The sequence below is a fragment of the Cupriavidus sp. JZ107 genome (assembly GCF_053903255.1).
The window spans coordinates 856,211-970,837 of sequence record NZ_CP096480.1 but is presented as its reverse complement, the minus strand read 5'-3'; the positions used below and the strand labels follow the sequence as shown (position 1 = coordinate 970,837).

Here is a 114,627-nt window from a genome sequence, read left to right as displayed (position 1 = left end):
GCGAAATCCGTCGTCCCCGCGCACGCGGGGACCCAGTGACTTCCCGCTTCGGCCCCACATTCGCTTGGCAATCAAGCCGCTGGCCCCCCGCCTTCGCGGGGGCGACGGAACGATGCGTTGACGGCGGAATCCGTCGTCCCCGCGCACGCGGGGACCCAGTGACTTTCCGCTTCGGCCCCAACATTCGCTTGGCAATCAAACCGCTGGGCCCCCGCCTTCGCGGGGCGACGGAACGATGCGTCGACGGCGGAATCCGTCGTCCCCGCGAACGCGGGGACCCAGTGACTTTCCGCTTCGGCCCCACATTCGATTGGCAATCAAACCGCTGGGCCCCCGCCTTCGCGGGGGCGACGGAACGATGCGTCGACGGCGAAATCCGTCGTCCCCGCGAACGCGGGGACCCAGTGACTTTCCGCTTCGCCCCGAACATTCGATTGGCAATCAAGCCGCTGGGCCCCCGCCTTCGCGGGGGCGACGGAACGATGCGTCGACGGCGAAATCCGTCGTCCCCGCGAACGCGGGGACCCAGTGACTTTCCGCTTCGCCCCGAACATTCGATTGGCAATCAAGCCGCTGGGCCCCCGCCTTCGCGGGGGCGACGGAACGATGCGTCGACGGCGAAATCCGTCGTCCCCGCGAACGCGGGGACCCAGTGACTTTCCGCTTCGCCCCGAACATTCGATTGGCAATCAAGCCGCTGGGCCCCCGCCTTCGCGGGGGCGACGGAACGATGCGTCGACGGCGAAATCCGTCGTCCCCGCGCACGCGGGGACCCAGTGACTTTCCGCGTCTCCTACCGCTCCCAACATCCGGTCCGCAATCCGATACGCCGTATTGACCGAATCGGTCACGCCCAGATGCCCGTGTCCGACGGCCAGCCACAGTCCCGGATGGCCATCGGCCGGTCCGACGATCGGCACCGAATCCGGCATGCAGGGCCGGTGCCCCATCCATCGGCTTGGCGACGGATCGTCCAGCCCGTCAAAGGTTTCGCGCGCGATCCGCTCCAGCATTGCCGCGCGGCGCATATCGGGCGGCCGCGACAGCCCGCCGATCTCCACCGTGCCGCCGACGCGCAGCCCCTCCTCCATCGGCGTGACGAAGACCTTGCGGTCCGCCAGCACCACCGTGCGCGTTACGGTCCGCCCGGCATCGCGGAATTGCACGTGATAGCCGCGCTGGCTTTCCAGCGGAATATCGAGCCCCAGCGGCGCCGTCAGCTTGCGCGACCAGGCGCCGGCAGCGACCACGATCTCGTCGAAGCACTGTTCCGTGCGGCCGTCGGCCTCCACCACGCGCCAGCGCGGCCGGCCCGCGAAGTCCGCGCGGCGCAACGCGCGGACCTCGGTGCGCACCCGGCTGCCGCCGCGCAGCTCGAACGCCCGCACGATGGCCTGCACATAGCGGCCGGGATTGACGATCGTCGCGTGGTCCTGCAAGAACATGCCGACCTGGTACCGCCTGCCGACGTTCGGCTCCAGCGCCTCGATGCCGGCACGGTCCAGCCTCTCGAACTCGTAGCCGAATTCCTTGCGCATGCGCCAGGAGGTAGCGTCCTTCTCCAGCGCCCCGGCATCGGGATACAGATGCAGATGGCCGCGCTGCATCAGCAGCTCGGGCGCGCCGATCTCCTGCGTCAGCTGCCGATGCCGCTGCACCGCGTTGACGTGGATGGCATGCAGCCGCTCGGCCGCCTGCTCGACGCGGTGCGGCGAGGCCGACGCAATGAAGCGCAGCAGCCAGGGCAAGGCGCGCGGCAGATAGGACAGCGGCAGATACAGCGGACTGCGGTCGTCCAGCAGCATCTTCGGCAACGAGGCAAGTACGCCGGGCATCGCCAGCGGCGCAACGGAGCCCGGGCTGATGGCGCCGGAATTGCCATAGCTGCAGGCCTGTCCGGGCTCGTCCCGATCGATCAGCGTGACGTCGGCCCCGCGCTTCTGCAACTCGTATGCGATCGCCGACCCAACGATGCCGGCTCCCACCACGGCAACGCGTGGCGGGCGGGACGGTGGGATCGGCGCGTTCTGATGTTCCATGGAAATCGGTGGATGGGTGGATGTCTTGACGGCTTCGAATGTAAGTGGCTCACTATCGCGGGCGCAATAGCAGATATCGGTATGCGATATCTACGGCGACTGACCGAGGAGAGTCTGGGATGCGGACGGCGAAGACAGTAAGGGCACCGACAGCCCGAATCGCGGGTGCGAACGGCGATGGCCGGCATCGCGACGACGGGGACGGTGATAGCCGTTCCGCCAATCCGCTGTTCATCGCCTCGATCGGCAAGGCCTTCGAAGTGCTCGAGCGCCTGGCGGACATCGGCCGCCCGGTCGGCCTGACCGAGCTCTGCCAGCATGCCTCGCTGAGCCGCAGCGCGCTGCAGCGCATCACCCATACGCTGACCGCCCTCGGCTATCTGCGCCAGGACCCGAAAACCCGCGCCTTTACGCTGTCCGGCAAGGTGCTGCACCTGAGCCACGCGATGCTGTCCAGCGACTCGCTGCGCGACCGCGCCCTGCCCCATCTCGAAGACCTGAATCGACGCACCGCCGAGACCGTCAACCTGATGGAGATGGAAGGCGACGAGATCGTCTATGTGGTGCGCTTTCCCGGCTTTCGTGCAGTCAGCGTCGACCTGCACGTCGGCTCGCGTCTGCCGATCCACTGCTCCGCGGCCGGCCGCGCGATCCTCGCGGAAATGGACATCGACGATGCGATGCGCCTGCTGGCGCGCGTGCCCCGCCGCGCGATGACGCCGCACACGCGCACCGAGCTGTCCGACCTGCGCACGGCGCTGCAGACCGCGCGCAAACGCGGCTACGCGCTGAACGACCAGGAATCCTTCATCGGCGATATCTCGATCGCCAAGGCGATCCTGAACCGGCAGCGCGAGCCGATCGGCGCCGTGAACATCGCGGTGTCGACCTCCCGCTGGACGGTCGAGGAAACGCTGCGGCAATTGCTGCCGCAGCTGCTGGTCACGGCACGCGCGATCGAACGCGACGTCAACGCGCGCTGAGCGATTTGCGCGGGGCGTGGCCGCTGCAAGGGCCGAATCGCATCCGCTGCCGTTGTCAAAAAACTGTCATCGACGCTGCCTACCATGCTGTCTGCACTCCCCCAGAGCGGTCCCCCTCGATGCCCGGCCACCCGCCGGGCATCGTCGTTTGCAGCGTCGAACTTTCAGATTGCTTTCAACAACATGAAGCCAACACCGAACCCCTCTCGCCGCACCCTCCTCAAATTCCTTGCCACCTCGCCGATGCTGCCGCTGGGCTCGGCTTCGGCCGCGCTGCTGGCCGGCTGCGGCGGCGGCGACGACGCGGACACCGCGCCGAACCCCGGCACGCCGGCCGCCACCTTCACCACTGCCGAGTTCATCGGCATGGCGGCGCCGACCCTCGCCGCACCCGCCGCGATGGCCACCACCACGGTGGGCTCGGAGCTGAAGGTCTCGTTCAGCGACGGCAGCAGCCAGACCTACAAGCTCGCCTATCAGCCGTTCTTCATCACCGGCGATACCGTGCCGGACGGCAAGGGCGGCACCGTGGTGGCCGGCGGCTACTTCGACATCCACAACCAGCCGATCGTCGACCGCTCGGTGCCCGGCAGCGAGCGCCAGTTCTTCTCGGACTGCGTCGACGGCAGCTCGCTGCTGACGCTGCCGAACGCCAACGTACCGGGCGTCAAGGGCAAGCCGGTGTTCGCCGTGGTGCAGTTCGAATACACCACGCGTGACCAGGCCGGCGCCTCGACCTACGGCATGCTGCCTTCGCCGATCGCGATCCTGACGCTCGACCAGGACCCGGCCACTGGCAAGCTGACGCTGGTCAAGTACCACAACGTCGATACCTCGGCGGCCCGAGGGCTGTGGATTACCTGCGGCGCCAGCCTGTCGCCGTGGAATACGCACTTGTCGAGCGAGGAATACGAGCCCGACGCCTTCACCATCGCGTCGAACACGCAATTCCAGCGCTTCAGCACCTTCACGTTCGGCGACGCGACCGCGGCCTCGCCTTACGACTACGGCCACCTGCCCGAAGTCACGGTCAACCCCGACGGCACCGGCTCGATCGTCAAGCACTACTGCCTCGGCCGCATCTCGCACGAGCTTGTCTGCGTCGCGCCCGATGAGCGCACCGTGCTGATGGGCGACGATGCCACGAACGGCGGCGCCTTCATGTTCATCGCCGACCGCGCGCGTGACCTGTCGTCGGGCACGCTGTACGTCGGCAAATGGAACCAGACGTCGGGCACGGGCCCGGGCTCGGCCACGCTCAGCTGGATTCCGCTGGGCCACGCCACCAGCGACGAAATCCGCGCGCTGGTCCGCGGCGGCATCCAGGCCACCGACATCTTCGACGTCAAGACCACCGATCCGGGCGATGCCAGCTATACCCGCATCCCGTTCAACGGCGGCTTCCAGTGGGTCAAGCTGATGCCCGGCATGGAAAAGGCCGCGGCCTTCCTCGAGACGCACCGCTACGCGGCGCTCAAGGGCGGCAGCCTCGGCTTCACCAAGTGGGAGGGCACGACCATCAACGCGCGCGACAAGGTGGCCTATATCGCGATGTCGCGCATCGAATCCTCGATGCTGAACGGCTCGGGCGGCGTGAAGGTCGAAGGCCCCTACTCGGGTGCGGTCTACGCGCAAAACCTGCGCGGCGGCCAGGCCGATACCACCGGCGCGCCGATCAACAGCGAATGGGTGCCAGTCGATATGGCCGCCATCCCCGAACTGATCGCCGAAGACTTCGGCGGCGGCAAGCTCAAGCAGCAGGACGCGCTGGGCAATTTCGCCAACCCCGACAAGATCGCGACGCCGGACAACCTGAAGTACTCGGAAAAGCTGCGCACGCTGTTTATCGGCGAGGACAGCAATACGCACGTCAACAACTTCCTGTGGGCTTACAACGTCGATACGAAGAAGCTGTCGCGCGTGTTGTCGACGCCGGCCGGCGCCGAATCGACCGGCTTGCATGCGGTCGACGAGATCAACGGATGGACTTACGTCATGAGTTCGTTCCAGCATCCGGGGGATTGGGAATCGCCATTGCACGACATCGTCAAGCCGACGCTGGATCCGCTGGTTCGGGCGAATTACAAGGATCGGTTTGGGGCGGCAGTGGGATACATCACGGGCGATGCCACTTCGGTGAAGTTGGCGAAGGGGTAAGCCTTTGACGTGCTGAAGGAAGCCCGAGCGTGAGGACGCTCGGGCTTTTTTTGTTTGGCGTACCGGTGCGGGCAAGATCGCGAAGGCGGACTTGAAAGGAAAGACGACTAGACTGTCGCCCTCGGCTGCATCCCGCATGCCTCGCCTCCCGAGGGGCCGGCCCATTCACTCCCCATTGCTCAATGACCGACAAGACCCGACAAATCGCCATTGCCCTGATCCTATTGGCGGTGCTCGCCATGCTTTGGCTGGTTGGCAACGACCAGAACCACACCGACGACACCGCTCCCGCTCCGGTTTTGGACGCGTCGCAAGTCCAATCAGCGAGCGCGGCGGGCGGCATTTACCGCGGCGGCACGCTTGAACCGTACAGCATCGACCCCACGCGATCCACGGACCGCCTGCCGGTGTACCAGGCGGCCGCGATCCTGCAGGACTATCGCGCGGATCGCGACAGCGCCGATCGACGTTATCGCGGGGCGTACTTCATCGTCGAGGGCGTGGCCAGCGGTATTCGGCGCGAGGGCGAAACGCAGGTCTATCTCGATATCCGCACCACCGATCCCGATCAGTCCGTGCGCGCGAATCTGCTGGAACAGCAGAACTGCGGCGCCGCGCGGCCCGTCTGCGAGGTGGAGGCCCGGGCGACGATGGTCCGGCGCGGACAGAAGGTCGCGGTCGAGTGCACCGGTGCCGGCATCGTCGATACCACGCCTTTGCTCGACGGCTGTCTGCTGCGGGGCGGCGCCAATTGATGTGAAGGGACGCGAGGGGCCGGCGCGTCCCTCAACGTCTTTCTGCCATTTCCTCCGACGTTTCATCCTGCTGTCATTTGCGCCGCGCACAATCGCCCCTGTTCGGCCACCGATGCCGATCGCATGACCGCGCCGGCTTTTTTGCGGCGCACCGCACCACCGGTTGTCCTTGACACCGGTTTTTTTTGCGGCTTGAATGAAAACGTTTTCATTTCTCCCGCCTCGCCCCGATTCCAGCCGAATGCCTCGTAAACCCGCACCCCTCGCCACGTCGTCCGCGTCGCCCACGCCGTCCAATGGCGCGACCCTGATGAACGTTGCGCAAGCGGCGAGCGTGTCGCTGGCCACGGCATCGCGCGTGTTCAGCAATCCGGAACTGGTCCGCCAGGACACCGCCGAGCGCGTGTTGCGTGCGGCGGGCGAACTCGGCTTCCGCCCCAACCTGTTGGGCGCCAAGCTGCGGGCGCAGCGCACGCGCATCGTCGGCGTCATGCTGCCGACGCTGGAAAACGCGGTCTTTGCCGAATGCTGGCGCGGCATCGAAGAGGCCGCCCTTGCGCAAGGCTATTCGCTGATGCTGGTGACCAGCCGCTATGAGCCGGAACGCGAACGCGAGCGGATCGAATATCTGCTGCGCCATCGGGTCGACGGCATGGTGCTGACAGTGGCCGATGCCGCCCGCAGCGCGGTGCTGGACCAGCTCGATGCCGAACGCGTGCCGTATGTCCTTGCGTATAACCAGGGCCCGCGCAGCGGTAAACGCCATTCGGTATCGGTGGACAACCGCGCCAGCGCGCGCGCCGGCGTGGAGACGCTGATCGCCGCCGGGCATCGCCGCATCTGCGTGGTATCGGGCGCGTTCGCCGCATCGGACCGCGCCAGGCAGCGCCACGCGGGATATCGGGACGCGATGCGCGCGCATGGTCTAGAACCCCTTCCGCCGCTGTCCCTGCCGGCCCATACTCCCACGCAGACGCCGGCGGAAGTCGAGCGCATCCGGCAGTTCGTCACCGCGCCGTCCGCGCCCACGGCGCTGTTCTGTACCAACGACATGCTGGCCATCGGCGTCATTTCGGTGCTGAAGCGCCTGGGACTGTCCGTACCGGGCGACATGTCCGTGCTCGGCTACGACGGCATCGAGCTCGGCCAACTGCTGGAGCGGCCGCTCTCCACGGTCGTGCAGCCCAACAACGAGATCGGAGCCCGCGCGCTCGCTTGCCTGCTGGCACAGCTTGACTCCGGCAACGCCGGCGCCGGACCGGATCAAGGCTTGACGCGCGCGACGCTGCTGCCGCACGCGTTGCGCGCCGGCGCCACCGTCGCGCCGCCGGCCTAGCGCCGCCAGCAAGAAAACGAACTCCGTCTCGCATCGTCATGCGTCGTCTTCCCCCACCGTCGTCTCTAGAAAAGGAGTGCATCATGCAATCGACTTCGTCCTGGCTGCGCCGCCTGCGCTGGCTGCTGCCCACGGTTGGCGCGGTCGTATTCAGCCACGCCGCGGCCGCGCAAACCGCGATCTGCTACAACTGCCCGCCGGAATGGGCGGACTGGGCCGCGCAGATTCGCGCGATCAAGGAAAAGACCGGCGTCACGGTGCCGCACGACAACAAGAACTCGGGCCAGTCGCTGGCCCAGATCGTCGCGGAAAAGGCCAATCCGGTGGCCGACGTGGTCTATTACGGCGTGACGTTCGGCATCCAGGCGCAAAAGGAAGGCGTGACCGCGCCCTACAAGCCCGCCAACTGGAACGACATCCCGGACGGCCTGAAGGACCCGCAGGGCAACTGGTTCGCGATCCATTCGGGCACGCTCGGCCTGATGGTCAATGTCGACGCGCTGCGCGGCAAGCCGGTGCCGCAATCGTGGGCCGACCTGCAGAAGCCCGAGTACAAGGGCATGGTCGGCTATCTCGACCCGGCCAGCGCCTTCGTCGGCTATGTGGGCGCGGTCGCGATCAACCAGGCCCTGGGCGGTTCGCTCGACAACTTCGGCCCGGCGCTGAAGTTCTTCAAGGACCTGCAGAAGAACCAGCCGATCGTGCCGAAGCAGACCGCGTATGCGCGCGTGCTGTCCGGTGAAATTCCGATCCTGCTGGACTACGACTTCAACGCCTATCGCGCCCGCTACAAGGACCGCGCCAACGTTGCCTTCGTGATTCCCAAGGAGGGCACGCTGGTGGTGCCCTACGTCATGAGCATGGTCAACAAGGCGCCGCACCCGGCCGAAGCCCGCAAGGTGCTGGACTTCGTGCTGTCCGACGCCGGCCAAGCGCTGTGGGCCAATGCCTATCTGCGGCCGGTACGGGCCAAGGCGGTGTCCAAGGAGGTCGAGGCGCGCTTCCTGCCGGCTTCGGACTACGCCCGCGCCAAGACCATCGACTACGGCAGGATGGCTGAAGTGCAGAAGGCCTTCAGCGACCAGTACCTGAAGGAAGTGCGCTGACGCTGATGCTAGTCCCGGGGCGCCCGTCGCCCCGGCTGGCTCCTTCCCGTTGGAGATCCCTATGCGCCGTCGCACTACTGCCTCATCCGCCCGCACGCTGATCGTCTTCGCGCTGCCGGCGCTGATCGTTTTCCTGGCGTTCTTCTGCCTGCCGATGGCCAAGCTGCTGGCGGTCAGCGTAGCGGGCGACGACGGCGCCGGCGTCTACTGGACCGTGCTGTCCAGCCCGCGCTATCTGCATAGCCTGCTGTCCACGGTGCTGCTGTCGGCGTCAGTGACGCTGGTTACGCTGGCGATTGCCGGCGTGGCAGGAACCTTCCTGCAGCGCCATCCGGTCCCCGGCAAGTCGGTGCTGGTTGCCATGCTGACCTTTCCGCTGGCGTTCCCCGGCGTCGTGATCGGGTTCATGGTGATCATGCTGGGCGGCCGCAACGGCCTACTCGCCTCGATCGGCGATCTGCTCGCCGGCGAGCGCTGGACCTTCGCCTATGGCATGGCGGGACTGTTTGTCGGCTACCTGTATTTCTCCATTCCGCGCGTGATCCTGACCGTGATGGCCGCGGTCGAAAAACTCGACACCTCCCTCGAGGAAGCGGCCCGCTCGCTGGGCGCCGGCCGCTGGCGCGTGGTGCGCGACGTCATGCTGCCCGCGCTGATGCCGGCCCTGATCTCCAGCGGCGCAATCTGCTTTGCCACCAGCATGGGCGCGTTCGGCACGGCCTTCACGCTGGCCACGCAGCTCGATGTGCTGCCGCTGACCATCTACAACGAGTTCACCAACTACGCCAACTTCGGCATGGCCGCCGCGCTATCGATCCTGCTCGGTGCCGTGACCTGGGCGCTGCTGGCGGTGGCTCGGCATCTGTCCGGCAACGCGGTTGCCGCTACCGCGTAGGAGCGCAAGCATGAAGACCAACCGTCGTGGCGCCGCATATTGGGTGCAGCTGGCACTGACGCTCGCCGTTTGCGCGTTCATGACCGTGCCGGTGGCGCTGTCCGTGCTGGCCGGCCTCACCAACAATATCTTTGTCGGGCTGGAGAGCGGCCTGACGACGCGGTGGGTCCAGGAGGTTTGGGGCCTGTACCGCAACACCATCTTCCTGTCGCTAGGGATTGCGCTGGCGTGCCTCGCCTGCACCCTGGTGCTCGGCGTTCCGGCCGCCTACTACATGGCGCTGCGCCGCAGCCGCGTGACACGGCTGATCGAAGAGCTGCTGATGTTGCCGGTGGCGATCCCCGGCCTGGCGACGGCACTCGGCCTGATCCTGCTCTATGGCGGCCTGCCATGGCTGCGCACCAGCTGGGTCTTCATCCTGATCGGGCATGTCTTGTTCACGCTGCCGTTCATGGTCCGTTCGGTACTGGCCATCATGTCGGCAATCGACATCCGCACGCTGGAAGATGCCGCCGCGAGCCTGGGCGCCACGCGCATGCAGCGATTCTTCACCGTGGTGCTGCCCAATTGCCGGCAAGGGATTCTCGCCGGTGCGCTGATGGTCGTCACGCTGTCGGTCGGCGAATTCAACCTGACCTGGATGCTCCATACGCCCACCACGCAGACGCTGCCGGTGGGCCTGGCCGACAGCTATGCGTCGATGCGGCTGGAGATCGGCTCCGCCTACACCATCGTGTTTTTCCTGATGATCATCCCGCTGCTGGTGGTGATGCAGATGGTGTCCGCACTCGGTGCGCGCGCCGAGCGACATCCAGTAGAGGACACCCCCATGCCGTTCGCCGGCACCGTCACCACTTCACCAAATACACCAGCCGGCCTGGACAGCGCGCCGCAGTCCCAGCCGCAGACGGAGGCTCCCCGCCATGCATGAACCCACCACCATCGCGCTGCACCACTGCGGCAAGACGTTCCCCGACGGCACGCGCGCGCTCGAACCGCTGGATCTCGACATCGGCGCCGGCGAAACCGTCGTACTGCTCGGGCCCTCGGGCTGCGGCAAGACCACCACGCTGCGCATGATCGCCGGCCTGGAGTTTCCCGATACGGGCGGAGAGGTGCTGTTCGGCGGCGCACCGGTCACGCATCTGCCGATCGAACAGCGCGGCGTCGGCATGGTGTTCCAGAACTACGCGCTGTTCCCCAATATGACGGTGGCCGAGAACATCGGCTATGGCCTGCGCGTGCGCAAGGTCGACGCACAGACCCGCCGCCGGCGCGTCGACGACATGCTGGCCATGATGCAGCTGGGCGCCTTCGCCAACCGGCGCGTCGACCAGCTGTCCGGAGGCCAGCGCCAACGCGTGGCCCTGGCCCGCGCCATCGCCGTTCAGCCGCGCGTCTTGCTGCTGGACGAACCGCTGACCGCGCTCGACGCCAAGCTGCGCGACGCACTGCGCGCCGACATCAACCGCTTGCTGCGCAGCCTGCGCATCACGACCGTCTATGTCACGCACGACCAGGCCGAGGCGATGGCGCTGGGCGATCGCATTATCGTGATGGACAAGGGACGCATCGCGCAAAGCGGTACGCCCCAGGAGGTCTACCGGCATCCGGCCAACGCCTTCGTCGCCGACTTCATCGGCACGATGAACCGCCTGCCGGCGGCCGCGGCTGACCACGTGTGGCGCGTGCCGGGAGGCGCGTTGCCGCGTGAGGCGCAACACATCGAGCTGGCGCAGGCCGAGCTGATGTTCCGGCCGGAAGACGTCTCGCTGACCGACGCGCCTACTGCGCCCGATGTCCATGTGACCGGCAGCGTCGTCACCGCCCTGTTCCTCGGCCATGCGACGCGGCTGCTGGTCGACGTCGGCGCCCCTGCCCCGATCGTGCTCGACACCGCGCGACGCGACCGCTGGGCGGCCGGCGACCGCGTTGGCCTGCGCATCGATACCAGCCATCTGGTCTCGGTGCCCGCCGAGGCGGCACGGAGCGCGGCATGATGCAGACCGCTTCCCAACCCGCTTCCCAGCCCGCCTCCCAGGCCGTGCCCTACCTCGTCGCCCACATCACCGACCTGCATATCAAGGCCGGCGGCAAGCTCTCCTACCGCCGCGTCGATACCGCCGACGCGCTGCGCCAATGCATCGATACGCTGATGACATTGCCCCAGCGCCCCGACGTTGCCGTCGTGACCGGCGACCTGGTCGACTTCGGCAGCGAGGACGAATATCACTTCCTGCGAGGGATTCTGGAAACCTTGCCAATCCCGGTCCGACTGATGCCCGGCAACCACGACAGCCGGGAAGCCCTGCGGCGCGTGTTCCCCGATCACGCCTACCTGTTCGCCGCGGGCGATGGCGACGCGCCCGTGCACTACCGCATCGACGCGGGGCCGTTGACGCTGATCGCCTTCGACTGCACCGTGCCACGCCATAGCGGCGGACGCGTGGAGCCGGACCAATTGCCATGGCTCGAAGCCGCGCTGGCTGTCGACCCGGAACGCCCTACCCTGCTGATGCTGCATCACCCGCCCTTCCACACGGGCATCGGCCATATGGACCAGCAGGGCCTGGAGAACGCCGCGCTGCTCGAGGCCGTGGTCCGGCGCCATCCGCAGATCGAGCGCGTGCTGTGCGGCCATCTCCATCGTCATATCACCCGGCGCTTTGGCGGCACCATTGCGATGACTGCGCCCGGGCCGGCGCACCAGGTGGCGCTAGACCTCGACCCGAAGGCCGCCTCTCGCTTTCGGATGGAGCCGCCGGGGTTTTTGCTGCATTGGTGGCATCCAGTGCATGGGGTGGTTACGCATGCGGCGCCGATTGGGGATCATGGGCCGGCGTATCCGTTTTTTGATGAGGGGGGAAGGTTGATTGATTGAGGGGGATTGGGTGAGGAGAGCCTACGGGGGCAAACGGTTAGCGGCTTCTCGGCACGACTGTGCAAGTCGCGATTCAGTGCTTGGCCCGCTATAAACACCGCACGCAATAGGCCCGAGGCTGTTAGTTTGGGCCTATGCATAGTCATCTGCATAGCCAGCTCCCGCGTGACGAAGGGTCAGGGTCGCACCGTAGCTTTCGATTACTGCCCTTGCTTCCTCGAAGAAGGACTCTGCCCTCCGACTAGGCCGAAACCGCATAATGATATCTATCACAAGGCTCCTTTCAGTCGCGTCAGGATAGCGTTGATAAATCTCGCCCGATTCTATGAACGCAAGGTAAGTATTTAGCTTCTCTTGAAGTAGCTCGAGGTGACGGTCGTCCCACGGGAGAGCGTCGATGATGCTAAGGCGTGTGGCGCCAGTCAGCCGATCAACGCCGACGGCATCAATAGTCGAGCTTGTTTCCACCGCCATTGCCCTGCTCCCGAAGATTTCGCGACCGATATTATAGCCCTGCCTTAGCCAAGGACTTTATCGGGTCTACTTCAACCGGCGGGCCCAGAGGGGGACGACTCTAGATTTATCAGGCGCGTGCCGGGCCAATAGCGCCGTTCGCGTCCTGAATTGAATTGAGAACGAAGCGAACAATCTAGGGATCGCTACAATTCGATCACGAGCATGTGCTCCAAACTACTAGTGCACGGAAAAGGGGACGTCCTTCGGTCCGGTACGCTTAATCACAGTACTAGACGGCCAAGATGGAGTTACCGATTAGCAGCGGCGGCAAGACCGATCCTGCCGTGTCAGACACGTGCTCGTCGCGCAGGCGTCCGCTTCGCCCTCCGCTCTCGTGCGCACGCTTGAACGCAAGATTGGTCGGCGGCTCCGGCTCCCCGCGGGGCCGGCGTCTCGTTCGGAACGCTTTACACGTTCACAATACGCTAAACTCATCGCTTCCAACGAGGCCAGCGTGTCGTCTTGCACCACCTCGACGTTTCTAACTCCAGCAGGGCGTCTCTGTCATGCACCTGGAACACCATCCCGCCCGCCGTTTTGAAATACTCATCACAGACTTGTTCCGGCGAATATGGAAATGTGACGTAAAATCTAATGTGAGACACCGTGGAGAGTCGGGGGATTTTGAAATCGATATCTTCATTGACGCACCATCAAACACCACGGTGGCTGAGGTCAAACTATATCGGTATTCTTCGCCGCCCCCCGTCGACATCTTCGTTCGCGCGCTTCGCCAGACGCGGCAGATTAAACGGGTGACTAGGGCAACAACGGGCATTCTGGTCATCGCGTGCCCGTTGACACCCGGACTCGCAGCAGCGGCGCACGCCTACGATGACATTGAAGTGTGGGATGCGAATGCCGTCTTTGCGCGCGCCTCAGGCTTTCCCGATCTCCTGCATGCATTCGAACAGTTGTTCGAAGTTAGCGCCCCGCCAGTCTCTGAATTCTTGAAGGCAAGTCCGGAAAATCCTGGACACTTCGCGCCCACAAAGGACGGACAGCGACTTGCCGATCAACTTAAAGCTATTTCGCCGGGCAGACCAGAAGCGTGCGCTTTTGAGGATGTTTGTATCCGCGCGCTTCAATATTTGTTCGAGTCCGATCTGCACGGCTGGTATGTACAGCGAGATACCGAGGATGGACTGCATCGACGCGACCTAGTCTGCCGGATTCTTCCAAAATCCGAGGTCTGGCGGCTAATGCTCGACGACCTGCATAGCCGATATGTTGTCTTCGAGTTCAAGAACTATACCGAGCCGATTACACAGTATGAGGTGGTGACAACAGAGAGATACTTGTACCCGTCCGCCCTTCGGAACGTCGCAATCATTATTTCGCCTAAGGGATGTTCCCAGTCAGCGAACAAGGTCATTCGCGGTGCCATGCGGGAACACGGGAAACTTCTCATCTCCCTGACTGTTAACGATATGGCGATGCTTCTTATTGGCAAGGACAATGGTGCTGATCCCAATACCTACCTCTTCCAACGCGTGGACGACTTCCTACTAAGTCTTGGCCGGTAGCAACACTATCTCGCCATATTGCGCGATTCCGCCAATGCTTCGATCCGAACCAACTTAACAAACAATGCGCCTATCTGAAGTCGTCATCAATAATTTCTGCTCGTGCGAACTGCTGACGGTGTCACTGAGCAATTTCAATCCTATTGTCGGATACAACAACTCGGGAAAATCCAACATCCTCAGAGCCATCAACTGGTTGCTGCGCAAGAGTGTCCTACCAAGCCATATGTTCCATGACCCTAGCAGCGCGGTCACGGTAGAAGGTACCATTGAAGACGTCAACTTACAGGCCCTTCCCGGAAATCAGCAGCGAGCTGTCGCCCCGTATCTGAACGAGGGGTCATTGAGATTTCGACGCAAGCAACCATCCCCAGGCTGCGCAGCAGGGCAGCTTAGAATTGATGTATTTGACCACCAAGCCAACACTTGGGTTGACAACCCAGCGGGTCTGGACAATGCGATAGCCGTCCTGTTTCCGGAACCTCTGTACATTGAGGCAATGGAGGACGCCGGTGAAGATGTTGGGAAGTTCGGCGCCAAGAACACCATTGGCCTGCTGCTAAAACATGTATTGAGCAGAATCAACGCCAACAACCCCCTCGCCGTCACTGCAATCAGGGCAGCGTTGGCACAAGTCTCCGGACACTTCAACGGGCAGAATCGGATGGCGGAGCTCTCCGGATTCGAAGCGAACGCGACGGCTACCATCGCATCGTTCTTTCCGGGCCTATCGCTACATTTGAACTTTGCGCCCCCTGAGATCGAAGACCTGTTTAAGTCCTCTACGATCACCCTCTCGGATGCTCAAGGCTGTCCACGACCGTTTACCTCGTTTGGCCATGGTGCACAGCGAAGCGTCCACATGGCGCTGATCAAACTTCTTGCCGACCTGACGGGAAGTGAGGTAGGCAATCCCGGCGGTACCGTCGTCCTACTCATTGATGAGCCCGAACTCTACCTCCACCCGCAAGCGATTGAATTGCTTCGGGAGTCGCTTCTGGCGCTGTCCAATCAGACGTTCCAGGTCATCTTCTCGACCCACTCTCCACTCTTGATAGGCCGGGCTCACGCGCTCCAAACGCTGATCATTTTCAAGGACGCCTCCAACAAAACCGCCGCCCGTCAACGCCTGACGACCGCCGCTGCCGCATTTGCAGCTCATGCGCATCATGCGGAAGCCGTTTTCTCAATACAGTCCGCCACGCATTTGCTGTTCTCCGAGAAAGTCCTGCTCGTCGAGGGGAAAACCGAGCAGATGTTGTTGCCGCACATCTACCAGACTGCGCACGGACACTCCTTTGCACACGACAAGGGGTGCATTGTCTCTGGCTCAAGTAGCTCAGCACTGGTGCCCATGATGCAAATTCTGCAAGCTGTGGGATTCTCCCCCAAAGCACTGGCAGACCTTGACTTCATTTTTAAGGTGGCGCCCCAGGCGGGACTTGTGGATTCGGCGGATCAGGCCTTCGTAGACTGCAAGAATTGGTTTGCTACTCAGTCTGGTGCGCTAGGGATTTGTCTCGACAGAGACGGACTGCCGACCCGAAAAGGGCCGAATGGCGCGACATCGGCCCATAGCCCGGCCGAGGCGTTCGAACTCATGGCCGCCGCAATGCCTAACGAGGTCAACACGCTCGTTCAAATGCTACGTACGCACAACATTTGGGTGTGGGCCGGCGGAGCGATCGAAGTCCACTTGGGCATCGGCAAGAACGACCAAGACCGAATCGGCTTTCTGAACAGCGCCATGCGAAATGGAAATTTGAATCATGCTGCGAGACCTCAGGACCTGCACGACCTCGCGCAGTGGATGTAGCTAAAGTCAAGTCATCTCTGGCAATCAACGGCTTCAAAGAATTATCACCTTTGACTTCGACAGCCTCGTCCGGGACCTCCGTGAACTGAATTGAGCTTCCTCTCGAAGACTTTGACGCCGGCAAGGACGGGGGCATCGACTTGCGCTACATCCAAGACCGGCCAGACCACAGTGGTACAGGCCAAGCACTACGCGGTCGCTACCGCACTCCTGAGTGACCGCAATGAGAAGGCGTGACGATCAGGAATAGGTCCGCCAGCGACCATTGCAAAAAAATCGCAAACTAGATCTCCTTCACCTGAGAGGAGATCGCCATGTCTATCCGTTTAGTCATGCTTTTCCAATAGGGACACTTAAACCGTCCGACTACACTGCCCCACCTAAGCCGCACTGCGATACAAGCGCTATTCCGGTCCCAGTCTGCAATTGCTCGAGGCTATGCGTCGTAGCGACCATCCCCATTGATGCCCGGCATGGAAAAGGACGCGGCCGTCCTCGAGAAGCACCGCTACGCGGCGCTCAAGGGCGGCAGCCTGGGCTTTACCAAGTGGGAAGGCACGACGATCAACGCGCGCGACAAGGTCGCCTATATCGCGATGTCGCGCATCGAATCGTCGATGCTGAGAACGGCTCGGGCGGCGTCAAGGTCGAAGGCCCCTATTCCGCCGCCGTGTACGCGCAAAACCTGCGCGGCGGCTAAGCCGATACCACGGGCGCGCCGATCAACAGGGAATGGGTGCCGGTCGATATGGCCGCCGTCCCCGAACTGACCGTGAGGCCGCCTGGCCGAGCGGCTGAGGTAAACGTAGCGCTAGCTTCATCCATAGAAGGACTGAGTCGCTGACAACATGATATGGGTTACTGTAGAATCCGCAACCCGGGGGGCGGGCTTTTCCTCGTATTTTCCCTACGGGCGGCTCTAATAAGTAACGGCGTTGGCTGCCGTTGCCACAGTGATGTGGCTGACCCTTTCGAGGGTGTTTTTCGTTTCTGTACCTCTCGCCCCCCACCGACAATAATTATCGATGCGAGTCCAGGGGTATGACGCTCGACAACATCTGGTTCACTTACAAGGCAAGGATTAGAGCCCAGGTTCGACTGGCAAAGAATGATTTCCACAGCCAGGCACTTTTGGTCTGGTATGCGTTCTGCGGCGCAGTGCTGGCGGTCGTCGCAATTCGCTTCCCCCAGATTCTGGGCTCGCAAACGGACATCCTGGCTGCCGTATTTTCCATCGCTCTCTTAGTCGTCTCCCTCATGGTGACGGGCCGCGACTTCAGAGGGCGGGCCATGGAAATGCAACGAAATTATCTTGCACTGCAGTCACTCTATCGACGGGCCCAGCAAAATCCCCCCGTCCTCAGTCTTCAAGAAATTGAAAACCAGTATGGTGTATTACTCGATCAAGTCGAGAATCACACCACTCTAGACGACGTGTGCGCCCGCGTGTTTGAAACGGGGAGGCTGACGTCGCGTCACCCCTCCCTCGCAGACTGTGCACGCGCATGGGGATACATGGCAGCGCGAACAGTAATCTTGCTCAGCTTGTACGCACTGCCCGTCGCAGTAACTCTCAGCACGTTTACTATTCCGACGATTCTAACAAAATGACGGCCGCCAAGCATTTCGTGGACGCATTTCGTGCGTCAAATTTGACTACTGTTTTTGACAATAAAATTCGGGATTCTGGCACCATAGGCATCGATAGAATTACACCATATTTGTTTCAAAAAAATCTGAAACAAGAGCTAAGCCTGATTAGAAAAAGAGTGATTTCTGGTACTTACAAATTTACGGCTTACAAGCAGAAGTTAATCTCAAAGGGAGCAGAGAGTCCGCCGCGAGTATTGTCGATCCCCACGGTACGTGATCGAGTTACGCTCCGCGCACTGGCCGAGATGTTGGCAAAGGTTTTTCCTGATGCCGTTCCAGAAATTCCTCAAACCAAAATCGATCGTCTCTCGGGGGCCTTACAATCCGGCGTCTACTCCGAATTCGTCAAGATTGATCTACATAGATTTTATCCCAGCATCCCTCATGACAAATTGCGCCTGGCTCTGCGTTCACGCATTCGCAAGCAGCAAATCCTATCGTTGATCGAAAAGGCGATTTCCACACCAACAGTTTCCGAGAAAAAAGGCGGCAAAGGAGCGAGATCGAATAGCAGCGGTGTACCGCAAGGCCTGGCCATTTCAAACATTCTTGCGGAAATCCTCCTTCTTGGATTCGATAAATGGATGGCGGCAATGCCTAACGTCCTCTATGAACGCTATATCGACGACATCTTGATCTTGTGCGCGCCCGGTCAAGCTTGCATTCTACTGAAGAAGGTCTGCAACGAGCTGGAAAAAATCGGGCTGCAACCTCATCCACCCGGAGTCGACGGCTCCAAGACGCGATGCGGGAACCTAATCGAAGAATTCGATTTTTTGGGATACTGCTGTAAAAATTTGCGCCTAGGTATCCGCAAACAGAGTGTTCATAAGTTCGAGTCCTCGTTGGCGGGGATCTGTACTGCTTATCGGCATAAGATTGTCACTGCAAAATCCGCTCCGGAAGCAAAGCGCGCACTAGATTTATGCGAATGGCGTTTGAATCTCCGGATGACAGGCTGCATCTTCGAGAACAAGCGACTAGGCTGGGTATTTTATTTTTCTCAAATTACCGACACGTCGCAACTTCGCGCCGTCGACAAGACGGTGCAGCAGCTCATGGAGCGCTTCTCATTGACCTCAAGGATCAAGGTCAAACGTGCGCTGAAGACATTCTATGAGAGCCAAAGATCTGTGAAGGAACAGCATCGCTATATACCGAACTTCGACTCTATGCCGACCGCCGAAAAACGGCGCGTTCTTGCCTTGCTCTCGAATCGAGACATTTCCAGACTCTCCGACACGCGTGTCGATGAACTTTTCAAAATGCACATTTCAAAAGCAGTGCGCGAACTGGAACAGGATCTGGCCGACCTTTCCTAAGCTATGATGGTCGTTGTGTTTTAGACATGGTTCGCCCCATGGCAGTAAGCGAATCACCGACATGTGGGAAAGTGGGCCGCCATAGTCCGCTTGACTCGCATTAAGGGGGCCGTCCGAAGCACTGGAAAGCAGACGCAGCAATCTATTTCGGCAACTCGCCATCCGCAGAAGAATCCGCGTATGCTTCGGCGAGGTATAGCTGGCACCCGCCACGCGTGGCATAGTCGCGCATTGAACGTGAGCACCTTAAGCGGGAGGTCATGGGCCGCAGAGCAGCCCCTCTTTGATACACAGGCAGCCGTCTAGGCTCGCCTCTGGCGAACTTCACCTCTCCCCCACCCTCCCCGTGGCCACCCCAACATACCGCCCCCGCGGCCGTATCACCTGCCCCACTCCCAATTGCTCCAAGCTGTGCGCCAGCAGTCCGATGCTGCGCGCCGTAGCGAACATCGCAAACGCGGCATCATCCGGCAGCCCGTAATGAATGACCATAGCCGCCAACGCGACGTCGATATTGGGCTGCAACCCCGTTAGCCTTGTCGCCTTCTCGATAAAGCGCGCTATCGCTTCCGGCGGCTCGAACATCGCCAACAACGCTGCCGCCCGCGGATCGCCATCGGGATACAGGTGGTGCCCGAAACCGGGCAAAGGCAATCCCGTAGACAGATGATGCGCAATCACCTGTTCCTCGCCCTGCCGCTCCACTTCATCGAATAGCGCCTTGACGCGGCCAGAGGCATCGCCATGCAACGGGCCGGAGAGTGTCGCCAGTCCTCCGAGCAGGCACGCCGGCAGGGATGCGCCGGTCGATGCCGTGATACGGGCGGCAAAGGCGGAGCTCGTCACTTCGTGGTCAACCAGAAGAACCATGGCCGTCCGCAGAAGGTCGGCCACGTGCGCCGGCTGTTTCCACCCTTGCGCAAAGCGAAGGTGCAACGGCTGTTGGCCCGGTTGCGCGCCGAACGCGTTGGCGAGTTGGCCGACCAGGCTTTGGCATTCCACATGCAGGACCCTCGTCATGCGTCCATGCGTGGAGTGGCCCGTGGCGGCCAGCGTAGCGAGGGTCTTGAATGCCGCAACGCGTCCGGGCTTGGCGACTCGGGTCGAGCGTGAAAAGTCCACCGGTTGTTGCGCGTCCCACAGTAATTGCGCCACGTCCTCGAGGGTGGCCGAGCCGGCCAGGGATATGGCGTCCTGCCCTCGGTAGTACAGCCGCTCGCGTACGAAGGTGGAAAGCGCGGTCGGGATGCTCGGTTCCGCGCCGAACAGCGTATTGGTGGCGAGGGTTTCGTGCTTTCGGCCCGCCTGTTTGCGTTTGGCGAGGCTCGCCACGTCCTCTGCGCGGTACAGGCTGCGGCGCGTGTCGGCCGGGTCGGTCATCACCTCCAGCTTGCCGCGGCTGACATACGCATAGATCGTCTGCGGCCGCACGCCGAGCTTTCGGCAGGCCTCGTCCATCGATATCCAGGAGCTCATGGGGGTGTCGTCAATGTTTATATATTGATTTTATAGATCAATATTGCCATGACGATCAAGTACTACCTACTATGCCGTCAACGTTCAACGCCACGCTCAAACACCAAACGCTGACGCACATGAAGCCGCAAATCCTGCAACTGAATCCGATCCTGATTCCCGCGATCAACGACAAGCTCGCCTCGCTGTACCGCGTTCACAAGTACTTCGAGATCGCCGATCAGGCGGCGTGGTTGCGCGAGCACGGGCCTTCTATCCAGGCCGTCATTACCGGAGGACATACGGGGATTTCGCGGGCGATGCTGGAACAGTTGCCTGCGCTGAAGGTGGTGGCCATCAATGGCGTGGGCACCGATGCGGTGGATCTTGAATATTGTCGTGGCCGCAATCTGCCGGTCACCGCCACGCTCGGCGCGCTGACCGAAGATGTGGCCGACCTCGCGATCGGTTTGCTGATCGCGGCCTGCCGCAATATCTGCGCAGGGGACCGTTTCGTGCGCGATGGCCAGTGGGAGCTGTATCCGCAGCCGAGCGCGATTCCGCTTGCCCGCCGCTTCAGCGGCATGAATGTCGGCATCGTCGGCATGGGGCGTGTCGGCCGGGCGGTGGCGACACGGGCGGCGGCGTTTGGCTGCCCGATCCGCTACACCGACCTGCGTCGCATGGATGACGTGCCCCACGAGTTCGTGGCCGACCTGCGCGAACTGGCGCGCCGCAGCGATGCGCTGGTGCTTTGCGCAGCGGCGGACAAGGCGGAGGGCATCGTCGATGCCGCGGTGCTCGACGCGCTTGGCCCGCGCGGCTATCTCGTCAACGTGGCGCGCGGCCGGTTGGTCAATGAGGCCCACCTGGCCGAAGTCGTGGCGGCCGGCCGTATCGCGGGCGCGGGCCTGGACGTGTTCGTCGACGAGCCGCGCGTGCCGCTGGCCTTGCGCGAGTCCGATCGCACGACGCTACAGGCTCATCGCGCCAGCGCGACCTGGGAAACCCGTACCACGATGGCGCAGATGGTGCTCGAAAGCGTGGCGCAGGCGCTGGCTGGCGGCCGTCCGACGATGAGTCTGACCACCTGAGCGCAGGACTATCCGTTTCACGCCCCACCGCACGAGCGCACGAGTGCACGAGCACGCGAATGCACGAACGCCCGGGCGCCTGTGCGCGCAGAAGCCTTCCAGCCTAACGCCCCATTAAGGAGACCCGCCCTTGAACCCTTCCCGAAAAATCGCCCTCGTCACCGGCGCCGGCAGCGGCGTTGGCCGCCTCAGCGCTATCGCCTTGCTGGAGGACGGCTGGACCGTCGTGCTGGCCGGCCGCCGGGCCGAACCGCTGCAAGCGTTGGCCGCCCAGGCGGCCGCGCGTGGCCAGCGCGCGGTGGCCGTGCCGACCGACGTCACCGATCCCGCCAGCGTGCAGGCGTTGTTCGACACCATCGAACAGGAATTCGGCCGGCTGGACCTGCTGTTCAACAACGCCGGAGTCAATGCCCCCGCCGTGCCGATGGACGAGCTGCCGCTGGACGCCTGGTTCAACGTCATCAATACCAACACCACCGGCGTCTTCCTTCGCGCCCGCGCTGCCTTCGGCCTGATGCGCCGCCAATCGCCGCAGGGCGGACGGATCATCAATAACGGCTCCATCTCGGCGCACACGCCGCGCCCCTACACGGCGCCCTATACCGCGAGCAAGCACGCCGTCACGGGCCTGACCAAGGCACTCGCATTGGATGGCCGCGCGTTCAACATCGTGGCCGGCCAGATCGACATCGGCAACGCGCTGACCGAGCTGTCGGAGCGGATGACGCGCGGCGTGCTGCAGGCAAACGGCACGACCGCGCCGGAACCGATGATGGACGCCGGCCACGTCGCCAATGCCGTCCGACATATGGCATCGCTGCCGCTCGATGCGAACGTGCTGACCATGACCGTGATGGCCAGTGCGATGCCCTTCGTCGGACGCGGCTGATATCGCTTGACGCGCCCCGGCGCCCCCCCCCTTGCCCGGCGTCCGAAGGGCGCAGCACCAGAGTTGACACCACAGTTGACCGGAAACAGAGGAGACACCCATGCCATTGACCAAACTGATCGCAACCGTTGCTGTCCCAGCCGCCTTGATCCTGGGAGCCAGCCTATCGTCGGCACAAACACAGAACTACCCCACCCGCCCAGTCACCATCATCGTGCCCGCACCGGCCGGAGGCGGCATCGATCTGATCGCCCGCGTCGTCGGAGAAAAGCTGGCGGTGAAGCTTGGGCAGCCCTTTATCGTCGAGAACCGTCCGGGCGCATCGAACAATCTGGGCACCGCCGTGCTGGCCAATGCCAGGCCGGACGGCTACACGATCGGCATCGTGGGCGGCAGCCACAACATCAATAAATACCTGTTCAAGAATCTGGGCTGGGATCCGGAGAAGAGCTTCGAGCCGATCGTCTATACCCACGTGATTCCGCTGGTGTTCGCGGTCAATCCGAAAATTCCCGCCAAATCAGTGCCCGAACTGGTCAATTGGATGAAGGCCAATCCGGGCGAGGCCAAGGTCGCGACTTCCGGACGCGGCAGCGCCCAGGAGATGGCCGCGGAAATGTTCCGCATGGTCAGCGGCGCCAACATGCTGCTGATTCCGTACAAGGGCTCGTCCGCCGCCCATCCGGACCTGGTGGCCGGACGCACGGTGCTGTTCATCGACACCATCAGCGCGATCCAGGAACAGGTGAAAGCCGGCAATGTCCGCGCGCTGGCCGTTTCGACCCGGAACCGTTCCAAGGCGCTGCCCAATGTCCCGACCGCGGAAGAGCAAGGACTGAAGGGCTATGACGCCAATACCAATGGCGGCTTCCTGGCGCCCGCGGGTACGCCCAAGGAGATCGTCGCCAAGCTCAATACCGAGATCAATGCGGCCTTGAAGCTGCCCGAGGTGCGCGCCAAGCTCGAAGCGGCGGGCATCGAGATCCAGGGCGGCACGCCGCAGGAATACGCGGCGCTGATCCATTCCGATCTGGCCAAATGGGGGAAGGTGGTCAAGCAGGCCGGCATTCAGCAGGAATAGCGCTCGTCAAGCAAATCAATCGATCAATCGAGGCTTTCCCGCAGCCCACGTTTGGTCATCGACGAATGCCTTTCCCACGTAGAATTGGCGGCCGCCGCCATGTATCGGCGCAATGTCTTTACATTTGGCATGCACGTCGATCTCCTTACCCTTTACCACCTTGCCATCGGAACGCTCCTTGTCAGTGCGGGCATGATCTTCTGGGAGCGTCGGGCCAGCCCCGAGCGCAGCAGGGAATTGCGAATGCTGGCGGCGGGGTTCGCGACGCTGGCAATCGGCTGCGCGGCGGTGTTGTTCCGCCGCGATCTGCCCGGGGCCATCGGTTCGGCTGTCAGCAACCTGCTTGTGCTGACCGGCTATCTTCTGGTGCTGCGCGGCGTCGCATCGTTGAACGGCCGGGAATACCGGGCCGGCTCGATCGGGCTGTTGATCGTGATGGCGCTGGTGTGGGTCGGATGGGGCCCGCAATATCGCGAGTTCGTATGGAGCCACGTCAGTTCTGTGCCAATCGCGATCATCAGCGCCTTGACGGCTTGGGAGATGTGGCGATGCGAGGCGATGAAGGCATTGCACTCGCGGCGCATCGTCGTGATCGTGGCCGGCATCCATGCCGCGGTTTACGCGGCCAGAAGTTTCTTGCTGCCCTGGTTGGTGGCTGCGTACGGCCCATCGGTGCAGTCGATTGCCAGCAAGATCACGATCTACGAGGGCGTGCTGTATTCAGTCATCTTGCCGATGGCGCTGCTGAAATTGATCCGCGACGAATCGCACGGGCAGCTGTTGCGGCAATCGCAGACCGACTATTTGACCGGGCTTGGCAATCGCCGATGGTTCTTTGAACACGGCGCGCGGATCGTCGATCGCTGCAAGGAGGGGCCGGTGTCCGTCCTGGCTTTCGACCTGGATCATTTCAAGGCCATCAACGACCGACACGGGCACGAGACGGGCGACCGGGTGCTGAAGTCCTTCGCCGAGATTGCGCAGGGCGTGCTAGGGCCGGATGCGGTTCTGGCGCGCATCGGTGGGGAGGAATTCGCCGCGCTGCTGTATGGCGCCGACGCAGGGCGCGCCAAGGCGCTGGCAGAGACCGTCGTCCGGCGTTTTGCCGAGGCTATCCCGGGCCGCAGCGGCAGCGCGGCGATTCGGACCACGGTCAGCGTTGGCGGCGCGCAGTTCCACGACGAGGCGCCCGCGCTGGTCGATCGCCTTGCGGCCGCGGACCGCGCCTTGTATCGGGCCAAGTCCATGGGCGGCAACCGGGTCGAAATGGCGGAAGCCGACGCGATCGAGGCCTGAAACGGCGCCCTCTTTTCCTCTAAGGTTTTTCCTTAGATCTTTCCCCCTAAAGTTTCCCTCTTCCCTGCCGTCAATCCGCGTTGGGGGTAAAAAACGGACCATTGCAGTCCGGCCGCCAACTCGCCCTGACGCGGGGCGCCAATCCACAACAACAGGGGAGCGGAGGGAGAAATGCATATCGGAAACTGGTCCATCCGGGCGAGGCTGACCGCGTGCTTCGGCGCGGTGTTGCTGGTACTGGCAATCGCGCTGGGCATGGGCGTCACGCAGTTGCGGGCCATCGGCGAGGCAGCGCATTCGGCCGAGGCCGGGGCCGTTACCGCGGCCAAGGGCCCAGCCGCCGTGACTCAGCTGGAACAACAAATCACCACCACCACCGAATGGATGGCCGGCCTGGGCATCGCCGCCCTGCTGCTGGCGGTGGCAAGCGTCCACGCGCTGTCCAGGGGCATCCAGCAGCCGCTGGCCGAGGCCGAGCTGATCGCCGAGACGGTCGCCGCCGGCGACCTCAGCCAGGAATTCGAGACCGAGCGCAGCGGTCCCTTCGGCCCCCTGCTCGGCGGGCTCGGCCGGATGGAGGACATGCTGACCGACCTCATTACGCGGATCAAGACGTCCACCGATTCGATTACCGAGGCCTCGCACCGGATCGCGGCCGGCAATACCGATCTGTCGCAGCGCACCGAACAGCAGGCGGCGACGCTCGAAGAAACGGCGTCCAGCATGAGCGAGCTGACTGCGATGGTGCAGCAAAACACCGAGCGCGCCCGCGAAGCCAACCGCTTCGCGCAGTCGGCATCGGGCATCGCCGAGCGCGGCGGTGAGGTGATGACAGCCGTGGTCGACACGATGCAGGCGATCGACACCAGCTCCAAGAAGGTGGCCGATATCGTCGACGTGATCCAGGGCATCGCCTTCCAGACCAATATCCTGGCGCTGAACGCCGCCGTGGAAGCGGCACGCGCCGGCGAACAAGGCCGCGGGTTCGCGGTGGTGGCCGGTGAAGTGCGCACGCTGGCCCAGCGCAGTGCGGCGGCGGCGCGCGAGATCAAGGACCTGATCGACGACTCGGTGCAGCAGGTCGGCAGCGGCTCGACGCTGGTCGGCAAGGCCGGTCAGACAATGCAGGAAATCGTCGGGGCCGTTCGGCACGTGACGACGCTGCTGGGCGAAATCGGTACCGCGTCCGAGCATCAAAGCAGCGGTATTGCTCAGGTGGCCGAGGCGGTCACGCAGATGGATACAGTGACGCAGCAGAATGCCGCGCTGGTCGAACAGGCCGCCGCGGCGTCGAACGCGCTGGCCGACGAGGCCCGCGAGCTGCAAAGCGTGGTGGCGCGATTCCGGCTGGAGGCCGGCCCTGCCCCGATGTCGGCGTCGCGGGAGCCGTCGCTTCAATTGGCCGCGGCGCGATAACCGACGACGTAGCCCTATCCGCTCAGCCCGTGCCGGATCGCCAATTCCACAGGCGAGTAGGCGCCATCTTCCCGCTCCAGCTGTAGCGGCTCCCGCGGCAGCAACGGCGGCTGCGCCATGAAGCGCGGCGTCGTGCCGCGATGGGGCTGGGCGGAATGCACCAGGAACGGGTGGCACAGGTACACCGTTCCTGCGGCGCCGGCGACCAGGACCTCTGGACGCCCTTCCGTCTCAGGCAACCGGCCGACGATTTCGCGCAATGTCAGTCCGGCGTCTCCGGCAGGCGCGAGCATCCTCGCGACATCCAGATGCGAGCCGATTCGAATGCGGGTTGGCGCGTCGTGCTCGCTGACGTCCGAGAACAGGAACAGCATCAGCAGCGCCCTCCCCTTCGAACCGACATTGGCGCGCCACTCCATGAAGTCGGGATTGTCCCAGCCGAAACTGACGTCGACGTGCCAGCCGGCATCGCCGGGATCCTCCGGCGAGGGAAAGCGAACGGGGAAGGTGCCCATCGCGTTGCAAGGCAGCCAGCGCCCGGCGCCGATCAGCTGATCGAACGCCTGGCGCAACACGGGCGTGTTTGCGGCCTCGATAAACGGCGGCTGGGAATACATGCCGAGGCGGATCACGGGCTTGGTCCAACTCGAAGGATCGGTAGGATCGCAGCCCGTGTCCCGCCACAGGATTGCCCTTGCCTCCTCCGCCACCGCACGGGGAAAGGCACCGTCGATCCGGATAAAGCCCTGATCGATAAAATTGCGGATCTGCACCTGGCTCAGTGCTGCGCCTGCTCGGCCGTCGCCCTGCATCGCCTTCCCTTTACCGTAGTTCGAGAAGCACGATTGTAAGACCCGGCATGGCCAGGTCCTACGAGAAGCGCCCTACTTCACCGGCGTCAGAATCGGCGCGCCCTGCTTCTTAAGCAGGAACACGACGAACTTCGCCGGTTGCGTCTTGCTGGCGTTGCGCCCCACCGTGTGGATATCGTTCGGCCCTTCGTGGAAGGTCTCGCCCGCCTTCAGCGTGACCTCCTTGCCGCCCTTGACGCCCATCACGATGCTGCCCTCGAGCACATAGACGAAGCCGTGGGCGTCGTGGCGATGCACGGGGTCGGCGCCGCCGGGCGCGTAATCGACGACGATCATCTCGACTTCCTTGCCGGGGTATTCGGGCAACGGCTGCGTCAGCAGCGGCTTGACCGAGACGCCTTCCCCGGCCGCGGCGGCGGGCTGTCCCACCATCAGCGACGAGAGCAGCAGCGTTGCCGCAAAGGCAGTGACTGGTTTCATGGTTTCACTCCGGATTCTTGGACAGTTCCTCAAACCGACACCGTAATGACGGTATGCATACCCTCGCGGGCGATCTTTGCGTAGGGACAAAGCCGTTCGGTATGGCGGACCAGTTCTTCGGCGACCGGCTTGTCGACACCGGGCATCCGGATATGGATGTCGGCAATCAGCGCATAGCCGCCGTCGGTGGGATCGCGGCCGAACGACACCTTGACCGCGACGGTCGCGGCCGCAATGTCGATCTGCTCGCGCTGGGCCAGCAGGCTCAAGGCGCCGTGGAAGCAGGCCGCGAAGCCTGCCGCGAAAAGCTGTTCGGGATTGGTGCCGCCGCCCGGGCCGCCGAGTGCCGCCGGCAAGCGCAGGTCGAGATGCAGGTTGCCATCGTCCGATCGCGCGACGCCCGATGCGCGGCCATGCCCCGCCTCGCCTCCCGACACCGTGACGGTCGTCGTGTACAGCGCGGCAAAGTCACTGCCGCGATAGCGATCGAGCAGCGTCAGCGGCGGCGGCTTCAGCCCCTTGGTTGTCATAGGGCCTCCGCGCCTACTTGACCTGCGATTGGCGCATCCATTCCTCGAAGCTGATGCGCCCCAGATGGGCCTGTCCCTCCGGCACCAGCGAACCCGTCTGCAATTCGGCGCCGAAATAGCGAGCAGCGGGATCGACCTTGACCGTGCGCGAATCTCCGATCGCCTGCAGATAGCGCTGCACGATGTCGCTCATCTTGAACGGTTCCGGGCCGGCGATCTCGACGATGCCGTTCGCGGGCGCGGCCAGCGCGCAATCGGCCACGGCCTGCGCGACGTCTTCCGACGAAATCGGCTGGATCAGCGCGGGCGACAACCGGATCGTGTCGCCCTGCGCCGCCGCTTGCGCGATGCCGCCGAGAAACTCCAGGAACTGCGTCGAGCGGACGATCGTATAGGGCACGCCGGACTCGCGGATCAGGGTCTCCTGCGCGAGCTTGGCGCGGAAGTAACCGTTCTGCGGAAGCCTGTCGGTGCCGACCACCGACAACGCAACGTGGTGTGCGACGCCCGCTTCCTTCTCGGCGGCAGCCAGGTTGCGCCCCGATGTCTCGAAGAAATGCAGTACCGCGGCGTCCTCGAACGATGGCGAATTGGCGACGTCCACCACCACCTGCGCGCCGGCCAGCGCCTGCGCGAGCCCTTCGCCGGTCAAGGCGTTGACGCCGGTTTGCGGCGCCGCGGCGAGTACCTGATGCCCCTCGCTCGATAGCCTCGCCACGACTTTCTTGCCGATCAGGCCCGTGCCGCCAATGACAACGATCTTCATGATGCTTCTCCCTGCTGTGAGTGGAAGTGGAACAACTTCACGCTCATGCTAGGGGTCGTGCATCGCGCGCACCAGACCGATGCCGAAACCACGGTGTTTCCCGATCGGCACCAATCGGAGCGGGCAGACCGGAGCAGGCAGACCGCTCGAAAGCAATGCGCGGATCAGCGATTGACCTTCAACCGGTATTCGCTGGGCGAGAGCCCGAAGTGCCGGTGGAAAGCGACCCGCATGCGTTCCTCGCTGCCAAAACCGCATTCGCGCGCAATCTGGTCGACCGGCTTGTCGATGTCCTGCAGCATGCCGCGCGCCGCTTCCATGCGGAAGTGCTCGACGCCCTTGGCCGGCGTGCGGCCGGTCTTTTCCTTGTAGACCCGCGCGAAGTTACGCGGGCTCATGCCGACGCGATCGGCCAGTTGTTCGACCGACAGGTCTTCTCGCGACAGATTCTGGGCGATCCACAAATGCAGCGTCTCGAAGACCGGCACCTGCCGGCTCTGCGCGATCAGCATTTCGCTGAGCTGCGGCTGCGCGCCTGGGCGCTTCATGTAGACCGCGAGTTCCTTGGCGACACTGAGAGCGACCTCGTGGCCGCAATCGGCCTCGACCATGGCCAGCGCCAGATCGATGCCGGTGGTAACGCCCGCGGACGTCCACAGGTTCTGCTGCTGGACGAAGATCGCATCGGCGTCCAGATCGACCATGGGGAACATCTCGTGGAACCGGGCCAGCATCGCCCAATGCGTGGTGGCGCGCTTGCCATCGAGCAGGCCGGCGTGTGCCAGCAGGAATGCCCCGCTGCAGACCGAGGCCGTCCGCCGAACCTTGCCGGACACCGTGCGCAGCCATGCGATCAGCGAGCCGGATTCTTTCGCCACCTGCAGGATCTTCGGCGAGCCCGGCACGATCACCGTATCGACGGTGCGCGGGTCCAGGCTGTCGAGCGCCACCGTCTGCATCGCCGTGCCCTCGACCGCCGGCACGGCACCGCCGAACTCGCTGGCGACATGGCAGCGATATTCCGTCATGCCGCGCTCGCGCGCGTACTGCGATGCGGCCCAGAACACGGTCTGAGGACCGGCGAAATCGAGCAGGCTGACATCGGGATACAGCACGAACACGACGTTGCGCGGCGTTGGTTCGATGGTCGCGGAGACGGGGAGAGAAGAATTCAATTCCATGGCAACCGGGAAGGAGACACCGGATGTTATGTCCCGCCGATGATCGCGTGCAAGATCGCATCAATGTGGCAATGCGGCAAAGCGACGCCGTTTCCATTCCTGCACCAATCGCGAGCGCGCATCGCTATTCGCCTGGAGACGGGATGGCAGCCTGGCAGAAATTCAGGGAACGCTGTCATTTACGGTACAGCGACGCCTGATTAGCATCCAGGCACGCCATATCTCTGCGCGGCCATGCATTGAGGGAGTGCTGAAATGAACCAATCGGAAACAGCGGAACGCGCCTTTCGCCTCAGCCTGCCCAATCGCGCGGACGCACTGTCCACCAGCTTCGCGGCCAGCTATGCCGGCATCATGGCCTTCATGGCGGTGGCCAGCGAGGGCAGCTTTGCCAAGGCCGGCGAGCGCCTGGGCATCGGCCGCTCGGCCGTCAGCCGCAACGTGCAGAAGCTGGAGACCCAGCTCAGCACGCGGCTGTTTCTTCGTACGACCCGTACCACGCAGCTGACCCGCGAAGGTCAGCGATTCTTCGAAAACTGCCATCAGGGCGTCACGCATATCGTCGAAGCGATGAACGACATGCTGGAGCTACGGGAGGGCCCGCCGCGCGGCCTGATCCGCATCAGTTCGACGGTGGGATTCGGCCGCAAGATCGTCGCCCCGTTGCTGGAGCGCTTCATGAAGGCCTATCCGGATATCGCGATCGATCTGCTGCTCGACGACAAACCCACGGATTTCGCCTCCGAGCAGATCGACGTGGCATTTCGCAATGGCCGCATCGAGGACTCGAGCATCATCGCCAAACGACTGATTCCGATGCAGATGGCATTGTGCGCATCGCCCGCCTATGCGGCCGCGCGCGGATTGCCGCACACGCTCGAACAATTATCGGAGCACGACTGCATCAATTTCCGCTTTGCCAGCGGGCGGATATTCGAATGGGAGTTCAAGGTCGACGGCAATGTGCGCAAGCTCATGCCGACGGCACGGCTGACCTTCAACGACGCCGACCTGGTGCTCGATGCGGTGCTGCAGGGCTGGGGCATCGCGCAGATGGCCGGATACCAGATCTGCGGCCACCTCGCGAACAAGGAATTGGTCGTCGCGCTGGGCCGGCATGCGCCGGACGATCGCGGCCACTACATCTGCTACCTCAGCCGGCAGCACCTGCCAACCCGCATCCGCGTCTTTATCGACTTCATGACCGAGCAGATCCGCGCGCTGGATCTCAATTGCCTGACCGAATTCAACGACGAAACGTTGGGACAGGAATTGGCGGCTTGAAACCCAGTCTTTCGGCCCAGCGCGCTTCACTAGTCCCTATCGTCCGACAAAGCGCGGCACGCGTTTCTCCTTCCACGCCAGCGCGCCCTCCTTGATGTCCTCCGATTGCACCGAGCGCTGCATGTCGGCGGTCAACGCCTCGACGTCCAGCACGCCGCGCGCGATCGCGTTCAAATGCTTCTTCATGCCGTACACCGAGATCGGCGCCAGCGAAGCGATGGTGGAAGACAGCTGCTCGACGCGCGCGCGCAGCGCGGCGGCCGGCACCAGCTCGGTCAGGAAGCCGCATCGGAACATCGCCTCGGCATCGATCTTCTCGGCGGTCAGGAACAGATGCTTGGCGGCGTTCAGTCCCAGCCGGGTGACATAGCGCTCCATGCCCCGCTGGTAGAAATGCAGGCCCAGCCGGGCGGCCGGCATGAACATCTCGGTGGCAAGCGTGCCGATCCGGAAGTCGCAGGCGAGCGCGAGATCGGTGCCGCCGCCATAGACGCCGCCGTGAATCTCGGCAATCGTCACGGGGCGGCAGTCCTCCAGCGCATTGACCAGCGGCTCGAACCCGGCGCCGCGCTGCCCTGCGGCCAGCTTGCCGATATCGAAACCGCTGCAGAAATACTTGCCGCTGCCGCGGATGCGCAGCACCAGCACGTCGGCCTCGTTCACCGTGTCGACATGCTGGCGCAGCGCGGCCAGGTCGTCCGGGCCCAGCCGGTTGGCGACGTCCGGCCGGCTAAGCGTGATGGTGGCGATGCGGTCTTCGATCTGGAGGATGGGGAGCGATCCGGTGTCTGACATGGGCTGACCTTGCAATGAGAGGGAATAGTCGAATCAAGGGGAAGGAATTGCGCCTATGCGCTTGCCAGCGCGGCGTCGAAGCGGTCGATCCGCGCCTGGGCAAAGGCGGGACGGGCCTGCACCCGCTGCCACCAGTCGGCCACGGCGGGAGCGGAATCCGCTGACAGCGCATTGACATCGAGTTCGGCGAGCCGCGCGACGAACGGCACGGCGGCGATATCGGCCAGCGTGTAGCGATCGCCAAGCAACCAAGGACCGCCATCCGCCAGCATCGCCTCCATCTTCGGCACGATGGCCTTCAGCTGGTCCAGCGCGGCGCGCTTCTCGTCGTCGGTATAGGGCTGTCGTGCGACGCGCCGCCACGCCTCGCGCCGCTGCGCGGTCGGCACGCGGGCCAGCCGTTCGGCCAGCTCGGCATCGGTCCATTGCGACGCCTGCGCCTGGAACACCAGGCTCCAGTTCAGAATCAGCAGGTTCGGCAGCGCGCGCTCGTCGGTCCAGCGAATGAAATTGCGCATCACGGCGCGCCGGTAGGGATCGTCCGGCCGCAGCGGCGGCTCCGGCTGCGTGTCGTCGAGGTATTCGCAGATGGTGCTGCTTTCGTGCAGCGCCCTGCCGTCGTCCAGCACCAGCCCCGGCACCACGCCGTTGGGGTTCACGGCCAGGTAAGCCGCGGAATGATGCTCCTGCCGGCGCATGTCGACCGGCACGCTGTCGTAGCCGATGCCTTTCTCCGCAAGGCACAGGCGCACCCGCCGCGACGCGCTGGACAGCCAGCTGTGATAGAGCTTCATGCCGATTCTCCTGGCACCACCGGCGATGCCGGTTCGATTGATCGTTGGGTCTAAGGAATCAGCACCACGGCGCCGCTGGTCTGCCGGGCCTCGAGCCGCCGGTGGGCCTCGCGCGCATCGGCAAAGGGAAAGCGCTGCCCCACTTCAAGCCGGACATGGCCGGCGGCAACCGCTTCGGTCAACGCCGCCATGCCGTTGCGTAACGAGGCGGCATCGGCGATGAAGGTGCGCAGCGTGGGACGACAGACCATCAGCGACTTCGCATGCAGCAATTGCAGGTCGAACGCCTCGACGTCGCCCGATGCGGTGCCGTAGTTGATCGCCATGCCGAGCGGCCGCAGGCACGACAGCGACGGCACAAACACGTCCTTGCCGACCGCGTCATAGACCACCGCGACGCCGCGGCCATCGGTCAGCTCCAGCGTGCGCGCGACGAAATCTTCCCGACGGTAGTCGATGACGTGATGACAGCCATGGGCCAGCGCAATTTCGCGCTTGGCCTCCGAGCCGACCGTGCCGATCACGGTTGCACCCAGCGCCCTCGCCCATTGGCACAGGATCACGCCCATGCCGCCGGCGGCCGCATGCACCAGTACCGCATCACCCGGTTGAACCGGTGAAATCCGGCGCAGCAGATATTCCGCGGTCAGGCCACGCAGCAGCGTGGCGCCCGCCACGTCTTCGGGGATCTGCGGCGGCAACGGCACCACGCGCGCCGCGGGGACGTTGCGCACCACCTGATACGCCCCCGGCTGAAAACACCCGACCGATTGGCCAACCTCCAGCCCCTCAACGCCCGGCCCCAACGCCTCGATCCGCCCCGCCCCCTGCGAACCGAGGATGACGGGGAACGACGTCGGCTGATGGGGACCATGGCTGCCGCGCCGTTGATAGATGTCCGCGAAATTCACGCCGATCGCGCTCTGCCGGATCTGGACTTCGCCCTCGCCCGGCGGTGGCACCGCGACCTCGATGAATTCCAGCGCGTCCGGGCCGCCCTTCTTCTGTATTTGTATTGCCAATGTCTGCATACGTTTCCTTGATAGTGGAAGCGCGGCCATAGCCTACAAGGCACATTTGGCTATCGGGTCGTTGTCGAAACGCGCGATCCCCGGCCTGCCCGGAGCCCTGTCCAGCGCAAAGTCTAGGACACCATTCTTGCATCCGCATCCATATAACCCCCTATTCGTATACAGATGATTTGTGTGCGTATACTCGCTTGCACCCAGTCTCCGCTCAATCACCGCCTCCCCCAACCATGCCCCCATCCGATTCCCAACTGCCTCTGCACGGCATCAACGTCCTCGACCTGACGGTCGCCCGCGCCGGCCCGGCCGCGGTCCGGCTGCTGTCCGACTGGGGCGCCAATGTCATTCGCCTCGAGCCCCCGCCGCCGAAGGACCACGGTTCGGTGACCGGCCAGCGCCGCGGCTCGGACGAGCAGAACCTTCACCGCAACAAGCGCAGCATGTGCGTGGACCTGAAGACGCCGGAAGGGGCGCAGATCCTGGCGCGACTGCTCGAGAGCACCGACGTGGTGGTCGAGAACTTCCGTTCGGTGGTCAAGGCCAGGCTCGGGCTGACGTACGAGGCGCTGAGCGCGCGCAATCCGCGCGTGATCCTGGCCAGCATCTCGGGCTTCGGCCAGGACGGCCCATACAGCGAACGGCCCGGGGTCGACCAGATCGTCCAGGGCATGTGCGGCCTGAGCTCGGTGACCGGCGAGCCCGGGCGCGGGCCGGTCCGTGTCGGCATCGCGATCTCCGATACGACGGCAGGCATGTTCCTGGGCCAGGGGATTCTGCTGGCGCTGTTCCACCGCGAACGGACCGGGCGAGGCCAATGGGTCCACACCTCGCTGATCGAATCGATGCTGAACAAGCTCGATTTCCAGGCGGCGCGCTACACCGTCGACGGCGAAGTGCCGACGCAGCAAGGCAACGCGCATCCGACGCTGGTGCCGATGGGCACCTATCGCGCCAGCGACGGGCTCGTCAATATCGCGGCCAGCACGCAGCGGATGTGGACCAACTTCTGCCAGGTGCTGCAGGCGCACGATCTGCTCGACCACGCCGACTATCGCGACGCGCGATCGCGTGCCCGCAACCGGACGCGGCTCGACGAAGCGATCGAGGCCTACACCTCGCGTTTTACCTGCGCGGAACTGATGGCGCGGCTCAATCCGGCCGGCGTGCCTTGCGGCCCCGTCCTCGATATCGGCCAGGCGTTCGAGGACCCGCAGGTACGCCATCTCGGCATGACGCGGTCCGTGCGTCATCCGGTGCTCGGCGAACTGGACCTGCTGCGCTCCCCGATCAATCTGTCCGCCGCGCCCCACCCGGAGCGCTTTGCGCGCGCTGCGCCGGACCCGGGCGAGCAGACCGACGAGCTGCTCGGCGAGTTGGGCTTTGCGCCGGAGCTGATCGCGCAGTGGCGCGACAAGGGCGCGATCGCCTGACGAATAGGCCTGACGAATAGGCCTGACGATCGCCCTGACGAACGATGTGGGGCCGCAGAGCCCGATCGACCCATACAACACGACAAGGAGACACCGATGCACAGCCATTCCACCCGGACTGTCACGTCCTTCGCGGCCCTGGCGGCCGTGGGGCTGATCGGCACTGCCGCATCCGGCCACGCGATGGCCGACGGCTATCCGAACAAGCCGATCCGGCTGGTGATTGGTTACACGCCGGCCGGCGCGGCCGACTTCGTTGCACGCGTCGTCGGCGAGGCGATGTCCAAGGAGCTGGGGCAACCGGTCGTCGTCGAGAACAAGCCCGGCGCCGGCAGCACGCTCGCATCGGCATGGCTGGCGCAGGCGCCGGCGGACGGCTATACCCTCGGGCTCGCTACCGCGACGATCTATGGCATGGACCAGCACCTGTACAAGGTCAAGTACAAGCCCGACAGCTTCACGCCGATTACCCGGCTGACCATCTCGCCGCTGATCCTGGCCGTCAACAAGGACCTCGGCATCGCCGATGTCAAGACGCTGGCCGCCAAGGCCAAGGCGAATCCGGGCAAGTTCAACTATGCGTCGTCAGGCATCGGCGGCTCACCGCATGTCGCGGGGCTGTCGTTCGCGAATGCGATCGGCGTCGACATGACGCACGTGCCGTACAAGGGCGGCGCGCCGGCCTTGCAGGCGGTGGCCGCGGGCGAAGTGGAGTTTTCCTTCGGCACGGCGTCGTCGGTGCTGCCGCTCGGCACGCAGGGTGTGGTCAAGATGATCGGCGTCACCACGCCGCAGCGTTCCGCGGTGGCGCCGGGCCTGCCGACCATTGCGGAGTTGGGATTGCCGGGCTTCGACTACACCTTCTGGTTCGGGCTGTTCGGACCGGCGGGACTGCCCAAGGACGTGACAGACAAGCTCTATGCGGCCGCTACCAAGGTGCTGGCCGACCCGGCGATTCGCACGCGTCTTGTCGACAACGGCAGCGAGCCCGCGCCGTCGCGCTCGCCGGCGGAGTTCAAGCAATGGGCACAGCAGGATGGCAAGGTCGCGCTGCAACGCACGGTGCAGGCCGGTGTGAAGATCGACTGAACGTCGACTGAATGGTCGATTGAATGGTCGACTGAATCGCGGCGCGCATCCAGGCGCGCCCTCCTTCAGCGCGGCGCCTTGGCGCCGACCGCCTCGTCCGGCATCGACGCGATCATGTCCGCGTAGACGTTGCCGCCGGTCGAGATATGCTCGACCATCGCGCGCGCCGCCGCCTCTTCATCGCCGCGCAGGATCGCTTCCATTACCGCGCCGTGCTCTTCGAGCGAGGCGCGAATGCGCGCGGGCTTCTCGAAGCGGTAGTCGCGCATGCCGCGCATGCGGGCGCGCATCGTGCGGATCTGCGCGCTGAGGATCTCGTTGCGGCAGGCATCGTAGATGACCGCGTGGAACCCGTCGTTGGCCTCGCGATAGCGGTCCGCGCTGGCCTGCGCCGCGGCCTGCTGGCAAGCCGCGTAGGCCTCGCGCAGTGCCTCCCGTTCGGATTCGGTGATGCGCCGCGCCGCCAGCTGGGCCGCCAATGCCTCGAGCTGGACCAGGATCTCGCTCATCGCGACGTATTCGCGCAGCGTGATCGCCGATACGATCGCGCCGCGGCGCGGCACCAGGTCCACCAGCCCCGCCGACGCCAGCCGGATCAATGCCTCCCGCACCGGCGTACGCGATACCGAGAAACGCGACAGCAATTGCTGCTCGTCGAGTTGGGCGCCGCTGGCCAGCTTGCCGGAGAGGATCTCCTGTTCGATGGTGGCGCGGATCGTTTCCGCCAGACTCGTTCGCTCTTCGGGCATGCGGCAGGGACATCGGTTTGAGTGGGGCCAATTCTACTACGGCGCCCCTCGAAAACGGCTTTTTTGCATGCACTGCGACGCGTTGTGTGTACGGAGCGGAAGACAGCCGCTCCGTACACAGCGGATTCCACGGTTCGAGCGTTTTTACCGCCGCATGCAATTTTTTCGCCGGCGGGCACGCTCGCGAAGGCCGTCGTCGCGGGCGCCCTGCGTTCGCGGGCCTCGTTGCACCGCCTGGCGGCGCGCGGGACCGAGCTGGGCGTGGATATTGCTGAACGAGGCATACCCATCCACGATCAAGGGAGAACATGCCATGCCCATTCGTATCATTCGCACCAAAGCACTCAGCGTCCTCGGTACCGCCGCCTGCTCCCTGCTGCTGTCCTCGGCGGTGATGGCGCAGGGCACCAGCACCGCGCCGAAGAACACGGCGCCCGGCAATATGCCCGCCACGACCGCAACGGATGAGAGCGGCACGCGGGGCACCGCCCGCGATACCAGCAAGCTTGTGCGCGCCGACCGCAGCTTCCTCGAGAACGCAGCACAAGGCGGCCTGGCCGAGGTCGAAGGCAGCAAGCTGGCCGAACAGAAGGCCTCCAGCGCCGACGTCAAAACCTTCGCGGCCCGCATGGTCAAGGACCACACCACGGTCAACGAGGAGCTGACCAAGCTGGCCTCGAGCAAGGGCTATACGCCGCCGACCGAACCGTCGGTCGTGCAGCGCACCGAGCTCAAGGGACTCAGCGCCCTGGACGGCGAGCGCTTCGACAAGATGTACGCCAGCCGGATCGGCGTCGCCGCGCATGAAAAGACGGTCAAGCTGTTCCAGGAAGCAGCCAAGAACGCGAAGGATCCCGACATCAAGGCCTTTGCCGCCAAACACGTGCCGGATCTGGAGCAGCATCTGCAAATGGCGCGCGACTTGAACAAGAAGGTCGGTAACGACAAGTAAGCCCTCGTCCGGCCGGTAACGCGGGCAGGCCGCCGTCGATGGCCAGCATCGGCAGCCACATCGTCGCCAGATAGGCCGCTACCTGCAAATTCGGCGGCATCGCGGCGGCGGCCTGCAAACCCAGCGCGCACAGCGCCGGCATCGCCACGACCATCGCGGCGATCCGCAGCGCCACGCCGATCGTCCCGTCGCGTGTCGACGCACGCGGCAGTCCGCAACCGAGCATCATTGCGGCGCTGCTGACCGGAAAGGCGCGCAGATGGTCGGCCGTCCATTGCCCGAAGACGGTCGGGTCGATCCACGGCCCCGAGGTGGCGCAGCGCTGCAGGTAGAGCGTGGCGCCGTGCCACTGGCCATCGAGCGCGAGATCGGCAGCCATCGCGCCGGCCGCGATGGCAATGGCGAGGGACAGGCGAGCCCTCAATCCGATGCCGCCCCGCCATGGCAGCAGTGGCCGGCCTGAGCCGGCGCAGCATCCTGTACCGCCAAGCCCTCCGTGCCGCAGCAGTTGCCCGGCAGCACCGGCGCCTGCACGCCGCTGTGGTTGCAGCATCCGCCCTTCCACCAGCGCGCGCCCTCGCCTTCGCAGTACTTCGCATCGGCATCGACCATCCGCATGAACATCGGGTGGTAGTTGCGGCAGACCTCCAGCTCCGTCTTGACCCAGTGCAGCGGGTCCTTCGCATAGTGCGACCAGTAGTCGCCCTGCATATTGATGCCGGGCACGGCAGGGTTCCAGCTCTCGTCGAGCCACAGGTCGGGGTCGCCGTACTTCGCGCACAGCTTGCGGATCGCGGGATCGTCGAGCGCCAGCAGCCGGCCGTTCTCGATGATGTTCTCGTTGTCGCCGGACCGTTCGGTCGTGTACGTCGGGAAGTAGAGGTGCAGGTGCCAATGGCCGACCAGGTGCCCCATCCTGGCGGCCTCGCGCTCGGCCATCGACGAGATGATGGTGCCGAAGCCCATATGGATGACGCCGGAGCGCACGCGTTCGTACAGGCAATTGACGAAGCCCGACGGAAAGTCCTTGCGCGGCCGATGGATATGCGGATTGGTGCCGATCGACGCCTCCCACCAGTACATCAGGCCCTTGTCCGGGAAGGTCGGATACTGGATATCCCTGGTCTGCTCCATCACGTTGCGCAGCTTGTCGCCGAAGTCGCCGCCGGCGTTGATGCGCGTGATCTTCGAATTCTCGACGACGAGCTGGGTCCAGTCGCACGGGGCGATATGGTTGGTGGTGCCGGCGATCACGCCGCAGCCGTCCTCCTTGAACGGATGGAACATCCACGGACGCCCGGTGATATGGCCCGGCAGATAGGTCTTGCCGAAATGCTCGTTGCCGCGCCAGGTCGCCGCGGTCAGGTCGGGGTGATAGAACTCGCGCCGCGCGTCCCAGTAGTCGTCGTGATTGGTGAAGCTGATGTCGGTGCCTTCGGGGTCCGTAATGCGGGCTCGCCGCGCGGTACGGATCCGATCCCAGGTCCAGCGGTCGATCGCGTTGATCACCTCGATCGGCATCGCGTGCGCCGGTGAGGCGAGGATTTCCGGCGTGATGAACGGCATGCGCTGGATCTTGATGAAGCGCTCGGCCAGCACCGGGCCGCCGTAGCCCATCAGGATCTTGTCGTACTGCTGCTTCTTCTCTTCCTCCTCCCACATGTCCATCCACTGCGCCAGCTCGCGCGTGCGGAACAGGTAGTAGTCGACCTCGTCGGCGCCGACCCAGGTCGGGATCGGACCGCGATCGACCTTCTGGATCTCGTACTTGACCTTGTACTTCTCGAGGATGCGCTGGCACGCCTGGATCGTCAGCTCGCTGTGCCAGTTGTCGACGCGCAGCAGCACGCGCTCGCCCTCCTTCAGGTCCCAGCAGGCATTGAGCCCGTGGTTGTACGGACGACGCGCGACATGCTCGAGATACGGCAGCAGCTGGTCGGCATCGGTGATCTCGACGAACGGCGGGCAGCGCGGACGGCGACTGTCCTTCAGCGGCGGACGGTCGTAGTGCGGCAGTCCGCTGCGATCGTCGGCGGCGGGCGAACGGGTATCCGGGCTGGGGCTGAGATTGCGGTTGGCGTTGGTGGTGAGGTTCGCGGTCATATCTGTCTCGGTTTTTGTGATGGATCGAGGGGCGTAGAGAATCCGGCGATGCGAAGATCCGGCGCTCAATCGACGCTCGCCCCGGAGCGCTTGACCAGCGCCCCCCAGCGCTCGTATTCGGCGCGGACGAATTGCGCGAAGGCCGCGCTCGACTGCGGCACCGGTTCGGCGCCGCGGTCCAGCAGTTGCTGCCGCAGCGCGGGGTCGGCCAGCGCCTTCTGGATCGCGGCCTGGACCTTGGCGACCACCTCCGGTGGCGTGCCCTTCGGCACGAAGATGCCGTCCCACGCGCTGACCTCGAAGCCGGCCACGCCCTGCTCCGCCACGGTTGGCACATTGGGGAAGCTCGACACGCGCTGTGCCGTCGTCACGGCAAGCCCCTGCAACTTGCCGCCGCGCACCGCCGGCATGACGTTGGGCATCACCTCGATCATCAGGTCGACCTGGCCACCCATCAGGTCGGTCAGCGCCAGTGCGCCGCCGCGGTACGGCACATGCACCATCGCAACGCCGGTCGACGCCTTCAGCAGTTCGGACGCCAGATGCGAGGTGGTGCCATTGCCGGCCGACGCGACCGTGTATTTGCCGGGATTGGCCTTGAGCGCCTGCAGCAGCTCCGGGAAGGTCTTCGCGGGAAAGCCGGGACGCGTAACCACCATCGTCGCAATACGCGTCAATTGCGCGACGGGCACGAAGTCCTGCATCGCGTCGAAGCCGGTGCGCTTGTACAGCGCGTGATTGATGGCGAAGGTGCCATTGGTGCCATACAGCAGCGTGTAGCCGTCCGGCGCCGCCTTGGCCGCGGCCTGCGAGCCGATATTGCCGCCGGCGCCGGCCACGTTCTCGATCACCAGCGTCTGGCCCAGCTCCTTGCCGACGCGGGTCATCACCAGGCGCGCCAGCGTGTCGCCGCCACCGCCGGCCGGAAATGGCACGATCAGGCGGATCGCCTTCGACGGATACGGCTCGGACGCGGCGAGCGTGGGCGCGGCACCCGCCAGCAGCCCGGACGCGATGGCGATGGCCACCGCTCGGCGGCGCAGGGAAATGGCGGGGAAGCGGGCGAGCAAGCGGGCGGGCGAACGCGAGGCTCGCCGCCCCGGAATCCGGGATGGCACGGTCTTGTCTCCTGTTCGGCATTTAGGCGATGTTTGCATGCAAACATGCTTACCTATGCCTTGTATTATCGATCCAGCCTTATTTTTGCATGCAGTATTGGCGATGCAGCGAGCTGCGTCAAGCCGTCCCCGTGTCATAATGAAGCCCGGCAAGTTCGCCCTAATGCACTTTTTACCGATGGCCTCTCAGATCGAACGCGTGACGATGGAATTGCGGCGCCGCATCCTGGCGGGCGAGCTGCAGGCCGGCGAACGGATCCGCGAGGTGCAGTTCTCCGGCGAACTGGGCGTGTCGCGCACCCCGCTACGACTGGCGCTGGGCGAGCTGGAAAAGGAAGGACTACTGGAGCGGCTGCCCACGCGCGGCTTCCGCGTGCGTCAGGTCACGCTGGACGAAGTGGCGATGGCGATCGACGTGCGCGGCACGCTCGAAGGGATGGCGGCCCGGCTGCTGGCCGAGCACGGCGTCACCAGGGAGGTATTGGAGGAGCTGCAGGCCTGCGTCGACGAAGGGCGCGTGCTGGTCGAACAGGCGCTGCTCGGCCGCGATACGCCGGTCGATACCGCACGCTGGGCCGCAATGAATGCGCGCTTTCATCGCGCGCTGGTGGAAGGCGCGGCCAATCCCGCGCTGGCCTCGGCGCTCGACCATATCGCCAAGACCCCGATGGCCGGCCCCGGCGCGCTTGGCGCGGCGGGCGTGCAGCCGTCGCTCGAACTGGCCTTCGTGCAGCGGGCCCAGTTCGATCACGAGGATGTGGTGCGGGCCATCGTCGCGCATGAAGGGGCACGGGCCGAAGCGCTGATGCGCGAGCACGCGCGCCGCAGCCGCGACAACAAGCGCGCGCTGGTGCAGGGGCTGCATCCGGCCACGTAGCGGGCCAGCGCCCGGCTCGCCTCGCCTGGCCTCGCCTTGCTTCGCTTCGCCGTGCCCTGCCGTGCCCTGCCGTGCCGTTCCGTGCCGTTCCGTGCCGTTCCGTTCCGTGCCGTGCCGTGCCGTGCCGTGCCGTGCCGTGCCGTGCCTTACAGCATATGGGCCAGAAACTCGCGCGTGCGGGGATGCTGCGGCGCGCGGAAGAACTCCTCGGACGGCGCGCTCTCGACGATGCGGCCCTGGTCCATGAACACGACCCGGTGCGCGACCTCGCGCGCGAAGCCCATTTCGTGCGTGACCACCAGCATCGTCATATGGTCGTCCGCCAACTGCCGCATCGTGCGCAGCACCTCGCCGGTCAGCTCCGGGTCCAGCGCCGAGGTCGGTTCGTCGAACAGCATGATGTCGGGCTCCATCGCCAGCGCACGCGCGATGGCCACGCGCTGCTTCTGCCCGCCCGACAGCCGCGACGGGTAGTTGTCGCGCTTGTCCAGCAGCCCTACCTTGCGCAGCAGCGCATCGGCGGTCGGCACGATGGCCTCGCGCGCGATGCCCTTGACCGTCATCGGCGCCTCGATGATGTTCTGCAGCACCGTCATGTGCGGGAACAGATTGAACGACTGGAACACCATGCCCATCTTGCGGCAGATGCGGCGTACCTCGGCGTCCGAGACATAACGGCTGCGCTGGTCCGCGCCGGGCTCGGCCAGCGTCTCGCCCTCGATCTCGATGCTGCCGCCGTCGATCGTCTCGAGATGGTTCAGGCAGCGCAGCAGCGTGCTTTTGCCCGAGCCGGACGGCCCGATCACCGCCACCACCTCGCCCTTGCGCAGCGTCAGCGAGACGCCGTGCAGCACGCGATTGGCGCCGAAAGACTTGACGATGTCGCTGGCGCGGATCATCACCGGGCGCTGCTGCGCGTCGCCGCCGTCCGTCAGCGGCTCATTGATCGTGTGCGGCATAGCGTTTTTCCAGGCTTTGGAACATCCAGGTCAGCAGCAGCGTCATCAGCAGATAGAAGGCCGCGGCGACCAGGAAAGGCGTGGTGGTGAAGTCGCGCTGCACGATGCCGCGCGCGGTGCGCAGGATGTCGTTCAGCGCCAGCACGTAGATCAGCGACGTGTCCTTGACCAGCGTGATGGTCTCGTTGCTGACCGGCGGCAGCACGCGCCGCACCATCTGCGGCAGCACCACGCGGCGCATCGTCTGCAGGTAGGTCATGCCCAGCGCCTTGCTGGCTTCGTACTGGCCGCGGTCCACGGACTGGATGCCGGCGCGGAAGATCTCGGCGAAATACGCCGCGTAGTTCAACGCAAAGGCCACCACCGCCGCGGGGAAGTCCGGCAGGCGCACGCCGACCACCGGCAGCAACGGCAGCGCGAAATAGACGAACAGCAGCTGCAGCATCAGCGGCGTGCCGCGCATCAGCCAGATATAGCCGTTGACGGCGACGCTCAGCGGCCGCCATGCCGACAGCCGCGCCAGTGCCAGCGCCAGCCCCAGCGGCACCGACAGCGCCAGCGTGATGAAGAACAGCGAGAGCGTGATCCGCGCGCCCTGCGCCATCGGTCCCAGCAGGGAGAGAACGTAGTCCATGGATCGAAACCCGGCGCGCGGGGGTACAGGAGGAAGAATCGAGACGGCAAGGTCTCGACGACCATCATGTCGTTCCCGCGAAAGCGGGAATCCAGCGTCTGTGAAGCCGCTGGGTCCCCGCCTTCGCGGGGACGACAGGATGTTACGCCAACAGGCTCTTGCGTTGGCCCGGCGGAACGCCGCGCTTACTTGATCAGATTCGCGCCGAACCACTGCTGCGCGATACGCGCGGCCGTGCCGTCCTGCTTCATCTCGGCCAGCGTCTTGTCCAGTTGGGCCAGCAGCTCGCCGTCGTCCTTGCGCAGGCCCACGCCGTAGTCCTCGGTGCCGAAGTTCTCGTCGAGCACGCGGTACTCGCCGGCGCGCTTGCTGACCAGGTAGCGGCCCACGACCTCATCGACGACGATCGCGTCGAGGCGGCCAGCCGACAGGTCCATCAGCGCGGTCACGTTGTCGCCGAAGGTCTTCAGTTCCTTGATGCCGGCGGCGACCTGCGCTTCCTTGCGGATCGCGTCGACCGCGCTGCTGCCGTCCTGCGCGCCGACGATGCGGCCGGCTAGATCGGCCTTGGCCTTGATCGGCGAGGCGCTGCCCACGACGATGATCTGGTGGTTGCTCATATAGGGCGCGGTGAAGCTGATGTTCTTCTTGCGCTCTTCGGTGATGGTCAGGCCGTTCCACAGCACGTCGACGCGCTTGCCGTTCAGTTCGGCCTCCTTGGCGCTCCAGTCGATCGGCTTGAACTCGACCGTCATGCCGAGCCGGCGCGCGGCCTCCTTGGCCATGTCGATATCGAAGCCGACGATCTCATTGTTGGCATCGCGAAAGCCCATCGGCGGGAAGTTGTCGTCCAGGCCGACCACGACGGTCCGGGCGGCCGCGGCCGGGGCGCTGGCGGCACCGGCCGCCGCGGGGGCTTGCTCGGACTTGCCGCAGGCGGCGAACAGGGCCACGGCGGAGACGATCAGGAGGGCTTTCAGTGATTTCATGATGTGAGAGGAGCGGAGCGAGAGAGATCAGAGCAAAGGCGGGCGATGCCCGGGGCCATCCGACATCCCGCTTCGACACGGTGAGATGGCAGCAAACCCGCCATTATACGAAAGACGGATCCGTTCGGAGAATGTGGCGCACTGGCCGGCGTCGCCGGTCCGTGTCGTCTATCCTTTAGCAATGTGCTAAATCCTTTAGCAATGCGAACACGAAAGGTGACGACATGGCCGCACGCTCCATTGCCTCCCTCTCGCTGAGCTTCGGCTTGGTTTCCATCCCGGTCCGGGTCTTTTCCGCGACCGAAAGCAAGTCCGGCGTCGGTTTCAACCTGCTGCACAAGGGCTGCGGCTCGCGGCTGCGGCAGCAGTACATCTGCCAGCGCGAGGGCGTCGTGGTCGAGCGTGCCGACATGGTCAAGGGCTACGAGTTCGAGAAGGACCGCTACGTGGTCTTCACGCCCGAGGAGCTCGATGCGCTGGAGACCGGCGCGCGCCACACCATCGACATCGTCGCCTTCATGCCGACCGGCGCCATCGACCCGATCTATTTCGACAAGGCCTACTATCTGGCCCCCGACAAGCGTGGCGCCAAGCCGTACAGCCTGCTGACCGAGGCGATGCGCAAGACCGGGACCTGCGCGCTGGCCACCTGGGTATGGAAAGGCAAGCAGTACATGGTGCAGGTGCGCGCCAACGACGACGGCCTGGTGCTGCAGCAATTGCTCTATGCGGACGAGGTCCGCTCGATGGCCGATCTGAACGTCGAGCGCACCGACATCCGTCCCGCCGAACTGACGCTGGCCGAGCAGCTGATCGAGCAGAGCACGGTGGAGGCCTACGACCCGGCGGCCTATCAGGACGAGGAGAAGCTGCGCGTGCTGGCCGAGATCGACAAGAAGATCGAGGGCAAGAAGATCACGGTATCGGCGACGGCGGAGCGGCCCAGCGAAGGCGGCGAGGTGATCGACCTGATGGCGGCGCTGAAGGCGAGCCTGAGCAAATCGCAGGCCGCGGCGAAGAAGCCCGCCCGCGAGACGGCGCCGCGCAAGAGCGCCAAGCGCGCCGCGGAGCCCGCGGCCCCGATTCGACGTACCGCCAGGAAATGAGCGCCGTCGGCAAGGACAGCTTTACGCTGAAGGACATCGAAGGCACGTTCGGCGTCTCGCGCGGGACGGTGGCGAGCCTGACGCGCGCGGGCTTGCTCGAACCGGTCAAGGGCAGCCGCGGCGAGCGCCAGTATTCGTTCCAGGACGTGGTGCTGATCCGCACCGCGGATTCGCTGAAAAAGGCCAATGTCGCGCCGCGCCGCGTCACCCGGGCCTTGCAGCGACTGAAGGCGTGGTCGCAGGACCGGCCGCTGTCGGGCGTGCGAATCGCGGCGGTCGGCAATGGTGTGGTCGTCTCGGAAGCGCATCGCCAGTGGGAGGTGGAAACCGGCCAGTTGGTGATGGAACTGCAGCCGAGCCGGTCGCAGCCGGGCGCGGTGCTGTCGATCCAGTCGGCGAGGAAGCCGGACAACTTCGCCGAGGACCGCGCCAACGATGGGACCGATGCCGGCACCGACGCGGGCACGTGGTTCCAGCTCGGCTGCCAGCTCGAAGCGCAGGACATGCGCAAGGCCGAGCAGGCCTACCGCCGCGCGATTGCGATCGCGCCCGACTACGCCGACCCCTATCTGAACCTCGGCTGCCTGCTGACCGAAGCCGGGCGCGTGCAGGAGGCCGAAGCGCTGTATCGGGACGCGGTGGCCGCCATCGGCGACGAGCCGCTGCTCCACTTCAATCTCGGCGTCACGCTCGAAGATCTGGAGCGATACGAGGACGCGCTGCGCAGCTATCACCGCTGCATCGATATCGCGCCCGACATGGCCGACGCGCATTTCAACGCGGCCCGCCTGCACGAGCAACTGGGCGACGCGCATCGCGCGATCCGGCACTTCAATCAGTACCGGAAATACTGCCGCTGAAGCTCTGTCGCGCACGCTTGGTGCGCCGCAAGGTTGAGACTTCTCAACGGCTATGGGATACTTGCCCTGCTTTCGCCCCTTTTTTCAGGGCCGATGGAGCAAACGCTCCACCGAAAGCCCGCCATTCGCGCCTGCGTCTGGCCAATCTTCCTTCCTTCAAATTCGCGACCGAATGCAAACCGTCCTGCGCCGCACCGCCCTTTACCAGCATGCCCTGCATGCTGTGGCGGCACGCGCGTACGGCGACGCTTGCGGCTTTGCCGCGCGTCAGGCCATGGTCGCCCGCACATCCCATATTCCCGCCGTGCTTCTCTCAGCCGTGCGGGGAGCCAGGGACTAAGCCACACCACAGTCCCACACCGGTCTCCCTGGCACGGCACATTGCCCGGGGATCGCCATCCGTCGATGGCGGTCCACTGTTCAACGTGCAAATGGGAGAGCGCATGTCCGCCAAGACCAAAAAATCCGCCGCCGTCTATTACCGCGCCGTGCTCGCCATGGCCGGGATTGCCGCGCTTTATCTGGCGGTTGAATTTCTCGTGCTGAATCCGCTGTAGGCGGTTTGGGCGTGTTGCCCTCTCCCCCAGCCCCTCTCCCGCAGGCGGGAGAGGGGAGCAGGCCATCGGCACGCACGAATGCAGTCGCGATCCCGGGCTCCCTCTGCCACTCGCGGGCGCGGGGAGTCATCAGCCGACACGCAAGCCTTGATACCGCGCCGGCCTGCTCCCTCTCCCGCTTGCGGGAGAGGGTTGGGGAGAGGGCAACCCCCATCGCCCACAGCACGCCAGCCTCCCTTTCACCGACTACCGAGATCCCGATGTCCATGGAACTCTCCCAGAATTTCGTCAAGGCGAAACGCCCCTGCGCCGACGGCTACAAATGGTTCCTGCGCAACCGGCATGACGGCAGCGACTACCAGCGGCTGCTCGATGCGCTGGTCGATGCCGGCCGCGTCGGCGACGCATGCTGGCTGCTGGACCAATTCGGTCCCACCGATGCCGTGCTGACGCTCGATGCGCTGAACGCCGGCGCGCTGGTCTTTGCCGGCACGCTGGTCGTGCGCGGCGCCATCGATATCGATTCCGTGGTCCGAGCCGGACGCACGATCCGCGTCGGCGGCGGCATCCGCGCCGGCACCGCGATCATCGCCGGTGAAGATATCGATTGCGCGGGCAATTTGTACAGCGGCGGCGCGATCGAAGCCGGCGGCGACATCAAGGCCGCGTGGGGCATCGACGTCGCGACCTTTCTCGATGCCAAGGGCAGCGTCCGGGCGGGCTGGGACATCACCGCAGGCGAGCATATCCACGCCGGCCGCAACCTGCGCGCGGGCGACAGCATCGCCGCGCAGCACGCGATCCGCTGCGGCGGCACGCTGAAGGCCGACGGCGATCTGCAAGGCCACGGCATCAGCGCCGGCCAGGGCATCGAGGCCGGCGGCACGATCCGCAGCAGCCACCATATCGAAGCCGGCTGGGGCATCAAGGCAAGCGGCTCGATCGTCGCCGATAGCGCGATCAAGGCCGGCGAAGGCGTGCAGACCGACGAAGAGATCGTCACCGGACCGGGATACGGCATTCATGCGGGACTGAACGTGCGGATCGATATCTGGGACGTCAGCGCGCGCATCGTTGCCCGCAGCAAGCCGCAGAACCTGGTCAGCGGCGCCTGGCAGACCGGTTGACCGCCGCCATGTCATCGATGCTGGCTCACGCGGCGTTCGGCGCCGTTGCATGGCGCGGTTCCCCGCGCCGGCTGCACGCAAGCCGTCCTGCCCTCGCCCGCCTGCTGCGCGCCATCGAGCTGCGCATCGACGTCGAGCACGCGCCCGACACGCTCGAGGCCGAATTGCAGGCGCTGTACGACCGGCTCTATCAGCCCGGCGACTGCCTGCACGACATCGCGGCAACACCGTCCGCGCTGCCCGGCCTGGTCGTGCGCTACCGCGAAGCGGATGGCGAGTACTACTTCTATGTCGAAGACACGGTGCGGCGCTGCCTGGCCGGCTATACCGTCTTCAACCGGCTGGTCGAACTGGACCGCCGCGCCGACCGCCATCTGCGCGCACCGCATTCGAAGTTCGCCCCGCCCTACCAGCGCCGCGGCCTGGCCTCGGCGATCTATCGCTCGTATCTGGACGCGGGACACTGCCTGATCACCGGCGCGCGGCAATCGCCCGGCGCGCATGCGCTATGGCATGCGCTGGCCGCCGACTACGAGCGAGGCTATGTGGAGCTGCGCGACAAGGCGCTGCGCTATCTGGGATCGGACGTCACCGAGCCGGTGCTCGACAAACTGCATACCCGCATGGTGTTGTTGGGACGGGGATGGACGATGGCCGCGCTGGCGGAGGCGACGGGGATGGTCGTATAGCGGACCATGCGAGCGAGAAAACCCTTATCATCTCGCTTTGAGACGGAGGTGGTCCGAGTTCGGACGGGCCTCCGTGATTAGAGTCGAAACCCCGCGCAAGCGGGGTTTCGGCTTTCTGGAGGCGGGACTACCAGGTCAGCCCTTCGCCCCCATCACGCCGGCGATCGCCTTCGCGACCACCGCCACGTTGCCGTGGTTCAGGCCGGCGACGCACATGCGGCCCGAGCGCACCAGATAGACGCCATGCTCGGTGCGCAGCGTATCGACCTGCTCGGCCGACAGGCCGGTGTAGGTGAACATGCCGCGCTGCGCAAGATAGCGCGACAGGTCCGCACCGCCGGCCAGGCGTTGCAGATTGTCGTGGATCGCCGTGCGCATCGCCGCGATGCGGTCGCGCATCGCGGCCAGCTCGGCTTCCCACGACTGGCGCAGCGCCGGGGTCGTCAGCACCTTGCCGACGATGCGCGCGCCGTGCGTCGGCGGGTTGCTGTAGTTGGCGCGCACCGCGCCGGTCAGCTGGCCCAGCACGCGGCCGGCTTCCTCGGCGTTCGCGCAGACCACCGACAGGCCGCCGCAGCGTTCACCGTACAGCGAGAAGTTCTTCGAGAACGAATTGGCCACCAGGCACGGCACGCCTTCGCGCACGAGCTCGTGGATCACGAAGGCATCGTCGTCCAGGCTGGTGCCGAAGCCCTGGTAGGCCATGTCGACGAACGGCAGCAGGCCGCGCGACTTGACCACGGCGATGACCTCGCGCCATTGCGATTCGTTCAGGTCCACGCCGGTCGGGTTGTGGCAGCAGGCGTGCAGCAGCACCACATGACCCTTCGGCACCTGGCGCAGCGCGTCGATCATCGCGTCGAAGCGCAGGCCGCCGGTGGCGTCGTCATAGTAGGGATAGCTGTTGACCTGGAAGCCGGCGCGCTCGAACACCACGCGATGGTTGTCCCAGCTCGGATCGCTGATCCACACCTGCGCCTCGGGGAAATAGCGCTTCAGGAAGTCGGCGCCGACGCGCAGCGCGCCCGAGCCGCCCAGCGTCTGGATCGTGGCCACACGGTTCTCGGCCAGCGCGGCGCTGTCCGCGCCGAATACCAGCTGCTGCACGGCCTGGCGATAGCCGGGGATGCCGGCCATCGGCAGATACGGGCGCGGCCCCTGGTCGGCGACCAGCGCGGCTTCGGCCTCGCGCACCGCGGCCATCAGCGGCAAGCGGCCTACGTCGTCGAAGCAGACGCCGATCGTCAGGTTGACCTTGTCCTGACGCGGGTCTTGCGCGAAGTTCTCGTTCAGGGACAGGATGGGGTCGCCGGGGTAGGCGTCGATATGAGCAAACATGAAAACCTCAGGCCAGATTTGAGACCGATCCAAATTCAGTGATGACGCGGGGCGTGGCGAGCGGCGCGGGGGCGCCGCATCGCATTGCCGTCACCGCCACTACTGGTTCAGCGTACCGGCGCGCCTTGCGGCAGCGCTTGCGCGGCGTCCTTGTTCCGCAGCCGGTAGCACACTGCCAGCACGCCCAGCCACACCGGGATCAGATAGACCGAGAGGCGCAGGTCCGGCGTCAGGTACATGATCACCAGGATGCCGGCCATGAAGACCAGGCACAGGTAATTGGTCAGCGGGTAGCCGAAGCTCTGGAAGCGCGTGGTCACGCCAGCGCTGCGCTTGTGGGCGCGGAACTTCAGATGGATCACGCTGATCATCGCCCAGTTGATGATCAGGGCCGACACCACCAGGCCCATCAGCAGCTGGAACGCCTTGCCCGGGATCAGGTAGTTGATCAGCACGCAGACCGCCGTGGCAGCCGCCGAGGCGCCCAGCGCCACGACCGGAATACCGCGCCGATTGACCTTCAGCAGTGCCTTGGGCGCATTGCCCTGGCGCGCCAGGCCGAACAACATGCGGCTGTTGCAGTAAACGCCGCTATTGTAGACCGACAGCGCCGCGGTCAGCACCACCACGTTCAGCACGTTGGCGACCCAGTTGCTGTTCAGCGCGTGGAAGATCAGCACGAAGGGGCTGCCGCCGCTGGCGACGTTTTCCCACGGGTACAGCGACAGCAGCACGCCGAGCGCGCCGACATAGAAGATCAGGATGCGGTAGATGACCTGGTTGGTCGCCTTCGGGATCGTCTTCTCCGGCGAATCGGCTTCGGCCGCGGTAATGCCCACGAGCTCGAGGCCGCCGAACGAGAACATGATCACCGCCATCGCCATCACCAGGCCGGACACGCCGTTCGGGAAGAAGCCGCCGTGCTGCCACAGGTTCGCCACCGTGGCCTGCGGGCCCGCCTCGCCGGACACCAGCAGATAGCCGCCGAAGCCGATCATGCCGATGATCGCCGCGACCTTGATGATCGAGAACCAGAACTCGGCCTCGCCGAAGGACTTGACGCTGGCCAGGTTGACCGCGTTGATGATCAGGAAGAAGGCCAGCGCCGACACCCAGGTCGGAATCTCGGGCCACCAGTACTGGACGTAGATGCCGACCGCCGACAGCTCGGCCATGCTGACCAGGATATAGAGCACCCAGTAGTTCCAGCCCGACATGAAGCCGGCGAAATTGCCGTAGTACTTGTTGGCGAAATAGCTGAAGGAGCCCGCCACCGGCTCGTCGACCACCATTTCGCCGAGCTGGCGCATGATGAAAAAGGCGACGATGCCGGCAATGGCATAGCCCAGCAATACCGAGGGGCCGGCCATCTTGATGGTCTGGGCGATGCCCAGGAACAGGCCCGTGCCGATGGCACCGCCCAGCGCGATCAGCTGGATGTGCCGGTTCTTCAGGCCGCGGTGGAGCGCGCGGTCCGTATTGTCTGCATGCATGAAGTGTTTCCTCTACCCATTCTTTTGGAATGATAGCCGGGCGCCTCTATCGGACGGGCGCTTGTGGCTGTGCGCTGCCGCGGCGCGGGTAGCGCCGGGCAGTCGGTGGATATGACCCTGTGAATAGTCCCGACGCGATCGTCGGGGTCGCTGCCGATCCGCGCAATCAGACCGGCCCGACCGATCGATCAGACGATCAGACGGTCAGCACGCCCCGCTCGATCTGGTCGCGCTCGAGCGATTCGAACAGCGCCTTGAAGTTGCCTTCGCCGAAGCCTTCGTCGCCTTCGCGCTGGATGAACTCGAAGAACACGGGGCCGAGCAGCGGTTTCGAGAAGATCTGCAGCAGCAGGCGGCGCTGACCGCCTTCGGTGGTGCCGTCGAGCAGGATGCCGCGCGCCTGCAGCTGGTCGACCGGCTGGCCATGGCCGGGCAGGCGCTTGGCCAGGTTGTCGTAGTAGTACTGGTTCGGCGCGGTCGCCAGCGGCACGCCCGACAGTTGCAGGTTGTCGATGACCTCGATCAGGTTATCGCACAGGAAGGCGATGTGCTGGATGCCTTCGCCGTTGAACTCCATCAGGAATTCCTCGATCTGGCCGCCGCCCTTCTGCGATTCCTCGTTCAGCGGAATGCGGATCTTGCCGTCCGGCGCGGTCATCGCCTTCGAGGTCAGGCCGGTGTACTCGCCCTTGATGTCGAAGTAGCGGATCTCGCGGAAGTTGAACAGCTTCTCGTAGAAGTCAGCCCAGTACGCCATGCGGCCACGGTAGACGTTGTGCGTCAGGTGGTCGATCAGCTTCAGGCCGTGGCCGACGGGGCGGCGGTCCACGCCTTCGACGAATTCGAAGTCGATGTCGTAGATGCTCTTGCCCTCTTCGAAGCGGTCGATCAGGTAGAGCGGCGCGCCGCCGATGCCCTTGATCGCCGGCAGGCGCAGTTCCATCGGACCGGTCGGGATCTCGATCGGCTGCGCGCCGAGCTCGAGCGCACGGGCGTAGGCCTTGTGCGAGTCCTTGACGCGGAACGCCATGCCGCAGGCGCTCGGGCCGTGCTCGGCGGCGAAGTACGCGGCCAGGCTGTTCGGCTCGCGATTGACGATGAAATTGACGTCGCCCTGGCGATACAGCACCACGTCCTTGGAGCGGTGGCGGGCCACCAGCGTGAAGCCCATCTGTTCGAACAGGGGCTCGAGCACGTTCGGCGTCGGGGAGGCGAATTCGACGAATTCAAAGCCCATCAGCTGCATCGGGTTGTCAAAGAGATCGCTCATATCGTCTTCTGGCAAGTGGGTTGTGGGTCCGGGATGCCGGGGCATCCCCCGGGGAAATATTATTTCGGCTTCGCATGCGTCCGGCGGCACTGGCGCGCGTCGGCCCCTCGGGGGCCTCGGCATGTAGCCGGAACAGTCGGCGGCATGCAGCGATGCGATGCAGTTTATATTTCGGGGCGCCAAATTGGATTTCGTTAAAACCACAGGGAAACCCTAGGATGTGAGATAACATTTCATCCATACGCGCCTTGGAGAAATAAAGATGCATTCGATCGAACTGGACCGTACCGACCGCCGCCTGCTGGACGTTTTGCAGGAGCACGGCCGCGCCTCCAACCTGGAACTGGCCGAGGCCATCAACCTGTCGCCGGCGCAGACCTTGCGGCGTCACCGGCGCCTGGAGGAAAGCGGCATCATCAAGCGCTACGAGGCGCGGCTCGACGGCGCCATGCTCGGCTTCGGCGTAGTGGCATTCATCCATGTGACGATGGAACGCGGCCATATCCGCGACCTGTCCAAGTTCAAGGGCCTGGTCACCGAGCTGGCCCAGATCCAGGAGTGCTTCTCCGTGACCGGCGATATCGACTACGTACTGAAGGTGGTCGCGCGGGATCTAAAGTCGCTGTCGGATTTCCTGCTCGATACGCTGATGCGGATTCCCGGCGTCAGCGGCGTTCGATCCAGTGTATGCCTCGACGAGATCAAGTGCACCAGTGCGATGCCGCTGGAGCTGTAGGCGGGCAGCCGGCCCCGATATCGGCGCCATGCCGCAATTTTCTGCCGCGACACAGGGTTAGCCCGAGCCGCAATCGCAACATCCTGTTGGGCGCGCCGCCATACACTGGGCGCCGACCGCATCGGCGCCGGGCCGTCGGCGCCACGCAACCTATATCCAGGAGATCCGACATGGCATTCGACTTCCACGACAAGACCGTCCTCATCACCGGCGCGGCCGGCAACCTCGGCCGCGCCGTCGCCGACGCCTTTGCGCGTGCCGGCGCACGGCTGGTGCTGGTCGACCGCCCCGGCGTCAGCCCCACCCTTCCCGCCGGCGAGCATCTCGCGGTGGAAGCGGACCTGCTGGACGCGGCCGCGGTCAAGCGCGCGGTCGAACAGGCGATCGGCAGCGCTAACCGTATCGACGTGGTGTGCAATCTGGCCGGTGGATTCGGCATGGGCCCGGTCGTCGGCGAAGGCGCGGATGCGCAGTGGGAGCGGATGTTCGACCTGAACCTGCGCACCGTGCTGAACGTGTCGCGCGCGGTGGTGCCGCACATGATCGCGGCCGGCGGCGGCAGGATCGTCAATGTCGGCGCGAACTCCGCCGCGCGGGGGCTCGCGCAGATGGGTGCTTACTGCGCGTCCAAGGACGCGCTGGCGCGGCTGACCGAGGCGCTGTCGGCCGAGGTGCGCGACCAGGGCATCCATGTCAACGCGGTGCTGCCCAGCGTGCTCGATACCCCGGAAAACCGTGCGGCGATGCCGGACGCCGACGCCTCGCGCTGGGTCGACCCCGCGGCGCTGGCCGACGCAATCCTGTTCCTCGCCTCGGACGCTGCCCGCGCGATTCACGGCGCGCTGCTGCCGGTTGTGAATCGGGCCTGAGGCCGGGCCCAGGCTTGCCTGGGCCGATGCAGTCGCCTGCGCCGCTTGCACCGCCGCGCCCTCTCCCCAGCCCTCTCCCCAGCCCTCTCCCCAGCCCTCTCCCCAGCCCTCTCCCGCAAGCGGGAGAGGGAGCACGTCATCGCGACCAGGATGGCCACGCGCCAAGCAGGCCGCTGTGCTTCCTCTCCCGCGCGCCGGAGAAGGCGGCAGTCATCGCGAGCAGATTCGCGGCGTGCCAAGCAGACCGCTGCGTGCTCCCCTCTCCCGCTTGCGGGAGAGGGTCTGGGGGAGAGGGCCGCCCCGCGCGCCAACCGCCGCTACTTCAGCGGCCCGAAACGCTCCTCGTACAGCGCCGCGACCCAATCGACGAATGCGCGTACCCGCGGCGCCAGCTGGCGCTGCGACGTGTACATGACCGAGATCGGCAGTTCCGGGCAAGGCCAGTCCGCCAGCACCTGCACCAGCCGCCCCGCGCGCAGATGCTCCTCGAGACGAAAGCGCGGCACCTGGATCAGCCCGCAACCGGCCAGGCCCGCCTGCGTATAGCACTCGGCGTCGCTGACGGTAATCCAGCCGCGCGGCAGGTATTCCACGACCTCGCCGTCGATCCGTACGGTGAACGGGTAGCGGTAGTCGTGATTGCGCGAGAAAAAGCCCACGCCCTGGTGCTGCGCGAGCTCGTCGGGATGGCGCGGCGTGCCGTGCCGCTCCAGATAGGCCGGGCTGGCACAGATGATCTCGGGCAGACTGGTCAAGCGACGCGCCACCAGCGACGACTCGCGCGGCACGCCGGCTCGCACCACGCAATCGATGCCCTCCCCGACCAGGTCGACCAGCCGGTCGCCGCTGCTGATCACCAGTTCGATATGCGGATAGCGCCGGTGGAATTCGTCGATGCGCGGCAGGATGATCATCGCCGCGTGGATGCCATGCAGATCGAGCCGCAGCGTGCCGCGCGGATCGGATACGTGGCTGCTCAGCGAGGTCTCGGCATTCTCGAGTTCGGCCAGCACGCGCTTGCTGCGCTCGTAGAAGGCCTGGCCATCGAGCGTCGGCCGCACCTGGCGCGTGGTCCGTTCCAGCAGGCGCACGCCGAGCCGCGCTTCCAGTTCCTTGATCCCATGCGTGGCGGTGGCCCGCGGAATATTGAGCGCGTTGGCGGCACCGGAGAAGGTGCCCAGTTCCACGATGCGGGTAAACAGTTGCAAGGCGTCGAAGCGGTCCATGCCGTTGGGATCGATCTGCATTGAAGGTCCGGCAGAATTAACAGATCGATCCGCGCCGCGTCAATCCCGCCATGCCAGCCTATGACCGGCGGCGCGCCGCCAGCAGCGCGTCCACCGACCAGCGCCCGCCGCCGCGCGCCGCGACCAGCAGGGCCACCGCGAGCAGCACCAGCGGGTACTCCATGCCCCGATCGATCCAGGCGAAATGCTGCCGGTGGATATAGCAGATCGCGATCATCTGCAGCGTCATCAGCGCGGCCAGCGGGCGGGTCAACGCCCCGGCGATCAGCATCGCGCCACCGAAGGTCTCGAGCACCGCCACCAGCCACGCCAGCACCGGCGCACCGGGCAGGTGCAGCACGTCCGCGATCAGCCGCGTCGCCCCGGCCATCGGGTCGGCCATCGAACCGTGGCTGGTGCCCAGCAGCTTCGGCACCCCGTGCGTCATCATCACGATGCCGAAGACGATGCGCAGCAGCAGGTAGGCCAGCGGTTCGAGCCGGGAGGCCGGCAGGCTGGCAATGACGCCGCTCGGCGCCTGGGCATGCGAAGGAAATTGGTTGGACATGGAAGGCTCCTGGTTCAGGCGTTCGGTCGCGTCCGAGCGCGCGGGGGCAAGGTCAACGGCAGTTCGCGCAGCCTGGCGCCGGTCAGCTGGAACACCGCATTGGCAACCGCCGGCGCGATCGGCGGCGTGCCGGGCTCTCCGGCACCACCGGGACTCTCCGCACTGTCGACGATATGGACTTCGATTACCGGCATCTCGGCCATCCGCAGCGCCGGGTAGTCGTGGAAGTTGGATTCGCGCACCGCGCCGTCGACGATCGTCACGCGGCCATGCAGCGCCGCGCTGAGCCCGTAGACGATGGCGCTCTCCATCTGCGCGCGCACGTTGTCGGGATTCACCGCCACGCCACAATCGATCGCGCAGACCACGCGATGGACGCGGATGGCACCGTCCCGCACCGAGACGTCGACGGCTTGCGCCGCCACGCTGCCGAAGCACGCGTGCACGGCAATACCGTGCCCTCGACCGGGTTGGGGCCGACGCCCCCATCCGAAGCGCTGCGCGGCAAGTTCCAGCACGCGCCGATGGCGCGGTGCGTCCTTCAGCAGTCGGAGGCGATAGGCGACCGGGTCTTGTCCGCTGGCGTGCGCCAGTTCGTCGACCATCGACTCCATCGCAAAGGCCGCATGACTATGACCGACCGAACGCCAGTACCACACCGGCACCGCGGTGCGCGGGGAATGCGCGACGACGCGGTGCGCGGCGGCACCGAGCACATAGGGGGAGTCGACCACGCCCTCGACCGAGGTCGGATGCACGCCGTCGCGTTCGGGATGGTTGGACTGCCCGGCGATGCCGTGCCGCCACGCCAGTGGCCGGCCGTCGCGATCGAGGCCGACGCGGATCCGATGCACGAAGCCGGACCGGTAATAGCCGCCGCGGACATCGTCCTCACGCGACCACACGGTCTTGACCGGCGCGCCTGCGGCGCGGGCAACGTGCGTCGCCTCCGCGATGAAGTCCTGCACCGCCCGCCGCCCGAAGCCGCCGCCCAAAAACGTGGTGTGGATCCGTACCTGCGCAGGCTCGACCCCGGCGATCTGCGCCACCGTGCGCTGCGCCAGCGTCTGCATCTGCGTGCCGACCCAGACATCGCAGCCATCGGGCCCGAACCGCACGGTGCAATTGAGCGGCTCCATCGGGGTGTGCGCGAGATACGGCAGCCGGTACTCGGCCTCGACCGTGCGCCGCGCCTGCGCCATGCCGGCGTCGACGTCGCCTGCCTCCAGCGCGATCGGCCCGCGCTCGCGCGCCAGCCGCGCGAAGTCTGCCATCAGCGCGGCGCTGCCCAGCGCCTTGTCGCCGCCCTGCCATTCGACCTTCAACGCATCGCGCCCGCGCTTGGCGGCCCAGTAATGGTCCGCCAGCACGGCCACGCCGCTGGGCACGGCCAGCACCCGCCGGACGCCAGGCACGGCGCGCGCAGCGCTGTCGTCGAAGGAGACCAGCTTCGCGCCGAACATCGGCGCACGCGCGACCACCGCGGTCAGCAGGCCGTCGAGCTTGACATCGATGCCGAAGCGGGCACGGCCGGTAATCTTGTCGGCGGCATCGAGGCGCCGTGCCCCCTTGCCGATCCACTTCCAATCGCCCGCGTTCTTCAAGCGCAGCGCCTCGGCGGCAGGCACCGGCAGCGCCGCGGCCTCGTGAACCAGTTCGCCATAGCGCAGGCGCCGGCCGTCATGCACGACCGCCCCGCTGTCGGTGCGCAGCACATCCACCGGGACCTGCCAGCGCGCTGCCGCCGCCTGCACCAGCATCGCGCGTGCCGCGGCGCCGGCCTGCCGGTAGCGCAGGAATTCGCTGCGCACGCTGCGTGAGCCGACCGTGCCCTGCATGCCGCCGAGCATCGCAATGCCATAGGCCGGTGCAGCGGGAGCATGTTCGACGCGAATGCGGGTCCAGTCCGCATCGAGCTCTTCGGCGATCAGCAGCGCAAGCGAGGTCCAGACGCCCTGCCCCATCTCGGAATGCGCGAGCAATACCGTCACGCTGTCGTCGGCACCGATGCGGAGGAAGACATTGGGTGTCCACGGTGCCGGCTCCGCAGCCATGGCATCGTCGACAGCGCCATCCGCCAGCCGGCGCATCGACGGCACCGAAAATCCGATCACCAGCCCGCCGCCGAGCACCGCGCCGGCGGCCAGGAAACGGCGCCGCGAAACGTCGAGCGGGGCCTTCACGATGTCCGCTCCCGCGACAGCTCGGCGGCGCGATGGACCGCCGCGCGAATGCGCTGGTATGTCCCGCAGCGGCACAGGTTGCCCGACATCGCCGCGTCGATGTCCGCGTCCGTCGGCGCCGGGTTCTGCCGCAGCAGCGCGGACGCCGACATGATCTGCCCCGACTGGCAATAGCCGCACTGCACCACGTCTAGCTCGGCCCAGGCCCGCTGCACCGGGTGATCGCCGCCCGCGGACAGTCCCTCGATGGTGGTGATCCGCGCTCCTTGCACCGCCGAGATCGGCAACACGCAGCTGCGCTGCGCCATGCCGTCGACGTGAACGGTGCAGGCACCGCACTGTGCCATCCCGCAACCGAACTTGGTTCCCGTCAGGCCGGCCGCGTCTCTGAGGACCCAAAGGAGGGGCATGTCCGGGTCGACCTGCAGGTCGTGATCGGTGTCGTTGATCGTCAGCTTCATGATTCGGTTCTCCGCCGCGGCACCCTGCCGTCGTTGGCGCATTCTGTCGGCTGCGCCGCGGGCCCACAATCCGGCTGCCGTTGGCAGGTCTATTCAATGGGGACGAACAATGGCGAGCGGCCCTCGGATGACGCCGATGTCAGGAAACGGATATCGGAGATGCCGCCGGCGATCGCCGGCGGCTTGCGCAGAAGGAAGACGGAGGGCCTTCGCGCTCAGGCCGGGTGGGACACCGCCGCGGCCGCCAGAGCCTCATCGCGCCGGTGTGCCAGGCGATACAACACCGGCAGCACCAGCAGCGTCAGCGCCGTCGATGACAGGATGCCGCCGATCACCACGGTGGCCAGCGGCCGTTGGACCTCGGCGCCGGTGCCGGTCGCGATCGCCATCGGCACAAAGCCGAGCGAGGCGACCAGTGCCGTCATCAGTACCGGCCGCAGCCGCGTCAGCGCGCCGAGCCGGATCGCCTCGTCGAGCGGCTTGCCCTCTTCGCGCAGCGTGCGGATGAACGACAGCATCACCAGCGCATTTAGCACCGCGACGCCCGACAGCGCGATAAAGCCGACCGCCGCCGTGATCGACAGCGGCAGGCCGCGCAGCCACAACGCAAGGATGCCGCCCGTCAGCGCGAACGGAATGCCCGTAAACACCAGCATGCCGTCCTTGATGTTGTTGAACATGACGAACAGCAGCACGAACACCAGCAGCAAGGCCACAGGCACGACGATCTGCAAGCGTTCGGTGGCCGAGCGCAACTGCTCGTAGGTACCGCCCCAGCCGAGCCAGTAGCCGGCCGGCATCCTGACCGCGCTGTCGATCGCCGCCTGCGCCTCGGGCACGAAGCTGCCGATATCGCGGCCACGGACATTGGCGCTGACGACGACGCGCCGCTTCCCGTTCTCGCGCGATATCTGGTTGGGCCCTGGCGCGATCGCCAGCGTGGCAACCTCGGCGAGCGGGATATAGCTGACCCGCGCGTCGGCCCCACCACCCTTCGGCAACGCGATCGGCAGCCGGCGCAGCGCTTCGATGTCCTGCCGGACTGCATCGGGCAGGCGCACGATGATGTCGAACCGCCGATCGCCCTGATAGAAGATGCCGGCCTCCTTGCCGCCGATCGCAATCGCCACGGCGTCCTGGATATCGCTCAGGTTGAGCCCGTAGCGCGCCGCCTTGTGGCGGTCGATGTCGACGGTCAGCATCGGCAGCCCGGTGGTTTGCTCGACCTTGACCTCGGACGCGCCCGGCACGTTGCGCAGCACTGCCGCGATGCGTTCGCCCGTCTGGTCGAGCACCGCCTGATCGTCGCCGAACACCTTGACCGCCACGTCGGACCGGACGCCCGAGATCAGCTCGTTGAAGCGCAGCTGGATCGGCTGCGAGAACTCGTAGCGGTTGCCCGGGAGTTTCGCGACCTCCAGCTGCATCGCCTCCAGCAGCGCCTCGCGGGTCTTGATTGGCTTGGGCCATTCCGATTGCGGCTTCAGCATGATGTAGCCATCGGAGATATTGGGCGGCATCGGGTCGGACGCCACCTCCGCGGTGCCGGTACGCGCAAACACGCGCTCGATCTCGGGGAATTTCGCCATCAGCGTCGTTTCGAGCTGCTTCTGCATCTCGACCGACTGCGACAGGCTGGTGCCCGGGATCCGCAGGGTCTGGATGGCGATATCGCCTTCGTTCAGGTTCGGAATGAACTCGCTGCCCAGGCGCGATGCGATGGCCAGGCACAGCACGACGGCGACGCCGGCAAAGGTCAGCACGACCGGCGCGTTCGCCAGCGACCGCTCCAGCCATTGCGCATAGCGCCGCTTCGCCCATGCCATCAGCCGGTTTTCGTTCTCGGCGACGCGCTCGCCGATGAACAGCGCAACGGCGGCGGGCACGAAGGTCACCGACAACAGCATCGCGCCCAGCAAGGCCAGCACCACGGTGAAGGCCATCGGGTGGAACATCTTGCCTTCCACGCCGGTCAGCGCAAAGATCGGCAGATAGACGATCATGATGATCAGCTGGCCGAACAGCAGCGGCCGCCGTGCCTCGCGCGCGGCGGCGAACACTTCCTCGAAGCGTTCGGAGCGCGTCAGCGGCCTGCCGCGATGCGCCTGCGCATGGGCGAGCCGCCGCACGCAGTTCTCGACGATCACCACCGCGCCGTCGACGATGATGCCGAAGTCCAGTGCGCCCAGGCTCATCAGGTTCGCGCTGATCCGGTAGCTCACCATGCCGGTGAAGGTGAACAGCATCGACAACGGAATCACCAGCGCCGTGATGATCGCCGCGCGGATATTGCCGAGGAACAGGAACAGCACGACGATCACCAGCACCGCGCCCTCGAGCAGGTTCTTCTTGACGGTGGCGATCGCCTTGTCGACCAGCCGGGTCCGATCGTAGACCGGCACGATGCTGACGCCCTTCGGCAAGGTGCGGTTGATCGCCTGGACCCGCTCGCCGACCGCCTGCGCCACCGCGCGGCTGTTCTCGCCCATCAGCATGAACACGGTGCCGAGCACCACCTCCTTGCCGTTCTCGGTGGCGGCGCCGCTGCGCAGCTCCCTGCCGATGCCGACCTCGGCGATGTCGCGCACGCGAATCGGTTGTCCCTGCGCGCTGCCGACGATCACGTCGCCGATCTCGGCCTCGCTGCGGACCTGCCCCGGGGCGCGCACCAGATACTGCTCGCCGCTGCGCTCGATATAGCCGGCCCCGACATTGTCGTTGTTGCGATAGAGCGCGCTGACGACGTCGGCCAGCGTCAAGCCGTACGAGGCCAGCTTCTCCAGGCTCGGCGCGACCAGGTATTCCTTGTCGAAGCCGCCGATCGAGTTGACCTCGGTCACGCCCGGCACATTGCGCAGTTGCGGCTTGACGACCCAGTCCTGCAGCTCGCGCAGATCGGTCGGCGTGTAGCGCGAACCGTCCGGCTTGCGGGCGCCCTCCTCGGCCTCGACCGTCCACAGATAGATTTCGCCCAGCCCCGTCGAGATCGGCCCCATCGCCGGCGATACGCCGACGGGCAGCCGTTCTCTCGCCTCCTGGATCCGCTGGTTGACCAGCTGGCGCGCGAAATGGATGTCCGTGCCTTCGTTGAAGATCACGGTGACCTGCGACAGCCCGTAGCGCGACAGCGAACGGGTCTGCTCGAGGCCCGGCAGGCCCGCCATCGCGGTCTCGATCGGATAGGTGATCCGCTGCTCGGTTTCCAGCGGCGAATAGCCCGGTGCCGAGGTATTGATCTGGACCTGGACGTTGGTGATGTCGGGCACCGCATCGATCGGCAGGCGCGTATAGCTGAGCGCGCCCAATGCCGCCATGCCGAGCACGGCGAGCAGCACCAGAGCACGCTGCGCAATGGCGAAACGGATGACACGTTCGAACATGGCGATCTCCCGTGTCAGTGCTGGTGCCCGGCAGCGTCCTTGCCGAGGTCGGACTTCAAGACGAAGCTGTTGCGCGCGGCATAGCGCGTGCCGGGGCGAAGGCCCTCGCGGATTTCGACCAGTTGGCCATCGCTGCGTCCGGGCACGACGCGCTGCGCGACAAACCCCTTGGGGCCGGCCACGAACACCACGCGGGTGCCGCCGACATCCTGCACCGCGTCGGCCTGCACCGCCACCGGTACCGCCGCCTTGTCGGTCAGCACCTCGACGGTAACGAACAGGCCCGGCCGCCAGGCCAGATTCGGATTCTTCAGCGTGACGCGCGCCTTGGCCGTGCGGGTCTGCTCGCCCAGCAGCGAGCCGACATACGAGACCTTCCCTTCCGCCTTGCCCTCCGACGCGGCCGAGCGGATCAGCGCCGTCTCGCCGACTCGCACGTGTTCCAGGTCCCTGGCCGAGACGACGAACTCGGCCCAGACCGTCGAGAGGTCCGAGATCGTGAAGATATTGGCGTTGTCGGCCACCGCTTCGCCCAGCGCCAGATGCTTCTCGACGATGACGCCGTCGAAGGGCGCGCGCAGTTCGAACTGATTGAGCCGCGCCGACGAGGCCTTCGCACCGACCGCGGTCAGCTTCTGCTGCGCATTCTGCACGGCGATGCGGGCCTCCTCCAGCGCCGCCTTGGCCTGCAGATAGTCCTGCTCGGCGGAGATCTTCTCCTCCCACAGCTTGCGTTCGCGCTGATAGGTCGCGCTGGCCAGCTCCATGCGGCGTTGCGCGGCCAGCAGTTCGCTGCGCTGATCCGACAGCGCGGTGCTGGCGATCACCGCCAGCAAGCGCCCCTTCGTGACCCGCTCGCCCAGCGTGGCCGGCACGCTTTCGGCAACGCCAGCCAGACGCGGCACCACATGCGCGGTGCGGTCTTCGTTGAAGCGGATTTCGCCGGGAAACTGCAGCCCCGACTGGATCGTCGCGGGGCCTGCGGTCTCGATGGTGATGCCCGCGCGCTGGATCTGTTCGTCGGTCAGCGCGATCGGGGCGTCGTGGTCGGCATGCCTGTCCGCCGCCCGGGTCGCGGCCGAGGTCGCCGCCGCTGTGGATGCCTGCTCGCCACCATGTCCATGCCCGTCGCCATGGGCGTCGTGCGCGTCCGTGCCGGCGCGGCCGGTCAGCAGCACGGCAGCCGTCGCCAGCGTGCCGCCCGCGAGAATGGCCGCGATGGCGGCCTTTTGCTTCGATGTGATTGCCATGATCGAAATCGGTCCTGGTTAGCGTCCGACGATGCGGTCGATGGTGGTGGCCGCCTGATAGGCGCGGGCCAGCACGCCGAGGTAGCGAATGCGGGCCTGGAACAGCGTGCGCTGGGCATCGAGCACGTTCAGGAAATCGAACTTGCCGGCCTCGAAGCCACGCGTCGCGGCGTCGTAGGCGCGCTCGGCCGCGGGCAGCACCGTTTCCTTCAGCGCCTGCGCCGAGCTGCGCGATACGGCCAGCTGGTTGCTCGCCTGTTGCAGTTCGTTGGCCAGACGGATCCGGTTGGCCAGGAATTCGTCCGCGGCCTTGTCGGCGCGCCGGATCGATTCGTACAGATTGCCCTGGTTGCGGTCGAACAGCGGCAGCGGTATCGCCACGCCGAGCACCGGCATGGTCCGATTGGCCTCGTTATCGCGCTTGGTGCCGACGCTGACGGTGATGTCCGGATAGCGGCGGCTGCGTTCGACGTCGACCAGCGCCTGCCGGCGGCTCACTTCGAGACGGCTTGCCAGCAGCAGCGGCGAGTCCTCCAGCGCGGCCAGCAACTGCGCCGGCGCGGGACGCGACGGCAGCGCATCGAGGTCGCCGCGGACTTCGGTGAATTGTGGCGAGGCATTGCCCCACAGCGCGGCCAGCGCCTGCCGGGACGACTGCAGTTCCGCGCTGGCATCGGCCAGTTCGAGTTCGGCATTGGCCCGCTCCACCGCGGCGCGTGTCTCCTCCAGCGGCGAGACCTTGCCCGCGGCGACGCGCCGTGCCGCGGCATCGGCGCCCTTGCGCGCGATATCGACCGAGGCGGCGGCCAGCCGGACGCGCTCCTGGGCCACCGCCACGCCAAAGAAGGCGGCGATCACGGTCGCACGCAGATCGGCCTGCGTGCTGCGCCATTGTGCCTGGGCGACGTCGCGGCCCCGCTCCGCTGCCGATAGTCGTGCGGCACGCTTGCCGCCCAGTTCGATTGGCAGATTGAGTTGAGCCGTGGTGGCGCGGGATTCGCGCCGCGTGTCCTCCATGGCAACCGCCACTTCGGGATTGGGAATGGTCCTCGCCTGCCGGATCGCGCCTTCGGTGGCGTCGATCTCCCTTGCCGCGGCGGAAAGTGAGAAATTGCCGGCCGCGGCCAGCGCCAGCGCTGTCTCCAGCGTCAGCGGCTCAGCGGCCTCGCTTGGCCGCGCGGAAGCTTCGATCGCGGGCAGCGGTGGTTGCGGATATGGCTGCTGGAATGGCTGTGGGTATGGCTGTGCCCCAGCCCGGCCGGGGCCGAAGAGAATGGCCGCCATGCACAGCGGCACGATGTATCGTCGCATCGAATTGCACCTGGAAAAGACACCAAGGGAATTCGGCGAGACGGGAAATCAGGAAGGAATCGATCCGGTCGTCTCGCCGCTCAAGCGAGACGAAGCCACTGCGGGCGATCGGGGGCGCGGGGATGGAGCGAGGTGTAGTGGAAATCGTGCGTCACCACCGCGGTCCGCGGCAGGCGCAACACCGGCACGTCGGTCGGTTCGGGACGCGCGAACGGCAGCGAGGCCAGATGGCAGGTGCCGCAGTCCGGATCGAACAGGCCTTTCGCGTCGGCGTGGTCTTTGGCGTCAGCCTGAATGGCGGCCTCGATGGTGGCCTTGATGGGGGCCTTGGTATCGGCGTTGTAAGCCTCGGCCTTGCCGTCGCCGCGATGCTGGTGCTGGTGATGGCCCAGGTGCCATTGCGCCGCCGGCCGCTGTTCGTGCCCGCAATAGGCGGCGGCCGCGGCCCAGACGGACTGGAGCGGCAACAGCATGACCAGCAGGATCAGGAAAAACCGGCGCATCGACGATCGGAACAGAACTGGGCGGCCGGCGCTGCGATGCCTGTCTGCAACGCGGCATGCCGGAACGCGGCACAGTGTACCCCAAAGCCGCAGCGCGGCTAAAGCCGGGCGTCGGGATCGCCGTGCACTGCCCACGCGCGCAGCTTGCCGAGAAAGAGTTCGACGACCCTGGCCGCGTTGCCATCGGAGAAGCCGGCGCTGTGCGGCGTCACGATGACGTTGGGCATGTCCCACAGCGGCGAATCCGTTGGCAGGGGCTCGTGGGCAAACACATCGAGATAGGCCCCGGCCAGCCTGCCCTCGCGCAGCGCCGCGATCAGGGCCGGCTCGTCGACGACTTCGCCGCGTGCGACGTTGACGAGGTGCGCGCCCTGCGGCAGCCGGGCCAGCGCTTCGGCGCCGATCAGGCCGCGGGTGTCTTTGGTCAATGGACATGCCAGCACCAGCCAGTCGGTGCGCGGCAGCACCTCCCCCAGCGTCCCGTATGTCACGGTCTGATAGTCCGGGCCGGCGGAGTCGGGACGTTGCCGCACCGCCACCACGCGCATGCCGAGCGCGTGCAACACCGCGCCGATCTGCTGGCCGATTGGTCCCCAGCCGACGATGGTCGCCGTCCGTCCATGCAGATCGCGCGGCATGCCGGTCGCAATCAGCGGCGCCCATTGCCGTTCGCGCTGCGCCGCCAGCATCCGCGGGAAATGTCGAGCCAGCGCCAGCAACCCGGCCAGCGCGGTCTGCGCCACCACGCTGGCATTGGCCCCCGACGACGTGGTGACCTTGACCCCGCGTTCGCGCAACTGGACATAGACCGGGCGGTCGGCGCCGGCGGAATGCACATGGGTCCAGCGCAGCGACGGCGCTTCCAGCAGCGCGGTATAGAAGCGCTGCGTCGACGGCAATACCTCGTGCTTGGTCGACAGGCCGGTGACGTCGCGCGAGACGAACGCGATATCGGCATCGATCGTGCGGGCATCGTCGATGGCGGGCGCCAGCACCGCGGTCCACGGACGGTCCTGCAGCACCGCGGCGATGGCGTCGCCATGGGCCCGCAGGGCCGGCTCGGACAACAGGATGCGCAAGGGCGCGAAACGCGAGGAAACGGTCATGGTGTCGAGATATCCAGCCAGGGCGTCAGTCTACCGAAGCGCCCGAGGCGCGCACGACGGCCTTCCACTTCTCGTATTCGGCGCGCGTGAACTTGCCGAACTGCTGCGGCGAGCCGCCGACCGGGTCGGCGCCCTCACGGATCATCTGTGCCTGCAGCGACGGCAGCACCTCGTTGACCGCCTGGTTGATCTTCATCACGACGTCCTGCGGCGTGCCCTTGGGCGCGAAGAAGCCGAACCACGAGCCGGCCTCGAAGCCGGGGAAGCCCTTCTCCGCGACCGTCGGCAGGTCGGGCAGCGAGCGCGAACGCCTGGCGCTGGTCACCGCCAGCGCGCGCAGCTTGCCGCTCTGGATATGCGAGATCACCGACGGGATCGTGGCGAACATGAACTGCACGCGCGCGGACAGCAGGTCGTTCAGCGCATCGGCGCCCTTGTAGGGAATATGCGTGGCCGGCGCGCCGACCCGCTCGGTCGGCATGAAGCCCGACAGATGCGACGACGTGCCGACGCCGGTCGAGCCGTAGTTCAGCTTGCCGGGATTGGCCTTCAGGTAGGCGACGAACTCGTCCAGGTTCTTGACCGGCAACGAGGGATGGACCACCAGCACGTTCGGCACATCGGCGATCTGCACGACCGGCACCAGATCGGTCAGCGGGTCGTAGCTGAGCCGCTTGTACAGCGTCTGGTTGATCGAGATCGGCCCGACCGAATTGACGAGCAACGTATAGCCGTCGGCCGGCGCGCGGACGACGAATTCCGTGCCGATATTGCCGCCGGCGCCGGGACGGTTGTCGACGACGAACGACTGCTTGAAACGCTGCGCCAGCTGCTGGCTGACGTTGCGGGCCAGGATGTCGGTGGTGCCGCCCGGGGTAAAGGCCACGACCACGCGCACCGGCTTGGTCGGATAGTCGGCCGCATGGACTTGCGGGGCAAGGGCCGCGGTAGCGGCGATCATCGCTGCCGCGATGGCTCGGACGAATGGGTTGGCGAAGCGGAACATGGATGTCTCCTCGTTGCTTGTTGTGTATGGTTTTCCCGTGGCAGGTCACGGGTTTGAAGCGGTTGCGGCTCTCAGGCGGCAGCGGCTAGCCGGCCGCAGGGGCTGCCCTCTCCCCAACCCTCTCCCGCAAGCGGGAGAGGGAGCAGACCTGGGGCACTCGATGGGGCTGCCCTCTCCCCGGCCCTCTCCCGCAAGCGGGAGAGGAGAAGACACGAGGCACGGGCGGCACGTTGAGGCGGCTCCCCTCTCCCGCTTGCGGGAGAGGGGTTGGGGGAGAGGGCAAGCGTGTCATCACGGAAAGCCGTAAAGCCGCGCCGGATTCGCGATCAGCACCCTTTCGCGCGCCGCCGCATCCGGCAGCCAGCGCGCCAGCAGGTTGAACAGCACGCCGTCGTCCGGCATCAGATGCGGCTCGAAGTAGTTGATATGCGGCCAATCGGAGCCCCAGACCACCTGGTCCGGATTGGCCTTCAGCAGCGCCGCGGCGAACGGGTCCACCCCGTAATAAGGCGCCCCGCCGGGGTTGAGCCGATCGGCGCCCGAGATCTTGGTCCACGCCGTGCCCTCGGCCAGCATTGCGCACAGCGCCTGGAACCCAAGGTCCGCAACTCCGCGCGCGGTCGACATGCGGCCCATGTGGTCGACCACCAACGGCAAGCGAAGCGCTTTCAGCCGTGGGCCCAGTTCGACCAGGTCCGGCGCGTGAATCCAGATCTGCGCGTGCCAGCCGCGTTCGCGCAGGCGCGGCGCGATCGCCTCGAGCACATCGATGCCGACACCGTTGCGGTACACCGCATGGCCATCGACCCGATACAGGTTGATCCGTACACCCCGCACGCCGGCCTGGTGCCAGGCATCGAGCTCGGTGTCGGTGGTATCGGCGGCCGGCACGGCGATCCCTCGCAGCCGCGCCGGATAGCGCCGCAGCGCGTCGAGGACCACGGCATTGCCGGCGCCGGTGCCGCTGGCGCTCGCGGTCACCAGCACGCCGCGCATCAGGCCCAGCGCGTCGAGATGCGCGATGAACGCCTCGGCGGGATAGGCCGCGGGCGTATAGCTGCGATCGTCGGCAAGCGGAAAGCGCTCGAACGGCCCGAACACGTGGGCGTGGCTGTCGCAGGCACCCGGCGGCGCCCGGAAGGCCGGCGGCGTGATGCGTTCGAAGGCGGGGAGACAGGGGCGCGTCATCGCAGCGGCTCGCAATACAGTGGAATGCCAACGCTCATTCGGCGGCCTTCAGCCGGCCCGCGGACGCCAGCGTCTGCGCTCGCGCGTCCTCACGCTGCAGCAGCGTCGACAGTTCCTGCGGCGACGATGGATGAGCCACGCTTCCGACCGTCAGCAGCCGGCTCTTCACCGCCCCTTCCGCCAGCGCCCTGCGCAGCGCAGCGTTGATGGCGTCGACCACCCCTGCTGGCGTGCCGGCCGGCGCCAGCAGTCCAGTCGCGGTGGTCGCTTCGAAGTTGGCCAGGCCCGCCTCGCGCAGCGTCGGCACCTTCGGCAACGCCGCATCGCGCTCGCGCGACATCACGGCCAGCGCGCGCAGCGCGCCCGACTGGATATGCGGCGCCGAGCTGGTCAGCTGGTCCACCACCATGTCGATCTGCCCGCCCATCAGGTCGACCAGCGCCGGCGCCGATCCCTTGTAGGGCACCTGATTGAGGCGAATGCCGGCCGCGTCTTCCAGTTGCAGCATCGCCATATGGTTGGTCGTGCCGGGACCGGCATGGCCGGCGGCGAGCTTGCCCGCGTTGCCCTTGGCGTAGGCCAGCAGCGACTGGATATCGCCAAAGCGCTTGTCGCCGCCCTTGACCACCACCACCAGCGCGGTGGTCGACACCAGGCCGACCGGGTTGAAGCTGGCCAGCTTGAAGTTGGTTCGCGTCATGCGCGGCAGCACCACGATGGCGTTGGGCGTGGTGACCAGCAGCGTGCTGCCGTCGGGCTCGGCCCGCGACACCAGCGTGGCGCCGATCACGCCACCGGCACCGGGCCGGTTGTCGACGATCACGTTGCGGCCCAGGCCCTGCTCCAGCGCCGGCGCGATCGCGCGCGCGACGACATCGAGATTGCCGCCGGGCGCAAACGGCACCACCAGCGTTACCGGCTTGTTGGACAGCGACTGCGCACGCGCGGCGCGCATTACCATCGGGGCGGCGCCAAGCGCCAGCATCTGCGCCAGCAGGCGTCTGCGGTTCATCGTGGTCTCCATCCTGCGAAGTCGTTCTTGTGGGGTGCGCCGCGCTCAGTCGCGGTAGCTCGGATCGATCCGGTCGAGCTTGCGCAGCAGCGCCGGCCATTCCATCACGCCATAAGGCCGGCGCGTGCCGGGCTGATAGTTGTTCCAGGTGGCCTCGAGCACGTCCTGCCCGACCTGCCGCAGCGGCGTGTTGCACGACAGCGCGCCGATCTGCGCGCGGCAGGCCAGTTCGAGCCGGTGCATCCAGTTGAAGGCCTCGCCGACGGTATTGCCGACGGTCAGCGCGCCGTGATTGCGCAGGATCAGCGCCTCGCTGTTGCCCAGGTCCTCGATCAGCGAGGCCTGCTCGGCGGTATCGAGCACCACGCCCTGGTAGTCGTGGTAGCCGATCTTCAGGAAGCGCATCGCGGTCTGCGTGATCGGCAGCAGCCCGCATTCCAGCGCCGACACCGCCATCGAGGCCCAGCTGTGGGTGTGGATCACGCAGGCGACTTCCGGGCGCGCCTCGTGCACGGCGCTGTGAATCACATAGCCCGCCTTGTTGATGCCGTAGTTCAACGCGCCGAAATCCGGCTTGGACAGGATGTTGCCGTCGTGATCGACCTTGATCAGGCTCGATGCGGTGATCTCCTCGTACATCATGCCGTAGGCGTTGATCAGGAAGGCGTTCTCCTCGTCGGGCACGCGCACCGAGATATGGTTGGCCATCATGTCGGCCATGCCGTAGAGCTCCACCAGCCGGTAGCAGGCCGCCAGATCGACGCGGGCCTGCCATTCGGCGTCGCTGCAACGGTCGCGCATCGAGGGGATGTTCAACACGCCGGGTTTGGTCATGGTCTCTTTCTCCTTGTGTTCGTTCGTACGGTCGCCGGGATCAGTCCGACCCCAGGGCCAGATCGCTGGGCCGGCGTTTTTCGATATGCCATTTCAGCAGCGCGGCGCTGCGATAGATGCCGTGCGCGAACTTGCCGTACGGCAGCGTCAGGAACAGCGCCATCACGATGCCAAGATGGATGGCCAGCAGCGCCGCCATCGCGCCGGTATCGCGCCAGGCCAGCAGCGCCAGGCCGCTCGCGCTGGTCAGGAACAGCAGCGCGATGAAGCCGCGGTCCATCGGGCGCTGGTCCGGATCGCCGGTGCGCGGATCGCGCCGCAGGTTAAGCCGCAACAGCCCCGCGGGCCCGATCAGCAGTCCGATGCCGCCCAGCGTGCCGAGCACGACCGGCAGGCTGGTATACGCGTACGGCGCATGCAGGCCCAGCGCATAGTGGTAGAACGTGGCCACCGTCGTCGCGGCAAAGCACAACATGAAGCCGTAGAAGGTGAAATGGTGGAAGCGCCGACGGGCCAGCGTGAAGGCGTCGTCCTCGTTGTTGCAGCCCTCGCCATGGCCGCCGTCGAGATAGCGCAGGCGCAGCGCGTCGCCGGCGGCGCCGGTCGCCGCCGCCGCGCGCGATTCGCCAGGCCGCGTACCCGGGGAAACCTGCCGCCAGAAGCGAGTCACGCCGACGCCGAGCGCGAGGATCGCGAACAGGAAGACGATGCCGAACATCGCCGCCAGCAGGTTGTGCGGGAAGAGCGCGTAGAAATTGCCGGCCATCGGCGCGTGCCACAGGCCGCCGCCCATCGCCACCGCCATCAGCAGGAACAGCGCGAGGCCCGCGGCCAGCGCCAATGACGTGGCCAGCCCCGCGCGGCGGTACAAGCCGCCCAGCGCGGCTGGAAACGCGTAGTCGCCATAGGTCTGCACGCGGACCTTGGCCATCGCCTGCGGAATATTGACCGCGAACTCGTGCGGCGGCGCGTACTGGCACGCGTGGAAGCAGGCGCCGCAGTTGTGGCACAGGTTCGACAGATAGTGGATGTCGGCCTTGCCGAATTCGAGCCGGCGGGTCATCGCCGGGAACACCGCGCAGAAGCCCTCGCAATAGCGGCAGGCATTGCAGATCTGCAGCGTTCGCGCGACTTCGTGTTCGTCGGCGGTCAGCGGCAGCGCGGCCTGCGCCAACGCCGCCGCCTCGCGCGTCAGCGCTTCAAGATGTTGCATGTTGCTGTTCCAGAGATTCGGTACGAACGGGCACGGCGGCGCCCCGTTGGGCGGCGGCGGCCTGCGCGGCCTGCGTGCCGGCGATGCGGCCGAACGCGGTGCCGATCGACATGCCGACACCGGCGGTATAGCCCTTGCCGAGCACGTTGCCCGCCATCATTTCGCCGGCCACGAACAGGTTGGCGCTCGGCTTGCCGCCGAAGTGCACCGCGGCCTTGTCGTCGACCTTCAGGCCGAGATAGGTAAAGGTGATGCCCGGCCGCAGCGCATAGCCGTAGAACGGCGGCGTGTCGATCGGACGGGCCCAGTGGGTCTTCGCCGGCGTCAGGCCCTCGGTATGGCAGTCATCGAGCACCGTGTGGTCGAAGGTGCCGACGCGGCAGGCCGCGTTGTAGTCGCCGACCGTGCGCATGAAGGTCGCCTCGTCCAGGCCCAGCTTGCGCGCCAGCTCGGGCAGCGTGCGGGCCGTGACGCCGGGAAAGACCGGCGGCATGAAACGGCCGATCGCCTTCGCGTCGATGATCGAGTAGCCGATCTGCCCGGGCTGCTGCGCCACCAGGCGGCCCCAGATCGCATAGCGCTTGGGCCAGAAGTCCTCGCCTTCGTCGTAGAAGCGCTCGGCGTTGGCGTTGAGCACCACGCCCAGCGACACGCAGTCGATGCGCGTGCAGATGCCGCCGTCGTACAGCGGCGCCCGCGCGTCGATCGCCACGCAGTGCGATTGCGACGGATCGCCGATCGCATCCGCGCCGGCGTCGATCATGTACTTGAGCAGCACGCCCTGATTGAAGCGCGTGCCGCGGATCAGGAAATTGTCGGCGGGCCATTCGCCCCGCTCGTTCTGGCCCCAGGCCTCGCGCAGCCACTCGCGGTTCGATTCGAAGCCGCCGGCCGCGAGCACGCAGGCGCGCGCCTCGATGCGTTCGCTGCCAATGCGGGCGGCAACGAAGCGGTCGCCGTCGAGCTCGATCGCGTCGACCGGCGCGTCGTAGCGGATCTGCACGCCGAGCCTCTCCGCGCTTCGGTAGTAGGCATTGACCAGCGCCTTGCCGCCGCCCATGAAGAAGGCATTGGTGCGCGCGACATGCAGCGCGCCCGACAGCGGCGGCTGGAAGCGGACGCCATGGCGGCGCATCCAGTCGCGGCAGTTCGACGACGCGCGGATCACCAGGCGGGCCAGGTGCTCGTCGGTGATGCCGCCGGTCACCTTCAGCAGGTCCTGCCAGTACTCCTCTTCGGGATAGGCGTCGACGAGCACGTCCTGCGGCGCGTCGTGCATGCAGCGCAGATTGCGCGTGTGCTGCGAATTGCCGCCGCGCCATTCGCGCGGCGCGGCCTCGAGCAGCAGCACGGAGGCGCCGGCTTCGCGCGCCATCAGCGCGGCGCACAGGGCGGCATTGCCGCCGCCAATGACCAGGACGTCGATCATGCGGCGTCCTCGAACGAGGGCATGGGGAAGAAAGGCACGGTTCGGTCGTATCGATGTTTGACGCGACTGTACCGATACCTTTGGGCGCTGCTAAGGCGCCGACGGAATGGGGGCTTCACGAATCGTGAAGGGGTACGCCCGGGAGGCGCCCCCGGCCGTTCAGCGGCCGGCGTCGGCGTCTCGGAGGCGCGCCATGTACCGTCCCCGATATCCGCAGTTGGTCAGTTTTCCTCGACATTGTATTTGGCAGGACCGGACACTAAGCTCGTCGTACGCATGCATGTCGGCGCAAGCCCCGAGCGGCTTGCAACCCCCCACGACTCACTACGAAAGAGGAGTCGACGACATGAACATCCTACGGCGATGGCCCAGGATGGCGCTCGCATGCGCCATGCTTGCGGCCCTGACGGCATGCGGCGGCGGCCACGACGATGACGACGGCCCCGAAGCGGCACCGACCATCCAGCTGCTTTCCTCCTCCCCCGACCACGTGACCGGCGGCAACGCGTTGATCGATATCACCGTGCCGCGCCAGATCAAGCTGGACCGCCGCCCGCTGCGGATCGAGCTCAACGGCAACGACATCACGCGGGAATTCCGTCCGCTGCTGGACGACCTTCGCCATCTGCAGGCCGTCGTGACGGGTCTGCGCGATGGCGAGAACACGCTGACGGCCAAGATCGGCCGCGAAACGGCCACGCTGAAGATGACCAACTACCCGATCACCGGGCCGGTGATTTCGGGGCCGTGGCAGACGCCGTTCATCTGCCAGACCGAGAGCTTCGTGCTGCCGGACGGCTCGCGCCTCGGTCCGCCGCTCGACGCCAACTGCAGCGTCGCCACGCGCGTGCACTACCTCTATCAGAAGAACACCGGCGGCGCGCTGGTGCCGATGCCGAGCACGACCTCGCTGCCCACCGACGTCGCCAGCACGACCACGCTGGATGGCCACACCGTGCCGTTCGTGGTACGCGTGGAAACCGGCACGGTCAATCGCGGCATCTATCAGAACGCGGTGCTGCACGATCCGACCAGGGAGTCGGCCCCCACCCCGCTGAAGCCGCCGAAGGCATGGAACAAACGGCTGATCGCGGTCGAGGGCTTCGGCTGTACGGGCGGCTGGTACATCCAGGGCGCGGCGCAGGGCAATATCTCGGTCGCCGGCTTCGACTTCACGCTGCTCAATGTCAGGCGGCTCGGCGAGGGCTACGCCACGTTCGCCAATACGCTGCAGCACGCGTCGAACAACTGCAACGCGGTGCTGGCCAGCGAGGCGGCGATGATGTCCAAGGAGGCGGTGATCGAGACCTTCGGCGTGCCGGTCTTCACCGTCAGCGCGGGGTGCTCGGGCGGATCCTATGGCAGCTCGCAGCCGGCCGACCGCATTCCCGGCCTGTTCGACGGCGTGCTGATCGCCTGCACCTTCCCCGACCCGCTGTCGATCGCCCTGTCGGGTTCGGACGGGCACCTGATCACGCATTACCTGATGGGCAATCCGAACGCGCTGACCGACGCGCAAATCGCCGCGGTCACCGGCTACAAGAGCCGCAAGGCCTTCGAGGACGCGGCCAATCAGGCCGGGCGCATCGATCCGGTGCCGGCAAGGCAGGACTTCCCCGGCTACAACTCGGGCGTGTTCAATCCCGCCGTGCCGCAAGAGCTGCGCTATCACCCGGTCAATAACCCGACCGGTGCGCGGCCGACGTTGTACGACGCCGCCAGGAATATGTACGGCATCGACAAGGCCACCGGCTTCGCATTGCGTCCGTTCGACAATGTCGGCGTGCAATACGGGCTGGCGGCACTGAACGGCGGCGCGATCACGATCGACCAGTTCCTCGACCTGAACGAGAAGGTGGGCGGCTACGACCAGGATGCCAACTACGTCCCCGCCCGCTCCCTCGGCGACCTGGGCGCGATCCTGCGGGCGCAGCAGTCCGGCCTGCATCTGGGCGGCAACGGCGGGCTGGCTTCGATCCCCGTGTTCGACGTGACCGGTGTCTATAACGAGGACGCCGCCTATCACTACCAGTGGTTCCATTTCGCGCAGCGCGAACGGATGCTGAAGGCCAACGGCGATACCGCCAACCACGTGATGTGGCGCGGCAACCCGGTGCCGGCCGATACCGCGTGGGATACCTTCATCCGCTGGGTCGCGGCCTACAAGGACGACAAGTCGCCGGCCTCGCAGAAGCAACGAGTCGTCGCCCACAAGCCGCAGAGCGCGGTCGACGGCTGCTGGCGGTCCCAGACGGATTTCGTGGCCGAGCCGCAGACCCTGAGCAGCACGCCGGACACGACCTGCAATTCGCTGTTCCCGTCGTGGACCGCACCGCGCATCGCCGCCGGCGGCCCGGTCTCGGCCGACGTGATGAAATGCACGTTGAAACCGGTCAATCCCGCCGACTACAGCGTGCCGTTCACCCCCGATCAGCTGAACCGTCTGCGCGCGATCTTTCCGAGCGGCGTGTGCGACTGGACCAAGCCCGGCGTCAACCAGACGGGCGTCGTGCCGAACGGATCGTTCGGCCCTTCGCCGGTGAATCTGGTGTTTGACATCACGAAGTCGTAGGCCTGGCAGACGTCTTGTGGCCTTGTGGCTCCTTTTCCGTGGTGAAATGAGGCACGGGGTGCTATCGTCGGCACCTGGCATCCCGTGCCACAACTCGACACTGTTGGAAGGAGACAACCTTGAAGCCACGCATCACGTGCCTGGCGGCGATCGCCTTGATGGCGAGCGCCGCGGCACACGCCGCCTACCCTGAACGCCCGATCAAGCTGATCGTGCCCTTTCCGCCCGGTCAGGCGACCGACATCTTTGCGCGGGCGCTCGGCGAGCGGCTCGGCAAGCAGCTTGGGCAGTCGGTGGTGGTGGAGAACCGTGCCGGGGCCGGCAGCAATATCGGCATGGAACTGGCCGCTCGCGCCGCGCCCGATGGCTATACGCTGGTGATGGCCGGCAGTGCGATGGCGATCAACCAGACGCTCTATGCGTCGATCGGCTACGATCCGCGCCGCGATTTCCAGGCGATCTCGGGCGTGTTCTCGGTGCCGCTGGTGTTCCTGTCGACGCCGGCGTCCGGCATCACGTCGCTGCGCGATCTGGTCGGCAAGGCCAAGGCGGCGCCGGGCAAGCTCAGCTACGCGAGCGCCGGCATCGGCGGCACGCAGCATCTGTCGGCCGAGATGCTGAAGGCGCGCGCCGGCATCTTCATGGTCCATATCCCGTACAAGGGCAGCGGCCCGGCGCAGGCGGACTTCCTGGGCAATCAGATTCCGGTGATGGTCGACTCGATCACCGCCGCCCTGCCGCTGATCCAGTCGAAGAAGGCCGTGCCGCTGGCCGTGACCGCGGGCAAGCGCGTGCCGCAGCTGCCGAATGTGCCGACGGTGCAGGAGCAAGGCGTGCCCGACTTCGAGGCACTGGGATGGGCGGTGCTGATGGCGCCGGCCGGCACGCCGCCGGCCATCGTGTCGCAACTCAACGCGGAAACGGTGAAGGCGCTGCAATCGCCGGAGCTGCAGAAGTTCATCGTCGACCGCGGCTCGGAGCCGATGCCGATGTCGCCGGAGCAGACCGCGCGGTTTGTCGACAGCGAGATCCGCAAATGGTCGACGGTGGTCGAGCGTTCGGGGGCGAAGGTCGACTGAGTCTGCCCGTCGCCACTACGAACGCGGAGCCGGCGACCGCCGAAGCCACCGAGTCCCCGCCTTCGCGGGGACGACGGTGAACCGTCGGCGCCGTACCCCCGTTACGCTCAGGCCGCGGTCAGAAAATCGACGACCGCCTGCGTGAAGCGCTCCACTTGCTGCAGGTTCGACAAGTGGGCCGCTTCCAGCTCGACATAGGACGCGCCCGGAATCGTCTCGGCCATGTAGCGGCCATCGGCCGGCGGCGTCGGAATATCGCCCGAGCCGGCGATCACCAGCGTCGGCACCGCGATCCGATGGATCTCGGCGCGCAGGTCGTTGTCGCGAATCGCGCGGCAATTGGCGGCATAGCCCGCCGCGTCCGTCGCGCTCAGCATCGCGCGCAACTGCTGCACCAGTTCCGGATGCGCGGCGGCGAAGTCCGGAGTCAGCCACCGGTCGACGACCGCGGCCGCGATCGAGCCCACGCCATCGCGCTCGACCGCCGCGGCGCGGTTGGTCCAGTTCTCCGGCGGGCCGATGTAGGCAGCGGTATTGCACAGCACCAGCCTGTCGAGCCGCGACCCGTGATTCAGGCCCAGCCACATGCCGGTGATGCCGCCCATCGACAGTCCACAGAAATGCGCGCGCTCGATCCGCAGCGTATCGAGCAGCGCGATCACGTCGCCACCGAGCTGGGCGACGGTATAGGGACCGGCCGGCACCGACGAGCCGCCGTGGCCGCGCGTGTCGTAGCGCAGCACGCGGAAATGCTGCGTGAAGGCCGCGATCTGCGGCTGCCACATATCGAAGTTGGTGCCCAGCGAATTGGACAGCACGAGCACCGGCAGGCTCGGGTTGCCATCGAGCTGGTAGTGGAGGCGGACGTCGGAAAGGTCGGCGAAGGGCATGGCGGAAGCGGTTCTCAGCGGTTGACGGCGGTACTCAGCGATCCTCGTCGGTACCGGGCAGTACTCGGCAGTACTCGGGACGAGGATCCATCGATGCCCCGCGCGGCGCGGCATGCGCCCGCGCGGAGCGGCCCAGGCATCAGTTCTGCGCGATCGCGGAACCGTGCTGCGCCAGCGGCGTGACCTTCATCTCCATGAACGGATACAGCGGCAGCGAGGTCAGCAGCGTGTGCAGCTCGTCGTTGTCCTTGACGTCGAAGATGCTGACGTTGGCGTACTGGCCCACCACGCGCCACAGGTGGCGCCACTTGCCTTCGCGCTGCAGCTGCTGCGACAGCGCCTTCTCGTCGGCCTTGAGCTTCTCCACAGCTTGCGGGTCGGCAGATTGGGGAATGCGGACGGTCATTTCAACCATGAACAGCATGGCGATCTCCTTGTTGTAGCAGTACGGTCAATGGGGTAAGCGAGGTCATACCGTGGCGATCGGCGTCACGGGAGAGCCCATCGCGCCGGGCAGGCGCAACGGCGGCGCGGTCAGGAAAAAGCGCGAGCGCCGCTCGTCGCGCAGGCAGGCGGCAAGCTCGCGCAGATACCACAGCTCGCCCAGCGGCAGGCCGAGCTTGAACAGGCAGTGATGATGCAGCGGCAGCATCGGCACCGCCCGCTGCCCCGGCTCCGGCGGCCGTGCCGGGAAGCGTTCGACCGCGTAGTTGTCGGCGGCCAGCGCGGCGATGCCCGCCTCCGTGATCCATTGCAGCAGCCGCTCGTCGCGGCCGTCGAGCGCGCAGCAGCTGTGATGCAGCGCATGCGCATCGGGCCTGCCGCCCATCTCCAGCACCATCTCGGCGAAGCCGGTGCGCAGCACCAGGATATCGCCGGTCTCGACGGCGACCCGATCGGCGTCCATCACGCGCATCAGGTCGTCGTAGCCGACGGTGCGGAACTCGCGGCCGAAGTGCTCGGCCAGATCGACCAGCACGCCGCGGCCCTGCACGCCATGTACGGCCAGTGTCTCGATGCCGAGCGCGTCGGCGTGGCTGTGGTCATGTCCGCACGGATGCGCGGCGAAATCGTCGGCCTCGGCATAGTCCACCGGTCCGACAATCTCGGCGTTGGGCCGGAAGCCGTTGTAGTAGACGCGTTCGGCCACACCGTCGCCGTCGGCATCGAACAGCGCGCCGACATGGGCCAGCGAATCCCATTGCGTCGAATACTGCAGGGACAGCAGCACCTGGTCGTCGCTGAGCACGTCGAGCGCATTGGCCTCGACCTTGGCCAGCGGGAAATTGACGTAGGGAATGTCGTCGCGATAGGTGGGCCGAAGCACCGGCGGATGCCGGCGCACGTTCAGCGCATTGCCGCCCGGCAGATCGAGTGGCAGCGACAGGCAGAACGTGCGGCCGCTGCGAATCTCCTGCGCGGCGGCGCGGACCTTGTCCGCGGTGATCAGATTCAGACGGCCGAGCTGGTCGTCCGGGCCGAAATCGCCCCAGTTGGAGCCTTCCGGTCGTTGTTTCCATCGCATCGGGGATAACCTCCGGCACGGACGCGCCGCGGTGCCAGCCTGAATGCACCGGCCCGCGCGGTCCGATCGATCGGGATGTCAGAGACAGCAGACGCCGTCGAGATAGGCCTTGCGCCAGCGCGTGATCCGCACTTCGGCGAACAGGCCGGCCTTGTGGAACGGATCGGCCTCGATCAGCGCCTGCGCGGCCTCGCGGGTATCGACATCGACGATATAGACACCGCCGCCCGCATCGCTGCCATCGTCGTTCAGCTTGGCGCCGCAGGCGAGCAGCAGCGACTTGTTGGCTTCGAGAAAGTCCAGATGCGCCGGCCGCTGGGCCTTGCGCACGTGCTGGTGGTCGGGCTTGTCGAACGTCTCGATGATGTACGGCATGGTGTCTCCTGTGTTGTTGTCGGGAAAGCGTTGATCGATGATCAACCGGGGATCGTCAGATCTGCGCGCCCCACGCCAGCATGGCGACGATGTAGATCAGGCCGACCCAGAACATCATGATCACGGTGTAGCCCATCACGTCCTTGAGCTTCAGCTTCGACAGCGCCAGCGCCGGCAGAATCCAGAACGGCTGCACCAGGTCGTTCCAGGCGTTGCCGAGCATCACCGACATCGAGGTCTGCGCGACCGAACTGCCGATGGCCTTGGCCGCATCGATCATGAACGGACCCTGGATCACCCAGTGACCGCCGCCAGACGGCGCGAAGAAGTTGATGAAGAACGAGCTGACCAGGCCCCAGAACGGCAGCGTCTGCGGCGTCGCGATATCGACGAACACGCGCGAGATCGTGTCGACCAGGCCCGATCCGGCCATCACCGCCATGATGCCGGCATAGAACGGATACTGCAGGATGATGCCCGAAATCGTCTTGATGCCCTCGTTCAGCTTGGCCACGTAGTTGGCCGGCGTGCCGAGCAGCAGCACGCCGATGAACAGGATCAGGAAGTTGATCAGGTTCAGATCGAGCGTGCCGCCCTGCGTGAAATAGAGCCCCGCATACGCCAGACCGCAGACACCGATCACCAGGCTCAGCAGCCGGCTGTTGTTCATCCGCGTGGCCAGCGTGTTCTCCAGCCCCATGCTGTGGCCGCCGGCCGCGCCGCCCTGCTCCGCGCGCGTTTCCGCTTCGGCGTGGATCTCGGTGACGTCCTTGGGATCGCGCGGGTGCAGCATCGCGTTAAGGAGCGGCAGCGTGATGATGACCGCCAGGCTGGTCAGCAGCATCGGCGTCGAGAAGATCGTGTCCTTCAGCGCGATCACGCCCATCAGCTTTTCCATCGGGTGGCCCGGCGTGGAAATCAGCACGGGAATGCTGGCCGACAGGCCGAGGCCATACAGCGTGAAGCCGCTATACGCCGCCGCGATGATCAGCGGGTAGTGGACGCCCTTGACCTTCAGCGCCAGCTTGCGCGCGACGATGCCACCAATCACCAGCCCGAAGCCCCAGTTCAGATAGCTGCCGATGCCACCGACCAGCGTGGCGACGATCACCGCGCCGCGCGGCGTGGCCACGCGTTCGACGATGCGGTCGAGGAAGCGGTCGATCAGCGGCGCGGTAGCCAGCACGTACCCCATCGCCAGGATCACAGCCATCTGCGTGGTGAACGCCAGCAGATTCCAGAAGCCCTTGCCCCATTCCAGGATGACGGCGGGCGCGGCCTGTCCTTGCACCAGCATGGCCATCACCATGCTCAGCAGCGTCAATCCGATGGCGAAAACGAAGGGGTCCGGCAAATACCGGCGCATCAGTTCAGTAAAGAACCCGGCGACCTTGCTCAAGATCTGTCTCCCAAAAACATGCCGAAAGGCATCTTGAATTGCCGCATTTCGAACTAACGTTCTACATACGAACACGTTGGCTATAGGGAGGCGATCGTAGAGGCGTGTTTGCGCAAGGTCAAGTCAATGAATGGGCTTATTAAATCGGATTCCGCAATAACCGAGCCCGCGCAGAATCCGCCGCGCCATTGCTGCGATGCAGAATAAAACCGCGGTGACCGGGGCCCCGGCCATGCCAGTTTGAGAGCCCACCCTTGCCGCGCTGCAGCAGCCGGACCACGAAACGGTCCGTTGCGGTCTATCGCAACCCCAGCATGCGTTCGATATCGAGCATCAGCGCCCGCAACTGCGGCCCGGCCTGCTTCTCGATCGCCCCGAAGCTGCCCTGTCCGACCGGCACGCCGCAGTTCAGCACGAACAGCTGCGAGCCGACCGGCTGGCACATCGGTACCGCGAAGCCGTAGACCTCGGGCCGCCATTCGGCGCGGTTCGAGCAGTACCCTTGCCGCTCCAGATCGCGGCGAGCGTCCGCCAGCCGCGGCTGGGCGTTGGCGAACGCTTTCGGATCCTGCAGCCGCAGCTGGTTGAGCACCGCATCGCGTTCGTTCGCCGGCGCGCGGCACAGCCAGGCGCGGCCGATGGCGGTGGTCAGCATCGGCAGCGCGGCGCCGATCTCCGGCGTCACGATCAGGCTGTCTGTCGAGCGCGCGGTCTCGACATAGATCATCTGCGTGCGGTCGCGGATGCCCAGCGACACGGCGCCGCACAGCCGGTCGGCCAGCGCCTTCATCATTGGCCGCGCCAGCTGGCGCAGATGCATGCTGGCCAACAGCGGATAACCCATCGACAGCACCGCCGCACCGAGCCGGTATTTGCGCAGCACGGTGTCGTGGCGCAGATAGCCCAACGCCGTCAGCGTATGCGTCAGCCGGGCCACGGTCGTCTTCGACAGCCCGGTACGCTCGGCGAAATCGCGATTGCCGAGCATCGCGTCGCCGCTATCGAAGGCCAGCAGGATGTCGATGCCGTTGGCCAGCGTGGCCGCGTACTGGCGGTCCTTGTCGGCCGGCTCCTTCGTGCGCGAAAGGGATTGCGGCACGGACTGCGCCGCGCTGGTACGCGAACCGAGGCGCGAACCGAGACCGCTCATCGGCTCTTCCTCAGCGCGGCCTCGATCCTGGCGACCATCCGCAGAAGGCGTGGCCCCATCTGCCGCTCGAGCTTGCGCGGCGTCATCCGCGCGCCCAGCACGCCGCAGTTGAACACCATGACCTCGCCATCGATACGCGTCGGCAGCGGCGCCGCCACGGCATGGATGTCGCTCTGCCATTCGCCGCGGGACGTGCAGAAGCCGAACTCGGCCATCTCTTGCCGTGCGTGTTCGAGCGCAGGCGCCTGTCGACGGAATTCCGCCGGATCGGCCTTGCGCAGCGCCGCCAGCACCGGCCCGCTTTCCTGCTGCGACGCATGGCACAGCCAGGCCCGGCCAATCGCGGTGGGCAGCATCGGCAGCGTCGCGCCGATATCGGGCCGGAACGCCATCGCATCGTGACCGCGGCTCGTCTCGACATAGACCATCTGCGCGCGGTCGCGCAGGCCCAGCGACACGGAGCCATCGATCTCGTCGGCCAGCTGCTTCATCAGCGGCCGCGCCAACTGGCGGATGCGTAGCGTGGCCAGCAGCGGATACCCCAGCGCCAGCGTGGTCGAGCCCAGCCGATAGCGGCGCAGCTGTGCGTCGTAGCGCAGCAGGCCGCGTGCGGCCAGCGTGTAGGTCAGCCGGCTGACCGTCGCCGGCGACAGGCCGGTGCGCTCGGCCAGTTCCTTGTTGCTGAGCACGCTGTCGCCGATGCCGAAGCACTGCAGCAGCGACAGGCCGTGCGCGAGCGTGGTGGCGAAGGCTGGATCGGGATGATGCGGGCGTGGGGCCATCGGGGGGGCGTTCGGAGATGGGTTCGATCAGTGGCGGCGCGCCGCGCGCATCGCCTCGCTGGACCCGATCATAGCGCGCCAGGCCGCCCTCGCGGTACCGGCCCGTTCAAGATAGCGAAACAACGATCCACTATTTCGGCCTGCATTGCTACGCTGCCTTCCACTCCGATGCCGGACCGCGGGCATGTCCTGCGATCCACCGCCAACCGCAACAGGAAGCCATAGCGATGATCCGAGACCCCGACACCTATCCCGCATTTCTGGCGCAACTGCGCCGCTTCGTGCAGCAGCGACTGGTGCCGCGCGAAGCCGAGGTCGCATCGCGCGACGAGGTGCCGGCCGACCTGGTCATGGAGATGGCCGACATCGGGCTGTTCGGCTTTTCGATCCCGGAGTCCTATGGCGGCGCTGGCATGACGACCGAAGAGCTGGTGCTGGCCGCCATCGAACTGTCGCAGTGCTCGGTGGCCTTCCGCGCGCGGGTCGGGACCAATACCGGCATCGGCTCGGAAGCGCTGGTCGCCGACGGTACGCCCGAACAGAAGCAGCGCTATCTGCCACGCCTGGCCAGCGGCGAGATCACCGGCTCGTTCGCGCTGACCGAGCCCGAGGCCGGATCGGATGCGACGGCACTGACCACGTCGGCGCGCCGCGACGGCGACCACTATCTGATCAACGGCACCAAGTGCTTCATCACCAATGCACCGATCGCCGGGCTCTTCACAGTGATGGCGCGCACCGATCCCGATACCACCGGCGCCTCCGGCATCTCGGCCTTCCTCGTCGAGCGCGACACGCCGGGCCTGAGCACCGGGCCGGCCTACCGCAAGATGGGCCAGGAAGGCTCGCCTGTGTCCGAGGTGCATTTCGACGATTGCCGCGTGCCAGCCGCCAACCTGATCGGCGGTGTCGAAGGCCAGGGTTTCCGTACGGCGATGAAGGTGCTGAACAAGCAGCGCATCCATCTGTCGGCGCTGTGCATCGGCCCGGCCATTCGCATGCTCGACGATGCGATCCGCTTCGTCAGCACGCGCAAGCAGTTCGGCGAACCGCTGTCGAGCTTCCAGCTGGTGCAGGCGATGATCGCCGACTGCCAGACCGAGATCCATGCGGCTCGCGCGCTGGTGCTGGAGACGGCGCGCCAGCGCGACCGCGGCGAGGACGTGACGATGCAGGCTTCGATCTGCAAGTACTTCGCCTCGGAGATGTGCGGACGCGTCGCCGACCGCTGCGTGCAGATGTTCGGCGGCTACGGCTATATCGCCGACTACGGCATCGAGCGCTTCTATCGCGACGTGCGGCTGTTCCGCCTGTACGAGGGCACCAGCCAGATCCACCAGCTCAATATCGCCAAGCGCACGCTGGCGCAGGCCGGCGCCTGACCTTCGCGCCGCAGCCGATAAAACACTACAGGAGACATCATGTTCAAGACCCTTGTCGCCACGATGGCGCTGGCGATCGGCACCGCCGCGCTCTCCGGCGCTGCCCGCGCCGAAGCGCCCTACCCCGGCAAGCCGATCCGGCTGGTGGTGCCGTTTGCACCGGGCGGCTCGTCCGACATCCTGGCGCGCCTGCTCGCCGATCGGCTGAAGGCTGAACTGGGCCAGGTGGTAGTGGTCGAGAACAAGCCCGGCGCGGGCGGCAATATCGCCGGCGAGAGCGTCGCGCGCGCCGCGCCCGACGGCTACACGCTGCTGCTGGCCGCGGCCGGGCCGACCGTGATCAATCCGAGCCTGTACAGCAAGATGCCGTTCGATCCGGCCCGCGATCTCGCGCCGGTCACGGTGCTGGCGCGCGAGCACAACCTGATGGCGGTCAAGGCGCAACTGCCCGTGCGCAATCTGTCGGAGTTCCTCGCCTATGCGCGCAGCCATCCGGGCAAGCTGTCGTTCGGCTCGCCCGGCAACGGCACCGTCGCGCATCTGGGCGGCGAGCTGCTGAACCGGACCGCCGGGCTGAACATGCAGCACGTTCCCTACAAGGGCAGCGGCCCGGCCGTCGCCGACCTGATGGCCGGCCATATCGACCTGATGATCGACAACATGCCGGCGCTGCTGGCCCAGGTGCAGGGCGGCAAGCTGCGGCCGATCGCGGTCGCCAGCGACAAGCGCGCCGCGGCGCTGCCCGACGTGCCGACCTTCGAAGAGGCCGGCGTCAAGGGCTATCTGGTCACCGCCTGGAAGGGCCTGATGGCGCCGGCCGGCACGCCCAAGCCCGTCATCGCGAAGCTGCACGAGGCCTGCGCCCGCATCCTGGCCACGCCGGAGATGCGCAAGCGGGTGATCGAGCTCGGCGCGGAACCGGTCGGCAACACCCCCGAAGCGTTCGCGGCGCAGATCCGCAGCGAGACGGCGTGGTGGGCCGCGCAGGTCAAGGCGACCGGCACACGGCTCGATTGACGCCGATTGACGGCAACATCGCTGACAACGACCGAACATGCATGACGCCGCCCGCCCTGCGACACCACGCAACTGGCCGCGTTGCGCGGCCAGGGCGTCATCCAGCGGGGACCGCCCGCAGCGCGGGGCGTTGCGCCTGCGGCCCCATTGGCCATTGCGGAATTACATGCCGCTGTAAGAACGACGCGCCCGCATCGGCGGCATCGACCGCAAGCGGTGCGCGCCGTCGAACTCACAGCGTGCCGCCGCCGGACAGCCAATACGGCTCGCGCTCGTAGTACTGGTGCAGCTGCGTACCCCACTGCGGGTCCGCCATGCGCGGCCATTGGTCCTTGTTGAAGCCGGGCGCCGACTTGATGCGATCGGCCGTGATGCCGAGGCGGAAGCATTTCTGGTCGGTATCCATGACCAGCGCATTCCACGGAATCGCGTGCAGCGTATCGCCGATGCCCAGAAAGCCGCCGGTGGTCAGCACGGCATAGGCAATGCGGCCGCGCGGTACATCCAGCATGATTTCGCTGATTTCGCCGACATGCTCGCCGTCGGACGAATAGACCTTGGTGTCCTCGAGGCTGGATGCCGCCATCACTTCCGGGCCGGGGCCTTCGCCGACGCCCGATCCTACGATGCTGGCACCGCCCTGATTCGTGCCGGGTTGCGAGGGGTTCATCGCCATCTCCTTGATCGTGGTACGCGGAAACCGGTGTTTCGCAACGACCATGCCATCCCGGTTCAAACCGTCTGTCCCGACGGGGGCGCCGGCTTTCATCATTCTTTCGCAATCGCCCGCTAAGGTCCTGCCTTTCCCTTCCCCACCCCCCAAAAGGCAAGAGGCAGGACATGACCCGATCCCCCTACCCCCGTCGACGTTTCCTGATCCACACCGGCGCACTGGGCCTTGGCACCAGCCTCGGCCTGACCGCCTGCGGTTCCGACGACTCGCCCGAGGCGCCGGCGGTCATCGTGCCCGACAGCGAACGCCCCAAGCTGCCTTATGGCATCCAGATCGGCGATGTGGGCGGCGGACGCGCGGTGGTCTGGGCGCGCGCCGACCGGCCGGCGCAACTGCGCGTGGAGTACGACACCACCGACAGCTTCCGCAATCCGCGCAAGGTGCTCGGGCCCACCGTCAGCGCGGCATCCGATTTCACCGGCCGCGTGGAACTGACCGATCTGCCGGCCGGCGAATCGATCTTCCTGCGCGTGGCCTACGACAGCATCGACAATCCGCGCGCGACCGGCGTGGTGGTGCCAGGCCAGTTCCGCACGATTCCGCGTACCGACGCCAACCGCCCGGTGCGCTTCGTCTGGGGCGGTGACGTCGCCGGCCAGGGCTGGGGCATCAACACCGAATTCGGCGGCATGAGGATCTTCGAGGCGATGCGCCGCCGCGAGCCGGACTTCTTCCTGCACAGCGGCGACACGATCTACGCCGATGGCCCGATCCTGGCCGAAGCCACCGCGGAGAACGGCCGCGTCTGGAAGAACCTGGTGACGCCGGAGGTCTCCAAGGTCGCCGAGACGCTGGACGAATACCGCGGCCGCTACCGCTACAACCTGATGGACGAGAACGTGCGGCGCTTCTCCGCCGAGGTGCCGCAGATCTGGCAATGGGACGACCACGAGGTGACCAACAACTGGTCGCCGACCAAGGACCTGAGCGCCGATGCGCGCTACACCGAGAAGAACATCGCCACGCTGGTGGCCCGCGCCACGCAGGCCTTCCGTGAATACGCGCCGATGCGCATGGGCAATACCGCGGCCGAGCAGACGCTCTATCGCAAGGTCTCGTACGGCCCGCTGCTGGACGTGTTCGTGCTCGACATGCGCACGTATCGCGGCGGCAATACGGCCAACCTGCAGACCACCGAGAACGGCGACACGGTGTTCCTCGGCAACGAGCAGCTCGAATGGCTCGTCAATGGTGTGAAGCAGTCGCAGGCCACCTGGAAGATCATCGCCGCCGACATGCCGATCGGGCTGTGGGTGCCGGACGGCAAGGACGCGGCGGGCAACGCGCGCTGGGAGGCAATCGCCAACGGCAACGACGGCGCCGCCATGGGACGCGAGCTGGAAACCGCGCGCCTGCTGCGCGCGATCAAGGGCGTGCCCAATGTGGTGTGGCTGACCGCCGATGTGCACTATTGCGCCGCGCACTACTACGATCCGTCCAAGGCGCAGTTCACCGACTTCTCGCCGTTCTGGGAATTCGTCGCCGGCCCGCTGAACGCGGGCACCTTCGGGCCCAACCAGCTCGACGCCACCTTCGGTCCGCAGCTGGTGTTCCAGAAGGCGCCGCCTGCCGGCCAGGCCAACCTGTCGCCCTACTCGGGGTTCCAGTTCTTCGGCGAGGTCAATATCGATCCGTCGACGAAAGCGCTGACGGTGGACCTGCGCGACCTGGATGGGGTCAGCGTATTCAGCAAGACGTTGCCGGTGGCTTGACGTTGCGGGCGCTGGCGGACCGCCGACACTGATTGTTGCCGGCGGTATTCTCCCTCTCGCCCTCAGGGGGAGAGGGTTGGGGAGAGGGAGGTGGTTTTTCGAGCGTTGGCCGCATGACGAACGCCGCTTGCCCTCTCCTCCGCCCCTCCCTCCCGCAAGCGGGAGAGCGGCGAACACCTCGCGCGCCTGCACGTGTTGTGGCTTTCGCTGCTGCCCTCTGCGCTACCTCAACATGAACGACATCGCCGACAGGCAGTTCAGCATGCGTACCGCGTCGGTCACGTTGGGCGCATCGAAGCTTAGCGTGACGCCGTCGAGCCGCTGCAGCGTGGGCCATTGGCAGAACAGGTCGGCATGCGCGGGCGTCAGCGTCCGCAATCGGCAGTTCACCGGGCCAGCGATGGTGAAGGGCCGAACGGCAGCCGGATCGGTTCGCAGCGAGCGGACCGCGGCTTGCGCCGCCGCGGCAATCGCCTCGCACGCGGCGGCGGGCGTCATCGAGTCGCCGGTGCCCTGCCCCTGCGCGCGCTTGGTGGCGACATAGCGGACCCACGGCAGCAGTGCCGACGTCTCGTCGACGAACACATCGTCGCCGCTGGCCATCAACACCGGCACACCGGCCTCGCCAGCGAGGGCCGCATACAGGCCCGCCTCGCCAAGCTCGATGCCGTTGAGGCTGACGCTGGCGAACGCGCCGCTGTTGATCGTATGCGCCAGGATGCCGCGCCCCTGTGCACGGCCGTGATAGCCGATCATCAGCACACCATCGCAGCCCTGCTCGATGCCGCTCATCATGCCGGCGTAGCGCGGCTTGCCGAGTACCAGGCGCACACGCGGGTCCAGCAGGTCCGGCAGCAGATTGCGGAAGCCGCCGTGCGAGTCGTTGACCCAGACGGCCTCGGCCCCGGCTGCAAAGGCGCCGCGCGCCGCGGCGTCGGCCTCCCGCGTCATGCAGGCGCGGGCCCGCTCGTATTCGCCGTTGCCCGGGCGCGTCTGTTCGGGATGGAAGACGCCGGCGACGCCCTCGATATCGGTGGAAATCAAGATCTTCATCGGATAGGCGCTGCGGCGCAGGCCGCGAGCAGGCAAACGGTTCAGTCGACGGATTTCAGTTCAGGCATCACCGCCAGCAGACCGCGGCGGCAATGGCCGTCGCGGCCGCTGACGGTCTGCGCATGCCACAGCGCATGCACGATGGCCTGCTCGACGCTGTCGGCAGCGGCATGGAACAGCGGATCGAGCGCGGTCTCATGGACCATCGCGACGGTGGGCATCGGCACGGCAGCGTCGTGCGGCACGGTATAGGCGGTGCTGAAGGCCAGCGCGATATCGCCGGAGCCATGGCCGTAGATGGAACCGGTGCGCGCCAGTCCCGCTCCGGCGCGCCGTGCCAGACGCCCCAGCTGGCGCGAATCGAGCGGCGCGTCAGTGGCGACGATCATGATGATCGAGCCCTTCTCCGGCGCGGCGTCCGCTGCCGCAGGCGCGGCAAGCCGTTGCGCCAGTTCCGGACCGATCCGCTGGCCGGCGAACGTCAGTGTCGACGGCGTGCCGTAATTGGCCAGCACCAGCGCGCCTACGCGGTACGGCCCGGCAACACGAGACGCCGTACCGATGCCGCCCTTGACGCCGAACGCCGACATGCCGCGCCCGGCCCCCACCGCGCCTTGCGCAACCTCCACGTCGGCCGCTGCGCAAGCGTGCAGATAGTGCCTTTCGCCGATGGCCATCGCCTGGATGTCGTTCAGATAGCCGTCATTGCATTCGAACACCAGCGGATTGACGGTGGGCCAGCCGCGGCCGATCTCGGCGTGGGCAGCGATCGCCTGGCGGATCTGCGCCTGCGCCACGGCCCCGACCGCAAAGGTATTGGTCAGTGCGATCGGCGTCTCCAGCACGCCAAGTTCGTCGACCTGCACCAGGCCGATGCTCTTGCCGAAGCCGTTCAGCACCGCAGCCGCGGCCGGCACCTTGTCCAGATATGGATCGCCGGCGTGCGGCAGCACCACGGTGACGCCGGTCTGCACGGCGCCGTCGGCCAGCGTGCAATGGCCGACGCGCACGCCCGGCACGTCGGTGATCGCATTGCGCGCGCCGGCCGGCAGCTCGCCGATATGGGGCGGTACGCCGGACGCGGCGGAAGGTTCGTGCGGCATCGCGATGGTCCCCGGTCAGCGACGATCGATCTTCGGATCGAGCGCGTCGCGCAGCCCGTCGCCGAGCAGGTTGAAGGCGAGCACCGTCAGGAAGATCGCCAGGCTGGGGAAGATCGCCACATGCGGGGCCGTCACCATGTCGGCGCGCGCTTCGTTCAGCATCGCGCCCCACTCGGGCGTCGGCGGCTGCGCGCCCAGGCCGAGGAAGGACAGGCTCGCCGCGGTGATGATCGAGGTGCCGATCCGCATCGAGAAATAGACGACGATCGACGAGATCGTGCCCGGCAGGATATGCCGCATCAGGATGGTCCAGTCGGACGCGCCGATGCTGCGCGCGGCCTCGATATAGGTCAGGCGCTTGAGCATCAGCGTATTGCCGCGCACCAGCCGCGCGAACGCCGGGATGCTGAAGATCGCGACCGCAAAGATCACGTTGACCATGCCGTTGCCGAGGATGGCGACGATGCCGATCGCCAGCAGGATGCCCGGGAACGCGAACAGCACGTCGGAGATCCGCATCACGATCCGGTCCCACCAGCCCTCGTAGTAGCCCGCCAGCAAGCCGAGCAGCGTGCCGACGATGGCGCCGACGATCACCGAGAAGAAGCCGGCGGCCAGCGAGATGCGCGTGCCCGCCAGGATGCGGCTGAAGATGTCGCGGCCCAGCGAATCGACGCCGAACCAGTGCGCCGCCGATGGGCCGGCGTTCAGCGCGTCGTAGTCGAAGTAGTTCTCCGGATCGTAGGGCACCAGCTGCGGCGACAGCACCGCGACGATCACCAGCAGGATCACGAACACGCCGGCGGCGAGCGCCAGATGCTGACGGCGGAACTTGCGCCAGAATTCGGTCCACGGCGTGCGGACGGGCTCGGCCTGCGCCGCCGCGCCCTGCACGCCCGCCGAGGCGGCCTCGTTGGCCACGGTCGATAGCTCGGTCATGGACGGCCTCACTTGTAGCGGATGGTGGGATTGATCACCGTGTACAGCAGATCCACCACCAGATTGATCAGAATGAATTCCAGCGAGAACAGCAGCACCTCGGCCTGGATCACCGGGTAGTCGCGCATCTCGACGGCGTCGACCAGCAGCCGGCCGAGACCGGGCCAGTTGAACACCTTCTCGACCACGATCGAGCCGCCCAGCAGAAAGCCGAATTGCAGCCCCATCATCGTGACGACCGGGATCATCGCGTTGCGCAGGCAGTGCTTGGCGACCACCAGCGACTCGCGCACGCCCTTGGCGCGCGCCGTCCGCACGTAGTCCTCCTGCAGCACCTCGACGAACGACGCGCGCGTAAAGCGCGCCATCACCGCGGCCACCGCCGCGCCGAGCGTCAGCGACGGCAGGATGTAGTGCTTCCAGCTTTCCGCGCCGATCGACGGCAGCCAGCCCAGCTGGACCGAGAAGATCTCCATCAGCAGCATGCCGAGCGCGAAGGCCGGGAACGAGATGCCCGACACCGCCAGCGTCATGCCGATGCGGTCGGGCCAGCGATTGCGCCAGACGGCGGAGCCGATGCCGATCAGCATGCCGAACACCACGGCCCACAGCATCGAGGCAACGGTCAGCCACAGCGTCGGGAAGAAGCGGTCGCCGATCTCCTCGCTGACCGGTCGCTTGGTGCGCAGCGAGGTGCCGAATTCCCCTTGCAGCGCATTGCCGAAGAAGGTGACGAACTGCTCGTGCAGCGGCTTGTCCAGGCCCAGATCCTTGCGCACCAGTTCGACGGTGGCGGCATCGGCCTCGGGGCCGGCGGCGAGCCGCGCCGGATCGCCGGGCAGCAGATGCACGAACAGGAAGACCAGCACCGCGACGATCAGCATCGTCGGCACCACACCCAGCACGCGCTTCAGAAAGTAATTCAACATGACGACTCCAGACCCGCGGCTTTTCACCGGCTTCCGTCTTGTCGCCCCCGCGAATGCGGGGCCCCAGCGGCTTCAATGCACCCCTGCATGTTGCAAGCCGCTGGGTCCCCGCCTGCGCGGGGACGACGTATACCTCGACGGAACGCTGACGACCGCGGGCGCGACGCTTACTTGATATCGATGTTCTCGAACTCGAACGAGCCGTCCGGCATCACATAGGCGCCGCTCAGCCGCTTGCTGCGGGCATACAGCACCTGCTCGGTCACCAGGAAGGCCCACGGCGCGTCGTTCCAGATGCGCTGCTGCGCGTCCTTGTACAGCCGCGCCTTCTCGTTGCGATCGGTGGTACGCAGCGCGCCCGCGATATCGGCATCGACCTGATCGTTCTTGTAGTAGGCCGTGTTCAGCAGCTTCGGCGGCATCGATTCGGATGCCAGCAGCGGACGCAGCGCCCAGTCCGACTCGCCGGTCGACGACGACCAGCCGACGTAGTAGATGCGCACGCCGGCGTCTTCCGGCTTGGGCACACTCTCGACCTTCTCGACGCGCTGGCCGGCCTCGAGCGCCTGCACCGAGGCCTTGATGCCGACCTGCTGCAGTTGCTGCTGCACGAACTGGATCACCTTCTGCGCGGTGGTGTGGTTATAGGCCGACCACAGCGTGGTTTCGAAGCCGTTCGGATAGCCGGCCTCCTTCAGCAGCGCGCGTGCCTTGGCCGGATCGTACGGCCACGGGCCCAGCTTCTCGGCGAAGTCGACGCCCGGCGGCACCACGCCCTCGGCCGGCACCGCATAGCCGGCGAACGCCACCTTGGCCAGCGCCTGCTTGTTGATCGCGTAATTGATCGCCTGGCGCACCTTCGGGTCGTTGAACGGCTTGACCTGCGTATTGAGCGACAGATAGCGCTGGATGATCGACGGCGCGGCGATCAGGTCGACCTTCGGGCTGGCCTTGAGCACCGCGGCCTGCTCGAACGGAATGCTGAACGCAAAGTCGGCCTCGCCGGTCTGCATGATCGCCGAGCGGCTGTTGTTGTCGACCACCGGCTTCCACGTAATGGTGTCGATCTTCGGCAGACCGCTCTTCCAGTAGCCGGCGAACTTCTTGCCGCGCAGGTGATCGGGCTGCTTCCACTCGACGAATTCGAAGGGACCGGTGCCGACCGGATGGAAGGCGATGTCCTTGCCGTACTTCTTCAGCGCGGTCGGCGAGATCATCACGGCCGACGGATGCGCCAGCACGTTGATGAACGGCGAGAACGGCTCCTTCAGCGTGATCTTGACGGTGGTCGGGTCGACCACGTCGGTGCGCGCGACACGGTTGAACAGCGTGTAGCGCTTGAGCTTGTTGGCCGGATCGGTGACGCGGTCCAGGTTGGCCTTGACCGCGGTGGCGTCGAAGCTGGTGCCGTCGTGGAACTTGACGCCCTTCCTGACCTTGATCGTATAGACCAGTCCGTCCTTGCTGACGTCATAGCTGTCGGCCAGCACGTTGACGAGCTTCATGTCCTTGTCCAGGCCGAACAGGCCCTGGTAGAAGGTCTTCGAGACCGCCTGCGACAGCGTGTCGTTCGAATCGTAGGGATCGAGCGTGGTGAAGGTCGAGGCCACCGCCATCACCGCATCCTTGGCGGCGAAGGCCGGTCCGGCCGCGAACGCGGCCATCAGCAGGCCGCCGGCAAACAGGCGCGCCGCGCCACGTCGGGACAAACTGGCTTGGATCATTGTCGATTCTCCTTGGTAAGACGGACAGGTAGCACAGGGTGAACGGGCTGGACGGGCTCTTGGTGGCCTTGCCGCCCGGGTTGACTCAATAGGCTTGTTCGGCAGGCCCGCTCGACGTCAATAGGCGCCGCCGACCGCGTGCCGCGCGACGAAGTGGTCCGGCGCGACGGCGACCAGCGGCTGCACCACCGGCTCGTCGCCGATCGCGCGGATCGGGCTCGGCAGCTCCTCGGTCCGCGGCTCGCGCCGCAGATGACGGCGCGCCGGGTCGGCCACCGGCACCGCCGACATCAGCTTCTTCGTATAGGGATGCTGCGGGTTCTCGAAGATCGCGCGGCGCGGGCCGATCTCGACGATCTGGCCCAGATACATCACCGCGACCCGATGGCTGATGCGCTCGACCACCGCCATATCGTGCGAGATGAACAGGAAGGCGATGCCCATCTCGCGCTGCAGGTCCAGCATCAGGTTGACGATCTGCGCCTGGATCGAGACGTCCAGCGCCGACACCGACTCGTCGGCAATCACCACCTTCGGGTTCAGCGCCAGCGCGCGCGCGATGCAGATGCGCTGCCGCTGGCCGCCGGAGAACTCGTGCGGATAGCGCGCGGCATGGGCCGGAGACAGGCCGACCTTGTCCAGCAGCCATGCGACGCGCTGCTCGGCCTCCTTGCCGCTGGCGACCTTGTGCACCAGCAGCGGCTCCATGATCGAATAGCCGATCGGCACGCGCGGATCGAGCGAGGCGAACGGGTCCTGGAAGATGAACTGGATATTGCGGCGCAGGCTCTGCAGCGCGGGCCCCGACAGTTCGCCGATGTTCTGGCCGGCGAACTCGATGGTGCCGCTCTGGCTGTCGACCAGCCGCAGCAGCGAGCGGCCCGTCGTCGATTTGCCGCAGCCCGATTCGCCGACCAGCGCCAGCGTCTCTCCGGGATACAGGTCGAAGCTGACGCGCTCGACCGCGTGCACGCGGCGCGTCGGCCGGCCGAACAGGCCGCCGGGCACGTCGAAACGGGTCACCAGGTCGCGCACACGCAAGATCGGCTGGGCCGCCGCATCCGGACGCGCGGCCGCGGCCGGCGTATCGCCGCGGCCCTCTGCGCCCCTTGCGTCCTCCTGCCGCTCGCCACCGTCGACCCGCACCAGCGGAAACTTGGCCGGCAGATCGGTGCCAGCCATTGCGCCGAGCTTGGGCACCGCGGACAGCAGCGCGCGGGTGTAGGGATGCGCGGGCCGCGCGAACACGGTCGGCGCCTCGCCCTCCTCGACCTTCTCGCCGCGGTACATCACCAGCACGCGGTCCGCCATTTCGGCGACGACGCCCATGTCGTGGGTGATGAACAGCACGCCCATCTGCATCTCGGCCTGCAGATTGCGGATCAGCTGCAGGATCTCGGCCTGGATGGTGACGTCCAGCGCGGTGGTCGGCTCGTCGGCGATCAGCAGCGCGGGCCGGCACGACAGCGCCATCGCGATCATCACGCGCTGGCGCATGCCGCCGGACAGCTGATGCGGATAGCGGTCCAGCACGCGGCGTGCCTCGGGGATGCGCACCAGCTCGAGCATCCGCAACGCTTCGGCGCGGGCCGCCGCGTGGCTCTTGTTCTGATGCAGCCGGATCGATTCCGCGATCTGCTCGCCGACCGGGAACACCGGATTCAGCGAGGTCATCGGCTCCTGGAAGATCATCGCGATATCGGCACCGCGAATGCCGCGCATCGTGCCGCCATCGGCCTGGGCGAGGTCCAGCACGTCGCCGCCACGGCGGCGCAGCATCATGCTGCCGCTGGCGAGGCGTCCGCCGCCATGTTCGACCAGGCGCATCAGCGCCAGCGAGGTCACCGATTTGCCGGAGCCGGACTCGCCCACGACCGCCAGCGTTTCGCCGCGGTCGATATGGAAGGACAGGCCGCGCACGGCCTCGACGGTGCGCTCGGACGTGGCAAAGCGCACCGTCAGGTCGTTGACGGACACGACGCGCTGCGGCGGCAGCGCCAGGCCGGATGCGGAAGACGAAGTAGACGCGGAAGTCGATGGGGCCATGGAGTGTTCCTCGAAACCTGCGGGCATGGGGTCAGCGGTAGATCGCCACGTGGACCGGCTCGCCCACGCGGGCATGGCCTCGGTACATGCCTTCGGTATTGAACGGCAGCGCGACATTGCCGGACGCGTCGATCGCGACCAGCCCACCCCGGCCCTGGATCGCCGGCAGGCTCTGCATCACGACGGCATGCGTCGCCGCTTCCAGCGAGCTGCCGGCATAGCGCATGCGCGCCGAGATGTCGTAGGCCGCCACCGCGCGGATGAACATCTCGCCGGTGCCGGTGGTCGACACCGCCACCAGTTCGTCGGCATAGCAGCCGGCACCAATCACCGGCGTATCGCCGACGCGGCCGAGCTGCTTGTTGGTGATGCCGCCGGTCGACGTGGCCGCGGCGAGCCGGCCCTGGCCGTCGAGCGCGACCGCGCCGACGGTGCCGAACTTGGTACCCGGATCGAGCGGTTCGCCACCCGCCTCGTCGGCGCTGGCCCGTGCGGCCAGCGCGGCGGCATCGTGATCCAGCAGGGCCATGCCGCTGCCCGCGCGGGCGCGTTGCCATTGCGCGTGGCGCTCCGGCGTGTAGTAGTAGTCCGCCTCGACCAGCGGCAGGCCTTGCGCCTGCGCAAACGCTTCGGCGCCGTCGGCGGTGAACAGCACATGCTCGCTGTGCTCCATCACCGCGCGCGCCGCCAGCACCGGGTTGCGCAGCCGTTTGACGCAGGCGACCGCGCCGGCATCGCGCGTGGCGCCGTCCATCACCGCCGCATCGAGCTCATAGGTGCCGGCGTTGGTCAGCACGGCGCCCTTGCCGGCATTGAACAGCGGGCAGTCCTCGAGCAGCCGCACCGCTTCGGTCACCGCATCGACGGCGCTGGCGCCATCGGCCAGCAGGCGCTGGCCCGCGCGCAGGGCCTGTTCGAGGGCGGCGATGTACTGCGCTTCCTTGTCCGCGTCCATCGCGGCGCGGGTGATGGTGCCGGCCCCGCCATGGATGGCGATCACGGGCGTGGGCTTGGAGGTCGATCGATCTGCGTTCATGGTGCTTGGGCCCGCCTGGACGGCGGGCAACTCGGTAAGGCTCGGAAGCGTTAGTCGTTATCGGTGTCCGGGCGCCGGCGCCGCGGCGCCTTGCCGGACCCCGGACGGGGCCTGGATTGCGGATCGCCGGCCGCGGCGGTGCGGCCGGCGTCGGCGCGCGCATGGGTCTGATGCAGCCAGGGCAGCACGAATTCGGTCATGTCGGCGGCGGCCTTGACCGAGCCCGTGGCGCGGTGCGCGACCGCGCCGCACAGCGCCTCGATCATCGCCAGCACCGCCGCGTCGGAGTTGGCCGATAACTGCCGGCCGGCGCTGACATACAGCGCGATATCGGCAAAGGGCGCCAGCGGCGAGGTGGGCCCATCGGTCAACGCGAGGATCCGCGCGCCATGGGCGCGGGCGCGCTCGGTCAGCGCGACGCTGTCATAGACATAACGGGGAAAGGCGATCGGAATCACCAGATCGCGGCTGGTCAGCTTGAACAGCTGCCGCGCCGCGGTCGACGCGCCGCCGACGCCGGCGACCGTGATCACCGTGCGGCAGTACATGTCGAGGCCATGTTGCAACAGGCCGGCCAGATAGCCGCTCGCCCCGAAGCCCAGCACATAGACATGCTCGGCCTCGAGAATTGCCGTCACCGCGCGTTCGCACGCATCGGCATCGAGCGCGCGGCGCGTGGCCTGCAGGTTGCGCTCGTTCTCTTCCAGCGAGGCCGCGATGATCTCGGTGATCGTCGCCGGCCGCTCCAGTTCGGTGCGCAGCTTCTCCACCGGCGCCAGCGTGGCTTCGAATCCGCGCACCAGTTCGGCGCGAAATTGCGGGTAACCGTCGAAGCCCAGCGCATGCGCGAAGCGGTTTGCCGTCGCCACCGACACCTGCACCGCCTGCGCAAACTCGTCGATCCGCATCGTCGCCGCGCGGAACGGGTTCGCCAGCACGTAGTCGGCCATGCGCTGGTGCGCCGGCGTCAGCGACGGGAATACCTTCGCAATGCGCTGGGAGACGGTGGTCTCGGGCGCGGGGTCTGGCACGGAATCGGCCGGCCTGGCAGCCGGGTCCGGACGGGAAGCAGTCATGGCTCTGCGGTGGGCCGGACGCAATCTGGTGCATCCGGCGAACGGCTATCGATGTAAACAAATTTACACGCAATAGCTGTGCCATGAAAATAGAGTTTACGAGAGCAAGGGTTTACCCGTATCTATTCGGCGGCTTCGCTCCCTGCTGTCATTGACTGTGCTGTCCAACTCGTTTAGATTGCCTGGATCGAAGCGACTGACCGGATGAGATCGAGCGCTTCCCAGCGGCGAAAGCCGTACCCGCGCAAGGCGAGTCGAAAGTGGTGTCCGGATCTGCTGTACAGAAAGGCGCCCCAGTGGCGCCTTTTTTATTGTCGGCTTATCTTTTGGTGGCCACTGGGTGACCCAGATACACCTTTCCACACAGCAAGACAAAGCCTATGGAACCAAGGAAGACTGGCGCCCGTTCGGTCTGGTGGTAGGCACTCTCCACGATCAGATTCAGGTCCTGGGACCGCCTCCGCTCGCCCAAGGCTCGACGGACCTCAAAGAAGACATGATATGGACCTTTGGGGTCCTGGACGGTCATCGAGTACGCCCAGTTACGCCGTGACGATGTTTGCCAGACTTTTGCCTTCGGATGATTTAGCCCAAGAATCACGCTGGGAAGCTTCCGAGACAGGCGATAGCGCACCGGGCAAAAGACACGTGGCCGGTGCGTGTTGCCGTCGAAGATGGGTTGTTTGAAGTCGGGCGCCGCATCCAGGCACCTTTTCGTGAAGCAATGATTCGAAAAGGTGACGCGCATGCGAAGCGTCTTCTTGGCGAGGCCGCTTTCAACTTCCAAATTGAACGGCTCCAGGTGTGCAAAATCGATGATCTCGCCCTCGACCGCTGCAGGCGGGAAGTAAGGTCGTGCCACGAGCTGGTCCTTGCAGTCGCCCCTTGAACGAGGCACAAAGCGGCGATTCTCGGACAAGCGCTACCGTATCGCTTGCCATGCGGAACGCTTCTTGCAACTTTCGAACTTCCCCGAAAAAGCAGGAGGCACCCATGCCAGCGCAATGCCGAATCCTGGTGGTCGCAACCAACGTCGACCAGTACCAAAAAGTGGGCTTTCGTACCGGCCTGTGGCTCAGCGAACTGACGCACTTCTGGGATGTGGCCGAGGAAGCGGGCCATACGCTGCAGCTGGCGTCGCCGTCGGGCGGCAAGATCCCGATCGATCCCGAGAGCCTGATGCTGTCGGAACTTGCACGAAGTGCCGGCATGCGCAGCAGTGTTTTCAAACGCTATGAGGACCGGATCTTCATGGACCTGCTGAACGACACGGCCAACGTGGCGGCGGTCGATTCCGGCGAGTTCGATGCGATCTACCTGACCGGCGGCCACGGCGTGATGTTCGACTTCCCGGGCTGCGAGCCGCTGGCGCGGCTGATCGCGGCGATGTACGAGCAGGGCCGTGTGGTCGCGGCGGTATGCCATGGCCCGGCCGGACTGCTGGACGTCCGGCTGTCCAACGGCGAGCCGCTGGTGCAGGGCAAGCGCGTGACCGGCTTCTCGTGGAACGAGGAAATCATGGCCAAGCGCGACTTCGCCGTGCCGTTCGGGCTCGAGCAGGAGCTGGGCAAGCGCGGCGCGCAATACAGCAAGGCGATGCTGCCGTTTGCGCCCTATGTGGTCGAGGACGGGCGCCTGATTACCGGACAGAACCCCGGCAGTGCGTATGGCGTCGCCAAGGCGGTGCTGCGCACGTTGCGGTTGTCGGAGCCGGCGGCCGAGCCGGCCTGAACGTGCCGGCTGGAGCGTGCCGGCTTGAATTGCCGGGTGACTGCCCGGGCGGCGGCCCGAACGGTCAGCCGCCCTCGCCCATCGCCGGCAATACCCGGCCCGGATTCATCAGGTTCTTCGGGTCGAGCGCCCGCTTGACCTGCCACATCAGTTCGAGCTCGACCTGCGACTTGTAGCGGCGCAGGTCGTCGCGCTTGACCGCGCCGATACCGTGCTCGGCCGAGATCGAGCCGCCTTCGCCATGGGCGAGGCCATCGACCAGGTCGGACACCGGCTTGTACCACTGCGCGAGGAACCCCTTGGCGTCGGCGTCCTTGGGACGCAGCGGATTGAAGTGGACGTTGCCGTCGCCCATATGGCCGTAGATCACCATGCGGGCATCGGGCACCAGTTCCCGCACGCGGCGCGACGCCTCGTCGACGAAGCCCGCGATGCGCGACAGCGGCACCGACACATCGCACTTGATGCTGCCGCCGGTGCGCGTCTGCGCGTCCGAGATTTCCTCGCGGATGCGCCAGAAGGTCTGCGCGTCGGCGACGCTGGCGGCGATCGCCGCGTCCCGCACCAGTTCCTGTTCGTAGCCGCTTTCGAGAATTTCGAGCAGCGTCGCTTCGAGGCTGGCGGCATCCGCGCCCGAGCTCAATTCGATCAGCACCATCCAGTCGTGCCGCTGCGCCAGCGGCGAGGCGACATTGCCCAGATAGTCGAGCACCAGGTCCAGCGCCGGGCCCGAGATCAGTTCGAACGCCGTGACGGCGCCGCCCGACAGGCGCTTGGCTTCGCCCAGCAGGCGCACGGCCGCGTCCGGCGACGCCACCGCGACGAAGGCCACCGCGCTCGCGCGCGGTTGCGGCATCAGCTTGAGCACCGCGGCGGTGATGATGCCCAAGGTCCCTTCGGCACCGATGAACAGGTGTTTCAGATCGTAGCCGGTGTTGTCCTTGCGCAGGCCGCGCAGCGACGAGTAGATGCGCCCGTCGGGCAGCACCGCCTCGATGCCGAGCACCAGGTCCCGCATATTGCCGTAGCGCAGCACCGCGGTGCCGCCGGCGTTGGTCGACAGATTGCCCCCGATCTGGCACGAGCCTTCGGAGCCGATGCGCAGCGGAAACAACCGCCCGCCCTCCTCCGCCGCCGCACGAGCGGCGGCCAGCGTCACGCCGGCCTGCACGGTCAGCGTGTCGTTGACCGTATCGATCGCCAGCACCTGGTTCATGCGGCGCAGGTTCAGCACTACGGCATCGCCGCGCGTGTCCGGCACCGCGCCGCCCATCAACGAGGTATTGCCGCCCTGCGGCACCACCGGCACGCCGTGCGCATGGCACCACGCCATCACCGCGGCAACCTGCTCGGTGGTCGAAGGCAGCACCACCACGCTGGCCTTGCCGCGGCTGATGCGCCGGTAGTCGGTGACGTAGGACTCGGTATCGGCGTCGGCGATCAGGCAGGCGTTGTCGCCGACGATGGCTTGCATGGCGCGCAGCGTGGCGTCGCGCGCGGAACTATCCAATGACATGGTTGAAGAAAATCGGCAAAGCGTTCAGTAGGCGGCGGAGGGCCGTTGCGCGGGCGCGGCGCCTTCCTGGCGGAAGGAGGCCGCAAGCTGGCGTGCGGCCTTGGCGAACAGCAGCACATCGACGCCGGTCGCCACGAAGGTGCAGCCCAGCTCCAGATAGCGCCGGGCCAGCGCGGCGTCGGATGTCAGCGTGCCGGCCGCCTTGCCGCTGGCGACGATGGTACGCATCGCGTTCTCGATCGCGGCCTGCACTTCGGGATGGCCGGGATTGCCGCGATGTCCCATCGACGCCGCCAGATCTGCCGGTCCGATAAAGACGCCGTCGATGCCATCGACCGCGCAGATCTCCTGCAGATTCGCCAGCGCGGTCACGGTCTCGGCCTGCACCAGCAGGCAGACCTCGTCGTCGGCGACATCGAGATAGTCGGCACGGCCGCTCCAGCGGGAGGCCCGCGCCACCGCGCTGCCGACGCCGCGGATGCCTTGCGGCGGATAGCGCGTCGCGCTGACCAGCGTGCGCGCCTGCTCGGCGGTATCGACCATCGGCACCAGCAGCGTGGTGGCGCCGATATCGAGCAGCTGCTTGATCAGCGGGACGTCGCCGGCCACGGCGCGCACCACCGGCGCGCTCGGATAGGCCGAGACCGCCTGCAACTGGGCCAGGACGCTGCGCACATCGTTGGGGGCGTGCTCGCCGTCGATCAGCAGCCAGTCGAAGCCGGCGGTGGCCGCAACCTCGGCGAGGTACGGCCCGGCCATCGACAGCCACAGGCCGATCTGCGGCCGGCGGGCGGCCAGTGCGGTCTTGAAGGGATTGGATGCGGGCATGACGGGTCCTGTCAAAGCGATACGGGTTCGATGGACTTGGGGACTGGGCCGTGTACGTGCTTGTACGGCTTGGGTCGGGCTCAGTCCAGCAGACCGTGGCACAAATACTTCAAATGCAGATAATCGTCCAGTCCATGGCGCGAGCCCTCGCGGCCATAGCCGGATTCCTTGACGCCGCCGAATGGTGCGGCCTCGGCCGCGATGGCCCCTTCGTTGATGCCGACGATGCCGGTCTCCAGCGCCTGCGCGACGCGCCAGATGCGGCGCACGTCGTTCGAATAGAAGTAGGCTGCGAGCCCGAACGGCGTGTCATTGGCGTGGCCGATCACCTCGTCCTCGCTGGCGAAACGGAAGATCGGTGCTACCGGGCCGAAGGTTTCCTCGCAGGACAGCGCCATCTCCGGCGTGGCGCCGACCAGCACGGTCGGTGCGTAGTAGTGCGGTCCGTCCCCGGTACGCACGCGCCTGCCGCCGGTGACGACGCGCGCGCCCCGTGCCACCGCATCCTCGACGTGGCGGGCGATCTTGTCGACCGCGCGCGCATTGATCATCGGGCCGATCTGCGAGCCCGCCTCGCTGGCCGGCCCGACCTTCAGTGCGCCGACGCGCCGCGCCAGCCGTTCGACGAAATCGTCATGGACGGCCTCGTGCACGTAGATGCGGTTGGGGCAAACGCAGGTCTGGCCGCCATTGCGGAACTTCGATGCCATCAGCCCTTCGACCGCGGCATCGAGGTCGGCGTCCTCGAACACGATGAACGGCGCGTTGCCGCCGAGCTCCAGCGACAACTTCTTCAACGTCGCGGCGGACTCGCGCGCCAGATGCTTGCCGACCGGCGTCGAGCCGGTGAAGGTGATCTTGCGCACGCGGCTGTCGGCAAGCCAGACGTCGACCACCTCGGGCGTGCGTTCGCGCGACGCGGTGACGATGTTCAGCACGCCCGCCGGCACGCCGGCGAGCTCGGCCAGATAGACCAGCGCCAACGCGGTCAGCGGCGTGTCCTCGGCCGGCTTGGCGACCACGGTGCAGCCGGCCGCCAGCGCCGGCGCGATCTTGCGCGCGATCATCGCCAGCGGGAAGTTCCACGGCGTGATCGCCGCGACCACGCCGACCGGTTCCTTCAGCACCAGCAACTTTCGGCCCGGCATCGGCTCGGCCACGATGTCGCCGCAGATGCGGACCGCCTCGGCAGCGAACCACTCGACATACGCGGCACCGTACTGCACCTCGCCGCGGCTCTCGTGCATCGGCTTGCCCTGCTCGGCCGAGATGATGCGGGCCAGGTCTTCCTGGTGTTCGAGGATCAGCGCATGCCAGCGCTGCAGCAGCCGCGCGCGTTCCTTCGCCGGACGGCGGCTCCAGTCCGCGAAGGCCTGGTGCGCGGCATCGGCGGCGCGGCGCGCATCGTCGGCCCCGCTGTCCGCGACCCGCGTCAACGTCGCTCCGTTGGCGGGATTGGTGACATCGAGGCGGCCGCCGGCCGCCGCTGGCTGCCATTGGGCGCCGATCAGGTTCTGGCCGCGCAGCAGCGCGGCATGGGAAAGCTGCAGGGACATGATGCGATGGAAGTCCTGGAAAGGATGCGGCCGGTCAGCTGACGATGCCCATATGCCAGGGCACGAACTCGTTGTCGCCGAGGCCGAGCAGCTCGCTGCGGGTCTTCTCGCCGGAGGCGACGCGCAGGATATGTTCGAAGATGCGCTGCCCCATCTCGGCGACGGTCAGTTCGCCGTCGACGATGACGCCGCAGTTGATGTCCATGTCGTCGGCGAGGCGCCGGTACATCGGCGTATTGGACGCCAGCTTGATCGTCGGCGCCGGTTTGGAGCCGAACATCGAGCCCCGGCCGGTGGTGAAGCAGATCAGGTTGGCGCCGCTGGCGATCTGACCGGTCACCGCGACCGGGTCATAGCCGGGCGAATCCATGAAGACGAAGCCGGCCTTGTCGATCGGCTCGGCGTACTGGTACACGGCCTGCAGCGGCGTGGTGCCGCCCTTCATTGCCGAGCCCAACGATTTCTCGAAGATATTGGCGAGCCCGCCCTGCTGGTTGCCGTGGCCGACCACGCCGTTGAACTGCGCGTTATGGCCGGCGGTGTAGCGCTCCCACCAGGCCAGCCGGTCGAGCAGCTTCTGACCGACCTCCGGCGTGACGGCACGTCGCGTCAGCATGTATTCGACGCCGTGGATTTCCGGGGTTTCAGACAGGATCGCGGTGCCGCCGTGGCGCACCAGGACATCCATCGCGGCGCCCAACGCGGGATTGGCGGTGATGCCGGAGAACCCGTCCGAGCCGCCGCATTCGAGGCCGATCTTCAGATGGCTGGCGGGAACCGGCTGGCGTCTCGCCGCATTGGCCGCCGGCAGCATCGATTCGATCGCCCGGATGCCGGCGGCGATGGTCTCGCGCGTGCCACCGGTGTCCTGCATCACCATCGTATGCAGATGGCTGCCGGGCTCCAGTTGCTGCGACTCGACCAGCGAGGCGACCTGATTGCGTTCGCAGCCCAGGCCGACGATCAGCACGCCCGCCAGGTTCGGATGGCGCGCATAGCCCGCCAGCGTGCGGCGCAACAGATCGAAATGCTCGCTCGGCGACGACATGCCGCAACCCGTGCCATGAGCGAACGCCACCACGCCATCGACGTTCGGATAGGCCGCGAGCCGCTCCCGCGTGAAATGGTCGGCGATATGCCGGATCACCGTGGCCGAGCAATTGACCGACGACAGGATGCCGATGAAGTTGCGCGTGCCGACGCGGCCGTCCGGACGCACGAAGCCCTGAAAGCTCGCGCGCTCGGCCTCGGGCACATAGTCGATCGGCCGCACGTCGCTGCAGAAAGCCGGATCGCGATAGAAGTCCACCAGCTTCAGGTTGTGCGAATGCACGTGCTCGCCCGGCGCGATATCGCGATCGGCCACGCCGATCACGGTGTCGTACTTGCGCACCGGCTCGCCCTTCGCGATCGCGCACGCCGCGATCTTGTGGCCGGCAGGCACCTGTGCCCGCGCCCGCACGCCAAGCTCGGGCAGCGGCTGTCCCAGCGCCAGGTCCTGGCGTGCGATCAGCACGTTGTCGTTGGCGTGCAGGCGGATGACGGCATTGACGTTCACGTCGAACAATTCCTGTGGTTGGCGAGGGCGATGGTGGTCTGCGCCAGGCACATCGGCGCTGAAGGGATCAGCTCTGCTGCAGCATTTCCTTCAGCTTCAGGCGCTGGATCAGCTGGGTTTCCTGCTCGTAGACCGCCGCCACGTACTTCTTGTACTCGGGCCCGTCGAGGTACATCACCGGCGCATCGATACGCGACGCAACCTGCTTGAATTCCTTGCTGGCCACCGCGGCACGGAAGGCGTCGCGCAGCTGTTTCTCGATCGCCGGGTCCAACCCCTTCGGTGCGCCGATGCCGTTGGGCGCTTCGACCACGACGTCGTAGCCGAGCTCGCGCAGCGTCGGCGTGTCCTTGAAGCGCGGCGTCCGCTGCTCGCCCCATGTGGCCAGCAGGCGGAGCTTGCCGGATTCGACATGCGGCGCCCACGAGCTGGAATCGGCCAGCAGATCGACCTGACCGCCGAGCACATCCTGCAGCGCCGCCGAGCCGCCCTTGTAGGCGATCGCGTTGAAGCGCACGCCGGCGGCCAGCGCGAACTGCTCCATGCCGACATGGGTCGCCCCGCCGATGCCGGCGTGGGCATAGGTCAGCTTGCCCGGGTTGGCCCTGGCCGCGGCAACGACATCCTGCAGCGTCTTGTACGGCGAGCCGGCCGGCACCGCGATGCCGAAGGTCTGGCCCGAGGTACGCGCCAGATAGGTCAGCTCGGTGCGCGGATCGATCTCCAGCATGCCGAGCTGCGAGAAGCGCGTGACCGAGATCGGAATCTGGCCGATGGTGTAGCCATCCGGCTTGGCTCGCGCCAGCGCGCGGGTGCCGATCATGCCCGAGGCGCCGGCGCGGTTCTCGACGACGATCGACTGCTTCAGGATGCCGGAGGCGACCTGGCACAGCGCGCGCATCGACTGATCGGCGGTGCCGCCGACCGGCCACGGGCAAATGAAGGTGATCGGGCGATCGGGATAGGTTGCGGCGCTGGCGCTCCGGGCCAGCAGCATGCCGGCGGTACCGGTGGCCGCCGCAGCGGCGGCCGTGGCAACGCCGGCGCTGGCGCCGAGGATCAGGCGGCGGCGCGCGGGATTGATGGGGGAACCCTGGTTCATTGTCGTCCTCGCACTGTGTTATCGGTGGTGGCCGGCGTGCATCGAGGCAACGCCATGGGCGGCATTGTGTCCGGTCATGACATAACGATCCAATCCAATATCGTCATTGCTTCATAACCTTCCCGTTAAGTAGGCCGCGAGGTAGACTGCGCGCCATGCCTCATATCGACCGCGCGCTGCGCTCCAATATCAAGCTACGCCATCTGCAGTTGCTGGTGGCGCTCGACGAGTTCCGCCATCTCGGCAAGACCGCCGAATTCCTGTCGATCAGCCAGCCCGCGGTGTCCAAGACGCTGACCGAAGTCGAGAAGATGCTCGGCCTGGTGCTGTTCTCCCGCTCGACCCGCGGCACCGAACCGACCGCGGCCGGCGAAGCGCTGATCCGCTTCTCGCGCCGCGTGCTGGCCCAATACGACCGCACGCGCGAGGAGATCGAGGCTGTCGACACGGGCGCGGCCGGCCGCGTGCGCGTCGGTGCAATGGGCGCCGCGCTGCCGGTGCTGCTGGCACACGCCACCGCCCGGCTGAAGGCGCGCTCCGCGCAGGCCACCGTGCTGATCGAGGAAGGCGATCTGACGCACCTGCTGCCGAAGCTGCGCCTTTCCGAGCTCGACCTGATCGTGGGCCGGCTCGAGCCAGGCTATGCGGCGCCGGACCTTGCAACCGAGGCGCTTTACAACGAACCAATGGTGGCCGTCGTCCGGCCCGGACATCCGCTCGCCGGCAAGCGCAAGGTTGGCTGGGCGGATCTGGCGCAGCTGCCATGCGTGATGCCGCCACCGTGGGCCTCGCTACGGGTCAAGCTGGAGCAGGCGTTTCTCGCGCAGGGCCTGGAGCCGCCGTCGGACCGGATCGAAACCTCGTCCTATCTCGCGGTCTCGACCTTCGTCGCGCAGCGCGAAGCCGTCGGCTTCCTGGCGCGCTCGGTGGCAAGGCAGTTCGCCAGCGAAGGCAGGCTCGACATCGTGAAGATCACCGTGCCGATCGAATTGCCGCCGGTGGGAATCATTACGCTGCGCGCCTCGCGCGAAGCCGGACTGGGCGCCAGCGCGGACCATCTGGTGGATTGTTTGCGGTTGGCGGCGGCGGAGATGGAATCGGGCGAGAAGCCGGCACGGCGGATCGGAAACAAGCGAAAGTCCCGCACGCTATCGCGCTGAGCGGTGTGTTCAGTGCCACGCTGCGCGATTCGGATCCCAACGCCCGGTCGCCTCCTCCGGTCGCGCGAGCCTAGCGATGACTGGTCCGAAGAAGTGGCGCAGTTCCTGCAGCAGTTCGACAAACGGTGGCGGGCGAAGCGTCGGCGGACTTCGGCGTAGAAATCCGGTCCACAAGCCCCGCTGCTCGGCAATCTTCGCGAACACTTCGGTCAGGCCGACTGGCATTTCCGTAGGGATCGCAGTTTCGCGGCGCCGCAATGTTCCGCGGATCGCCTCCATCAGTGTGGAAAGCTCGAACGGGAACGTGCGCATCATGACCCAGATGTCGTGAAAGTCCTTGATCCTCCCATTGGCCTCGCCGAAGCGAATCATCGCCTCGAATTTTTCTGCAACCACGGTTTCCGGCGGATACATCAGGATGCTGGGTGCCGGAAGATCAGGCAGTATGGCCGGGAAGGTCTGGCGCTTCGGGGGCGGGTAGACATAGTCACCGAATCCGATGTCCACCTGCACGTGGATCACCGCCCTGGCTAACTCTGCTTTCACACTCAACTGAACGCCCCGGTACCTGTTTGCTTCCCGCACCGGTTCGGCTTTCAGTGTGGCGGCATCGAAAACGATGCCATCGTCGGCCGCCTCGGCTTCGCAAATGTCCGTGAAAAGATCAATGATGGCGCCCGGGTCAGGGTCGCCCGTGCCGAGCAGATCCAGATCCCCGGACGGACGGAATGCGTGCTCCGGCCAAGTCAGGAACAGCATGGCGCCCTTGAGAACGTAGCGCTCCGCCGCCTTGGTCCGGCCAAGGCGATAGAGAAGGCGTTCGATGGCAAAGCGGGTCAGCACGCGCTGATAGTCATCGCCACGTTCCCTGGCGTGGTTCAGCAGTCTCGCCCTGACAGACCGGGCGAGGCTTCCGGCGGTGTGGTCCCTCATAGCATCGCCTTGATGTAGGGCCCCATCCGTCCTGCCACTCGATTCAGAGCCGCATGTTTCATCAGCTCTCCCGCCGTGGTTTTCCGTTGCTCCAACGCATTGCGTAGCGCTTCGATAGCAACGTCTTCACCGACATGGCGCCGATGCTTGAAACAGTCGGAAATCGTCTTGGCGACGCCGTATATCGGCACGGCCACGCCTTCTATTCGGACATATTCGACCCCTGCGGTCAGAACCTCTCCGGTCGCTCGAACGAGCTCGAGTTTGATGCCCTCGCTTTTCGGCGCCCTGGCCTTGTGAGGGATGGTCATCCAAACGGCGTGGGGCAGCTGGGTAGTCAGCCCGTGGTAACGGAGGGCGCTGACAAGACTGATCACGCCGTTCGGCACCAAACGGGCGGCTTCCGCCAGATTGTGAGCGGCACTCTCCCCCACATACCGTGCGTCCTGGTAAAGGCCGCGACCCAGACGGACGAGCTCGCCAGAGTCGGTCAGACGCTTCAGGTAAACGAGCGGGATGCCCGCAGCCTTGAAGTCACGAGCTCGCGCGATGCCGCGATCCCGGGCAACGCACAGCGCGCGTTCGCGATGGGTCAGATGGCGAGATGCCATGTTGTTATCAAATGTCGGCAAAAATGGCAGAACTGCCGACATATGGTAAAGGTTTTGCGGTGGTAGTGGCATGGTTTTCCTTCGAAGGGCAGCGTTCGGCCGGGACAGGCGGCACGTCAGCGGACAGTGAAGGTTTCTGTGTATCGCGGGTCACCGCAAGCAGTCAGGTCAGAGGCGAGCGTAGTAGCGAATTGCGAAAGACGACGGTGGATACCGACAGGGGTAGAAATACGCCCCGTCATCAAGGCTTCCAGGAGACGGTGCGCGCCGACGACCCGCACCGCGCACGATAGAAAAGGGGGGCTATCGGCTTCGATCCGAAGCTCACTTGCCCTTGGTAAGCGCCTCGATGGCGCGGGCCGCGGCCAGATGCTGGGGCACCGATAAGCCCTGCGTCGCGTTGGCCGGCGAGATCTGCGCGCCTTGCGCGCTGCCGCGCGCGGTGAAGTCGGCGCCGGGAGCATAGACGTTGCGCGCGATCGCGCCAACCTCGGCGTCGGACAGGTCGGCGGCCACCAGCAATTGCGCGGCGACGGCCACGGTAGCCACGCTGTCGGACTGGTTCGCATAGGTGCCTGCGGGCACCGTATAGCGGAAATAGCCGCGGCCGGAATCGGCGAGCGCGGCGGTGCCTTTCTCGCTGAGCGGCAACAGGCGCAGGGGAATCGCGGCCAGCGCGTCGCGGATGCTTTCCGATGGCACGCCGATGATCTGGATCACGGCGTCGACCTCGTTCTGCCGAAGCGCCACCAGCGATGCGTTGATGCCCAGCTCGCGCCCGGAAAAATCCGCCGGCCGCAGCCCATGCGCCGCGAGGACGCGCAGGGCAGTCCGCTGCGACGCGCCGCCCTTCTCGCCGATGGCGATGCGCTTGCCGCGCAGATCCGCCACCGTCTTGACGGCGGCATCGGCGCGAACGAGAACATGGACGGCCTCCGGATACAGGCTGCCGATCGCGCGCAGTGAGGTGAACGGTCCGTCGGCGGCAAAGTCGCCGTCGCCGCGGTAGGCGTCGAGCGCCGCATCGGCTTGCGCCAACGCCAGCGAGGCCTTGCCCTGGCGCAGCATGCGCAGGTTCTCGTCGCCGCCCCTCGTGACCAGGGGCACTACCCTGGCGCCCGGATTGGCGGCCAGCGCCTGGGCGAAGCGCAGGTATTGCCCGCCTTCGGCGCCCCCCGCCAGCGGATAGCCCTGGTTGGCGCGCGCGAGCCGGGCGCGAATGCTGGCGTGCGCGGCGGCAAGTTCCTGCGTGATCATCGCGTGCTGTTCGGGCGAGGACTCTGCCGGCACGGATTCGACGATGCGGCGGACCGCTTCGAGCATCGCGGCCGCGCCCTGCGGAGCGCTGGCCGCATAGGCGGGCGCGGCGACCGGACGGTAGCCGCCGGATGCGACCGGTACCCAGCGGCCATCCTGCTCGCGGTACACCGCGGCGCCGTGCGCGCGAATGATGTCGCCGGCCTTGTTGCCGCCCAGCGCAATGCCCTGCACGCCCTTGGGCGCGGCACCGAGTGCGGAGATCAAGCCGGCAACGCCAGGGGCATCCCATGCGCCGAAGTCGAAGTCGCGCGTCAGCTTCAGCTCGGCGTCGAAGTAGACGACACGCCGGTCCTCGCCCGGCGGACCGCGCCGATCGGTCTGCGAGCCTTGGCGCCGCAGCTCCGCCAGTTCCACTGTTCCGGGCGGCAGCGCCTGCCCAAGCCGCGCGGCGACATCCTTTCGCAACGCGTCGGCATCCGGGCCGCGCTGGCATCCGGCCAGCAGCAACACCACGGTCGCGGCAAACAGCGCGGCAAACAGCGTGGGGAACAGCGCGGGGAACAGGCGGCGCACGATCAGCCTCCCATCAGCGGCATCGCCAGCATCAGCGTCAGCACGAAGGCATTCATGATGTCGACGAAGAATGCGCCGGCCAGCGGCGCCACCACGAAGCTTTTCGGTGCCGGTCCATGCTTGGCGGTGATCGCCTGCATATTGGCCATCGCGGTCGCGGTCGAGCCCATGTTGAAGCCGATGAAGGCGGCAGACAGTACCGCGGCCTCATAGTCGCGCCCCATGAAGCGGAAGCAGACCAGCACCACGTACAGCACGATAAAGACGACCTGCATCGCGATGATCGCGAGGAACGGTCCCGCGGACAGCGCCACGTCGACCAGGTCGAGCGCCATCATCGTCATCACCAGGAACAGCGACAGGCTGACATTGGAAATCAGCTCCGCGGGACGGTCGTCGAAGCGCACGCCTGCCAAGGGCAGCAGGTTCCGGATCGCGATGCCCGTCAGCATGCACCAGAGGAAGCCCGGGATGGTGATGGCCTGACCCGAGAACTGCGCGGCGAGCCAGCGGCCGATCACCACCGCCACCAGGATGCCGCCCAGCGCGCCGATCGCGGCGACGGTCGTGATGGCGAAGCCATGCGCTTCGGCTTCGACGCTGGCTTCGTCCTCGCCCTGCGAGCGCAGCCGATACCGGGAGATCAGGTACTGCGCGACCGGCCCCGCGATGATGCCGCCGACGATCAGGCCGACCGTCGCCACCGTCATCGACAGCTCCATCACCGACTGCAGGTTGTTGATCTCGGCAAAGCGCTCGGCATAGGCGGCGCCGGTGCCGTGGCCACCGACCAGCGTGATCGAACCGCCGACCAGCCCGAAGATCGGATGCAGGTCCATGGCCTTGGCCATGCCGACGCCGACGATGTTCTGTACGGCGATATAGGGAAACAGCACGATCAGGAAGATGACCAGCGCCTTGCCGCCCTGCTTGAGCGCGCGCAGGTCGGCGCCCATGCCGACGCCGGCGAAGAACATCAGCAGCAGCACGGGCTTGATGCCCGCGTCGATGACAACGCGGAAGTCGAACAGCGCCACCGCGATCGCCGCGACGGCGGCAAACAGGATGCCGCCGGTGATCGGGTCGGGAATGTTGTAGCGCGACAGAAAGGCGACCCGGCGATTGATCAGCGTACCGAGCAGCAGGACCAGCACGGCGATCAGCACCGAGGCGACCGGATCGAGGCGAATCTGCATCGAGTTCCCATCCTTGCCCGCCGGTACCGGCGGAAAAGTGACGCGTATGGATCTATGCCAGCATAGACGCGACAAATGCGAACTGCAATGCGCAAAAAAAATGCCGGACGCGATCGATCGCGTCCGGCCTTAGCTTGCTTGCGAATCCGTCGTCCCCGCGAAGGCGGGGACCCAGTGACTTGGAAAGCCGCTGGATTCCCGCATGCGCGGGAATGACAAGCGAGGGCTACGCCGCCGACTGCGTCAGCTCGGGCGTGCCCGGCGTATTCGACGCGGCAGGCGCGACGGCTTCGCCAGCCATCGCCTTGCGCAGCTGCTCCTTGTCCAGTTCGCCCTCCCAGCGCGCGACCACGATCGCGGCGGTGGCGTTGCCGATCAGGTTGGTCAGCGCGCGGCACTCCGACATGAAGCGGTCGACGCCCAGGATCAGCGCCATGCCGGCGACCGGCACCGAGGGCACCACCGCCAGCGTGGCGGCCAGCGTGATGAAGCCCGCGCCGGTCACGCCGGCCGCGCCCTTGGAGCTGAGCATCGCGACCAGCAGCAGCAGGATCTGGTCGCCGAACGACAGGTGGATGTCGCAGGCCTGCGCGATGAACAGCGCCGCCATCGTCATGTAGATATTGGTGCCGTCGAGGTTGAACGAATAGCCGGTCGGCACGACCAGGCCGACCACCGACTTGGCGCAGCCGGCCCGCTCCATCTTCTGCATCAGCGTCGGCAGCGCGGCTTCCGACGAGCTGGTGCCCAGCACCAGCAGCAGTTCCTCGCGAATATAGCGGATCAGCTTGACGATCGAGAAGCCGTTATAGCGCGCGACCAGACCGAGCACGATCAGCACGAACAGCAGCGACGTCAGGTAGAAGGTGCCGACCAGCATCGCCAGGTTGGCCACCGACTTGATGCCGTACTTGCCGATCGTGAACGACATCGCGCCGAACGCGCCGATCGGGGCGACCTTCATCAGGATCGACACCAGGCGGAACACCGGCAGCGTGACGGCCTGCAGGAAATCGACCACCGGCTTGCCGCGCTCGCCGACCAGCGCCAGCGAGATGCCGAACAGCACCGCGACGAACAGCACCTGCAGGATGTCGCCATTGACCATCGGGCTGAGCACCGTGGTCGGGATGATGTTCATCAGGAAGCCGGTGATCGTCGAATCGTGCGCCTTGGCGACATAGCCGGACACCGCGTTCGAATCGAGCGAGGCCGGGTCGATGTGCAGGCCGTGGCCGGGCTGGACCACGTTGCCGACGACCATGCCGACCGCCAGCGCCAGGGTCGAGAACGTCAGGAAGTAGACCATCGCCTTGCCGGCGACGCGGCCGACCTTCTTCAGGTCCGACATGCCGGCGATGCCGGTGACCACAGTCAGGAAGATCACCGGCGCGATGATCATCTTGACCAACTTGATGAAGCCGTCGCCGAGCGGCTTCATGCTCGAGCCGAGATCGGGCCAGTAGTGGCCCAGCGCGATGCCGGCGACGATGGCGACCAGCACCTGCACGTACAGATGGCGATAGAACGGACGAGGCTGCGCGGCCGTGGCCGCGGCGGTGTGGGTGTCGATCATGCGGGTGTCCCCTGCCAATGGGCTGCCGGGCGCCATGCAGGGGCACGCGGCGGCGAGTTTCTTGAAATATCCTGGCCGAGCGGATGCGGCGCCGGACCCGCCGCTATCGCAATGCGTGTGCCAACCGGGATGTCTTTCGCAATCCGTTGATATTTAAAGAAAAAATCTGGAAGCGGCGTCCGCCTCGCTGGCGCTTGAGTGGAATTCCACATAGAATTCGGGCCGGTTGTATGGAAATCCACACAACCTTTGCCGTACACAGCCCGAGATCGCAACTCAAAGTGCGTCCCCTAGCCCGTTCAGTGGTCCACCGCTTCCACCCACCCCTCGCCGATGGCCCAACCGCCCGCCTCCACCCTGCCGACTGACCACGCGCCCGTACGCCGGTCCCTGTCGCCGCGCAGCGCTGCGGGCGTCGCGCTGGCGGTGCTGGTGATGCTGGCGCTGACCGTCGCGGTGCTGCGGCTGGTCGAACGGGCGGCGCATCGCGAGGCCGCCGCGACGGTGACCCAGCGTGCGCTGACGGCCGCCCAGTTCAACGTCGCGACGCTGCGGCGCGATCTCGACAAGCATCGCGCGCTGCCCTTCGTGCTGGCGCAGGACCCGGACCTGAAGACCTCGTTGGCAACGGCCGACCCGCAACGCATTGCCGCGTTGAACGGCAAGCTGGAGGCATTGGCCGCCGGTACCGGCGCTTCGGTGATCTACGCGGTCGATCGTCGCGGCTTGGCGGTCGCCTCGAGCAATTGGCGTGGTCCCGATAGCTTCGTCGGCGAGAACTACGCCTTCCGCCCGTACTACCAGGCGGCGATGGCCCGCGGCGCCGCCGAGCACTTCGCCCTCGGCACCATCAGCCGCCGTCCCGGCCTGTACCTGTCGCACCGGCTGGACGATGCCGGCGGACAGCCGGTCGGCGTGGTGGTCGTCAAGGTCGAGTTCCCCGGGCTGGAGGAAGACTGGGCACATCTGGCCGAGCCGGTCTTCGTCACCAACAGCGACGGCGT

101 protein-coding genes and 1 pseudogene (1 of these 102 running past the window's edge) are annotated in these 114,627 nt (G+C 66.2%); 38 read left to right on the top strand and 64 right to left on the bottom strand.

Translation table 11 applies throughout. From position 1 onward, the window contains the following. Positions 1–689 precede the first annotated feature (689 nt). Positions 690–2,039, bottom strand: coding sequence for an NAD(P)/FAD-dependent oxidoreductase (locus M1D55_RS04170; RefSeq protein ID WP_456281212.1), 1,350 nt, complete (start codon positions 2,037–2,039; stop codon positions 690–692). 119 nt (positions 2,040–2,158) lie between these two features. Here M1D55_RS04170 and M1D55_RS04165 point away from each other — a divergent pair, with 119 nt between their 5' ends. From M1D55_RS04165 to M1D55_RS04155, 3 genes are all read left to right on the top strand, one after another. Beyond that, entirely contained in the window at positions 2,159–3,022 is an 864-nt protein-coding gene (locus M1D55_RS04165) for an IclR family transcriptional regulator (RefSeq protein WP_456281211.1), read from the top strand. A 183-nt stretch (positions 3,023–3,205) separates the two neighbouring features. Then, the gene (locus M1D55_RS04160; protein WP_456281210.1) at positions 3,206–5,179 is read left to right on the top strand and encodes a PhoX family protein; all 1,974 of its coding nucleotides are present in this window, start codon (positions 3,206–3,208) and stop codon (positions 5,177–5,179) included. 182 nt (positions 5,180–5,361) lie between these two features. Next, the gene (locus tag M1D55_RS04155) at positions 5,362–5,934 is read left to right on the top strand and encodes an OB-fold protein (protein WP_456281209.1); all 573 of its coding nucleotides are present in this window, start codon (positions 5,362–5,364) and stop codon (positions 5,932–5,934) included. A 62-nt stretch (positions 5,935–5,996) separates the two neighbouring features. Here the strand turns inward: M1D55_RS04155 and M1D55_RS04150 are convergent, their stop codons facing one another. Continuing rightward, positions 5,997–6,146 carry a hypothetical protein gene (locus tag M1D55_RS04150; protein ID WP_456281208.1) on the bottom strand — a complete coding sequence of 50 codons (150 nt, stop codon included), beginning with the start codon at positions 6,144–6,146 and terminating at the stop codon, positions 5,997–5,999. Between the two features lie 98 nt (positions 6,147–6,244). On the opposite strand from M1D55_RS04150, the gene M1D55_RS04145 reads away from it, so the two are divergent. The 6 genes from M1D55_RS04145 (at position 6,245) to M1D55_RS04120 (ending at position 12,152) form a co-directional block, all read left to right on the top strand. Further along, positions 6,245–7,270 (top strand): LacI family DNA-binding transcriptional regulator, encoded by a 1,026-nt coding sequence (locus M1D55_RS04145; RefSeq protein ID WP_456281207.1) that lies wholly within the window; start codon positions 6,245–6,247, stop codon positions 7,268–7,270. 83 nt (positions 7,271–7,353) lie between these two features. Further along, entirely contained in the window at positions 7,354–8,376 is a 1,023-nt protein-coding gene (locus tag M1D55_RS04140; RefSeq protein WP_456281206.1) for an ABC transporter substrate-binding protein, read from the top strand. 61 nt (positions 8,377–8,437) lie between these two features. After that, on the top strand, positions 8,438–9,271 hold the full coding sequence (locus tag M1D55_RS04135) for an ABC transporter permease (protein ID WP_456281205.1): 834 nt from the start codon (positions 8,438–8,440) through the stop codon (positions 9,269–9,271). A 10-nt stretch (positions 9,272–9,281) separates the two neighbouring features. Continuing rightward, positions 9,282–10,202 (top strand): ABC transporter permease, encoded by a 921-nt coding sequence (locus M1D55_RS04130; protein WP_456281204.1) that lies wholly within the window; start codon positions 9,282–9,284, stop codon positions 10,200–10,202. Then, positions 10,195–11,271: an ABC transporter ATP-binding protein gene (locus M1D55_RS04125; RefSeq protein WP_456281203.1), complete on the top strand. Its 1,077-nt coding sequence runs from the start codon at positions 10,195–10,197 to the stop codon at positions 11,269–11,271. Before M1D55_RS04130 ends, M1D55_RS04125 begins: the two co-directional genes overlap by 8 nt. Beyond that, complete coding sequence (locus M1D55_RS04120; RefSeq protein ID WP_456281202.1) at positions 11,268–12,152, top strand: phosphodiesterase; 885 nt, start codon at positions 11,268–11,270, stop codon at positions 12,150–12,152. Before M1D55_RS04125 ends, M1D55_RS04120 begins: the two co-directional genes overlap by 4 nt. Before the next feature lie 132 nt (positions 12,153–12,284). On the opposite strand, the gene M1D55_RS04115 is transcribed toward M1D55_RS04120, so the two are convergent. Continuing rightward, positions 12,285–12,626: a DUF6572 domain-containing protein gene (locus tag M1D55_RS04115; protein WP_456281201.1), complete on the bottom strand. Its 342-nt coding sequence runs from the start codon at positions 12,624–12,626 to the stop codon at positions 12,285–12,287. Between the two features lie 548 nt (positions 12,627–13,174). Here M1D55_RS04115 and M1D55_RS04110 point away from each other — a divergent pair. From M1D55_RS04110 to M1D55_RS04090, 5 genes and pseudogenes are all read left to right on the top strand, one after another. Further along, a complete protein-coding gene (locus tag M1D55_RS04110; protein WP_456281200.1) occupies positions 13,175–14,194 on the top strand; it encodes a restriction endonuclease in 1,020 nt (339 codons plus the stop codon). Between the two features lie 64 nt (positions 14,195–14,258). Continuing rightward, positions 14,259–16,010 (top strand): ATP-dependent nuclease, encoded by a 1,752-nt coding sequence (locus M1D55_RS04105; protein WP_456281199.1) that lies wholly within the window; start codon positions 14,259–14,261, stop codon positions 16,008–16,010. Between the two features lie 461 nt (positions 16,011–16,471). Continuing rightward, positions 16,472–16,779 (top strand): annotated as a pseudogene (locus M1D55_RS04100) (alkaline phosphatase); the annotation flags it as partial. A 272-nt stretch (positions 16,780–17,051) separates the two neighbouring features. After that, the gene (locus M1D55_RS04095) at positions 17,052–17,621 is read left to right on the top strand and encodes an SLATT domain-containing protein (protein ID WP_456281198.1); all 570 of its coding nucleotides are present in this window, start codon (positions 17,052–17,054) and stop codon (positions 17,619–17,621) included. After that, positions 17,618–18,985, top strand: coding sequence for a reverse transcriptase domain-containing protein (locus tag M1D55_RS04090; protein ID WP_456281197.1), 1,368 nt, complete (start codon positions 17,618–17,620; stop codon positions 18,983–18,985). The genes M1D55_RS04095 and M1D55_RS04090 overlap by 4 nt, the downstream gene beginning before the upstream one ends. Positions 18,986–19,309: 324 nt before the next feature. On the opposite strand, the gene M1D55_RS04085 is transcribed toward M1D55_RS04090, so the two are convergent. Next, complete coding sequence (locus M1D55_RS04085; RefSeq protein WP_456281196.1) at positions 19,310–20,461, bottom strand: citrate/2-methylcitrate synthase; 1,152 nt, start codon at positions 20,459–20,461, stop codon at positions 19,310–19,312. Positions 20,462–20,580: 119 nt separating this feature from the next. Here M1D55_RS04085 and M1D55_RS04080 point away from each other — a divergent pair, with 119 nt between their 5' ends. The 5 genes from M1D55_RS04080 to M1D55_RS04060 all read left to right on the top strand — a co-directional run bounded on the left by M1D55_RS04080 (position 20,581) and on the right by M1D55_RS04060 (position 26,216). Then, positions 20,581–21,534, top strand: a complete 954-nt coding sequence (locus tag M1D55_RS04080; RefSeq protein WP_456281195.1) for a 2-hydroxyacid dehydrogenase — start codon at positions 20,581–20,583, stop codon at positions 21,532–21,534. 130 nt (positions 21,535–21,664) lie between these two features. Beyond that, positions 21,665–22,423, top strand: a complete 759-nt coding sequence (locus M1D55_RS04075; RefSeq protein ID WP_456281194.1) for an SDR family oxidoreductase — start codon at positions 21,665–21,667, stop codon at positions 22,421–22,423. A gap of 100 nt (positions 22,424–22,523) precedes the next feature. Then, a complete protein-coding gene (locus M1D55_RS04070) occupies positions 22,524–23,504 on the top strand; it encodes a Bug family tripartite tricarboxylate transporter substrate binding protein (RefSeq protein ID WP_456281193.1) in 981 nt (326 codons plus the stop codon). A 129-nt stretch (positions 23,505–23,633) separates the two neighbouring features. Continuing rightward, positions 23,634–24,800 (top strand): diguanylate cyclase, encoded by a 1,167-nt coding sequence (locus tag M1D55_RS04065; protein ID WP_456281300.1) that lies wholly within the window; start codon positions 23,634–23,636, stop codon positions 24,798–24,800. A 171-nt stretch (positions 24,801–24,971) separates the two neighbouring features. Continuing rightward, entirely contained in the window at positions 24,972–26,216 is a 1,245-nt protein-coding gene (locus tag M1D55_RS04060) for a methyl-accepting chemotaxis protein (protein WP_456281192.1), read from the top strand. A gap of 14 nt (positions 26,217–26,230) precedes the next feature. Here M1D55_RS04060 and M1D55_RS04055 read toward each other — a convergent pair whose 3' ends face one another. The 5 genes from M1D55_RS04055 to M1D55_RS04035 all read right to left on the bottom strand — a co-directional run bounded on the left by M1D55_RS04055 (position 26,231) and on the right by M1D55_RS04035 (position 29,985). Then, the gene (locus tag M1D55_RS04055) at positions 26,231–27,028 is read right to left on the bottom strand and encodes a phytanoyl-CoA dioxygenase family protein (RefSeq protein WP_456281191.1); all 798 of its coding nucleotides are present in this window, start codon (positions 27,026–27,028) and stop codon (positions 26,231–26,233) included. A 72-nt stretch (positions 27,029–27,100) separates the two neighbouring features. Next, complete coding sequence (locus M1D55_RS04050; protein WP_456281190.1) at positions 27,101–27,508, bottom strand: cupin domain-containing protein; 408 nt, start codon at positions 27,506–27,508, stop codon at positions 27,101–27,103. A 29-nt stretch (positions 27,509–27,537) separates the two neighbouring features. Beyond that, a complete protein-coding gene (locus M1D55_RS04045; RefSeq protein WP_456281189.1) occupies positions 27,538–28,038 on the bottom strand; it encodes an Ohr family peroxiredoxin in 501 nt (166 codons plus the stop codon). A 13-nt stretch (positions 28,039–28,051) separates the two neighbouring features. Next, a complete protein-coding gene (locus M1D55_RS04040) occupies positions 28,052–28,804 on the bottom strand; it encodes an SDR family oxidoreductase (RefSeq protein WP_456281188.1) in 753 nt (250 codons plus the stop codon). 164 nt (positions 28,805–28,968) lie between these two features. Next, a complete protein-coding gene (locus M1D55_RS04035; RefSeq protein WP_053823806.1) occupies positions 28,969–29,985 on the bottom strand; it encodes a GlxA family transcriptional regulator in 1,017 nt (338 codons plus the stop codon). Positions 29,986–30,240: 255 nt separating this feature from the next. Between M1D55_RS04035 and M1D55_RS04030 the strand changes: the two genes are divergently transcribed. Continuing rightward, entirely contained in the window at positions 30,241–31,269 is a 1,029-nt protein-coding gene (locus M1D55_RS04030) for a LysR family transcriptional regulator (protein WP_456281187.1), read from the top strand. 36 nt (positions 31,270–31,305) lie between these two features. Here M1D55_RS04030 and M1D55_RS04025 read toward each other — a convergent pair whose 3' ends face one another. From M1D55_RS04025 to M1D55_RS04015, 3 genes are read right to left on the bottom strand one after another with little or no spacing between them, the layout of a single operon-like run. Next, positions 31,306–32,064 carry an enoyl-CoA hydratase/isomerase family protein gene (locus M1D55_RS04025; protein ID WP_456281186.1) on the bottom strand — a complete coding sequence of 253 codons (759 nt, stop codon included), beginning with the start codon at positions 32,062–32,064 and terminating at the stop codon, positions 31,306–31,308. Between the two features lie 53 nt (positions 32,065–32,117). Further along, complete coding sequence (locus M1D55_RS04020; RefSeq protein ID WP_456281185.1) at positions 32,118–32,858, bottom strand: glutathione S-transferase family protein; 741 nt, start codon at positions 32,856–32,858, stop codon at positions 32,118–32,120. A 50-nt stretch (positions 32,859–32,908) separates the two neighbouring features. Beyond that, positions 32,909–33,889, bottom strand: coding sequence for a quinone oxidoreductase family protein (locus tag M1D55_RS04015; RefSeq protein ID WP_456281184.1), 981 nt, complete (start codon positions 33,887–33,889; stop codon positions 32,909–32,911). A gap of 227 nt (positions 33,890–34,116) precedes the next feature. Between M1D55_RS04015 and M1D55_RS04010 the strand changes: the two genes are divergently transcribed. Further along, positions 34,117–35,316 carry a CaiB/BaiF CoA transferase family protein gene (locus tag M1D55_RS04010; protein ID WP_456281183.1) on the top strand — a complete coding sequence of 400 codons (1,200 nt, stop codon included), beginning with the start codon at positions 34,117–34,119 and terminating at the stop codon, positions 35,314–35,316. A gap of 96 nt (positions 35,317–35,412) precedes the next feature. Further along, positions 35,413–36,405 carry a Bug family tripartite tricarboxylate transporter substrate binding protein gene (locus M1D55_RS04005; protein WP_064575481.1) on the top strand — a complete coding sequence of 331 codons (993 nt, stop codon included), beginning with the start codon at positions 35,413–35,415 and terminating at the stop codon, positions 36,403–36,405. A gap of 65 nt (positions 36,406–36,470) precedes the next feature. Here the strand turns inward: M1D55_RS04005 and M1D55_RS04000 are convergent, their stop codons facing one another. Further along, complete coding sequence (locus tag M1D55_RS04000; RefSeq protein ID WP_023265109.1) at positions 36,471–37,154, bottom strand: GntR family transcriptional regulator; 684 nt, start codon at positions 37,152–37,154, stop codon at positions 36,471–36,473. A gap of 313 nt (positions 37,155–37,467) precedes the next feature. Between M1D55_RS04000 and M1D55_RS03995 the strand changes: the two genes are divergently transcribed. Further along, entirely contained in the window at positions 37,468–38,106 is a 639-nt protein-coding gene (locus tag M1D55_RS03995) for a DUF4142 domain-containing protein (protein ID WP_456281182.1), read from the top strand. On the opposite strand, the gene M1D55_RS03990 is transcribed toward M1D55_RS03995, so the two are convergent. The 3 genes from M1D55_RS03990 to M1D55_RS03980 all read right to left on the bottom strand — a co-directional run bounded on the left by M1D55_RS03990 (position 38,015) and on the right by M1D55_RS03980 (position 41,237). Next, positions 38,015–38,485: a hypothetical protein gene (locus M1D55_RS03990; protein WP_156526506.1), complete on the bottom strand. Its 471-nt coding sequence runs from the start codon at positions 38,483–38,485 to the stop codon at positions 38,015–38,017. The two genes, M1D55_RS03995 and M1D55_RS03990, sit on opposite strands and share 92 nt — an antisense overlap. 41 nt (positions 38,486–38,526) lie before the next feature. After that, entirely contained in the window at positions 38,527–40,209 is a 1,683-nt protein-coding gene (locus M1D55_RS03985; protein WP_456281181.1) for a hypothetical protein, read from the bottom strand. A gap of 65 nt (positions 40,210–40,274) precedes the next feature. After that, a complete protein-coding gene (locus M1D55_RS03980) occupies positions 40,275–41,237 on the bottom strand; it encodes a Bug family tripartite tricarboxylate transporter substrate binding protein (protein WP_456281299.1) in 963 nt (320 codons plus the stop codon). A 268-nt stretch (positions 41,238–41,505) separates the two neighbouring features. Between M1D55_RS03980 and M1D55_RS03975 the strand changes: the two genes are divergently transcribed. Continuing rightward, positions 41,506–42,204 carry a GntR family transcriptional regulator gene (locus M1D55_RS03975; protein WP_064575488.1) on the top strand — a complete coding sequence of 233 codons (699 nt, stop codon included), beginning with the start codon at positions 41,506–41,508 and terminating at the stop codon, positions 42,202–42,204. 146 nt (positions 42,205–42,350) lie between these two features. Here the strand turns inward: M1D55_RS03975 and M1D55_RS03970 are convergent, their stop codons facing one another. The 3 genes from M1D55_RS03970 to M1D55_RS03960 form a co-directional block, all read right to left on the bottom strand. Further along, positions 42,351–43,103: an amino acid ABC transporter ATP-binding protein gene (locus M1D55_RS03970; protein ID WP_456281298.1), complete on the bottom strand. Its 753-nt coding sequence runs from the start codon at positions 43,101–43,103 to the stop codon at positions 42,351–42,353. Positions 43,104–43,143: 40 nt separating this feature from the next. Continuing rightward, a complete protein-coding gene (locus M1D55_RS03965; protein ID WP_006576339.1) occupies positions 43,144–43,797 on the bottom strand; it encodes an amino acid ABC transporter permease in 654 nt (217 codons plus the stop codon). Between the two features lie 185 nt (positions 43,798–43,982). Then, positions 43,983–44,786 carry an amino acid ABC transporter substrate-binding protein gene (locus M1D55_RS03960; RefSeq protein ID WP_006576338.1) on the bottom strand — a complete coding sequence of 268 codons (804 nt, stop codon included), beginning with the start codon at positions 44,784–44,786 and terminating at the stop codon, positions 43,983–43,985. A gap of 224 nt (positions 44,787–45,010) precedes the next feature. Here M1D55_RS03960 and ku point away from each other — a divergent pair, with 224 nt between their 5' ends. From ku to M1D55_RS03940, 4 genes are all read left to right on the top strand, one after another. Continuing rightward, positions 45,011–45,892 carry a non-homologous end joining protein Ku gene (gene ku / locus M1D55_RS03955; protein ID WP_006576337.1) on the top strand — a complete coding sequence of 294 codons (882 nt, stop codon included), beginning with the start codon at positions 45,011–45,013 and terminating at the stop codon, positions 45,890–45,892. Continuing rightward, positions 45,889–46,752, top strand: coding sequence for a tetratricopeptide repeat protein (locus tag M1D55_RS03950; RefSeq protein ID WP_456281180.1), 864 nt, complete (start codon positions 45,889–45,891; stop codon positions 46,750–46,752). The genes ku and M1D55_RS03950 overlap by 4 nt, the downstream gene beginning before the upstream one ends. Before the next feature lie 823 nt (positions 46,753–47,575). Then, positions 47,576–48,436 (top strand): hypothetical protein, encoded by an 861-nt coding sequence (locus M1D55_RS03945; protein ID WP_456281179.1) that lies wholly within the window; start codon positions 47,576–47,578, stop codon positions 48,434–48,436. 17 nt (positions 48,437–48,453) lie between these two features. Beyond that, the gene (locus tag M1D55_RS03940; RefSeq protein WP_456281297.1) at positions 48,454–49,125 is read left to right on the top strand and encodes an N-acetyltransferase; all 672 of its coding nucleotides are present in this window, start codon (positions 48,454–48,456) and stop codon (positions 49,123–49,125) included. 135 nt (positions 49,126–49,260) lie between these two features. Here the strand turns inward: M1D55_RS03940 and M1D55_RS03935 are convergent, their stop codons facing one another. From M1D55_RS03935 to hppD, 3 genes are all read right to left on the bottom strand, one after another. Continuing rightward, on the bottom strand, positions 49,261–50,463 hold the full coding sequence (locus tag M1D55_RS03935) for an amino acid aminotransferase (RefSeq protein ID WP_456281178.1): 1,203 nt from the start codon (positions 50,461–50,463) through the stop codon (positions 49,261–49,263). A 107-nt stretch (positions 50,464–50,570) separates the two neighbouring features. Beyond that, positions 50,571–51,956 carry an amino acid permease gene (locus M1D55_RS03930; protein ID WP_006576332.1) on the bottom strand — a complete coding sequence of 462 codons (1,386 nt, stop codon included), beginning with the start codon at positions 51,954–51,956 and terminating at the stop codon, positions 50,571–50,573. Positions 51,957–52,152: 196 nt separating this feature from the next. Continuing rightward, positions 52,153–53,226 carry a 4-hydroxyphenylpyruvate dioxygenase gene (gene hppD, locus M1D55_RS03925; RefSeq protein WP_456281177.1) on the bottom strand — a complete coding sequence of 358 codons (1,074 nt, stop codon included), beginning with the start codon at positions 53,224–53,226 and terminating at the stop codon, positions 52,153–52,155. A gap of 262 nt (positions 53,227–53,488) precedes the next feature. On the opposite strand from hppD, the gene M1D55_RS03920 reads away from it, so the two are divergent. Both M1D55_RS03920 and M1D55_RS03915 read left to right on the top strand, forming a co-directional pair. After that, positions 53,489–53,962 carry an Lrp/AsnC family transcriptional regulator gene (locus M1D55_RS03920; RefSeq protein ID WP_006576330.1) on the top strand — a complete coding sequence of 158 codons (474 nt, stop codon included), beginning with the start codon at positions 53,489–53,491 and terminating at the stop codon, positions 53,960–53,962. 170 nt (positions 53,963–54,132) lie between these two features. Continuing rightward, positions 54,133–54,831, top strand: a complete 699-nt coding sequence (locus M1D55_RS03915; protein WP_006576329.1) for an SDR family NAD(P)-dependent oxidoreductase — start codon at positions 54,133–54,135, stop codon at positions 54,829–54,831. A 317-nt stretch (positions 54,832–55,148) separates the two neighbouring features. Here M1D55_RS03915 and M1D55_RS03910 read toward each other — a convergent pair whose 3' ends face one another. The 15 genes from M1D55_RS03910 to tcuA form a co-directional block, all read right to left on the bottom strand. Continuing rightward, complete coding sequence (locus tag M1D55_RS03910) at positions 55,149–56,057, bottom strand: LysR family transcriptional regulator (RefSeq protein ID WP_456281296.1); 909 nt, start codon at positions 56,055–56,057, stop codon at positions 55,149–55,151. Positions 56,058–56,136: 79 nt separating this feature from the next. Beyond that, entirely contained in the window at positions 56,137–56,625 is a 489-nt protein-coding gene (locus M1D55_RS03905; protein ID WP_456281176.1) for a DoxX family protein, read from the bottom strand. A 14-nt stretch (positions 56,626–56,639) separates the two neighbouring features. Then, complete coding sequence (locus M1D55_RS03900; protein ID WP_456281175.1) at positions 56,640–58,808, bottom strand: molybdopterin cofactor-binding domain-containing protein; 2,169 nt, start codon at positions 58,806–58,808, stop codon at positions 56,640–56,642. After that, the gene (locus M1D55_RS03895) at positions 58,805–59,272 is read right to left on the bottom strand and encodes a (2Fe-2S)-binding protein (RefSeq protein WP_456281295.1); all 468 of its coding nucleotides are present in this window, start codon (positions 59,270–59,272) and stop codon (positions 58,805–58,807) included. The genes M1D55_RS03900 and M1D55_RS03895 overlap by 4 nt, the downstream gene beginning before the upstream one ends. A gap of 212 nt (positions 59,273–59,484) precedes the next feature. Further along, positions 59,485–62,649, bottom strand: a complete 3,165-nt coding sequence (locus M1D55_RS03890) for a CusA/CzcA family heavy metal efflux RND transporter (protein ID WP_456281174.1) — start codon at positions 62,647–62,649, stop codon at positions 59,485–59,487. A gap of 14 nt (positions 62,650–62,663) precedes the next feature. Next, positions 62,664–63,899, bottom strand: a complete 1,236-nt coding sequence (locus tag M1D55_RS03885) for an efflux RND transporter periplasmic adaptor subunit (RefSeq protein WP_456281173.1) — start codon at positions 63,897–63,899, stop codon at positions 62,664–62,666. Between the two features lie 18 nt (positions 63,900–63,917). Beyond that, positions 63,918–65,210: a TolC family protein gene (locus M1D55_RS03880; RefSeq protein WP_456281172.1), complete on the bottom strand. Its 1,293-nt coding sequence runs from the start codon at positions 65,208–65,210 to the stop codon at positions 63,918–63,920. Between the two features lie 80 nt (positions 65,211–65,290). Further along, the gene (gene czcI, locus M1D55_RS03875; protein ID WP_064575501.1) at positions 65,291–65,713 is read right to left on the bottom strand and encodes a cation efflux protein, CzcI family; all 423 of its coding nucleotides are present in this window, start codon (positions 65,711–65,713) and stop codon (positions 65,291–65,293) included. Between the two features lie 98 nt (positions 65,714–65,811). Next, positions 65,812–66,819: a D-2-hydroxyacid dehydrogenase gene (locus tag M1D55_RS03870; RefSeq protein WP_456281171.1), complete on the bottom strand. Its 1,008-nt coding sequence runs from the start codon at positions 66,817–66,819 to the stop codon at positions 65,812–65,814. Positions 66,820–66,844: 25 nt separating this feature from the next. Next, positions 66,845–67,825: a Bug family tripartite tricarboxylate transporter substrate binding protein gene (locus tag M1D55_RS03865; RefSeq protein ID WP_456281170.1), complete on the bottom strand. Its 981-nt coding sequence runs from the start codon at positions 67,823–67,825 to the stop codon at positions 66,845–66,847. Positions 67,826–68,116: 291 nt separating this feature from the next. Further along, positions 68,117–69,013: an amidohydrolase family protein gene (locus M1D55_RS03860; RefSeq protein ID WP_456281169.1), complete on the bottom strand. Its 897-nt coding sequence runs from the start codon at positions 69,011–69,013 to the stop codon at positions 68,117–68,119. 34 nt (positions 69,014–69,047) lie between these two features. Continuing rightward, entirely contained in the window at positions 69,048–70,025 is a 978-nt protein-coding gene (locus M1D55_RS03855; protein WP_456281168.1) for a Bug family tripartite tricarboxylate transporter substrate binding protein, read from the bottom strand. 45 nt (positions 70,026–70,070) lie between these two features. Then, complete coding sequence (locus tag M1D55_RS03850; protein WP_232206438.1) at positions 70,071–70,859, bottom strand: class II aldolase/adducin family protein; 789 nt, start codon at positions 70,857–70,859, stop codon at positions 70,071–70,073. A gap of 40 nt (positions 70,860–70,899) precedes the next feature. After that, on the bottom strand, positions 70,900–72,072 hold the full coding sequence (gene tcuB / locus M1D55_RS03845) for a tricarballylate utilization 4Fe-4S protein TcuB (protein WP_456281167.1): 1,173 nt from the start codon (positions 72,070–72,072) through the stop codon (positions 70,900–70,902). Continuing rightward, positions 72,059–73,501 carry an FAD-dependent tricarballylate dehydrogenase TcuA gene (gene tcuA / locus M1D55_RS03840; RefSeq protein ID WP_456281166.1) on the bottom strand — a complete coding sequence of 481 codons (1,443 nt, stop codon included), beginning with the start codon at positions 73,499–73,501 and terminating at the stop codon, positions 72,059–72,061. Before tcuA ends, tcuB begins: the two co-directional genes overlap by 14 nt. 391 nt (positions 73,502–73,892) lie before the next feature. Here tcuA and M1D55_RS03835 point away from each other — a divergent pair, with 391 nt between their 5' ends. Further along, a complete protein-coding gene (locus M1D55_RS03835) occupies positions 73,893–76,073 on the top strand; it encodes a DUF6351 family protein (RefSeq protein WP_456281165.1) in 2,181 nt (726 codons plus the stop codon). Positions 76,074–76,231: 158 nt separating this feature from the next. Continuing rightward, complete coding sequence (locus M1D55_RS03830) at positions 76,232–77,152, top strand: tripartite tricarboxylate transporter substrate binding protein (protein ID WP_456281294.1); 921 nt, start codon at positions 76,232–76,234, stop codon at positions 77,150–77,152. Positions 77,153–77,259: 107 nt separating this feature from the next. On the opposite strand, the gene pcaD is transcribed toward M1D55_RS03830, so the two are convergent. From pcaD to M1D55_RS03795, 7 genes are all read right to left on the bottom strand, one after another. Continuing rightward, entirely contained in the window at positions 77,260–78,042 is a 783-nt protein-coding gene (gene pcaD / locus M1D55_RS03825) for a 3-oxoadipate enol-lactonase (protein ID WP_456281164.1), read from the bottom strand. A 139-nt stretch (positions 78,043–78,181) separates the two neighbouring features. Then, the gene (gene catC, locus M1D55_RS03820; protein ID WP_006576472.1) at positions 78,182–78,466 is read right to left on the bottom strand and encodes a muconolactone Delta-isomerase; all 285 of its coding nucleotides are present in this window, start codon (positions 78,464–78,466) and stop codon (positions 78,182–78,184) included. Positions 78,467–78,511: 45 nt separating this feature from the next. After that, on the bottom strand, positions 78,512–79,567 hold the full coding sequence (locus M1D55_RS03815; protein WP_456281163.1) for a cyclase family protein: 1,056 nt from the start codon (positions 79,565–79,567) through the stop codon (positions 78,512–78,514). Positions 79,568–79,645: 78 nt separating this feature from the next. Then, complete coding sequence (locus M1D55_RS03810; RefSeq protein ID WP_456281162.1) at positions 79,646–79,942, bottom strand: YciI family protein; 297 nt, start codon at positions 79,940–79,942, stop codon at positions 79,646–79,648. A gap of 55 nt (positions 79,943–79,997) precedes the next feature. Further along, positions 79,998–81,341 (bottom strand): short-chain fatty acid transporter, encoded by a 1,344-nt coding sequence (locus M1D55_RS03805; protein WP_456281161.1) that lies wholly within the window; start codon positions 81,339–81,341, stop codon positions 79,998–80,000. A gap of 298 nt (positions 81,342–81,639) precedes the next feature. Continuing rightward, positions 81,640–82,491 (bottom strand): IclR family transcriptional regulator, encoded by an 852-nt coding sequence (locus tag M1D55_RS03800; protein ID WP_456281160.1) that lies wholly within the window; start codon positions 82,489–82,491, stop codon positions 81,640–81,642. After that, positions 82,488–83,273: an IclR family transcriptional regulator gene (locus M1D55_RS03795; protein WP_456281159.1), complete on the bottom strand. Its 786-nt coding sequence runs from the start codon at positions 83,271–83,273 to the stop codon at positions 82,488–82,490. Before M1D55_RS03795 ends, M1D55_RS03800 begins: the two co-directional genes overlap by 4 nt. A gap of 227 nt (positions 83,274–83,500) precedes the next feature. Here M1D55_RS03795 and M1D55_RS03790 point away from each other — a divergent pair, with 227 nt between their 5' ends. Together M1D55_RS03790 and M1D55_RS03785 are read left to right on the top strand one after the other, a co-directional pair. Next, complete coding sequence (locus M1D55_RS03790) at positions 83,501–84,655, top strand: acyl-CoA dehydrogenase family protein (protein ID WP_456281158.1); 1,155 nt, start codon at positions 83,501–83,503, stop codon at positions 84,653–84,655. Between the two features lie 39 nt (positions 84,656–84,694). Beyond that, positions 84,695–85,672: a Bug family tripartite tricarboxylate transporter substrate binding protein gene (locus M1D55_RS03785; RefSeq protein WP_456281157.1), complete on the top strand. Its 978-nt coding sequence runs from the start codon at positions 84,695–84,697 to the stop codon at positions 85,670–85,672. A 232-nt stretch (positions 85,673–85,904) separates the two neighbouring features. Here M1D55_RS03785 and M1D55_RS03780 read toward each other — a convergent pair whose 3' ends face one another. Next, entirely contained in the window at positions 85,905–86,342 is a 438-nt protein-coding gene (locus M1D55_RS03780) for a PRC-barrel domain-containing protein (protein ID WP_043439357.1), read from the bottom strand. A 170-nt stretch (positions 86,343–86,512) separates the two neighbouring features. Between M1D55_RS03780 and M1D55_RS03775 the strand changes: the two genes are divergently transcribed. After that, on the top strand, positions 86,513–88,117 hold the full coding sequence (locus M1D55_RS03775; protein WP_456281156.1) for an alkaline phosphatase D family protein: 1,605 nt from the start codon (positions 86,513–86,515) through the stop codon (positions 88,115–88,117). Between the two features lie 222 nt (positions 88,118–88,339). On the opposite strand, the gene M1D55_RS03770 is transcribed toward M1D55_RS03775, so the two are convergent. The 9 genes from M1D55_RS03770 to M1D55_RS03730 all read right to left on the bottom strand — a co-directional run bounded on the left by M1D55_RS03770 (position 88,340) and on the right by M1D55_RS03730 (position 98,885). Continuing rightward, on the bottom strand, positions 88,340–89,170 hold the full coding sequence (locus tag M1D55_RS03770; protein WP_456281155.1) for a M55 family metallopeptidase: 831 nt from the start codon (positions 89,168–89,170) through the stop codon (positions 88,340–88,342). Between the two features lie 41 nt (positions 89,171–89,211). Beyond that, entirely contained in the window at positions 89,212–90,273 is a 1,062-nt protein-coding gene (locus M1D55_RS03765; RefSeq protein WP_456281154.1) for a DmpA family aminopeptidase, read from the bottom strand. A gap of 15 nt (positions 90,274–90,288) precedes the next feature. Then, positions 90,289–91,212 carry a glutathione ABC transporter permease GsiD gene (gene gsiD, locus M1D55_RS03760; RefSeq protein ID WP_023264237.1) on the bottom strand — a complete coding sequence of 308 codons (924 nt, stop codon included), beginning with the start codon at positions 91,210–91,212 and terminating at the stop codon, positions 90,289–90,291. An 8-nt stretch (positions 91,213–91,220) separates the two neighbouring features. Beyond that, complete coding sequence (gene gsiC, locus M1D55_RS03755) at positions 91,221–92,141, bottom strand: glutathione ABC transporter permease GsiC (protein ID WP_006576461.1); 921 nt, start codon at positions 92,139–92,141, stop codon at positions 91,221–91,223. A gap of 167 nt (positions 92,142–92,308) precedes the next feature. Continuing rightward, the gene (gene gsiB, locus M1D55_RS03750; RefSeq protein WP_370646823.1) at positions 92,309–93,865 is read right to left on the bottom strand and encodes a glutathione ABC transporter substrate-binding protein GsiB; all 1,557 of its coding nucleotides are present in this window, start codon (positions 93,863–93,865) and stop codon (positions 92,309–92,311) included. Positions 93,866–93,982: 117 nt separating this feature from the next. Next, a complete protein-coding gene (locus tag M1D55_RS03745; protein ID WP_456281153.1) occupies positions 93,983–95,911 on the bottom strand; it encodes a dipeptide ABC transporter ATP-binding protein in 1,929 nt (642 codons plus the stop codon). 31 nt (positions 95,912–95,942) lie between these two features. Further along, entirely contained in the window at positions 95,943–96,947 is a 1,005-nt protein-coding gene (locus M1D55_RS03740) for an isoaspartyl peptidase/L-asparaginase family protein (protein ID WP_456281152.1), read from the bottom strand. A gap of 50 nt (positions 96,948–96,997) precedes the next feature. After that, positions 96,998–98,023: a MurR/RpiR family transcriptional regulator gene (locus M1D55_RS03735; protein ID WP_456281151.1), complete on the bottom strand. Its 1,026-nt coding sequence runs from the start codon at positions 98,021–98,023 to the stop codon at positions 96,998–97,000. A gap of 319 nt (positions 98,024–98,342) precedes the next feature. Then, positions 98,343–98,885: a hypothetical protein gene (locus tag M1D55_RS03730; protein WP_082371864.1), complete on the bottom strand. Its 543-nt coding sequence runs from the start codon at positions 98,883–98,885 to the stop codon at positions 98,343–98,345. Positions 98,886–99,016: 131 nt separating this feature from the next. Between M1D55_RS03730 and M1D55_RS03725 the strand changes: the two genes are divergently transcribed. Further along, positions 99,017–99,754, top strand: a complete 738-nt coding sequence (locus tag M1D55_RS03725) for a type 1 glutamine amidotransferase domain-containing protein (protein ID WP_456281150.1) — start codon at positions 99,017–99,019, stop codon at positions 99,752–99,754. Positions 99,755–99,818: 64 nt separating this feature from the next. On the opposite strand, the gene M1D55_RS03720 is transcribed toward M1D55_RS03725, so the two are convergent. The 5 genes from M1D55_RS03720 to M1D55_RS03700 all read right to left on the bottom strand — a co-directional run bounded on the left by M1D55_RS03720 (position 99,819) and on the right by M1D55_RS03700 (position 106,314). Next, positions 99,819–101,228: an FAD-binding oxidoreductase gene (locus M1D55_RS03720; RefSeq protein ID WP_456281293.1), complete on the bottom strand. Its 1,410-nt coding sequence runs from the start codon at positions 101,226–101,228 to the stop codon at positions 99,819–99,821. A 66-nt stretch (positions 101,229–101,294) separates the two neighbouring features. After that, complete coding sequence (gene hpaI / locus M1D55_RS03715) at positions 101,295–102,098, bottom strand: 4-hydroxy-2-oxoheptanedioate aldolase (protein WP_456281149.1); 804 nt, start codon at positions 102,096–102,098, stop codon at positions 101,295–101,297. A gap of 80 nt (positions 102,099–102,178) precedes the next feature. Then, entirely contained in the window at positions 102,179–103,654 is a 1,476-nt protein-coding gene (locus M1D55_RS03710; protein WP_456281148.1) for an NAD-dependent succinate-semialdehyde dehydrogenase, read from the bottom strand. A 34-nt stretch (positions 103,655–103,688) separates the two neighbouring features. After that, on the bottom strand, positions 103,689–105,212 hold the full coding sequence (locus tag M1D55_RS03705; protein WP_456281147.1) for a UxaA family hydrolase: 1,524 nt from the start codon (positions 105,210–105,212) through the stop codon (positions 103,689–103,691). 67 nt (positions 105,213–105,279) lie between these two features. Then, positions 105,280–106,314 (bottom strand): tripartite tricarboxylate transporter substrate binding protein, encoded by a 1,035-nt coding sequence (locus tag M1D55_RS03700; protein WP_456281146.1) that lies wholly within the window; start codon positions 106,312–106,314, stop codon positions 105,280–105,282. Between the two features lie 155 nt (positions 106,315–106,469). Between M1D55_RS03700 and M1D55_RS03695 the strand changes: the two genes are divergently transcribed. Further along, on the top strand, positions 106,470–107,474 hold the full coding sequence (locus tag M1D55_RS03695) for a LysR substrate-binding domain-containing protein (protein WP_456281145.1): 1,005 nt from the start codon (positions 106,470–106,472) through the stop codon (positions 107,472–107,474). Positions 107,475–107,483: 9 nt separating this feature from the next. Here M1D55_RS03695 and M1D55_RS03690 read toward each other — a convergent pair whose 3' ends face one another. From M1D55_RS03690 to M1D55_RS03670, 5 genes are all read right to left on the bottom strand, one after another. Beyond that, entirely contained in the window at positions 107,484–108,407 is a 924-nt protein-coding gene (locus M1D55_RS03690; RefSeq protein WP_456281144.1) for a nucleotidyl transferase AbiEii/AbiGii toxin family protein, read from the bottom strand. After that, positions 108,404–109,090 carry a type IV toxin-antitoxin system AbiEi family antitoxin domain-containing protein gene (locus tag M1D55_RS03685; RefSeq protein ID WP_456281143.1) on the bottom strand — a complete coding sequence of 229 codons (687 nt, stop codon included), beginning with the start codon at positions 109,088–109,090 and terminating at the stop codon, positions 108,404–108,406. The genes M1D55_RS03690 and M1D55_RS03685 overlap by 4 nt, the downstream gene beginning before the upstream one ends. Positions 109,091–109,342: 252 nt before the next feature. Beyond that, positions 109,343–110,851 carry a TAXI family TRAP transporter solute-binding subunit gene (locus M1D55_RS03680; RefSeq protein WP_456281142.1) on the bottom strand — a complete coding sequence of 503 codons (1,509 nt, stop codon included), beginning with the start codon at positions 110,849–110,851 and terminating at the stop codon, positions 109,343–109,345. A gap of 2 nt (positions 110,852–110,853) precedes the next feature. Beyond that, positions 110,854–112,047 (bottom strand): sodium/glutamate symporter, encoded by a 1,194-nt coding sequence (gene gltS / locus M1D55_RS03675; RefSeq protein ID WP_456281141.1) that lies wholly within the window; start codon positions 112,045–112,047, stop codon positions 110,854–110,856. A gap of 226 nt (positions 112,048–112,273) precedes the next feature. Then, the gene (locus tag M1D55_RS03670) at positions 112,274–113,623 is read right to left on the bottom strand and encodes a dicarboxylate/amino acid:cation symporter (protein ID WP_456281140.1); all 1,350 of its coding nucleotides are present in this window, start codon (positions 113,621–113,623) and stop codon (positions 112,274–112,276) included. A 333-nt stretch (positions 113,624–113,956) separates the two neighbouring features. On the opposite strand from M1D55_RS03670, the gene M1D55_RS03665 reads away from it, so the two are divergent. Next, positions 113,957–114,627: the beginning of an ATP-binding protein gene (locus M1D55_RS03665; protein WP_456281139.1), read on the top strand. 1,249 nt of this gene lie beyond the right edge of the window; only the first 671 of its 1,920 coding nucleotides appear in the window; its start codon is at positions 113,957–113,959; its stop codon lies off the right edge, out of view.

Bases quoted from the DNA above. Each gene is read 5' to 3' on its own strand.
- M1D55_RS04170 (WP_456281212.1), bottom strand. From the start codon at position 2,039: ATGGAACATCAGAACGCGCCGATCCCACCGTCCCGCCCGCCACGCGTT.
- M1D55_RS03670 (WP_456281140.1), bottom strand. From the start codon at position 113,623: ATGATCGACACCCACACCGCCGCGGCCACGGCCGCGCAGCCTCGTCCG.
- M1D55_RS04130 (WP_456281204.1), top strand. From the start codon at position 9,282: ATGAAGACCAACCGTCGTGGCGCCGCATATTGGGTGCAGCTGGCACTG.
- catC (WP_006576472.1), bottom strand. From the start codon at position 78,466: ATGCTGTTCATGGTTGAAATGACCGTCCGCATTCCCCAATCTGCCGAC.
- gsiB (WP_370646823.1), bottom strand. From the start codon at position 93,865: ATGATCCAAGCCAGTTTGTCCCGACGTGGCGCGGCGCGCCTGTTTGCC.
- M1D55_RS03790 (WP_456281158.1), top strand. From the start codon at position 83,501: ATGATCCGAGACCCCGACACCTATCCCGCATTTCTGGCGCAACTGCGC.
- M1D55_RS03835 (WP_456281165.1), top strand. From the start codon at position 73,893: ATGCTTGCGGCCCTGACGGCATGCGGCGGCGGCCACGACGATGACGAC.
- hppD (WP_456281177.1), bottom strand. From the start codon at position 53,226: ATGAGCGATCTCTTTGACAACCCGATGCAGCTGATGGGCTTTGAATTC.
- pcaD (WP_456281164.1), bottom strand. From the start codon at position 78,042: ATGCCCTTCGCCGACCTTTCCGACGTCCGCCTCCACTACCAGCTCGAT.
- M1D55_RS03710 (WP_456281148.1), bottom strand. From the start codon at position 103,654: ATGTCCCTGCAGCTTTCCCATGCCGCGCTGCTGCGCGGCCAGAACCTG.
- M1D55_RS03930 (WP_006576332.1), bottom strand. From the start codon at position 51,956: ATGCATGCAGACAATACGGACCGCGCGCTCCACCGCGGCCTGAAGAAC.
- M1D55_RS04010 (WP_456281183.1), top strand. From the start codon at position 34,117: ATGCCCCCATCCGATTCCCAACTGCCTCTGCACGGCATCAACGTCCTC.
- M1D55_RS04060 (WP_456281192.1), top strand. From the start codon at position 24,972: ATGCATATCGGAAACTGGTCCATCCGGGCGAGGCTGACCGCGTGCTTC.
- M1D55_RS03690 (WP_456281144.1), bottom strand. From the start codon at position 108,407: ATGAGGGACCACACCGCCGGAAGCCTCGCCCGGTCTGTCAGGGCGAGA.
- M1D55_RS03700 (WP_456281146.1), bottom strand. From the start codon at position 106,314: ATGAACCAGGGTTCCCCCATCAATCCCGCGCGCCGCCGCCTGATCCTC.
- M1D55_RS04125 (WP_456281203.1), top strand. From the start codon at position 10,195: ATGCATGAACCCACCACCATCGCGCTGCACCACTGCGGCAAGACGTTC.
- M1D55_RS03830 (WP_456281294.1), top strand. From the start codon at position 76,232: ATGGCGAGCGCCGCGGCACACGCCGCCTACCCTGAACGCCCGATCAAG.
- M1D55_RS04045 (WP_456281189.1), bottom strand. From the start codon at position 28,038: ATGACAACCAAGGGGCTGAAGCCGCCGCCGCTGACGCTGCTCGATCGC.
- M1D55_RS03775 (WP_456281156.1), top strand. From the start codon at position 86,513: ATGACCCGATCCCCCTACCCCCGTCGACGTTTCCTGATCCACACCGGC.
- M1D55_RS03740 (WP_456281152.1), bottom strand. From the start codon at position 96,947: ATGAACGCAGATCGATCGACCTCCAAGCCCACGCCCGTGATCGCCATC.
- M1D55_RS04155 (WP_456281209.1), top strand. From the start codon at position 5,362: ATGACCGACAAGACCCGACAAATCGCCATTGCCCTGATCCTATTGGCG.
- M1D55_RS04090 (WP_456281197.1), top strand. From the start codon at position 17,618: ATGACGGCCGCCAAGCATTTCGTGGACGCATTTCGTGCGTCAAATTTG.
- M1D55_RS03920 (WP_006576330.1), top strand. From the start codon at position 53,489: ATGCATTCGATCGAACTGGACCGTACCGACCGCCGCCTGCTGGACGTT.
- M1D55_RS03950 (WP_456281180.1), top strand. From the start codon at position 45,889: ATGAGCGCCGTCGGCAAGGACAGCTTTACGCTGAAGGACATCGAAGGC.
- M1D55_RS03905 (WP_456281176.1), bottom strand. From the start codon at position 56,625: ATGTCCAACCAATTTCCTTCGCATGCCCAGGCGCCGAGCGGCGTCATT.
- M1D55_RS04115 (WP_456281201.1), bottom strand. From the start codon at position 12,626: ATGGCGGTGGAAACAAGCTCGACTATTGATGCCGTCGGCGTTGATCGG.
- M1D55_RS04120 (WP_456281202.1), top strand. From the start codon at position 11,268: ATGATGCAGACCGCTTCCCAACCCGCTTCCCAGCCCGCCTCCCAGGCC.
- gsiC (WP_006576461.1), bottom strand. From the start codon at position 92,141: ATGTTGAATTACTTTCTGAAGCGCGTGCTGGGTGTGGTGCCGACGATG.
- M1D55_RS04135 (WP_456281205.1), top strand. From the start codon at position 8,438: ATGCGCCGTCGCACTACTGCCTCATCCGCCCGCACGCTGATCGTCTTC.
- M1D55_RS03865 (WP_456281170.1), bottom strand. From the start codon at position 67,825: ATGTTCCGCTTCGCCAACCCATTCGTCCGAGCCATCGCGGCAGCGATG.
- M1D55_RS04080 (WP_456281195.1), top strand. From the start codon at position 20,581: ATGAAGCCGCAAATCCTGCAACTGAATCCGATCCTGATTCCCGCGATC.
- M1D55_RS03695 (WP_456281145.1), top strand. From the start codon at position 106,470: ATGCCTCATATCGACCGCGCGCTGCGCTCCAATATCAAGCTACGCCAT.
- gltS (WP_456281141.1), bottom strand. From the start codon at position 112,047: ATGCAGATTCGCCTCGATCCGGTCGCCTCGGTGCTGATCGCCGTGCTG.
- M1D55_RS03870 (WP_456281171.1), bottom strand. From the start codon at position 66,819: ATGACCGTTTCCTCGCGTTTCGCGCCCTTGCGCATCCTGTTGTCCGAG.
- M1D55_RS04040 (WP_456281188.1), bottom strand. From the start codon at position 28,804: ATGAAGATCGTTGTCATTGGCGGCACGGGCCTGATCGGCAAGAAAGTC.
- M1D55_RS03720 (WP_456281293.1), bottom strand. From the start codon at position 101,228: ATGCAAGCCATCGTCGGCGACAACGCCTGCCTGATCGCCGACGCCGAT.
- M1D55_RS03965 (WP_006576339.1), bottom strand. From the start codon at position 43,797: ATGGACTACGTTCTCTCCCTGCTGGGACCGATGGCGCAGGGCGCGCGG.
- M1D55_RS04160 (WP_456281210.1), top strand. From the start codon at position 3,206: ATGAAGCCAACACCGAACCCCTCTCGCCGCACCCTCCTCAAATTCCTT.
- M1D55_RS03815 (WP_456281163.1), bottom strand. From the start codon at position 79,567: ATGCGATGGAAACAACGACCGGAAGGCTCCAACTGGGGCGATTTCGGC.
- M1D55_RS04095 (WP_456281198.1), top strand. From the start codon at position 17,052: ATGACGCTCGACAACATCTGGTTCACTTACAAGGCAAGGATTAGAGCC.
- M1D55_RS03770 (WP_456281155.1), bottom strand. From the start codon at position 89,170: ATGAAGATCTTGATTTCCACCGATATCGAGGGCGTCGCCGGCGTCTTC.
- M1D55_RS04085 (WP_456281196.1), bottom strand. From the start codon at position 20,461: ATGAGCTCCTGGATATCGATGGACGAGGCCTGCCGAAAGCTCGGCGTG.
- M1D55_RS04150 (WP_456281208.1), bottom strand. From the start codon at position 6,146: ATGAAAACGTTTTCATTCAAGCCGCAAAAAAAACCGGTGTCAAGGACA.
- ku (WP_006576337.1), top strand. From the start codon at position 45,011: ATGGCCGCACGCTCCATTGCCTCCCTCTCGCTGAGCTTCGGCTTGGTT.
- M1D55_RS04025 (WP_456281186.1), bottom strand. From the start codon at position 32,064: ATGTCAGACACCGGATCGCTCCCCATCCTCCAGATCGAAGACCGCATC.
- gsiD (WP_023264237.1), bottom strand. From the start codon at position 91,212: ATGACCGAGCTATCGACCGTGGCCAACGAGGCCGCCTCGGCGGGCGTG.
- M1D55_RS03885 (WP_456281173.1), bottom strand. From the start codon at position 63,899: ATGGCAATCACATCGAAGCAAAAGGCCGCCATCGCGGCCATTCTCGCG.
- M1D55_RS03860 (WP_456281169.1), bottom strand. From the start codon at position 69,013: ATGACGCGCCCCTGTCTCCCCGCCTTCGAACGCATCACGCCGCCGGCC.
- M1D55_RS03940 (WP_456281297.1), top strand. From the start codon at position 48,454: ATGCTGGCTCACGCGGCGTTCGGCGCCGTTGCATGGCGCGGTTCCCCG.
- M1D55_RS04030 (WP_456281187.1), top strand. From the start codon at position 30,241: ATGAACCAATCGGAAACAGCGGAACGCGCCTTTCGCCTCAGCCTGCCC.
- M1D55_RS04110 (WP_456281200.1), top strand. From the start codon at position 13,175: ATGCACCTGGAACACCATCCCGCCCGCCGTTTTGAAATACTCATCACA.
- M1D55_RS04165 (WP_456281211.1), top strand. From the start codon at position 2,159: ATGCGGACGGCGAAGACAGTAAGGGCACCGACAGCCCGAATCGCGGGT.
- M1D55_RS03800 (WP_456281160.1), bottom strand. From the start codon at position 82,491: ATGAGCGGTCTCGGTTCGCGCCTCGGTTCGCGTACCAGCGCGGCGCAG.
- M1D55_RS04035 (WP_053823806.1), bottom strand. From the start codon at position 29,985: ATGGAATTGAATTCTTCTCTCCCCGTCTCCGCGACCATCGAACCAACG.
- M1D55_RS04055 (WP_456281191.1), bottom strand. From the start codon at position 27,028: ATGCAGGGCGACGGCCGAGCAGGCGCAGCACTGAGCCAGGTGCAGATC.
- M1D55_RS04105 (WP_456281199.1), top strand. From the start codon at position 14,259: ATGCGCCTATCTGAAGTCGTCATCAATAATTTCTGCTCGTGCGAACTG.
- M1D55_RS03935 (WP_456281178.1), bottom strand. From the start codon at position 50,463: ATGTTTGCTCATATCGACGCCTACCCCGGCGACCCCATCCTGTCCCTG.
- czcI (WP_064575501.1), bottom strand. From the start codon at position 65,713: ATGCGCCGGTTTTTCCTGATCCTGCTGGTCATGCTGTTGCCGCTCCAG.
- M1D55_RS03735 (WP_456281151.1), bottom strand. From the start codon at position 98,023: ATGACTGCTTCCCGTCCGGACCCGGCTGCCAGGCCGGCCGATTCCGTG.
- M1D55_RS03975 (WP_064575488.1), top strand. From the start codon at position 41,506: ATGGCCTCTCAGATCGAACGCGTGACGATGGAATTGCGGCGCCGCATC.
- M1D55_RS03745 (WP_456281153.1), bottom strand. From the start codon at position 95,911: ATGGCCCCATCGACTTCCGCGTCTACTTCGTCTTCCGCATCCGGCCTG.
- tcuA (WP_456281166.1), bottom strand. From the start codon at position 73,501: ATGATCGACGTCCTGGTCATTGGCGGCGGCAATGCCGCCCTGTGCGCC.
- M1D55_RS03810 (WP_456281162.1), bottom strand. From the start codon at position 79,942: ATGCCGTACATCATCGAGACGTTCGACAAGCCCGACCACCAGCACGTG.
- M1D55_RS03780 (WP_043439357.1), bottom strand. From the start codon at position 86,342: ATGAACCCCTCGCAACCCGGCACGAATCAGGGCGGTGCCAGCATCGTA.
- M1D55_RS04070 (WP_456281193.1), top strand. From the start codon at position 22,524: ATGCCATTGACCAAACTGATCGCAACCGTTGCTGTCCCAGCCGCCTTG.
- tcuB (WP_456281167.1), bottom strand. From the start codon at position 72,072: ATGCAACATCTTGAAGCGCTGACGCGCGAGGCGGCGGCGTTGGCGCAG.
- M1D55_RS04020 (WP_456281185.1), bottom strand. From the start codon at position 32,858: ATGAAGCTCTATCACAGCTGGCTGTCCAGCGCGTCGCGGCGGGTGCGC.
- M1D55_RS03850 (WP_232206438.1), bottom strand. From the start codon at position 70,859: ATGACCAAACCCGGCGTGTTGAACATCCCCTCGATGCGCGACCGTTGC.
- M1D55_RS03910 (WP_456281296.1), bottom strand. From the start codon at position 56,057: ATGGACCGCTTCGACGCCTTGCAACTGTTTACCCGCATCGTGGAACTG.
- M1D55_RS04005 (WP_064575481.1), top strand. From the start codon at position 35,413: ATGCACAGCCATTCCACCCGGACTGTCACGTCCTTCGCGGCCCTGGCG.
- M1D55_RS04145 (WP_456281207.1), top strand. From the start codon at position 6,245: ATGAACGTTGCGCAAGCGGCGAGCGTGTCGCTGGCCACGGCATCGCGC.
- M1D55_RS03985 (WP_456281181.1), bottom strand. From the start codon at position 40,209: ATGACCGCGAACCTCACCACCAACGCCAACCGCAATCTCAGCCCCAGC.
- M1D55_RS03960 (WP_006576338.1), bottom strand. From the start codon at position 44,786: ATGAAATCACTGAAAGCCCTCCTGATCGTCTCCGCCGTGGCCCTGTTC.
- M1D55_RS04000 (WP_023265109.1), bottom strand. From the start codon at position 37,154: ATGCCCGAAGAGCGAACGAGTCTGGCGGAAACGATCCGCGCCACCATC.
- M1D55_RS03795 (WP_456281159.1), bottom strand. From the start codon at position 83,273: ATGGCCCCACGCCCGCATCATCCCGATCCAGCCTTCGCCACCACGCTC.
- M1D55_RS03995 (WP_456281182.1), top strand. From the start codon at position 37,468: ATGCCCATTCGTATCATTCGCACCAAAGCACTCAGCGTCCTCGGTACC.
- M1D55_RS03990 (WP_156526506.1), bottom strand. From the start codon at position 38,485: ATGGCTGCCGATCTCGCGCTCGATGGCCAGTGGCACGGCGCCACGCTC.
- M1D55_RS03890 (WP_456281174.1), bottom strand. From the start codon at position 62,649: ATGTTCGAACGTGTCATCCGTTTCGCCATTGCGCAGCGTGCTCTGGTG.
- M1D55_RS03915 (WP_006576329.1), top strand. From the start codon at position 54,133: ATGGCATTCGACTTCCACGACAAGACCGTCCTCATCACCGGCGCGGCC.
- M1D55_RS04065 (WP_456281300.1), top strand. From the start codon at position 23,634: ATGCACGTCGATCTCCTTACCCTTTACCACCTTGCCATCGGAACGCTC.
- M1D55_RS03880 (WP_456281172.1), bottom strand. From the start codon at position 65,210: ATGCGACGATACATCGTGCCGCTGTGCATGGCGGCCATTCTCTTCGGC.
- M1D55_RS03725 (WP_456281150.1), top strand. From the start codon at position 99,017: ATGCCAGCGCAATGCCGAATCCTGGTGGTCGCAACCAACGTCGACCAG.
- M1D55_RS03685 (WP_456281143.1), bottom strand. From the start codon at position 109,090: ATGCCACTACCACCGCAAAACCTTTACCATATGTCGGCAGTTCTGCCA.
- M1D55_RS03945 (WP_456281179.1), top strand. From the start codon at position 47,576: ATGGAACTCTCCCAGAATTTCGTCAAGGCGAAACGCCCCTGCGCCGAC.
- M1D55_RS03970 (WP_456281298.1), bottom strand. From the start codon at position 43,103: ATGATCCGCGCCAGCGACATCGTCAAGTCTTTCGGCGCCAATCGCGTG.
- M1D55_RS04140 (WP_456281206.1), top strand. From the start codon at position 7,354: ATGCAATCGACTTCGTCCTGGCTGCGCCGCCTGCGCTGGCTGCTGCCC.
- M1D55_RS04015 (WP_456281184.1), bottom strand. From the start codon at position 33,889: ATGCAGACATTGGCAATACAAATACAGAAGAAGGGCGGCCCGGACGCG.
- M1D55_RS03765 (WP_456281154.1), bottom strand. From the start codon at position 90,273: ATGCCGCACGAACCTTCCGCCGCGTCCGGCGTACCGCCCCATATCGGC.
- M1D55_RS04050 (WP_456281190.1), bottom strand. From the start codon at position 27,508: ATGAAACCAGTCACTGCCTTTGCGGCAACGCTGCTGCTCTCGTCGCTG.
- M1D55_RS03855 (WP_456281168.1), bottom strand. From the start codon at position 70,025: ATGAACCGCAGACGCCTGCTGGCGCAGATGCTGGCGCTTGGCGCCGCC.
- hpaI (WP_456281149.1), bottom strand. From the start codon at position 102,098: ATGCCCGCATCCAATCCCTTCAAGACCGCACTGGCCGCCCGCCGGCCG.
- M1D55_RS03785 (WP_456281157.1), top strand. From the start codon at position 84,695: ATGTTCAAGACCCTTGTCGCCACGATGGCGCTGGCGATCGGCACCGCC.